The organism is Thalassotalea sp. Y01, assembly GCF_012932945.1.
GTDB lineage: Bacteria > Pseudomonadota > Gammaproteobacteria > Enterobacterales > Alteromonadaceae > Thalassotalea_A.
This window is the reverse complement of record NZ_JABBXG010000002.1, coordinates 1-115343: the sequence shown is the minus strand read 5'-3', so window position 1 is coordinate 115343 and position 115343 is coordinate 1. Positions and strand designations below refer to the sequence as shown.

103 protein-coding genes, 8 tRNA genes and 1 riboswitch (1 of these 112 running past the window's edge) are annotated in these 115343 nt (G+C 41.6%); of the genes, 37 read left to right on the top strand and 74 right to left on the bottom strand.

Going from position 1 to position 115343, the window contains the following annotated elements; translation table 11 throughout:
- The 11 genes from HII16_RS03340 to HII16_RS03290 form a co-directional block, all read left to right on the top strand.
- A protein-coding gene (locus HII16_RS03340) for an alpha/beta hydrolase-fold protein (RefSeq protein WP_169127477.1) crosses the window boundary here: on the top strand, positions 1 to 355 show its 3' portion. It extends 839 nt beyond the left edge of the window; only the last 355 of its 1194 coding nucleotides appear in the window; the start codon falls outside the window, past its left edge; the stop codon is at positions 353 to 355.
- 121 nt (positions 356 to 476) lie between these two features.
- The gene (locus HII16_RS03335; protein WP_169127475.1) at positions 477 to 977 is read left to right on the top strand and encodes a GNAT family N-acetyltransferase; all 501 of its coding nucleotides are present in this window, start codon (positions 477 to 479) and stop codon (positions 975 to 977) included.
- Between the two features lie 392 nt (positions 978 to 1369).
- Complete coding sequence (locus HII16_RS03330; RefSeq protein WP_211183383.1) at positions 1370 to 1651, top strand: hypothetical protein; 282 nt, start codon at positions 1370 to 1372, stop codon at positions 1649 to 1651.
- Positions 1652 to 1702: 51 nt separating this feature from the next.
- Positions 1703 to 2683, top strand: a complete 981-nt coding sequence (locus HII16_RS03325) for an MBL fold metallo-hydrolase (protein ID WP_248289487.1) — start codon at positions 1703 to 1705, stop codon at positions 2681 to 2683.
- A 52-nt stretch (positions 2684 to 2735) separates the two neighbouring features.
- Complete coding sequence (locus tag HII16_RS03320; protein WP_169127473.1) at positions 2736 to 3089, top strand: DUF1428 domain-containing protein; 354 nt, start codon at positions 2736 to 2738, stop codon at positions 3087 to 3089.
- A 99-nt stretch (positions 3090 to 3188) separates the two neighbouring features.
- Complete coding sequence (locus HII16_RS03315; RefSeq protein ID WP_169127471.1) at positions 3189 to 3761, top strand: GNAT family N-acetyltransferase; 573 nt, start codon at positions 3189 to 3191, stop codon at positions 3759 to 3761.
- Positions 3762 to 3941: 180 nt separating this feature from the next.
- Positions 3942 to 4032, top strand: a tRNA-Ser gene (locus HII16_RS03310).
- Positions 4033 to 4463: 431 nt separating this feature from the next.
- Positions 4464 to 5624, top strand: coding sequence for a tetratricopeptide repeat protein (locus HII16_RS03305; RefSeq protein ID WP_169127469.1), 1161 nt, complete (start codon positions 4464 to 4466; stop codon positions 5622 to 5624).
- Positions 5625 to 5626: 2 nt separating this feature from the next.
- Positions 5627 to 6529: a M28 family peptidase gene (locus tag HII16_RS03300; RefSeq protein WP_169127467.1), complete on the top strand. Its 903-nt coding sequence runs from the start codon at positions 5627 to 5629 to the stop codon at positions 6527 to 6529.
- 69 nt (positions 6530 to 6598) lie between these two features.
- On the top strand, positions 6599 to 7168 hold the full coding sequence (locus tag HII16_RS03295; RefSeq protein WP_169127972.1) for a phosphoribosyltransferase family protein: 570 nt from the start codon (positions 6599 to 6601) through the stop codon (positions 7166 to 7168).
- Between the two features lie 135 nt (positions 7169 to 7303).
- Positions 7304 to 7810, top strand: coding sequence for a hypothetical protein (locus HII16_RS03290; protein ID WP_169127465.1), 507 nt, complete (start codon positions 7304 to 7306; stop codon positions 7808 to 7810).
- A 162-nt stretch (positions 7811 to 7972) separates the two neighbouring features.
- Here HII16_RS03290 and HII16_RS03285 read toward each other — a convergent pair whose 3' ends face one another.
- A complete protein-coding gene (locus HII16_RS03285) occupies positions 7973 to 8737 on the bottom strand; it encodes a MipA/OmpV family protein (protein ID WP_169127463.1) in 765 nt (254 codons plus the stop codon).
- 289 nt (positions 8738 to 9026) lie between these two features.
- Between HII16_RS03285 and HII16_RS03280 the strand changes: the two genes are divergently transcribed.
- The 5 genes from HII16_RS03280 (at position 9027) to HII16_RS03260 (ending at position 17127) form a co-directional block, all read left to right on the top strand.
- Positions 9027 to 9626 (top strand): paraquat-inducible protein A, encoded by a 600-nt coding sequence (locus tag HII16_RS03280; RefSeq protein WP_282434717.1) that lies wholly within the window; start codon positions 9027 to 9029, stop codon positions 9624 to 9626.
- A complete protein-coding gene (locus HII16_RS03275) occupies positions 9623 to 10276 on the top strand; it encodes a paraquat-inducible protein A (RefSeq protein ID WP_169127459.1) in 654 nt (217 codons plus the stop codon). Before HII16_RS03280 ends, HII16_RS03275 begins: the two co-directional genes overlap by 4 nt.
- Positions 10273 to 13263 carry an MlaD family protein gene (locus HII16_RS03270; protein ID WP_169127457.1) on the top strand — a complete coding sequence of 997 codons (2991 nt, stop codon included), beginning with the start codon at positions 10273 to 10275 and terminating at the stop codon, positions 13261 to 13263. Before HII16_RS03275 ends, HII16_RS03270 begins: the two co-directional genes overlap by 4 nt.
- A 122-nt stretch (positions 13264 to 13385) precedes the next feature.
- Positions 13386 to 15209: a putative 2OG-Fe(II) oxygenase gene (locus tag HII16_RS03265; RefSeq protein WP_169127455.1), complete on the top strand. Its 1824-nt coding sequence runs from the start codon at positions 13386 to 13388 to the stop codon at positions 15207 to 15209.
- A 601-nt stretch (positions 15210 to 15810) separates the two neighbouring features.
- A complete protein-coding gene (locus HII16_RS03260; protein WP_169127453.1) occupies positions 15811 to 17127 on the top strand; it encodes a tyrosine-type recombinase/integrase in 1317 nt (438 codons plus the stop codon).
- 78 nt (positions 17128 to 17205) lie between these two features.
- Here the strand turns inward: HII16_RS03260 and HII16_RS03255 are convergent, their stop codons facing one another.
- From HII16_RS03255 to yejK, 4 genes are read right to left on the bottom strand one after another with little or no spacing between them, the layout of a single operon-like run.
- Positions 17206 to 18087 (bottom strand): M23 family metallopeptidase, encoded by an 882-nt coding sequence (locus HII16_RS03255; protein WP_348981383.1) that lies wholly within the window; start codon positions 18085 to 18087, stop codon positions 17206 to 17208.
- Positions 18080 to 18958: a 6-carboxytetrahydropterin synthase gene (locus HII16_RS03250; RefSeq protein WP_169127968.1), complete on the bottom strand. Its 879-nt coding sequence runs from the start codon at positions 18956 to 18958 to the stop codon at positions 18080 to 18082. The genes HII16_RS03255 and HII16_RS03250 overlap by 8 nt, the downstream gene beginning before the upstream one ends.
- Positions 18959 to 18976: 18 nt before the next feature.
- Positions 18977 to 20008, bottom strand: a complete 1032-nt coding sequence (gene pyrC, locus HII16_RS03245; RefSeq protein WP_169127451.1) for a dihydroorotase — start codon at positions 20006 to 20008, stop codon at positions 18977 to 18979.
- A 50-nt stretch (positions 20009 to 20058) separates the two neighbouring features.
- Positions 20059 to 21162 (bottom strand): nucleoid-associated protein YejK, encoded by a 1104-nt coding sequence (gene yejK, locus HII16_RS03240; RefSeq protein ID WP_169127449.1) that lies wholly within the window; start codon positions 21160 to 21162, stop codon positions 20059 to 20061.
- A gap of 144 nt (positions 21163 to 21306) precedes the next feature.
- Here yejK and HII16_RS03235 point away from each other — a divergent pair, with 144 nt between their 5' ends.
- The 3 genes from HII16_RS03235 to HII16_RS03225 all read left to right on the top strand — a co-directional run bounded on the left by HII16_RS03235 (position 21307) and on the right by HII16_RS03225 (position 23420).
- The gene (locus tag HII16_RS03235; RefSeq protein ID WP_169127447.1) at positions 21307 to 21522 is read left to right on the top strand and encodes a DUF1414 domain-containing protein; all 216 of its coding nucleotides are present in this window, start codon (positions 21307 to 21309) and stop codon (positions 21520 to 21522) included.
- Between the two features lie 26 nt (positions 21523 to 21548).
- Positions 21549 to 23234: a DUF3413 domain-containing protein gene (locus HII16_RS03230; protein ID WP_169127445.1), complete on the top strand. Its 1686-nt coding sequence runs from the start codon at positions 21549 to 21551 to the stop codon at positions 23232 to 23234.
- A gap of 109 nt (positions 23235 to 23343) precedes the next feature.
- Positions 23344 to 23420: transfer RNA gene (locus HII16_RS03225), tRNA-Pro, on the top strand.
- Between the two features lie 156 nt (positions 23421 to 23576).
- On the opposite strand, the gene HII16_RS03220 is transcribed toward HII16_RS03225, so the two are convergent.
- The gene (locus HII16_RS03220) at positions 23577 to 24602 is read right to left on the bottom strand and encodes an AraC family transcriptional regulator (RefSeq protein WP_169127443.1); all 1026 of its coding nucleotides are present in this window, start codon (positions 24600 to 24602) and stop codon (positions 23577 to 23579) included.
- Between the two features lie 210 nt (positions 24603 to 24812).
- On the opposite strand from HII16_RS03220, the gene HII16_RS03215 reads away from it, so the two are divergent.
- From HII16_RS03215 to HII16_RS03205, 3 genes are all read left to right on the top strand, one after another.
- Positions 24813 to 25319, top strand: coding sequence for a magnesium transporter (locus tag HII16_RS03215; RefSeq protein WP_169127441.1), 507 nt, complete (start codon positions 24813 to 24815; stop codon positions 25317 to 25319).
- An 11-nt stretch (positions 25320 to 25330) separates the two neighbouring features.
- The gene (locus HII16_RS03210) at positions 25331 to 26320 is read left to right on the top strand and encodes an efflux RND transporter periplasmic adaptor subunit (protein WP_169127439.1); all 990 of its coding nucleotides are present in this window, start codon (positions 25331 to 25333) and stop codon (positions 26318 to 26320) included.
- 327 nt (positions 26321 to 26647) lie between these two features.
- Positions 26648 to 27205, top strand: a complete 558-nt coding sequence (locus tag HII16_RS03205; protein ID WP_169127437.1) for an NAD/FAD-utilizing enzyme — start codon at positions 26648 to 26650, stop codon at positions 27203 to 27205.
- Positions 27206 to 27319: 114 nt separating this feature from the next.
- Here HII16_RS03205 and HII16_RS03200 read toward each other — a convergent pair whose 3' ends face one another.
- The 3 genes from HII16_RS03200 to HII16_RS03190 form a co-directional block, all read right to left on the bottom strand.
- On the bottom strand, positions 27320 to 27598 hold the full coding sequence (locus HII16_RS03200) for a hypothetical protein (RefSeq protein WP_169127435.1): 279 nt from the start codon (positions 27596 to 27598) through the stop codon (positions 27320 to 27322).
- A 54-nt stretch (positions 27599 to 27652) separates the two neighbouring features.
- A complete protein-coding gene (locus HII16_RS03195) occupies positions 27653 to 27862 on the bottom strand; it encodes a zinc ribbon domain-containing protein (protein ID WP_169127433.1) in 210 nt (69 codons plus the stop codon).
- 114 nt (positions 27863 to 27976) lie between these two features.
- Positions 27977 to 28978: an alpha/beta hydrolase-fold protein gene (locus HII16_RS03190; protein WP_211183381.1), complete on the bottom strand. Its 1002-nt coding sequence runs from the start codon at positions 28976 to 28978 to the stop codon at positions 27977 to 27979.
- Between the two features lie 405 nt (positions 28979 to 29383).
- On the opposite strand from HII16_RS03190, the gene HII16_RS03185 reads away from it, so the two are divergent.
- Complete coding sequence (locus HII16_RS03185) at positions 29384 to 29794, top strand: type II toxin-antitoxin system HicB family antitoxin (RefSeq protein WP_169127431.1); 411 nt, start codon at positions 29384 to 29386, stop codon at positions 29792 to 29794.
- Positions 29795 to 29909: 115 nt separating this feature from the next.
- Here HII16_RS03185 and HII16_RS03180 read toward each other — a convergent pair whose 3' ends face one another.
- The 17 genes from HII16_RS03180 to bioB form a co-directional block, all read right to left on the bottom strand.
- A complete protein-coding gene (locus HII16_RS03180) occupies positions 29910 to 31169 on the bottom strand; it encodes an OmpP1/FadL family transporter (protein ID WP_169127429.1) in 1260 nt (419 codons plus the stop codon).
- 111 nt (positions 31170 to 31280) lie between these two features.
- The gene (locus tag HII16_RS03175) at positions 31281 to 34391 is read right to left on the bottom strand and encodes an efflux RND transporter permease subunit (protein ID WP_169127427.1); all 3111 of its coding nucleotides are present in this window, start codon (positions 34389 to 34391) and stop codon (positions 31281 to 31283) included.
- Between the two features lie 9 nt (positions 34392 to 34400).
- Positions 34401 to 35513, bottom strand: a complete 1113-nt coding sequence (locus HII16_RS03170) for an efflux RND transporter periplasmic adaptor subunit (RefSeq protein ID WP_169127425.1) — start codon at positions 35511 to 35513, stop codon at positions 34401 to 34403.
- Between the two features lie 249 nt (positions 35514 to 35762).
- Complete coding sequence (locus tag HII16_RS03165; RefSeq protein WP_169127423.1) at positions 35763 to 37235, bottom strand: BatD family protein; 1473 nt, start codon at positions 37233 to 37235, stop codon at positions 35763 to 35765.
- Positions 37228 to 38016 carry a hypothetical protein gene (locus HII16_RS03160; protein ID WP_169127421.1) on the bottom strand — a complete coding sequence of 263 codons (789 nt, stop codon included), beginning with the start codon at positions 38014 to 38016 and terminating at the stop codon, positions 37228 to 37230. Before HII16_RS03160 ends, HII16_RS03165 begins: the two co-directional genes overlap by 8 nt.
- Entirely contained in the window at positions 38010 to 38987 is a 978-nt protein-coding gene (locus tag HII16_RS03155; protein WP_169127419.1) for a VWA domain-containing protein, read from the bottom strand. The genes HII16_RS03160 and HII16_RS03155 overlap by 7 nt, the downstream gene beginning before the upstream one ends.
- A gap of 1 nt (position 38988) precedes the next feature.
- Positions 38989 to 39987, bottom strand: a complete 999-nt coding sequence (locus HII16_RS03150; RefSeq protein WP_169127417.1) for a VWA domain-containing protein — start codon at positions 39985 to 39987, stop codon at positions 38989 to 38991.
- Entirely contained in the window at positions 39980 to 40453 is a 474-nt protein-coding gene (locus HII16_RS03145; RefSeq protein WP_169127415.1) for a DUF4381 domain-containing protein, read from the bottom strand. Before HII16_RS03145 ends, HII16_RS03150 begins: the two co-directional genes overlap by 8 nt.
- Before the next feature lie 34 nt (positions 40454 to 40487).
- Complete coding sequence (locus HII16_RS03140) at positions 40488 to 41429, bottom strand: DUF58 domain-containing protein (protein ID WP_348981382.1); 942 nt, start codon at positions 41427 to 41429, stop codon at positions 40488 to 40490.
- 11 nt (positions 41430 to 41440) lie between these two features.
- Positions 41441 to 42409, bottom strand: coding sequence for a MoxR family ATPase (locus tag HII16_RS03135; protein WP_169127413.1), 969 nt, complete (start codon positions 42407 to 42409; stop codon positions 41441 to 41443).
- A 196-nt stretch (positions 42410 to 42605) separates the two neighbouring features.
- Positions 42606 to 44843 carry a multiheme c-type cytochrome gene (locus HII16_RS03130; RefSeq protein WP_348981381.1) on the bottom strand — a complete coding sequence of 746 codons (2238 nt, stop codon included), beginning with the start codon at positions 44841 to 44843 and terminating at the stop codon, positions 42606 to 42608.
- A gap of 141 nt (positions 44844 to 44984) precedes the next feature.
- Complete coding sequence (gene gltS / locus HII16_RS03125; protein WP_211183380.1) at positions 44985 to 46214, bottom strand: sodium/glutamate symporter; 1230 nt, start codon at positions 46212 to 46214, stop codon at positions 44985 to 44987.
- A 222-nt stretch (positions 46215 to 46436) separates the two neighbouring features.
- Positions 46437 to 46586: a hypothetical protein gene (locus tag HII16_RS03120; RefSeq protein WP_169127409.1), complete on the bottom strand. Its 150-nt coding sequence runs from the start codon at positions 46584 to 46586 to the stop codon at positions 46437 to 46439.
- Between the two features lie 203 nt (positions 46587 to 46789).
- A complete protein-coding gene (bioD, locus tag HII16_RS03115; RefSeq protein ID WP_169127407.1) occupies positions 46790 to 47503 on the bottom strand; it encodes a dethiobiotin synthase in 714 nt (237 codons plus the stop codon).
- A gap of 56 nt (positions 47504 to 47559) precedes the next feature.
- Entirely contained in the window at positions 47560 to 48354 is a 795-nt protein-coding gene (gene bioC, locus HII16_RS03110) for a malonyl-ACP O-methyltransferase BioC (protein ID WP_169127405.1), read from the bottom strand.
- Positions 48339 to 49508, bottom strand: coding sequence for an 8-amino-7-oxononanoate synthase (locus HII16_RS03105; protein ID WP_169127402.1), 1170 nt, complete (start codon positions 49506 to 49508; stop codon positions 48339 to 48341). Before HII16_RS03105 ends, bioC begins: the two co-directional genes overlap by 16 nt.
- Before the next feature lie 2 nt (positions 49509 to 49510).
- Entirely contained in the window at positions 49511 to 50566 is a 1056-nt protein-coding gene (bioB, locus tag HII16_RS03100) for a biotin synthase BioB (protein WP_169127400.1), read from the bottom strand.
- A 171-nt stretch (positions 50567 to 50737) separates the two neighbouring features.
- Here bioB and bioA point away from each other — a divergent pair, with 171 nt between their 5' ends.
- The 6 genes from bioA to HII16_RS03070 all read left to right on the top strand — a co-directional run bounded on the left by bioA (position 50738) and on the right by HII16_RS03070 (position 59090).
- Positions 50738 to 52057, top strand: a complete 1320-nt coding sequence (gene bioA / locus HII16_RS03095) for an adenosylmethionine--8-amino-7-oxononanoate transaminase (RefSeq protein WP_169127398.1) — start codon at positions 50738 to 50740, stop codon at positions 52055 to 52057.
- A gap of 158 nt (positions 52058 to 52215) precedes the next feature.
- Positions 52216 to 53616: an asparagine--tRNA ligase gene (gene asnS, locus HII16_RS03090; protein ID WP_169127396.1), complete on the top strand. Its 1401-nt coding sequence runs from the start codon at positions 52216 to 52218 to the stop codon at positions 53614 to 53616.
- 288 nt (positions 53617 to 53904) lie between these two features.
- Entirely contained in the window at positions 53905 to 55227 is a 1323-nt protein-coding gene (locus HII16_RS03085; RefSeq protein ID WP_169127394.1) for an efflux RND transporter periplasmic adaptor subunit, read from the top strand.
- Positions 55228 to 55267: 40 nt separating this feature from the next.
- Entirely contained in the window at positions 55268 to 55951 is a 684-nt protein-coding gene (locus HII16_RS03080) for an ABC transporter ATP-binding protein (protein ID WP_169127392.1), read from the top strand.
- Positions 55952 to 55969: 18 nt separating this feature from the next.
- Positions 55970 to 58453, top strand: coding sequence for an ABC transporter permease (locus HII16_RS03075; RefSeq protein WP_169127390.1), 2484 nt, complete (start codon positions 55970 to 55972; stop codon positions 58451 to 58453).
- A gap of 181 nt (positions 58454 to 58634) precedes the next feature.
- On the top strand, positions 58635 to 59090 hold the full coding sequence (locus tag HII16_RS03070; protein WP_169127388.1) for a nuclear transport factor 2 family protein: 456 nt from the start codon (positions 58635 to 58637) through the stop codon (positions 59088 to 59090).
- Between the two features lie 107 nt (positions 59091 to 59197).
- Here the strand turns inward: HII16_RS03070 and HII16_RS03065 are convergent, their stop codons facing one another.
- From HII16_RS03065 to HII16_RS03040, 6 genes are all read right to left on the bottom strand, one after another.
- Positions 59198 to 60025, bottom strand: a complete 828-nt coding sequence (locus HII16_RS03065; protein ID WP_169127386.1) for a transglutaminase domain-containing protein — start codon at positions 60023 to 60025, stop codon at positions 59198 to 59200.
- 27 nt (positions 60026 to 60052) lie between these two features.
- Positions 60053 to 60283: a DUF350 domain-containing protein gene (locus HII16_RS03060; protein WP_135440316.1), complete on the bottom strand. Its 231-nt coding sequence runs from the start codon at positions 60281 to 60283 to the stop codon at positions 60053 to 60055.
- Between the two features lie 93 nt (positions 60284 to 60376).
- On the bottom strand, positions 60377 to 61012 hold the full coding sequence (locus tag HII16_RS03055) for an SGNH/GDSL hydrolase family protein (protein WP_169127384.1): 636 nt from the start codon (positions 61010 to 61012) through the stop codon (positions 60377 to 60379).
- A gap of 177 nt (positions 61013 to 61189) precedes the next feature.
- The gene (locus HII16_RS03050) at positions 61190 to 61657 is read right to left on the bottom strand and encodes a helix-turn-helix domain-containing protein (protein ID WP_169127382.1); all 468 of its coding nucleotides are present in this window, start codon (positions 61655 to 61657) and stop codon (positions 61190 to 61192) included.
- A gap of 156 nt (positions 61658 to 61813) precedes the next feature.
- Complete coding sequence (locus tag HII16_RS03045; RefSeq protein ID WP_169127380.1) at positions 61814 to 62371, bottom strand: nitroreductase family protein; 558 nt, start codon at positions 62369 to 62371, stop codon at positions 61814 to 61816.
- A 227-nt stretch (positions 62372 to 62598) separates the two neighbouring features.
- Positions 62599 to 63291, bottom strand: coding sequence for a DoxX family protein (locus HII16_RS03040; RefSeq protein WP_169127377.1), 693 nt, complete (start codon positions 63289 to 63291; stop codon positions 62599 to 62601).
- Positions 63292 to 63520: 229 nt separating this feature from the next.
- Here HII16_RS03040 and sppA point away from each other — a divergent pair, with 229 nt between their 5' ends.
- Positions 63521 to 65398, top strand: a complete 1878-nt coding sequence (gene sppA / locus HII16_RS03035) for a signal peptide peptidase SppA (RefSeq protein ID WP_169127375.1) — start codon at positions 63521 to 63523, stop codon at positions 65396 to 65398.
- 158 nt (positions 65399 to 65556) lie between these two features.
- On the opposite strand, the gene HII16_RS03030 is transcribed toward sppA, so the two are convergent.
- The 10 genes from HII16_RS03030 to gndA all read right to left on the bottom strand — a co-directional run bounded on the left by HII16_RS03030 (position 65557) and on the right by gndA (position 76758).
- Complete coding sequence (locus HII16_RS03030) at positions 65557 to 65781, bottom strand: hypothetical protein (RefSeq protein WP_169127373.1); 225 nt, start codon at positions 65779 to 65781, stop codon at positions 65557 to 65559.
- Between the two features lie 238 nt (positions 65782 to 66019).
- Positions 66020 to 68803, bottom strand: coding sequence for a DUF349 domain-containing protein (locus HII16_RS03025; RefSeq protein ID WP_169127371.1), 2784 nt, complete (start codon positions 68801 to 68803; stop codon positions 66020 to 66022).
- Positions 68800 to 69105 (bottom strand): DUF1315 family protein, encoded by a 306-nt coding sequence (locus tag HII16_RS03020; protein ID WP_135440325.1) that lies wholly within the window; start codon positions 69103 to 69105, stop codon positions 68800 to 68802. Before HII16_RS03020 ends, HII16_RS03025 begins: the two co-directional genes overlap by 4 nt.
- Positions 69106 to 69114: 9 nt before the next feature.
- Positions 69115 to 69438 (bottom strand): hypothetical protein, encoded by a 324-nt coding sequence (locus HII16_RS03015; protein WP_169127368.1) that lies wholly within the window; start codon positions 69436 to 69438, stop codon positions 69115 to 69117.
- Between the two features lie 119 nt (positions 69439 to 69557).
- Positions 69558 to 71033 carry an alanine/glycine:cation symporter family protein gene (locus HII16_RS03010; RefSeq protein ID WP_169127366.1) on the bottom strand — a complete coding sequence of 492 codons (1476 nt, stop codon included), beginning with the start codon at positions 71031 to 71033 and terminating at the stop codon, positions 69558 to 69560.
- Positions 71034 to 71118: 85 nt separating this feature from the next.
- On the bottom strand, positions 71119 to 72246 hold the full coding sequence (locus HII16_RS03005; protein ID WP_169127364.1) for a carboxypeptidase family protein: 1128 nt from the start codon (positions 72244 to 72246) through the stop codon (positions 71119 to 71121).
- Positions 72247 to 72372: 126 nt separating this feature from the next.
- Positions 72373 to 72783, bottom strand: a complete 411-nt coding sequence (locus HII16_RS03000; RefSeq protein WP_169127362.1) for a TlpA disulfide reductase family protein — start codon at positions 72781 to 72783, stop codon at positions 72373 to 72375.
- Positions 72784 to 73060: 277 nt separating this feature from the next.
- Entirely contained in the window at positions 73061 to 74506 is a 1446-nt protein-coding gene (locus tag HII16_RS02995; RefSeq protein WP_169127360.1) for a glyceraldehyde-3-phosphate dehydrogenase, read from the bottom strand.
- Between the two features lie 320 nt (positions 74507 to 74826).
- Positions 74827 to 75213: a peptide-methionine (R)-S-oxide reductase MsrB gene (msrB, locus tag HII16_RS02990; RefSeq protein ID WP_169127358.1), complete on the bottom strand. Its 387-nt coding sequence runs from the start codon at positions 75211 to 75213 to the stop codon at positions 74827 to 74829.
- An 18-nt stretch (positions 75214 to 75231) separates the two neighbouring features.
- On the bottom strand, positions 75232 to 76758 hold the full coding sequence (gene gndA / locus HII16_RS02985) for an NADP-dependent phosphogluconate dehydrogenase (protein ID WP_169127356.1): 1527 nt from the start codon (positions 76756 to 76758) through the stop codon (positions 75232 to 75234).
- A 303-nt stretch (positions 76759 to 77061) separates the two neighbouring features.
- Between gndA and gap the strand changes: the two genes are divergently transcribed.
- Entirely contained in the window at positions 77062 to 78072 is a 1011-nt protein-coding gene (gene gap / locus HII16_RS02980) for a type I glyceraldehyde-3-phosphate dehydrogenase (protein ID WP_169127354.1), read from the top strand.
- A gap of 207 nt (positions 78073 to 78279) precedes the next feature.
- On the opposite strand, the gene HII16_RS02975 is transcribed toward gap, so the two are convergent.
- Together HII16_RS02975 and HII16_RS02970 are read right to left on the bottom strand one after the other, a co-directional pair.
- A complete protein-coding gene (locus HII16_RS02975) occupies positions 78280 to 78807 on the bottom strand; it encodes a redoxin domain-containing protein (protein WP_169127352.1) in 528 nt (175 codons plus the stop codon).
- Positions 78808 to 78976: 169 nt separating this feature from the next.
- Positions 78977 to 80563 (bottom strand): sulfatase-like hydrolase/transferase, encoded by a 1587-nt coding sequence (locus HII16_RS02970; protein ID WP_169127350.1) that lies wholly within the window; start codon positions 80561 to 80563, stop codon positions 78977 to 78979.
- Between the two features lie 261 nt (positions 80564 to 80824).
- Here HII16_RS02970 and HII16_RS02965 point away from each other — a divergent pair, with 261 nt between their 5' ends.
- Positions 80825 to 81757: a LysR family transcriptional regulator gene (locus tag HII16_RS02965; protein ID WP_169127348.1), complete on the top strand. Its 933-nt coding sequence runs from the start codon at positions 80825 to 80827 to the stop codon at positions 81755 to 81757.
- A gap of 72 nt (positions 81758 to 81829) precedes the next feature.
- Here the strand turns inward: HII16_RS02965 and HII16_RS02960 are convergent, their stop codons facing one another.
- Genes HII16_RS02960 through zwf form a run of 5 tightly spaced genes read right to left on the bottom strand, consistent with a single transcriptional unit; the run spans position 81830 to position 87446 of the window.
- On the bottom strand, positions 81830 to 82486 hold the full coding sequence (locus HII16_RS02960; protein ID WP_169127346.1) for a bifunctional 4-hydroxy-2-oxoglutarate aldolase/2-dehydro-3-deoxy-phosphogluconate aldolase: 657 nt from the start codon (positions 82484 to 82486) through the stop codon (positions 81830 to 81832).
- Positions 82483 to 83460, bottom strand: coding sequence for a glucokinase (locus tag HII16_RS02955; RefSeq protein WP_169127344.1), 978 nt, complete (start codon positions 83458 to 83460; stop codon positions 82483 to 82485). Before HII16_RS02955 ends, HII16_RS02960 begins: the two co-directional genes overlap by 4 nt.
- Before the next feature lies 1 nt (position 83461).
- Positions 83462 to 85285, bottom strand: a complete 1824-nt coding sequence (edd, locus tag HII16_RS02950; RefSeq protein ID WP_169127342.1) for a phosphogluconate dehydratase — start codon at positions 85283 to 85285, stop codon at positions 83462 to 83464.
- Between the two features lie 2 nt (positions 85286 to 85287).
- Entirely contained in the window at positions 85288 to 85980 is a 693-nt protein-coding gene (gene pgl, locus HII16_RS02945; RefSeq protein WP_169127340.1) for a 6-phosphogluconolactonase, read from the bottom strand.
- Positions 85980 to 87446 (bottom strand): glucose-6-phosphate dehydrogenase, encoded by a 1467-nt coding sequence (gene zwf / locus HII16_RS02940; RefSeq protein ID WP_135440341.1) that lies wholly within the window; start codon positions 87444 to 87446, stop codon positions 85980 to 85982. The genes pgl and zwf overlap by 1 nt, the downstream gene beginning before the upstream one ends.
- Positions 87447 to 87819: 373 nt before the next feature.
- On the opposite strand from zwf, the gene HII16_RS02935 reads away from it, so the two are divergent.
- The 3 genes from HII16_RS02935 to HII16_RS02925 all read left to right on the top strand — a co-directional run bounded on the left by HII16_RS02935 (position 87820) and on the right by HII16_RS02925 (position 91254).
- A complete protein-coding gene (locus tag HII16_RS02935) occupies positions 87820 to 88671 on the top strand; it encodes a MurR/RpiR family transcriptional regulator (protein WP_135440342.1) in 852 nt (283 codons plus the stop codon).
- 17 nt (positions 88672 to 88688) lie between these two features.
- Positions 88689 to 90128 (top strand): pyruvate kinase, encoded by a 1440-nt coding sequence (pyk, locus tag HII16_RS02930; RefSeq protein ID WP_169127338.1) that lies wholly within the window; start codon positions 88689 to 88691, stop codon positions 90126 to 90128.
- Positions 90129 to 90228: 100 nt separating this feature from the next.
- On the top strand, positions 90229 to 91254 hold the full coding sequence (locus tag HII16_RS02925; RefSeq protein ID WP_169127336.1) for an ATP-dependent 6-phosphofructokinase: 1026 nt from the start codon (positions 90229 to 90231) through the stop codon (positions 91252 to 91254).
- Between the two features lie 51 nt (positions 91255 to 91305).
- Here the strand turns inward: HII16_RS02925 and HII16_RS02920 are convergent, their stop codons facing one another.
- The 20 genes from HII16_RS02920 to HII16_RS02825 form a co-directional block, all read right to left on the bottom strand.
- Positions 91306 to 92130 carry a LytTR family DNA-binding domain-containing protein gene (locus tag HII16_RS02920; protein WP_135440345.1) on the bottom strand — a complete coding sequence of 275 codons (825 nt, stop codon included), beginning with the start codon at positions 92128 to 92130 and terminating at the stop codon, positions 91306 to 91308.
- A 6-nt stretch (positions 92131 to 92136) separates the two neighbouring features.
- Complete coding sequence (locus HII16_RS02915; protein ID WP_169127334.1) at positions 92137 to 93204, bottom strand: histidine kinase; 1068 nt, start codon at positions 93202 to 93204, stop codon at positions 92137 to 92139.
- Positions 93205 to 93295: 91 nt separating this feature from the next.
- On the bottom strand, positions 93296 to 94201 hold the full coding sequence (locus HII16_RS02910; RefSeq protein WP_169127332.1) for a phosphotransferase: 906 nt from the start codon (positions 94199 to 94201) through the stop codon (positions 93296 to 93298).
- A gap of 5 nt (positions 94202 to 94206) precedes the next feature.
- Positions 94207 to 94833 carry a nicotinamide riboside transporter PnuC gene (gene pnuC / locus HII16_RS02905; protein ID WP_169127330.1) on the bottom strand — a complete coding sequence of 209 codons (627 nt, stop codon included), beginning with the start codon at positions 94831 to 94833 and terminating at the stop codon, positions 94207 to 94209.
- Positions 94834 to 94841: 8 nt separating this feature from the next.
- The gene (locus HII16_RS02900; protein ID WP_135440349.1) at positions 94842 to 95120 is read right to left on the bottom strand and encodes a hypothetical protein; all 279 of its coding nucleotides are present in this window, start codon (positions 95118 to 95120) and stop codon (positions 94842 to 94844) included.
- Positions 95121 to 95169: 49 nt separating this feature from the next.
- Entirely contained in the window at positions 95170 to 97275 is a 2106-nt protein-coding gene (locus HII16_RS02895; RefSeq protein ID WP_169127328.1) for a TonB-dependent receptor, read from the bottom strand.
- Between the two features lie 90 nt (positions 97276 to 97365).
- A riboswitch (TPP riboswitch) is annotated at positions 97366 to 97474 on the bottom strand.
- A 120-nt stretch (positions 97475 to 97594) separates the two neighbouring features.
- A complete protein-coding gene (gene hinT / locus HII16_RS02890; RefSeq protein WP_169127326.1) occupies positions 97595 to 97945 on the bottom strand; it encodes a purine nucleoside phosphoramidase in 351 nt (116 codons plus the stop codon).
- Between the two features lie 25 nt (positions 97946 to 97970).
- A complete protein-coding gene (locus HII16_RS02885) occupies positions 97971 to 98558 on the bottom strand; it encodes a DUF4136 domain-containing protein (protein ID WP_169127324.1) in 588 nt (195 codons plus the stop codon).
- A gap of 81 nt (positions 98559 to 98639) precedes the next feature.
- Positions 98640 to 99287 (bottom strand): DUF2959 domain-containing protein, encoded by a 648-nt coding sequence (locus tag HII16_RS02880; protein ID WP_169127322.1) that lies wholly within the window; start codon positions 99285 to 99287, stop codon positions 98640 to 98642.
- A gap of 96 nt (positions 99288 to 99383) precedes the next feature.
- Positions 99384 to 101783, bottom strand: coding sequence for a TonB-dependent receptor (locus HII16_RS02875; RefSeq protein ID WP_169127320.1), 2400 nt, complete (start codon positions 101781 to 101783; stop codon positions 99384 to 99386).
- A gap of 222 nt (positions 101784 to 102005) precedes the next feature.
- Positions 102006 to 102081 (bottom strand) — tRNA-Gly (locus HII16_RS02870).
- Between the two features lie 17 nt (positions 102082 to 102098).
- Positions 102099 to 102174: transfer RNA gene (locus HII16_RS02865), tRNA-Gly, on the bottom strand.
- Positions 102175 to 102256: 82 nt separating this feature from the next.
- Positions 102257 to 102343 (bottom strand) — tRNA-Leu (locus tag HII16_RS02860).
- Between the two features lie 4 nt (positions 102344 to 102347).
- Positions 102348 to 102421 (bottom strand) — tRNA-Cys (locus tag HII16_RS02855).
- 44 nt (positions 102422 to 102465) lie between these two features.
- A tRNA-Gly gene (locus HII16_RS02850) sits at positions 102466 to 102541 on the bottom strand.
- Between the two features lie 233 nt (positions 102542 to 102774).
- On the bottom strand, positions 102775 to 103383 hold the full coding sequence (gene pgsA / locus HII16_RS02845; RefSeq protein ID WP_169127318.1) for a CDP-diacylglycerol--glycerol-3-phosphate 3-phosphatidyltransferase: 609 nt from the start codon (positions 103381 to 103383) through the stop codon (positions 102775 to 102777).
- Positions 103384 to 103490: 107 nt separating this feature from the next.
- Positions 103491 to 104360, bottom strand: coding sequence for a sulfurtransferase (locus tag HII16_RS02840; RefSeq protein WP_169127316.1), 870 nt, complete (start codon positions 104358 to 104360; stop codon positions 103491 to 103493).
- Between the two features lie 10 nt (positions 104361 to 104370).
- Positions 104371 to 106203, bottom strand: coding sequence for an excinuclease ABC subunit UvrC (uvrC, locus tag HII16_RS02835; protein ID WP_169127314.1), 1833 nt, complete (start codon positions 106201 to 106203; stop codon positions 104371 to 104373).
- Positions 106204 to 106209: 6 nt separating this feature from the next.
- Positions 106210 to 106854, bottom strand: coding sequence for a UvrY/SirA/GacA family response regulator transcription factor (gene uvrY / locus HII16_RS02830; protein WP_135437129.1), 645 nt, complete (start codon positions 106852 to 106854; stop codon positions 106210 to 106212).
- A gap of 13 nt (positions 106855 to 106867) precedes the next feature.
- Entirely contained in the window at positions 106868 to 107131 is a 264-nt protein-coding gene (locus tag HII16_RS02825; RefSeq protein WP_135437130.1) for a hypothetical protein, read from the bottom strand.
- Positions 107132 to 107317: 186 nt separating this feature from the next.
- Between HII16_RS02825 and fabA the strand changes: the two genes are divergently transcribed.
- The gene (gene fabA / locus HII16_RS02820; protein ID WP_135437131.1) at positions 107318 to 107836 is read left to right on the top strand and encodes a bifunctional 3-hydroxydecanoyl-ACP dehydratase/trans-2-decenoyl-ACP isomerase; all 519 of its coding nucleotides are present in this window, start codon (positions 107318 to 107320) and stop codon (positions 107834 to 107836) included.
- A gap of 57 nt (positions 107837 to 107893) precedes the next feature.
- Here fabA and HII16_RS02815 read toward each other — a convergent pair whose 3' ends face one another.
- The 5 genes from HII16_RS02815 to rlmKL form a co-directional block, all read right to left on the bottom strand.
- Positions 107894 to 108751 (bottom strand): phytanoyl-CoA dioxygenase family protein, encoded by an 858-nt coding sequence (locus tag HII16_RS02815; RefSeq protein ID WP_169127312.1) that lies wholly within the window; start codon positions 108749 to 108751, stop codon positions 107894 to 107896.
- 207 nt (positions 108752 to 108958) lie between these two features.
- Positions 108959 to 110734, bottom strand: coding sequence for a DUF3466 family protein (locus HII16_RS02810; protein WP_169127310.1), 1776 nt, complete (start codon positions 110732 to 110734; stop codon positions 108959 to 108961).
- The gene (locus HII16_RS02805) at positions 110731 to 112638 is read right to left on the bottom strand and encodes an ABC transporter ATP-binding protein (RefSeq protein ID WP_169127308.1); all 1908 of its coding nucleotides are present in this window, start codon (positions 112636 to 112638) and stop codon (positions 110731 to 110733) included. Before HII16_RS02805 ends, HII16_RS02810 begins: the two co-directional genes overlap by 4 nt.
- Positions 112616 to 112870 (bottom strand): glutaredoxin family protein, encoded by a 255-nt coding sequence (locus HII16_RS02800; protein ID WP_169127306.1) that lies wholly within the window; start codon positions 112868 to 112870, stop codon positions 112616 to 112618. The genes HII16_RS02805 and HII16_RS02800 overlap by 23 nt, the downstream gene beginning before the upstream one ends.
- Before the next feature lie 2 nt (positions 112871 to 112872).
- Positions 112873 to 115002 carry a bifunctional 23S rRNA (guanine(2069)-N(7))-methyltransferase RlmK/23S rRNA (guanine(2445)-N(2))-methyltransferase RlmL gene (rlmKL, locus tag HII16_RS02795; protein ID WP_169127304.1) on the bottom strand — a complete coding sequence of 710 codons (2130 nt, stop codon included), beginning with the start codon at positions 115000 to 115002 and terminating at the stop codon, positions 112873 to 112875.
- Between the two features lie 246 nt (positions 115003 to 115248).
- Here rlmKL and HII16_RS02790 point away from each other — a divergent pair.
- Positions 115249 to 115325: transfer RNA gene (locus tag HII16_RS02790), tRNA-Met, on the top strand.
- Positions 115326 to 115343 lie beyond the last annotated feature (18 nt).

The window sequence follows — 115343 nt, the reverse complement described above, 5'->3', positions numbered from 1 at the left end:
TGATGATCACGCGAGGTTCCGCCCTGCATCTGAACTCAAATTGCATTTTGAAAAAATATCAGAGAAATTAGGAGCTGACTTTTACCTTTATGAAGATATCATCAATTGGTTTGGTTACGAGCGCCTTTATAATGCTCAGTTTGGTATTGATATTGATAGAGCGATAGAGTTTTTTCTTTTAAATACTGAATATTACCCTTTATCAGCGAATGCATGGGATAGTTTAGGTGAGGCTTATTCTGTAAAAGGTGAAAATAAATTGGCATTAGAGTCATATAAGAAATCACTTAAGCTAAACCCTCAAAATGAAAATGCAAAAGAAAAAATTAAATCATCAGAGTTATTGGATAAATAGCACCTAACAAGGGTTTTCAAGTCGGACAAATTACAGTTGGTTTTTTGTTCGTACCTCACTTATTTTAGCTAACTGCAATTTGCCGCTTAAAACGGCGTTAAGTGCATGGGAGTTTCATCGCATGAAAATTCATTCTCGACATCTTAATGACGTCGATTTTCAAATAATGAAAAAACTTTTACTTAAAGAAGGTCCTAATGAGTGGAATTATATAACTGATGAAAGTATTGAACATCAGTTTAATCTTATACAAAATGGAAACGCATTAGCTGTTCTTGCGGAAGAAAATGAAATTTTAGGTTTTGCCGTTGTTATATTGAAGGAGTCATGCCCCAGTAAACTAAGTAAGTATGATCGATTAGCAACTATTGCATACATAAATGATGTAGTTATTGCTGCAAGCCAAAGTGGTAAAGGTTTGGGAACCAAATTGCTGAAAGAATCTATTCGACTGGCAAGTGTTGAAAAATGCAGCAAGGTGTATATTGAACGTCATGAAGAAAACCTAGCATCAGCAGGCATGATGAGAAAAGCTGGATTTGAGCTAGTAGAAACATTCAATGATCCGAATAAACGTACTTCTGGTTCACGGAATACAACTGTTCAAAGTGTAAGCACATAACAATACATTCAAACGGACAATTTACAGTTGGCTTTGTTCGTGCCTCACTATTTTCGCCAACAATTTTTAGCCTCTTATTGAGGCGTTATGGTTACCTTGGGAATAGCATTAATAAAATGGACTTGAGTAATAACCAAACTAATTTACTAATCACTATATTTTCAATTGTTATCGGAGTGATATTGGGTGTAACGGCTCTATATTATTCAAATCTGCCGTTAGCTTTAGCTTCAATTATAAGCTGGTGTATATTGATGGTAGGCTTTTCCAAAAAGTATAAAGTCATCAATAAGCTAATTCTAATATGCGTTATATATTTAGTTGTTAGTTGGGCTATTTATATTCTTGGTTAGTTTTGGCAACATGTACCGAATAAAACTGCAGACCGTGGTATGGTTGCTACAGCTGATGATGTTGGTATTTTCATTCGAGTACTAAATAATGGCTCGGTGTTTGAAGGGAACGAACGAGAGATTTACTCGGGCTTGTATGAATACGAACATACTGGTTGGGTTCCTGGGTATCAAAGTTTCGCAATCTATCACCAAGACCAAGATACCGTGGTTATTCTATTTTACAGTACAACCGATTCTGAATTACTTAATTGGAACTTATCTCAAATCATAAACAACCGCATTCTGAAAATATTTAACAAACAATATGGTTTAAATTGAGCGTATGATAGGCTGGAATCACGAGACTCACCTAGACAAAAGGTAATAACAATGACAATTGCAGTTGGATTAAAATCTCATATGACAAAAGCGTTGCTGTTGCTGTTATCTGGTTGTGCAAGCCAACAGGCCATTGATGCAAGTGAACAAACGCGAATTATGCCGGTTGAATCGATGCTAGGGAAACAAAACTGGATGCGCGGTTCAGCTGATTGTGACACCAATATAGAACCCTCCCAAGATGTTTATAAGCATAACGAGACAACAATTATTGTACGTCAAAATAAATGCCTGAATTTTGAAGCCCCGTTTATGTATATTCTGGTTGGCAAAGAAAAAATCTTACTGTTAGATACAGGCGCATTAACCGATAACGTTGAGTTTTCATTTCAACAACAACTTACAGATATTGTTGGTAAAGCAGTATTATCCGATAGAGAATTATTGGTTGTGCATAGCCATAGTCACAGTGATCATTATCAAGGTGATTCGTCATTGTCGACGCTTTCAAACGTTCATATTGTCAAACCGTCACGGTCTGATGTGCAACAAGCTTTTGAGTTCACCAATTGGCCCGATGGCGAGAAAACCATTGATTTGGGCGACAGAAAAGTCACCATACTACCAACACCTGGTCATCAGGAAGAGGCCATCACTGTTTATGATGAGCAAACAAAATGGCTGCTTACCGGTGATACTCTTTATCCCGGTTATATTTACGTGAAAAACTGGCAATCGTATCGTAACAGCATTGCCAAACTGGTGACCTTTGCGAATAATCATGAGGTGTCAGCAATTATGGGCGCTCATATAGAAATGAAACATCAGCCAGGTGCGTATTATCCGATCGGCGCAACGTATCAGCCTAATGAAGCACAACTTGATTTAAGTGTGCAGAGCATGAATAACTTAAACCAGCAATTACAGATCTACAAAGAACCGACTAAGATCATATTCAACGACTTTATTATTGAGCCTATGAGTGGTTTTCAAAAAACGATCAGTAATGCGGCGAGATGGTTAACGCAATAGCGGGTGGTTATTTTAGCAAATGTTTTATTGATAAGGCTGTGAGGTGTGAAATATGACGTACGTTGACGGTTTTGTTTTAGCGGTGCCAAGTGATAAAAAGCAAGATTATATAAAACATGCCAGCGACGCAGCGGATGTGTTTATGGAATATGGTGCGCTTTCACTTGTTGAATGTTGGGGCGATGACGTGCCAGAAGGTCAGTTAACCTCGTTCCCGATGGCGGTAAAATGCCAACCAAATGAAACGGTATGTTTTTCTTGGGTTACTTGGCCTTCTAAATCATTTAGAGATGAGGCAATGGAAAAACTGATGGCAGATCCTAGATTGCAGCCGGATGTAAATCCAATGCCGTTCGATGGTAATCGCATGATTTTTGGCAGTTTTAATGTAGTGGTTGAGCGGTAGAGTCGCCGCTAGTACCAAAGCTATTGCGGACGTTTTATGTTGGCGCCGAAATTGTTAATCTATAGCAAAAATATCGCTATTGTTTGTTTTGTGACTTATATGACCTCGATTTCATACCCACCACACATTGATGTTCGTTTAGATGATTTACGTTCACAGGTTATTGCTGACTTTTTACAGCAACATCTAGAAGACATGCGCTCAGTATCACCGCCTGAAAGTAAGCATGCGTTAGACCTTGATGGATTACGTCAACAAGGTATTTATTTTTATACTATGTGGTCTGAAATACAGTGGTCTGATAAACGTTGGGTTGATAATCGGAGCGAGCACGTTAAAAAGCAAGGCTCTAAGCAAGGTGAAAAACATCAGAGCGAGAATCGCTTGATCGGCTGTGGTGCCTTTAAAATATTATCAGCGACCGATGCTGAGATAAAATCGATGCGCATTGACAACCTTTATCGGGGACAAGGTTTAGCGGCCTTGATGTTAGAGCACATAGAAGCACAAGCGATGCAAAAGGGTATTAAACAGTTATGGCTTGAAACGGGTACCATGGCGTTTTTTGCGCCCGCTAGACGCTTGTATTTAAGTAAAGGTTTTAAAGAGTGTGATCCGTTTGCTGATTACACACTAGATGACAACAGCATCTTTATGACAAAGTCGTTATGACCAAGATTATTTGTCTTATCGTGGTGGTAAGAAAATGTTTTGCCATCAAGTTAACGACGTTTGTTTAAACAAATTGAATAAAAAACATTCGAACAGTGCAATTAATTGTAAAAAATTCCATTTTTTTTCATTTAGCCCTTTACAACAAGGGCATCTGTATTTAATATTCGCACCACTTCAGGTGAGATGGCTGAGTGGTCGAAAGCACCGGTCTTGAAAACCGGCATGGGTTTGTAGCCCATCTAGGGTTCAAATCCCTATCTCACCGCCATATAAGATAAGCCCAGCATTACGCTGGGCTTTTTTTTTTAAGGATTTGGTACACAAATTGTTTGGAACAATTTAAATCGCTTAGCGCCTGACATTAAGTGTCAGGTCGTTTACACGGACGTAAACGAATTAAATCCTTAGAAAAGACATATAAGATAAGCCCAGCATTACGCTGGGCTTTTTCTTGTCTTGGGTTTGCTGCTTTGGTTCTCAAGCTTAAGCATGCAATTGACTTACTATACACTGAAGAGTTTAACGCCTTAAATCGTATTAATTCTCAGTATCTTCTAACTATCTACGTAATGCACTTTTGTTAAACAAGCGAATACATCAGTAATTTGTAAAATTCTATGTCTATCAGACCGATATATGTGAAATATACGTTAATTCAGATTATGCTTAAATGAGGGAGCGTTTAAATATGGGGAAGCTATGTATACGAAAGTTATTATTGTTCTATCCACGATTTTATTGACGGCCTGTGCCTTTAACGACGACAAGGTTAACGATATTGAGGTAGCAAAGCTACTCAATGACCAACCCTTTGCGAACTACCAGACCTATCAAATTGAGTCAGAAAAAGACATCTATGCCTTAGATCAAGACATGATCAATTTTGTTCATGGTAGCTTGATGGCAGAACAAGATCCGTTTGTTCGTTCTAGAAAACTATTAAAAAAACTGTTTCACAGCTCTCCCACTGATTTACGCTATATGAATGGTGCCAATTTAACCGCCAGAGAAGCGTTCCATCAAAACACCGCTAATTGCTTATCATTAACTATTTTGGCCTACGCTTTGGCCAGAGAAGCGCATTTACAGATACAATTTCAAGAGATAGAGATACCCGAGTATTGGATCAGAGAGGGCGATTTCAACTTACTTACTGGGCACGTCAACCTTAAGGTTGTAGGAGATAGCCATAATGGCTACCGTGTGGTGTGGGGCGGTAAAACCACCACCATAGATTTTGACCCGTACGTTGTTAAAAAACATTTCCCTAAAGACGTCATCGGTCGCAAAAGAGTGACGTCAATGTTTTACAACAACAAAGGGGCGCAAGCACTGGTTCGCGGTGACTATGACTTGTCCTATGCCTATTTTAAAAAATCCATTGAAGCGGATAAATTATTTGCGCCGGTATGGGGTAATTTAGGTTTGTTATATAAGAAGGTCGGTTATGAAAGTCATGCGGAGCAAGCTTACTTGGCCTCCGTGACGATAGATGGTAAGAATTACAATGCATGGAATAATCTGGCGATTTTGGTTAGTGAGCAAGGACGTGCTGTTGAAGCCGCGCAAATTTATCGCTTTATTGAAAAAGAACGCCGCCAGAACCCATATTACTATGCACTATTAGGTGATGAAGCCTATCATAACGGCAATTATGAAGAGTCAATTCGTCACTATAAACGGGCTAAGTCTATGTTAGATGACCAACACGAGTTTTATTTTGGCTTGTCTCGATCGTTTTACATGATGGGTGATTATGAGTTAGCTGAGTTTTACCTTTCAAAAGCCAAAAAACATGCGGCTTATAAAGACATCAAAGAGCAATATCAGAGCAAGTTAAAATTACTGAGTAAGTTATAAACGTGACAATAACGCGTATCATTTTATGGATGGTGGTCGCATCATTCGGGGTGGCTGAAGCCAAACAAGTCTCGAGTGTCGTTCAGCATTTAAATATTTTAGCGTCAAAAGAATTTGCAGGACGAAAAGCCGATAGTGACGGCTATCGTAAAGCGCAACAGTATATATTTGCCGCTTTGGAAAACAAGCTACCGACATTTAACCACCATTTCACTTTTGATTATGGCTTTTCAGAGCATGTTGGCCAAAACATCTATGCGGTTAAAAAAGGCAATGTGTTTGCCGATAAGTATATTGTTATCACCGCCCATTATGATCATTTAGGCACTAAAGGTGGCAAAGTATATTATGGTGCTGATGATAACGCCTCCGGCGTATCAGTTCTGTTAGAGTTAGCGCACTACTTTGCGCATCAGTACACTCGTTACTCCATGGTGTTTTTGGCAACAGATGCTGAAGAAAAGGGCATGCATGGTGCTAAGGCATTTTTAAATGATGCGATGATAGAGCCTAGTCAAATAGTACTAAATGTTAATTTGGATATGCTTGGTTATGGTAAGAAGCAACGCGAATTAATAATTGCCGGTACAAAGCCTTTTCCGTTTTTAAAACCCATCGTCAATAGCGCCAATAAATCCGTGCCGGTACCTTTTCGATTTCAAGAAACCGTTCAAAGTAATGTGGTATCAACGAAAAAACAGCGCATACAATTATTACGCTCGAGTGATCATTATCCATTCTATTTGCAAGACATTCCTTTTTTAATGGTTACCGGTGAAAATCATCACCGTTACCACACAGACAAGGACAAAGCCGATAAAATTGACCCTATGTTTTTTGAGAAAGCAAACAATAGCGTAAACGGGCTTGTCGTTGCTCTGGATCAGTTTTTAATTACCATCTAGCGAGTAAAATTTAGTGGTAATAGGTTATAATCATCAAATTAACCGACTTTTTACTATTCAGGTCTAAAAATAATGGAAAAACGATTTATCACGGCTCAGGAATTACTAGAAGATTCCTTTCGCGTAGCACACCAAGTATATAAAGACGGATTTCGTCCTAATTTCATCGTAGGTATTTGGCGCGGTGGTGCACCTATCGGTATTGCCGTACAAGAGTATTTTGACTTTAGAAAGGTTGATACCGACCATATCGCCGTTCGAACGTCGTCATATTACGGCATTAACCAACAAGCAAAAGAGATTCGCGTACATGGTTTGCATTACTTGGTTGAAAACGCCAATGCCGGCGATTCATTGTTGATTGTAGACGACGTCTTTGATTCTGGACGCAGCGTGGTTGCCTTGATTGAGCAAATTCAATCACTTATGCGACTTAATACACCAACCGACATTCGCGTAGCGACGCCTTGGTACAAGCCGCAAAATAGCAAAGTTGATTTGGTGCCGGATTATCATGTGCATCAGTCTGACGAATGGTTAGTGTTTCCACATGAGTTGGCTGGTCTGACTCGTGAAGAAATTGAAGCAGGCAAGTCAGACGTTAGCAATATTCTCGATATTCTCTATGAAGATTGTTAATGACTGATTGAAAGGGGGCTTGGCTCCCTTTTTTATTACTCTGTTATATTGTTTTCCTAGTTTTGAAATGGTTTCTTTTTCAATTTATTCTCTAAGCTTAAAGACAGGTTATCCAGCGCAGTGTAAGGTTAACGGATGAAAAATAACCCAATATTGCAAAACATCAAAACGTTTCCGAAAGAGTCTGTTAACATTAAATCTTTAAAGGCGACAGTTGTCAAAGGCCATCAAATTGCGTCAGGACAAAACCCTAACACGCCCTATAAAGACGGCTCTATCGCCTTGCAAGCACCTTTGCTTAAACTACACGGTGTCAATATAGACGACATGCATAAAGCCACGATTAATATCAATATCGCGCCTTACCAAATAACCATTGTGGAACCCGATCATCAAATTATTGATTTGCTATGGTGCGATGCGATTGCCCCAGAAACCTTTAGCTTTTGCCATTGCCAATTGAACGTTAACGATCAGACTTATGCTGGCTTAATTTACTACCCGCACCCAGAAACAAAGCCAGATCACTTTCAAAGAGCTCATGTCGTTGAAGTAATCGCGCCATATATCAAAGAGATTCAATACGGTAGCCAAGTCACATTAAACGTTGCTGCTAAGCATATATCGCCTTTAACAGACTAGATGCGATTAAGTCGTCGTTGGTAAGTTATCGAAAGAAACGGCACTACAACATTAGCAGCATCAAATAACCTCTAAGTCGTGTTTAGATTAATGCTGTTCAAAGATCAAAAAAGGCTCCCGAAAGAGCCTTAATTAGTTCACGTGTTAACGTCAGAATTGCATTTAAAAGTTATACATCACACCCAGTACGGCTTTGGTACTTGAGTCTTCCGTAACGCCTGGTGCATCTGAGATAGGGTCATCTAACGATGTCACTTTAACACCACCGATCATTGTCCATTTTTTACTGAAGTTGTAGGTACCAACAACACCTAATGAAAGGTTTGTGGCACTATCAGCACCAGCATCAGTCTCGGCGTAATAGAAATAATCTACCGCATCTTCCGATAATGTTTCGGCTTGAACCATAGCACTGAGCGTACCTTTAGGTGAGGCAATAAAGGTGTAGCTTGCGGTAATATGCGCTTCACCACCACTGTCACTTTCTGACGAGCCTAATACCGCGCCGTGAATAGCAAAACGTCCGTTAATCCATCGAGCGCGAATACCAGCGAGTGCGGTATCGTCGACTTCAAAGTTTGGAATAGGACCGTCACCTTTATCGTAACCTTTACGAGACTGGGCAACTAAACCTAAACTAAAACCAGTATCATCTGGTTTCCATGCCCACCAACCAATTTTGTTAAATTCGATATAAAAACGGTGATTGTAGTTGACTTTGATAAGTGGCACCGCATTAGTTTCTGTATCATCCACACCGTCAAATTCTGGAGCATTAACAGCACCTGCACCAAGTGATACTTGCCAACCTGAAGAATCATCATCATGGTGAGACGCAGGAATGTCAGCGGTGCTACCTACAACACCAGAACCAGCGGCAAGAGTAGGGCCTGAAACGAGCAATGACGCTAATAGAAGTTTTTTCATTTTTGTAGTCCTTAAAACAATTTAACCCAGGGACAGAGTTATACACGGCTCTTATTATTTAAACCATTAGCTTAAGTATTAGCACCTTTATTAGACTTATCAAGAATTTAAGTAAGATACTTAACAATTTTGATCCGATTCCATTGTCGATATTTACATACCTAGTCAAAAAATAAGCAATTCATTGCTTTATAAGTATTTTTTTCAATTTATTTAATAGCGGAAACTTGCTTATTTGGTACTTTTTTCTAACAATGAAATTATCAGTTTTTTAATGTTCTTCAACTGAATGAGACAAACCCAATATGCATGCATAGAATGTGACGCGCTAATTCAGGTGACTGAATTGGAGGAGGGCCATGTTGCCAAATGCCCGCGTTGCAAGCATACCATTGTCGAAAGAAAGCATAATCCAATAAACAGCACCTTAGCAATTTGCCTCGCTGGATTGATGCTTTTTATACCCGCCACCGCCTACCCATTATTGTCGATGCAAGTGTTGTCTGTAGAGAGTTCTGCTAGCTTATTGGGCGGTATTGAGGCGCTATGGCAAAGCGAGCTGCATATCGTCGCTATTTTTGTCTTTCTGTTTTGCATTTTAACGCCGTTCGTCAAATTAACGGCGGCGATGATAGTTACCTTAGGTTTTAAGTTTAATCAGGCGCATCGAGAATGGTATCGGCACTTTTTAGTCTATTACAATCACGCTGACTCGTGGGAGATGCTCGAAGTTTTTTTGATTGGCATTTTGGTATCGATATTTAAGTTAAAAGATATGGCCGAATTGGAATATGACTTAGGGCTGTTGTGTTATTGCTTGCTGGTACTGTGTGTTATTTCATTAAAGGTGACACTTGATAAACAACTTATTTGGGATCAAGTGCGATGAGTACAGAGATAGTTACCGCAAAAGAAAAAGGCATGGCGCAATGCAAGATGTGTCATTTGGTTTTTCAGTACAAACCCGAGCACGCCAATTATTGTCCCCGTTGCGACAGTTTTGTCGAGCAACGTATTAATGAGTCGATTCAAAAATGTTGGGCGTGGACCATTTGTTCAATGATTGCTGCGATACCAGCCAATACGTTCCCAATAATGACCGTACTGTATTTCGGTAAAGGCCAACCAGATACAATTTTGTCCGGTATTATTTTACTGCTTAAATTTGGCATGTATCCTATTGCCGCGATCGTTTTTATTGCCAGTTTTATCGTGCCTTTGGCCAAAATTGGTGGGCTGTTTTATTTGTTGTATTCTCTTAAATATCGAACTAATTTAAACAAGCAACAACGTACTGATTTATATCGATATATCGAGTTATTGGGGAAGTGGTCTATGCTTGATGTATTCGTTGTGTCTTTAATGGTGACCTTAGTCGAAATAGGTAATGTTATAGAAATCAATGCTGGGGCCGGTGCAACAGCGTTTGGCATCATGGTTGTGTTGACCATGTTTGCTGCACACAGTTTTGATCCTAGGTTGTTATGGGATCAAGAAAAGCCGGAATCTCAGTCAACAAAAGAAGAAAAATCGATATGACCGAAGATAATGCCATAGTTTCAAATAAATCGCCCATATCCTCGATATGGTTGCTGCCGGTTATTGCTGCTTTGATCGGTATTTGGTTGTTGTTCAAATCCATTTCAGACGGCGGTGTCGATATTACCGTAAAAGTCGACAGTGCTGAGGGCATCGTCGCCAATAAAACTGAAGTTCGATACAAAGGCTTTGTCGTCGGTTTAGTGAAAGAGCTGGACCTTGAAGACTTAAATACCGTGTTAGTGACTATTGAAATGAACAACACGGCAAAACGCTACCTGTCTGAAAATAGCATGTTTTGGTTGGTTAAGCCCGATATCAGTCTGTCTGGTGTCTCAGGTTTAGATACGGTTATTACCGGTAACTATTTCGAGTTTTTGCCCGTTGAAGGCGAAAAACAACTAAGAGTTTACGAAGCATTAAAAGAACCGCCACCAGAGTCTGAAGATGCCCCAGGATTACATGTGGTATTGCATGCCAAAGAATTAGGTTCTATTGGTCATGGTAGCGCTGTATTTTATAAACAGATTCAAGTTGGTGAGGTGTATGGCTTTGAACTGGCTGACGATGCAGAGTATTTGAAGATAAATGTATTGATTGATGAAGACTATGAGCACCTTGTTAAATTGAATACCCGTTTTTGGAACGCCAGTGGTGTTGAGATGACAGGTGATTTATCAGGTTTTAAAATTCGAACGCAATCATTAGCATCAATTGTTGGTGGCGGTATCGCATTTTACACGCCAGAAACAGGCGATAGAGAAACTACCGCTACCGATTTTACGGAATATCCTTTGTTTGAAGATTTTGACGCAGCCCGTGCTGGTGTCAAAGTTGTTATGAACTTTCCACGCGAAAGCGGCATTAAAGCCGGTATCACTAAAGTAATTTTCGAAGGTGTTGAAGTTGGTCTGGTCGAAGACTTTGTTCACAATTCTGAGCAAGGTGGCGTTACCGCATCGGTCATTATGGACCCCAGATTAGAGCCTTATTTATTGTCTGAAATGCAGTTTTGGCTGGTTAAACCCAACATAAGTTTAAGTGGCGTGACCAATGTCGACAGGTTGCTTAGCGGCTCATTTGTCGCCTTTAGATTAGGCGGCGGTCACCCAACAAGAGAATTTGACGTGCTACCGACTGAGCCTCCGCTCAGTTTTGATGAAGAAGGCTTGCACCTTAATATCAAAGCAGAGAAAGTCGATTCAATGTCATTTGGCTCGCCGGTGTTTTATAAAAACCTTAAAGTCGGTACCGTCCAAAATCATTATCTAAACGATGACCAACGTACCTTTAATGTGCATTTGCATATTGAACCAGAATACGAGCACTTGGTTAATTCGACATCAGTGTTTTACGAACAAGGCGGTTTTGAAGTAAACGGATCTTTGCGCTCATTTACCATACGTTCGGCGCCATTACAGGCCATTTTAGCCGGTGGTGTTGCCTTTCATACCGTAGACTTTGATAAAGGCACAAACGTTGAAGATGGTCACAATTTTAACCTAAACCGCAACTTAACCGAGGCTTTAAACATTGAAAGCATCACAATTGATGCGTCAAATCAGTACGAATTTGTCGAAGGCATTACCAAGCTTAAGTATGGTGATAAGGAAATTGGTCAAGTCAGAACAATTCAGCCTGGTAAAGATTTATATTCAAGCGTTCTCACCATCGGTTATCAAAGCGACTATAAAGAGTTATTTAAAGAGTCGACTAAAATCTGGATAGTCGAACCTAAGTTATCGAGTGGTAATTTAGCGGGCGTTTCGGCATTGTTACAAGGTAGTTTTTTACAAGTAAAACCCGGGCACGGCGAAGCAAAAAATCACTATAGCTTGTTACACGAAGCTCCTGCAAACGACCCGTCAGATCCGGGTCTGCAACTGGAGTTATACGCCAGTAAGTCCTTTGGTATAGAGCGAGGCACATCGATTTTTTATAAAGCCATGCCTGTTGGTCAAGTCGACGTGGTTGAATACAGTGACGATGGATTAGGCGTTAAAGTGTCAATTACCATTGAAGAAAAGTATCGTAAATTTATTGGTAAGAAAACGCGCTTTTTCAATGCCAGTGGCATACGTGCTACGGCTAATCTACGTGGCCTTAAAATGAAAACAGAAAGTCTGGATGCAATATTAAGAGGCGGGTTAGCCTTTTCAAATGATTATGCCGACTTATCCGATAAGGCCGAGGAATTAGATCAGTTTCCGCTTTATGCAACACGCGATGAAATGACAATAGCGGGCAATGAAGTTGAAATTGAATTCGACCAAGCCATTGATTTACTTCACGACGCCCATGTTAAGTTTAACGGGTATGTCGTTGGTCGAGTTACCGATGTTGAACTCAATGAGGATTTAAGCAAGACAATAGTCACTGCCATGATCAAAAGTGAATATCCAAGCTTAACTCAATCGGGTGCCAAATTTTGGTTTGCTGAACCGTCTGTCAGTGTCGCTAATGTTAAAGATCCAATCGCTTATTTCATTGGCAATTTCATTAAGGTCATACCGGGCTCAGGTGACAAGCAAACTAACTTTGCCGGCCTGACCTATGAACCTGCGATAACAAACTTGCCGTCAGGGTTAAATCTAACGTTAACAGCAAGTAGACGCGGTTCGTTAAACCCAGGTAACCCTGTTTATTATCGACAAATGCAAGTTGGTAAAGTATTGGGGATAGAGCTTAATCAAGACGCTACAGGTGTGGTGATCTACGCTAATATTGCCGATGATTTTTCTCACTTAGTACGCCGCGGTTCAAAGTTTTACAATGCCAGTGGTATTGATATTGATGCCGGTGTTTTTTCTGGGGTAAAAGTTACCACAGAGAGCGTAGATACGATACTATCAGGTGGTATAGGTTTTGCGACACCAGAGTCAGACGACAATGATAATGGCAAAGTGGAGTCTGGGCAGGCGTTTAAGCTTAATGAAACGGTAGATCCAGATTGGTTACAGTGGCGACCAGCCCTGACTAAACCGTAAATTCTAAACCGTAGACACCAAACACTTAATATAGCGGCATCAATTGACGCCAATAGAACAGCCAAAAAACGTCATTATTTTACTAGCAGTATAGCGCTCGGGTAACCGAGCGTTAATTTAAAATGAATAATAATATCAAAAACATAGCTAACCAAGCCATCCAAGCAATGCGTCAGGGACAGATTCCTCAAGCACTGCAACTTTTCTCGCAATTGCAAACACTTAATGTTGAACACTTTGAACTGATAAAAGCGCATGGCATTGCGTTGTTGCAACATGGTGATGAAACAACTGCTAAATCTCGACTACTCGACGCCCTAGCATTGAATGATAATGCTGATGCAGTTCACAATATCGTCGGCGATTTGTATAAGAAAGAAGGGCAGTTGCAACTCGCTAAGCATCATTTTGAAAAAGCCATTACCCTTAACGATAAGGTATTTCAGTACCACTTCAATATGGGCTTATGTCTTAAACAAGATAATAATTGGCGCGATGCTATTGATGCTTTGCAACGGGTTTTAGCGTTAAAAATGGATTTTGATAAAGCCAGAATGGCACTCGCAGATTGCTATTTACAGTTAAATGACGTAGAAAAATCGTTATCTATTTTATCCAAAGTGCTCAATAAAAACGACATTTATTATCTAAATAGATATTGTGACGTATTGCTACGAAATAGCCAGTTGGACAATGCATTAGACACCTTTAACCAAGCGGTAAAACTGCAACCGAATGCTGAGTTTATCTACGAAACTTATGCATTGGGGCTTTTACACCACGGCCTAAATAAGCAAGCATTAGCGGTATTCAAACAAGGCTTGTCTGTAATACCGAATAGCGCAAAATTGTTAGGTTTATATGCGTCATTAGCGTTTGAAAGTGGCGCTGAGCAACCATTTTTGCCGTATGTCAATATACCGAAAAGCCAACTTACCGCCAGTCTAGCAGCTGAGCATTTAAATAAACTCGTTAATAGCGGTCATTTACACGCGGCAGAACAACAATTACAGCACTATAAAAAGACCACGTCATTTGCCTCGCAGTTATTGTACAGTGAGTGCCAGATACATAAAAACCAAGGCGGATTTTCCGACGTTTTAAAATGCGTAAACGATGCTAGAGTTGATCTTAATAATCCGCAATCCCTTGCAATTAAAGAGCTGTACAGTGACAGTTTGCTAGCAACAGATAAGCCAGCTGATGCACTGAAACATATTGAACAGCTATTAAGCTGGCAACCAAATAACCAATATTACTGGGCATTGAAATCCAGTTGTTTACGATTGACAGATTCATCAGCGTATCAGCGATTATGTGATTACGATAAATTGGTATTTCGACGTGAACTTGAAATAGACAAAGCAAAGTATGCCAACCTAGATAGCTTTAACCAAGAGTTAATGGCGGTGTTAGAAGACATCCATCAAATGAAAAACCAGCCGTTGGCGCAGTCTGTTTATCAAGGCATACAAACCCCAGGTTTTTTGTTTCAACATGATCAGCCAATCATAGCCGATTTACGTCGTTATTTAAAAAACACGGCAAAATCAGTATTAAATACAACGCTCATTGACTCGTTAGCGCCATCACATCCGGTTAGACAATTTTATCGTCAAGATTTTGATTTTGCCACGGCGTGGTCAATTTGGATTGAACAAGGTGGATTTCACCGTAGTCATGTTCATCCTAAAGGATGGTACTCAAGTGCTTATTATGTGGCGGTACCAGAATCGGTGAACGACGCAGATGATCATCAAGGTTGTTTCGCGGTTGGTAAGCCTGGATTGCAATTAAACAGCGATATGCAACAAAAACTTGATTTTGAACGCTACTTGCAGCCAGAAGTAGGGATTTTGACCTTATTTCCATCTTATGTGTGGCATTCAACTATACCGTTTACCGGCTCCGAGCCCAGAGTTTCTGTGGCTTTCGACTTAAAATAACGCATTTTGTGTGTGCGCTACGTAAAAAATAGAGCGGTTTTGCTTGTCATTACCCGAGAAATTAACGTAGCGAACACACTGATAGAGATAGAATTATGTAAACGACTAAGTTGATAGCAAATCACAATGTTTGTTTATGTAAAGTCAGTTCGTAAGATTGGCGTACCCGTTATATAGACAAGTAGGCAATGGCTAAGACAAAGACAATGTCTTGTACAAGAACTTATATAAGGACATAAACAGGGGGTACGCTTATCGTATCAAATGTCCGTTAATGTTAATTAGTGGACATATCAGGTAGGGCCTTGTATCATGGCGTATAACCAGTTTGTTATTGGTTGATGCTATTTAGACCTTGTGATCCTATGCACGTTATTATGCCAGTTACTAAGTTAGTCACTGTATTAATTAAGGTTTTGTCTTAACGCTTTATTGAAACGTACTTTGATAAATTGCGACAGATAATACTATGCATGAGTTTTAATTTTCGCTTACTCAGTTACTCATTGGCGAATACTTTTCACGTAGCGCACCGCTTGGTCATAAAATGCTATTAGCTAAGTTACTCATAAGAATAAGTTAAACGCAAAAGTTAAATACTATGGCAAATACAAAAACAACGCCTGCCAAAACCAGCGCGAATAAATCTTCAACTAACTTCGTTGCCGAACCTTTGTTTGATTCGCATCGTTATTTTCAACAGCTTCATAAAAATCAATTGTTCAGTGATGACAACCCAAGTGTTGAGTTGTTCGTTCGCTCTGTACCTGTTGATGATGCCATTGACGATTACAAGTACACAAAAGAATTTCTCCAATCTAAAGGACGTCGTAATGAAGCAACCTATAACTTGTTTCGTGGTGAGACTGAAAAGTTTCTCTTGTGGTCCTGGTTGATTGCGAAAAAATCTGTGGTGCAACTTAAGCGCCGCGATTTAGAATCATACATTGATTTTATTCACAAACCGCCCGTCGATTGGATTTCAGATAACGTCTATCGCCGTTTTGATAATCGTAACGGTGTTCGTTCGATAAATGACAGCTGGCGCCCGTTTACCATTAAAATCCCTAAGTCACAGCGCAATGATGATATTGATTTTAAAAAGAAGAAGCAGAATTATCAGTGTTCACAGGACGCCCTTAAAGCAACCTTTTCAACGTTAAACGTCTATTATGACTACCTGGTTACCGAAGATTACGCCTTTGGCAATGCCATCGCCTCGGTAAAGAAAGACTGTCCCTATGTGATCAAAAACAGCTCGTTTACCGAAGTAAAACGATTGTCTTCATTGCAATGGGATTTTATCCTCGAAAGCACCATTAAAATGGCCAGTGAAAACGTTGATCACGAACGCACCCTATTTATTATTGCCTGTTTAAAGACCCTATATTTAAGGGTTTCAGAGTTATCAGAACGCAATAATTGGGTGCCTGTTATGGGCCATTTTTGGCAAGACAGTGATAAAAACCATTGGTTCAAGGTGTTTGGTAAAGGTGCTAAACAACGCGATGTGACTGTTCCCGATTCATTTTTGCCTTATCTCGAGCGTTATCGTGCAACCCGTGGACTGAGCGGTTATCCGTTATCAAGTGAAACAGATCCCCTGGTTCATAAACTAAAAGGCTCTGGTGGCATGACCTCAAGGCAGTTACGCCGTATTGTTCAACAAGCCTTTGATAATGCTTATAACGATATGATTCGTAATGGTTTTAAAGAGGAAGCACAAACACTAAAAGAAGCCACTACGCACTGGCTGCGTCACACCGGTGCTTCGATGGATATCGATTCGAGACCGTTAAAACACATGGCTGATGAACTTGGCCATGCCAGCATGGGCACCACGGATAGAGTCTATGTTCAATCGGATCATCAAGAACGTGCTAAATCTGGTAAGAAGCGGGTTATCGAGAGTAAATAAAGCAAATACAGGATGTATAAAATATAAAAAGCCGGCTTAAACCGGCTTTTTTACATTAAACTTGCGATGAATAAAATCTTATTCGGTGGTTTCTTCGCTTTTCGCTTTAAACGTCTCAAAGTTTGGTATTTTTAACGCTAATGCAGGATCGAGTCTGACATTATGCCAGTTTACACGCCAATCTAGGTGTGGCCCAGTTGAGCGCCCTGTTGAACCAATCTCTGCAACATCCTGACCTTGTTTCACCCGATCACCAATATCGACTTTACTGGCACTTAAATGCAAGAATGTTGAGGTAATGCCGTGACCATGGTCAATAACTAAGGTGCCGCCGGAGTAAAACATGTCCGGTACCCATAAGGTAACGATACCTGCCGCTGGTGCTTGTACTGCCGTACCTTTAGGGCCCGCATAATCTAAACCATAGTGTGGGTTTTTAGGAACGCCATTGTAGATACGTTGGCTACCATATACACCGGTAATTTGACCTGTCGCTGGCGCTTTAAAACCGTGGGCAAAATCAATGTTATCAGAAGCTATTGCACGAGCAGCGCGAATCTTAATGCCATCTTGTTTAATACGCTTTAACGCATCCGCACTAGGCTCCATGATTTTTTTATCAATGCCTTCGATTTTTTGAATGTTATATTCGCGCTTTTTCGGCGTAAGGTATTGTTTATACTCTTCACCATCTGCAGCAACAACCTTTAGCTCATGGGTTTTGCTATCGTCACGAGAAAAGCCAAAGGCAAATAAGCCATGGCGAGACACCTTTATCGGGTCATTATCAATAAAAACTTGATTACCTTCACCGGTTTGACCGACGATCAGACCACCTTGAATAACGTCGCCTTCCAATCGTAAATCTACTTTGGCTGCGACACTGCCTGCAAACGCTAGTGACAGGACACTGGCTACAATGGATTTACCAAGTAACTTGTTAAATGTTGTTTTACGCACTTGCTATTGCTCCTTTTCCGACACCTTCGTACGCGACTACTTTAAATGAATGCTCTGGTGCTTGCTGTTTTAACTGTCTGGCGATGTAATCTGCCAGCAACTCAACCGTTGAATCACAATCTACTATTTCCAGTGTGCCTTTTCTGACAGCAATGTCAAATCTTCCTTGTGGTGCGTAGTAACAAAAATATTGATGATCGGGTTCTAAATTTTGTTTAGCAAAATCAGATAGTTCGATTTGCTCAACAGCAACCTGATCGGAGTCACTCGCCAAATAAATATCGTGCCAGCGCTGACTCCAATATTGCTCAAGATCTTTACTGTGTTGACCGTCCTGAAAAATGGTTATTTTTGAACGATGACCGTGTGCAATTCGTTGACAATTACCGTCATGTTTCTTCAAACCATGGGTGTAGTGATAGTAGTCACCATCAATTTGCTCTGCTCGCAAAGTTAATTTTATACCCTGCACGTTCTCTGGAAGCTGTTGTTTTATAACACCTTCTAAGTAACGCGTAACCGTCTCTTCATCGATTTTAGGGGTATCAACTACCGCAAAAGCCTGTGCAGGTGATTGCAAAAATATGGCATTGTCTGTGATATTAAAATCCACATACAAGTGGCCGCTACGTGGCGATTCGCTAATGCTTAATTGCTTACTCTCGCCAGGTAACACCAATTTGTGGTCAACACTCTCGTCAATTATCGCTTTAATTTGCTTTTTGACAATACCAAAGTCTAACACCATGCTTTCGGCATTAAGATCGCCGGACAACAATACGTCAACAATCCAGCTTTCGCCGACAACACCGCGTGATTCACACAAGTAAGAAAAGTCGATTACCGTAAGATCATTTACGAACAGTTGCATATTTTTCATCTAGGTGCCCTATTTCACTTGCCACTGAATGGTTTCACCACCGCGAATAGGTACAACCTTATCGCCACCAAATGGCATCGTATCTGGAACCGACCAACCTTCTTTAACTAAAGTGATGGTATCGCTATGGCGTGGCATTTTATAAAAGTCTGGACCATTGAAGCTGGCAAACGCTTCAAGCTTATCTAACGCGCCTTCGGCGTCAAATACTTCAGCGTAAAGTTCGACAGCGGCGTGGGCGGTATACGCACCGGCACAACCACAGGCGGCTTCTTTTTTATCTTTTGTGTGTGGCGCAGAATCGGTACCTAAAAAGAACTTAGCGCTACCACTGGTTGCGGCGCGGACTAACGCATCTTGGTGAATATTTCTTTTTAAAATAGGTAAGCAGTAAAAGTGTGGGCGAATTCCACCAGCTAACATGTGATTGCGGTTATACAATAAATGATGCGCGGTGATGGTCGCAGCAATGTTGGTACCAGCAGCTTGCACAAACTCGACTGCGTCTTTGGTGGTAATGTGCTCTAACACGACTCTCAAATTAGGAAAATCGCTTACCAATGGCGTTAAAATGGTATCAATATACTCTTTCTCACGGTCAAAGATATCGATATGGTTATCGGTCACTTCACCATGAATCAATAACGGCATGTCGACTTCTTGCATGGCTTCGATGACCGAGTAAATGTTTTTTACATCGGTCACACCGGATGATGAATTCGTTGTAGCACCGGCTGGGTATAACTTTGCAGCGTGTACAATACCACTTGCTTTAGCTTGTTTAATGTCATCGGCTGTGGTGTTGTCTGTTAGATACAGAACCATTAACGGTTCGAACTGAGCCGAGTGATTTTGCGCTTGGATTCTATCGTAGTATGCTTGCGCTTGTTCAGCATTCATTACTGGAGGTACCAAGTTTGGCATGATGATAGCACGGCCAAAATAGCGACTAATATCGCGTACGGTATCTTTTAACGCTTCACCATCTCTTAGGTGAACGTGCCAATCGTCTGGGCGAGTAATGGTTAATGTCTGGGTCATAAAAGTCTCATTAGTTGACAAAATAATTTACGATGTTCGAGTTGTTACCGCTAAAACGGTGCACTATCAGATGGCGCAGCAGCGGCTGTATTACTGTCATCTGAGATAGCATCTTGTGCTTTATTGTGATCTTCGATTAATTTTAGCAGTTGTTCTTTGAGATTTGGTGGTACTTTATAAATTGTAAGTGTACCTTTTTCAGGGTTATAACGAACGTCGCTACCAAAATGTGATCGCTCAAAGCTGACACTGATACCAGCGCCATAGCCTGAGTATTTTGTGACTTTATTAATCACGGCTTGTTCGTGCGGAAAGCTTTCTTCAAGTTCATAATCATTTTGTTGGCAGAATTCGAAGAACTTTTCACCATTATCCTCAACGGGGATAACCTCAGATAGCTCTTTGAGTTTAACTTCCTGGCCTAATTGATTCTGTTCTTTACAATAAGACAGCAATTCTTTACGAGTATTTTGCTTCTCTTCAGGGTTCAATTGATTGACGTTAACAAAATCTTCAACCGCTTGAACCAAGTTGTGAGATTGCTGCTTGGCATCAATGCCTTCTTCACAGCCTAAAAAGTCTAAAAAGAAATCCGCAACTTTACGGCCTGCACGTCCCTTAATAAAGGAGATATAGCGATTACCTTGTGGGTTCTGCTGATATTCAAATAAGTCGATACGTGCGGCTAAGGTCATCTTTGAGGTGTCTACGTGGGTATCGGCTGATATATTTAATTCACCGTCAACGTAATAGTGCTCTGACACAGGCAAAAGACAGACAAACAAATAACGTCCACCGAGCATTTCATAGTGACATGTCACTAAATAGCCGGTTTCAGCCAGTTCATACTTCTCTAATTCTAACTTTAAGCGCATTACCGCTTGGTTAGAAAACGGCACAAACTGATCTTGGTCATCGAGATAATCTTGCAGCAATTTCATAAATGATTGCGCATTATCAACCTCAGGCCCTTGTTTGAAACCACCAAAGGATTTACTGCCTTTGCTGTTGTAGGTCGAATGCAGATTTTCCATAAAGGCATTAATTTTCTCATTGACTTCAATGAGGCCTTTATTAGAAGTAATTTTTACTTCTGCTGAGTTTTCTGCTTTAGTCAGGTAATGCAGATCAATATTGGTTATAATTAAACTCATAATGTTTGGTTTGTTTTATCTTCCGTAAGCTTTTGATAAACTAAAAACTAATTCATTTTTAGCTAATTTGGCCAAAGTGAAGTATTGGCAATTTACGCTGCTAAACTTTGCCTTAACGCCAAATAACAGGATTCTTTTAAAATAATGCCTATTGTATCGAAATATTCTAATGAACGTGTAGAAAAAATTGTTCAAAATCTCATTGATGTTCTTGTTGAAGAAGAAGCGTCTACCGATTTAGCACTTATGTGCCTAGGCAATGCCTTATCAACCATTATCAACAATCAAGTTCCTGAACAGCAACGCCTCGCTATCGCGAAAAACTTCAGCAAAGCGCTGGAACAATCGACCAAGCAGTAAAATAACAAAAATCGGCAATCAATTATATGGTTAACAAACAAAAACCCCCATACAGTAAGCGATTATTGCACCTAATTAGCTGGGCGCATTGGTTTACGTTTTTTAATATTGCTGCAGCCATCTTGATTGCCTTTATTTTTCTTGATGCCGAAGGAGTTCCTGAAACCGGGTTAAGTAAGCTTTATATGATCACCAATTGGGTCAGTCATATGGCGTTCTTAACCTTTATCACCTTTGTACTTACGGTTTTTCCGCTGACCTTATTGTATCCTGTCACGCGATTTATTCGCGGCGCAGCCTCGGTTATTTTTACCATTGTATTAACCTTGCTATTACTCGATGGCTTTACCTATCAACAGTTAGGCTATCACCTTAACTTTTCATCAAGCTCGCAGATCATTGAATTGGTGAAAGACCGATTTACTGAAAAGACCTTATCGTTTAGTGGTATCGCCATCTCAGCGTTTGTGGCGATATTAGCGTTTGAATTGATTATGAGTAACTATGCATGGAAGCATTTACGTGAACTGCAGCAAAGGCGTTATCCAAAGGTGATTATCAGCGTCTTATTAGCGTGTTTTGTCACCAGCCATGTTATCCATATATATGCGGATGCTAAACTCGATTATAACGTGTTGCGCCAAGATAATATGCTGCCATTGTCGTATCCGTCGACGGCGAAAACTTTATTGACTAAATACGGACTGTTTAATCGCGGTGATTACGTGCAACGTAAAAATAGCCCATTTAAGTTGGCTAATGGTGCACCAAGCTACCCAATACTTGAGGGGCAATGTAAGGCTCTGCAACCCAAGGATTACTCGGTATTCCTGATATTAAACGACTCAAATTTATCAAACAGACAAATCAATCAGTTCGATGAACTGTCTGCATTACGCGGTGCGCGCCTACTTAATCATGTCGATAACGCCAACCAGCACGACGCTTGGTTTAATATGTTATTTAGCCTGCCAACCTTATATTTAAATGACATGCAAAAACAAGATGCAACGCCAATGCTGATGCAACAATTGCAGGCCAGTGATATTTCATCTTCGTTAACGTTAATAAATGACTCAAATGAACCCAACACCATACCGCAATGGTTGCGTGACAAGTTTGATAACACAGAGGAGCACAGCGATATTTCTGGGTTTGTGTTTGCCGAAAAATTAAATGGCCTCGATAAGGGCCTGCATGTGTTTTACTTTCAAGAAACCAGTGATTATCAATATGAGTTGTTTGTGAATGCGCTGTTGTTAGCGCAAAAACAAAAACAGCAAAAAGACGTTATTTGGATCACTTCATTGGGTAACCAAAAAGAAACGCAAGTGGTCTCAGCTAAACCGTCGTTGCTGATCTGGCCAAGAATGTCCGCTGACACGATCACCGGTTTAACTGCCAATATGGATATACCAACAACGTTACTGCGCTACTGGTTTCAATGTCGTACACCGTATAAGCAATACGGCAATGGCACCAACGTCTTTCGTGTTCGAGATGATCGTGTGTTTGCTAATACCGTCGATGACGGCTTATTGGTCGTTAAGAAAGACAAAAACATCATTGTCGATCAACAAGGAAACTTTGAAAGTTATTCGACAACCCTAGATACCATCATCAGTGAAGACAGTGATTTTCCGATGTTGATCGATGGCGTAAACCAATTAAACCTGTTTAGTGAAATGAACAAGGTCGAACCGCAACAGTAACCTAATTAGTATAATTATTAAGCTGTTAACCGCTAGCTCATTAAAAATCGGTTGCAAAACCGTTTGGTTTGATTAACATTGAATTGGTTAGTTCGCTAACGATAGAGTTCGGGGTATAGCGCAGTCTGGTAGCGCGTGCGTCTGGGGGACGTGAGGTCACAAGTTCGAATCTTGTTATCCCGACCAAATTATTAAAGCCTGGTGAATACACCGGGCTTTTTTATGTTTAGTTTTTACCTTGAACGCTGAGCCTTAAACTCGAAACTCCAAACCTAAGCCTAACCCTATAATACATTGCGGATAAGCTACTTATTTTAGATACATTGATTGAGAGACATGGTTTTAGCGCTCGCTGACAAAACGCTGTTGATATTGTTTTGGCGTCATGCCCTTCATGCTTTTAAACATATTGGTAAAACTGACTTGATTTTCATAGCCTAAACGATGACGGACTTGTTCTATGTCTACGCCTTTTTGCAGCATGGTGATGGCTTCGTTTGCCAAAACAAGCGAACGTAATTGGCTAAATGAAACTTGCTTCTGACGCAAAAAACGGCTCAGTTGTTGATCTGACCAGCCCCATTTTTGCGCAACATCGACCAATCTAGGTAAGCGATAGTGACGTTGGTAAGCTATGGTCGAAATAATGCCTTGCACCTTATTGAGTGGGTCTGGCATATTAAAATACCTATCTAAGTCGTCGACTCCCATCTGGTAGTTGCTATAACTGTCCTCGAAGGCAACCGATGACTTTGAAAATGCCATCGCTCGGTCAAACCACATTTCGGTTCTGGGTTGATGCCATTGGATATCACACTGAAATAAATCTCTGTATTGCTTCTGGTCGCGTTCATGACAATAGCCCGATAAACAGAGTTTGTTTGGGGTAAAGCTTTCGCCAAAAAAATATCTAAGTATATTAAGCATGCCAATGGCAGCGCGCACCGATTCATATTGAATAACGTCAATGGCGACGCCTTTGATGTGAATACGCCAACCGATTTGGTCTTTAACAATCACTACTTGCGATTGTGCATTGGATTGAATAAGTTTGAGCATATTGGCCAGGCGCATAATGCTCATTGACACGTCTTGACCACTGAGTAGCCAATTTTTTAAATGACCAAGTGGAATGACGTTGTATTTTTGTGCCAACATCAGCATCGGGTCTTGTTTGTCCGCTTTTTTACAGGCAGCAAGTTGACGATAGAAGTGCTCAATGTCGGGCAAAGGCACCAACTTATGTGGTTTGCTGATCACATCATAAGGTATATCAAAGTAAGACTTTTTAAGGTCAAACTCCAAAATAGCCATTTCATAGAGTTTTTTAATTAAAACACTTCGATAAAAATAACATAGATTTTTCATTGTTATAAGCCGCGCCAATGTCCTTACCCTATCAATAATGTTAGTTAATCCGTCATTATTTGCTATCAAATGACGGATCAAATAGCAATTTCATGAGAACACTCTCGTTTTTTTTACACTAGCGACGAAAACTAAAATTTAAACGCATCATTTCAGACAGTAGAAAACCTAGAGTTAAAACAGTTTTGTTTTTAATGAGAGAGTAAGTAAATGAAACTACTGAAAAAAATAGCATCTGTTATTTTTATTATCGGTAAGGTATTGGTAAAATTTCTGATGTTTATCGCCGTTATGCTCGTTGGAGCCTATTTTCTTGCGCCTTTAGGCAAGATTAATTCCAAAGACATCGATATGTCGTTGTTTAGCAATACGCCGAATGATGCAATGATGATGTTTTTCCAACATGAAATGTTCAGCGGTTATTTATTTGCCGTTACCATCGCCTTTATATTATTTGTTGCCTATCTGTTCTGGCAGATTCATGAAGTCGCGGTTCATAAAGCACAAGAGCAAAAAAGCACGCAAATTCAATTAGTCTTTGCACTATCGCTATGTGGCTTGTTTTTACACAAAGCCTGGTGGGTAGTGGCGATTATTATTGCCTTTGCAAATTGGAGTCACATTACTGATTCAATCGCTCGCATTATCCGTAATGGTCTTTCCGATTTCAGCGCTGCTCGTCGCAGTGAAGACGTTAAAGCAACGGCAAATAATTAAGGAGCACGGCAATGAAAGAAATAATGATCCCTTATGTTTTATTGATGTGGATATTGATATCGACAGGTGCCATTAAATGGACCTTACGCAACGCATTTTGGATAGTCTCCGTTGGTGCATTTATATTAGCGCTATTGTTTTATATGTCGCGTTTATGGGCGCCCGTTGATATGACCAACTCAAGTACCATCAAAGCGCCCCACTCTGTGGTATCACCGTTAATTGGTGAGCAGATTAACGAAATTCACGTTGACCATAACCAGATAGTTAAAAAAGGTGATGTCATTTACACCTTAGTTGATACTGAAAGTGAGTCCGAAGTTGCCGCAATTGAAGCGGAGATTGTTAAACAGCAAGAATCTGTTAAACAAATGACTCGGGATATACAACGTTCTGAAGAACAACCAGAGATCTTTAATCAGCGAGCTATTGAAAAAGCTAAGTCGGACAAGCGTATCGCACTGGCACAATTAGAATCGTTGCAAGCCGATCTTGATAAAGCTTCATTTGAACAGGAGCTAAAAACGGTCAAAGCACCGTTTGATGGACAAGTCGCCATCGTCAATATCGCCAATGGTTCACGTATCGGTAATATGAAGCTGTATGATATTTCTCGCAAATTCATGGAAATCCGTGTCCCTGACCAAACATTTCGCTATGTTAAAAAAGGTCAATTTGCTGAGTTTTATGTTGATGCTTACCCAGGTGAAGTATTTAGAGCCCGCGTGCATAGCTTTAATGCCGGTACTGGTGAAGCTGCAGTTTCACCAATTAATCAACAGCAAAGTGTAAAACAGCATGTTGGTAAAAATAGCACCGCGCATGGTCGTACTGTGGTTCTTGAGATTTTCGAGCCTGAAGGAAAAACAATCCCTATTGGTGCTACCGGTAGTGCTTGGATTTGTGCGACAAAGCCGCACCCATTTTTTGGCTTTATCGATGTGATTGGCGCCGCTACGGTTCGACTACATTCGTATAAGTCGTATTTAAACACCTTGTAGTGGTTATCTATACCAAAGTAATACCGGTTTAGGTCGCTTGCAACACTAACACGCTAAGATCCGCTTAATATTTGATTAAGCGGATTTTATTTTTTCACTGCCCTATGTTTTTTGTATCGTTTGGTTTTCTGCATCCTCCCCTTCTGTTGCCTAATGTTATTGCTATGCTAGCTCATGTCAGCAAGTTAACCGTCGAGGGCACGTTCTTATAAGCCATACAACAAAGTGCTATAATTGAACTATTGTAATCGCAGCTTCGTATAGATACCCATATTCATGGCAATAACCATGCTTAGAATACGGATTCAGTGTTTCACGGGAGGCTTTATGATCCGCCATTACTTTTCAACCACAAACCTTAAAGAGCTCAAAGACGTTGAAAGCGATCTTATTGAGCACGGCTTTAGTTTGCCGCAAGTCCATGTCTTAACTGAGGACGATGCCGCAGTGCAACGTTATCAACTAAACGAAGTCGAGTCGGTATTAAAGAAAGACGTTGTTCACTCTACCGAGATTGGCGCATTAGTCGGTGCGATAGGTGCACTATTAGTGCTAACAGCAGCTTATCTAATGGGCTGGAATGAGTCTGCTGCAGGCTGGTTACCATTTGTTTTTCTTGCCATAGTAGTACTAGGTTTTTGTACCTGGGAAGGTGGATTCATTGGTATCCAAATACCTAATAAACGATTTGAGCGTTTTAAAGGTTTATTGCGTCAGGGTAAACACATCTTGATGATTGATGCTAATGAGCAACAACAATCGGCTCTGCAAGACGTTGTAACCATGCATCCGGCGTTAGTTACCGAAGGTGTTGGCGACGGCAGCTCACAATGGTTTGTTAAAAGTCAGAAAGGCTATCAAGACTTTATGAAAATGATGCCGTAATAGGCATCATTTTCACCTATCATCAGGGACGTTATGTATGGCCATTGTGGTTAAAGGCCCGTCGTTGTTGCCTTGTAATTTTGATGCTAGCTCATAGCTTTTACGTCTTAAGCCTTAACTGCAGACAATAGCGCGCTCGCCAAAATGGATAACGTTATTTATTGCCACATACGACGCCGAAATGATGGCGCTCGCTGGCATAGTGATAACCGATATCATCTCATCTTGCCACTCATAAAAACTTGTATCGCCCTCGGTGATATTAACCACTTTTAATACTTTTAACTCCGACGACACAGCACAATAGTATACGGCGGATTTATCTGTTTCTGGCAAGACCACGCACGCCGAGGTGATAGATGTCATCAAAGCGACGATCAGGCTTTTCATCATTATCTTTACCTTCTTTATACCGTCATCGAGTATCGTTGTTAGCGAGTCAGGTGGTTAGCCAGTGAAAAAGTCAAATACGTTGCCAACCGTTGACGCACTGCCTTTATAAAATTCAGTGTAGCGACAGTTTTCGCAACTAACCGCAAAGTAACGTTTGTTTTGTACGTCAAATATTCGAGACCAAAAGCCTCCGGATACACGCATCTCACCTGTTTCAAAATCCTTATGACCACATTTTGGGCAATGCCATTTATCATGTCGCATTAACTTTCCTTACTCATTTATTGGTAAATCGTTGTTTAAATTATTATTTTGCCAACTTCAATAGACAAAGTTTAGTACACTTTCGTGTAGTGGGCTCTATATAGTAAATTTTGTTTAGCGAACTTCTCTTAAAAATAGAAACTGCATGGGTATATCTAATCGCTTTGCCCAAGACCGTTCGCTGTGTTCTTCGCCAGGAAAATACTTACTAATCCATAGCGTATTATCATACTGGCTAAAAATATCATCTACGCGCTTTTGTAATGGCGGGTACATCGCATCCAGTGTTTGATCGCCATAATCAAAGTAAATACGGTTGCCAGATAAATTGGCTAAACCTTTGCTCATGTATTGATTAAAGGCGTCTGGGATCGGATTATTGTCGCGAATAAACACCCCAGGCCAATGAGTTGATAGACAGGCTGCTGCACCAAATACATGTGGATATTCAAACATCGCGTACATCGATATCAAACCACCCATACTCGACCCCATAATGGCGGTACTTTGCTTGTCGGTTAACACTGAAAACTGTGAGTCAATATAGGGTTTTAATTCCTCTACTAAAAACTTTAAATAGTTATCAGATGCTACGGGGTTCTCGAATACTTTTTGTTCACTATTGCGGCGCTGTTTATATGCAAACTGTTGTTGCTGTTTCGTTAAACTTAAAAAAGGCTTTTCTGGGAAATAATCGCTGTGACGACGGTCATCGCCTCCATTATCAATCGCGACTACTATAAACGGTTTAGTTTTATGATTGCCTATTAGTGACGATGCGACTTCATCGACCTGCCATTCTTGTTTATTCCACGTAACAGATGAATCGAATAACATTTGACCATCATGCATATATAAAACAGCGTATTTTGATTTTGTAGAATAGCCATCGGGTAACCATACTTGAATACGACGACTCGTAACAAATTCAGACGGAAACTTGGTTATTGTTTTCAATTGTCCAGAAGCTACGGACTCAACGGAGTCGGTAAATTCAATATTTATTTTATCAATATCTGCCGTTTCTGTTATTTGGCTTTTATCTGTTTGTGCGTTTGCATACAGTGAAGCAACCATCATCATTAACGTCACCATAGTTAAGTTAACAGGATTCATATACCCTTCAAGCGTAAGAAATGTTTTGTCCCTCATAATATTAAATAGCCTAGTGAATTCACAACTTTAATTTTTGGCACTCACTCTGCAGCCATCCAATAACCCCACTATGTAACAGAGCAAGATCCGCTGTGGATAACACAGTAGATAAGCCGTTATCAATACAGATAAAAACCAACAACCATCTACTCTAAATCAAAATCTCTATCTTGTTGACAAGTTCCCAGTATGTGATTAATCACCAACCAAGCCACAAGGGTTATTGGGGTTGTCTAACGTTAAGGCTTGAGAGTTACCAGAGTTACACTTAAAAACATAGCAAGGGTTATAGGGGTTATCTTGATTTATCCTGTCAGAGTTGTTAGAGTTATTGATAATTCCCCTAAAATAAGAGTTATACAGCTGATGCGCTTCCCTATTGTTTTGTTATTTAACCCTGAGAAAAACGACTATAAAGTAGTCGTCGCTGACATGCCTGGCTGTGAATGTAGAGCGTCAACAATGGATGAAGCATTAGATAAAGTGATCAGTGTTATTGAGTCACATTTATCGATCTTGGCTGAATATAATGAAGATATTCCAGTTGCTTCGTTGTTTGAATCACACGTAAGTAAAATGGAATTTAGAGGCGGCGTTTGGGCGGTTGTTGATATTGATGTAGCCCCCTATTTAGGAAAAAGCCACAAAATAAACGTTACCTTACCTGAGTTGTTGATCAAAAAAATTGATGATACCGTATCAACCGAAGCAACTTATCATACCCGTTCTGGATTTTTAGCAACCGCGGCAATGAACGAACTAGGCAAGCTTAAATAAAGTCAAATCGAAGCAACCTTACGATGCGTTATCTGCTATATGCTCATTAAAGTTTTAACGAATAATAAAAAGCTCGCTTTAAAAGCGAGCTTTTTACATATTAAACGACGTTACATTAAAACGTTTTAGCGTAACTTAACGCTAAGAAAGTCATACTAATATCTTCATAATCTGCGTGAAATTGACCTGATACTGGGCCACGATTGCGCTCAATCTCAAAGTCGCCAAACCACAACACTTCTGCTGAAAGCTTTAAGGTCGATGATTCGCTCAAGGTTTTGACACCACCAAAACCAAAGCGATAGCTTTCCGTCATCGGTAAGTCAGGGGTTCGGTATTTTGTATCCACCATTGAACTGTGATAGCCAATGCCTGAATTAAGCATCCACTGACCGTTTAATTGGTATTGCACGCCAATAGATGCACCATGGGTATCATTGAAGTTTTTATCGATATCGACATTAATATTGTCTTCGGTGTCGACAAATAATCCAAGTTGTCCAAATTCAGACCACTCTTGCCATGTCGCATTGGCTAATATATTCCATCGTTCATCTATTTGATGGAACAGGCTAATCGATACCCCTTGTGGTAGGGTAAATTCAAAATCATATGAGATATCATTTAGGCCATTTTGTTCCAATATATTGGTTAATATTGGTCCAGCATCTTTTAAATCAGTAACGTCCTTCATGTTTAATTCAGCTTCGCTCAAGTATTGTAAGCCTATGCGAGTACGTTCACTAAATTCGTATAATACACCTAAGCTAAATTGAATTGAGGTATCCTCGTCCTTTAACTCCAACTCAGCATCGCCGATATTCGGTGTAATATTTTTCACTGCAACGGTTTGTTCAAATATTGTATAGCCAAGTATAACGCCAAAACCCACCGACCAATTATCGTTTACCTTATAACCAACCGACGGTTGAATGCCCACCGTTTGCAAAATACTTTTAGTATTATAATAGCGGCCTATCCAGTCATCGTCATATTCTAGACCCAATCCAAAATAACCTGCCATAGATAAACCAAACGACCATTTATCATCGATCGGACGAACATAGAAAAAACTGGCAGAGGGTAACCAAACATCGGCATTAGTTGTCGTACCTTCTGTCATATTATTTGAGTTTGCGCTAAAGCCCTGGCTAATGTAAATCGGCAAAACTGCCGCTTCATATTGGGCTGTATCAAGACGTGTCATACCTGCGGGATTGTTAAACGCAGTCGTCGCGTCGTTTGCTCTTGCCGCCCAACCCGCTCCGGCTAGCGCTACATCAGTCGCATTTAGCTCGGTTAGATATAAACCTGTAGCGCTTGCATTAAAGGAAAACATCGCCGTCAATAATGCGCTTGTTGTTAGCTTTTGCATTCTAATTTCCTCTTAGACCTGAACACAGACCATGTTCTGACATCCATTTTATCTGTAATTTTATTGTGCGTTTAATTGCTATTAAATGAGCCACATAGCTTAAATAGTATACTAATCTGGCGTCTTTACCTTATACAGAGTCACATAAAGTACAGGAACCAGCAGCATAGTTATGGCGGTACCAGCGGTTAAACCGGACATAATACACATCGCCATTGATACCCAAAATGCGTCTTGAAGTAATGGGATCACGCCAAGCACTGTGGTCAATGCCGCGAGTAATACCGGTCTAAGCCTCGACACAGCGGCCATGACCACGGCGTCATAGGATTCCATACCCTCTGCGATATTTAGATTAATTTCATCGAGTAAAACGATGGAGTTCTTTATCATCATACCAACCAAACTCATCGCACCCAATAATGCCATAAAGCCAAATGCCGTTCCTGTTGGCCAGAAAAGCGCAGTAATGCCGATAAGCGAAAAGGGTATCGCCAGAAACATAATAATCGGCGGTCTATAAGCATTAAACAGCGCAACAATGATCAATAAAATAATGACTAACGTCGGTGCCATACCGGGTATTAGTGACATCTGTGCATCGAAGGTGCTTTTGTATTCGCCATCCCATTCAAACTGGTAACCCGGTGGTAAGGTAATTTGATTAATATCGTCAATAACCTCTGCCCGTAATGCTTGGAATGTTTCTCCATCTGGTTGTGCCTGAATAGCTACTTGTCGACGTCGATTCCAACGCGATACAATTGGATCTTCCCATTTTAATTCAATCCTTTCAGTGACTTCTGAAATAGGAATAGACTTTAATGACAATGTTGGTTTGACTTGTATTACATCCAAAGAGCCAGCGGCTCGCGACCGCTCTTCGTTAATATTACGAGCAATAATTGGGTAGGTATCTGTGCCTTTTCGGTAGATACCAATTGGCATACCATCATAAGCGCGTGACGTTGCAGAAGCGATATTAGCGCGAGTAACTGCTGCCCAACGCGCTCTGTCTTGAGAATAAGCAATCTCTATTTTTTGCACTCGTTGGCGCATGTCTGTGCGAACGTGTTTGCTATGAGGATTATTGTGTAAAATGTCAGTGACCTGCCCCGCTAATTCTCTTAACACGGTAAGGTCTGCGTCAACGGGACCCGTTATACGTAATTCAAATGGCCATGTATCTCCGGGACCTACGGTATATTTACGTACCCGTGTAAGAATATCGGGGAATTGTTCTTCTAACCAAGGTTCCATTTCGTCAACAAGGGGATTTACTTCGGTAAAACTTGGTGTATTGACGATAATTTGTGCGTAAGATTGATACGGAAATTCAGGATCAACGGGTAAGTAAAAACGTGGACCACCGGAGCCAATAAACGTACCTATGTCCGCTGTCCGATCATCGTCTAACAGTTTAGCTTCTATGCGTTTTAGATTCTCTGACACACTTTCTATTGGTGTACCTTCAGGCGCCCAGTAATCAACAATAAACTGTGCACGAGTCGAGTCTGGAAAAAACTGTTGCGGTATTTTACCAAAACCAAACACTGAAACCGCTAACATGGCTATCAGTGCAATGAAGGTGAACATTCGATATTTAATTAAACCAACAAGTATCGCTTTAAAACGGGTAAAGAAACCACTGCCGTAAGGATCGTCTCGCTGATTCTCTGGCGCTTTTAATATCCTTATACATTGCAAAGGCGTAATGGTCACTGAAATAAGCCAACTTAACATCAACGAGATCGCTACCACCAAAAACAGGGTTTGAGCGTATTCCCCGGCATCTGTTTTAGCACTAAACACTGGATAGAATGCCATTGACGCAATGATGGTCGCACCTAGTAATGGCATTGCTGGAATGGTTGCGCTTTCTATTGCCGCTTTTTTCGCAGGCATTCCTTTGCTGAGCCGCACCGACACACCATCGGCTACAACAATAGAGTTATCAACCATCATGCCGAGCGCAACAACCAATGCCCCCAAAGACACTCGGTGCAGTTCAATATTCATGATCAACATGACAATAAAGGTACCGAGAATCGTCAGTACTAACCCTGCACCGATAACTATCCCCATACGCCAGCCCATTGCAATAGTAAGCACAACTAGCACGATTAGCACTGCTTCAGCGAGGTTAACCGCAAACGCATTGATGGATTCTTTAACTAAATCTGATTGCCATTGAAATTTGGTTACATTAATACCAGCTGGAAATTCTGCGACAAGTTCATCAATCTTGTCATTAAGTGCCTTACCTGTGTTGATGATGTTGCTTTCAACATCATTAGCTAATGAGATCGCCAATGCCGGTTCACCGTTAAAACGCATTAACGTGAATGCCGGCTCCAAGTATCCGAGTCGTATATTGGCAATGTCACCAAGACGAATCATCTCTGTATCAGTAACTCGATTAAAGCCGCGATCTTCACTTAAATCTCTTGCTACATTGACGCCAACATCCAAAAATGAGCGGCGAATTAACACGTCACCAATATCTTGATAAGAATCAAATTCGCCTTTGACTTCGATACGTATACGGCGTTCAGGTAAATTTACCGCGCCGGCGTTAACGACAAAATTTTGGTTTGCCAAGGTGGCTAGAATAGCTTCTTCAGTAATGCCTAATCCTGCAATTTGCGCCTCTGAGATATCTACATAGATAACTTTAGGCTGCACCCCCCAAAGCTCTGCTCGAGACACTTCTCGCAATAAACCCAACTCTTTCTTTAAAACGTCGGCGTAGTCTTCGAGCTCTTCATAACTATACCCATCGCCAGTAATCGATAGCACGAAACCATAGACAAAGCTAAAATCATCCATTATTTCTGAAGGCATAGAGTTTGCTGGTAACTGCCCTTTTACATCGCGGATCTTTTTGCGCATCTCATCCCATACTTGTGGCAAACGATCTGCCCAGTAGGTTTGTTTCATATCGACCTTGATAATAGACATGCCAGCTTTTGATAAAGAGTAAATGTTGTCAAGCTGGGGCATTTCCTGTAGAGCTTTTTCTATGATATTGGTGACTTCTTGCTCAACCTCTATCGGATTGGCGCCAGGGTATAGTGTCATGATAACTGCGGTTTTTACGGTAAAATTTGGATCTTCTAGGCGGCCTAGGTTTTGATACGCAAAGATACCGCCAATTAACAGCAGCATGGAAAAAAACGTAGTGAGCTTTTTGCGCTCGATTGCAAATGCAGTGATATTCATAATATTGCCTTAGTGAGTCTCAGTTGCATCCATAATTCTTACTTGTTGATTCTCACTAAGTGAATTAACCCCTGCGACAACGATCCATTCACCTTGGTTAATGCCTCTGGCTACTTTTATGCCAAAGTCTGTTGGTCGTAACACTTCGACTTCACGTTTTTCAAGGACGCCCTCGTTTACGACCCAAACATAGCTTTGTTCCATATCGCCTATTGAAAATAATGCGGTAGCCGGAATATCGATGCCGGTATAGACAGACTCTTCAGGCAATGTAGCTTTGATGTATGCCTTGCCAGCCATACCAGGTAAAACCTCAATGGCGTTGTTATCTTCTAAATTTAACGTTACTGGGTAGGTCCTGGTACTGCGGGACGCTTCCCGACCAACTTCTACTACTGTTGCAGCAAAACTTGCATCCGGGTTTACATCAAACACCACTCGCGCTTCTTCAACCATACTGGCATAACCAATCAAGCGTTCTGGAACTTCAAACTCAAACTCCATAGAGTTTCTGTTTATCAAACGTAAAATACCCTGCTTAGCAATGATGGTTTCAAACGCTTCTGCGTATGTTGCCACGACTTCGCCATCAAATGGAGCGAGTAATTGCGCGTATGAAAGTTGGTCCATGGCAAGTTGTAGCGATGCTTCGGCGCTATTTTTGGCAGCATATGTGATGGCATCTTCAGCTTGGGCTTTATCTACCATTGATTGACTAATGACGCCTGGCTCCTTTTCTTGAATTTCTAATAGACGTCTGTAGTTTCGCGCAGCATCTTGATTGGCGGCTGTGGCTTCAGCCAACAATCCTTGCGCAACTCGCACGCTATTTTGGTAATCGGTAGCATCAAGGGTAGCCATAACATCGCCCTTTTTGACCATGTCACCTGATTTAACGATAAGGGTTTCAACTTGACCAGATACTCGAAAAGACAAGGTTGCTTCATCTACAGCTTTGGCTTTACCGGGGAATGCACGTTTTTCAAGGCCACTTAACGCACCGATTTGTACCGCTTTGACTTTTTTAATGACCCGTTTTTTTTCAAGCGGTTGTTCGCAGCCGACTAAAAACAAAAGACCAATGATGTATAGCATACTAGGATGTATAAATGTCGACTTCACTGCTTACCCCTCATTTGTTGTGACTCCCAAGATAAGGATTTTGTCGTAGAGAGCTGGATTAACGTTAAGCGTTAACACTATGTTCCTATTAGCGAAAACGCTGAATGACTTTAAGCTTAGCGCAATCGTCCGCATTTGCTATAAGAATAAGCTTTATGGTGATTTTTTAATGGTGAAAGACGGCGCTGTCAATGTTTAGCCAACGCTGAAAAGCCAATATTTCCTACCGTATAAAATATCAGCCAGTGGCTAACACGGATTGATATTGATTGGCGCTGATGGTTTTGCCGACAGCTTAAGTTTATTGTGATTATCTATCAATGACAGTAAATGTTTGGCGTCACTGATGCTGATTGTATGTTGTTTATGGGGGGGGCGACGTTCTTGAACTGAGCTAACTTGACTTGATCGCGCAAAACCGTTTGCCAATAGTTTTTCTACCGTCTGTAAGGCGTGTTCGTTGTTGTATTGACGAAAGTGCGCTCTGAGTACCACGTTAGCCTCTTTGTCTGCAGTACAAGAGGCCAATTTATCAAGATTTTTTGCATTGCTTATCGCCGCTAAAGTGACAGATAAAGGCGCTGACTTCACACTCTGTTGACGAAAATCTGTATGGCTATTAACTATCTGATAAAGCATCTCGCAGGCAAGAGTAAAATTTTGTTCAGTCACGGCAGTCAAAAACAGGGCTTTTCGTTGACGATAGCCAAGCTTAGTGATGCGCTGATAAGCTCTCTGCAACCAATGTCGACGAACATACAGCCAATACAAAATACTGAGCACAATGAGCGCTAAGAAAAATCCCGTAACAAGCGTCATTAAATTGACGTCCATTAGGGTGTGTTTTAGCGATTTAATTTGCGATCTATGTCCGGCAACGACTTCTTCTGATACAGACCAGCTTTGTGCCTTAATAACCTGCGTTTCAAGACGGTTAGTGCTTAGGTTCCACCAATAAAACACTTGCTCTGGGACTGTATATTGGCCTTTTTCTTCAAAGATAAAATTGACTTGCTCTGTACGGAATCCTGTCAATATATTACGATTATTTTCATCATTTAAAACCGGCTTATTACGGTATACCCCTAAACCGGTTAACGATATTGTTTTGGCTTTAGGTAACATCATTGCTGGCACCCCAGCGGCTTTAAACTGATAACGCTGAGTAACCGCTTCACCTATTTTGTAGACTTTGTCCTGTTCAAACTCTCCACTTACCTGCAGCTCAAAATTATCACTGACAACATACTCATCTATGCCGTTAAGCGCCTCTGGTAATATCACTTCAAATTCAATGGGCTTGGTTGTTACTTGACCTTTAACCACTCCTTGTTCACTATTAACAGCCACATTAACGATAATAGGCGGTAGCTCATAAATCCCCGCTTCCATTGGAAATAATGTGATCTCTCGGATTTGACTGGCATAGGTTTGGCCATTTTTTCGTACCGAACTGTTGGTAGCCTGCGAGTCTAACGATAGCTTAACAATACCCGACATTTCAAAGTCTTCGATTGAATTACCACTGGCAAACCACCTATCCGTTTGATATTCGATCAATATCGTTACCGCTTGTTTAGCAATAATGGGTTGTTTATTTTTAAGTGTTGCGGTGACAAAAAGTTTTTCTTGCTGCAGCAACTCTTCGATGCTTGCAGCCATAGTTTGCGAGCAACATATACACAGGAACAAACTAACAAGAATTTGAGACCAGTTATTCATTTTCGGTCTCCTCTGCTCCGGAGCTTGTGCTAATGCTTGGTTTCGTGACTTGTTGGTTAGTTAATTGCGATTGGAATTTATTCGATAAAAAACGAGCAGGATTTTTTTGCACTTGTCGCAACCACATTTCATTTAGCTTGGCATCATTTAACAATTGCTCAGCAGACATAGTTTCTATTTCCACCTGTCTAGCCTCTTTCTTCTCAGCCCCCTCTGCTCGTTGTGGTTCATCACCCAACTCTTTTGGTGAATCACCTTCTTCTGGTTGTTGAGATTCTGACATCAAATTGATTGAATCAATAATATCCTGGACGATTTTTAGGTTATGTTGTGCACCTAGATGCGTTGCCTGTTGTTCTAATATCGCGGTATATACTTGTCGCGCCTCTACATAACGTTGCGCATGTGCCATAGCATTGGCTCGTGCCAACATATCGTCTAGGTCGGTATATTGACTGTATATTATCGCCGCTTTATCAAATTCTTGTGCACCGTATAAACTGTATGCCTGCCAACGGCTGTTACTAAATTTACTGGCGGCGTGCTGATATTGTTTAAATTGAAACAATAACTGACCTTGTTGATCGCGCGTTAACCACCAACTGCTAAATTGATGAGGATTAAACGCTGCATAAGCCAGCACAAGTGCCAGAGTTAACCAAGCCAATTTGTTACGCTCAGAACGCACACGACGCAGCAAAGCATGTCGTTTGCACCAGTTATCTACAATGGCGAGCATCGATTCAATATGATCGGTTAGTTTGAGTAACTTGTTTACCATTGCAATGTCCAACCTCTTCGAAACCAAAGCAAGTACACAAAGGCGACAATAAACACTAATGGATAGCCAGAGTCATACCAAGGCGTGGTTTGATCATCGATAATAACCAAATTATTATTAATATAACCATTTACTTGTTTGATATCAGACTGATCATGACTCATCATCTTTAATCTACCGCCTTTAGCAGACGATAATTGCTGTAATTGTTCAAGTTGCATGGGTATTAAGCTTGAGCCACTTTCAATATTGTCTATTTTACTGGCATCCCCTATCGCCCAGACAATCAATTGATGCGAATTGCTGCTAAAGAAATCCTCAAACGCGGTCGTTGCTTGCTCATTTGCACCGTCACCGATAAGTAAAATCGTACCTGGAACGCCTGTTGGTTCAAGTAATGCTTTTGCTAAGGGCAAAATTTGCTGCGGTGCCTTGCCGGTAATTGGCATCATGTTTGTGTCAAGCGCATCGAGAAAATGCGAGATCATATCTTTGTCATTGGTTACCGGCATAACAATATGAGCACTGCCTGAATAGGCGATTAATGCCGTGTTACTATCACCTCTTAGTTCTAATAGTTCACTGATCTTTTGTTTGGCTCTAACTAGCCTACTCGGTTGTACGTCACTTTGTTGCATGGTTTCTGACACGTCTATGGCAATGACTAATGCCGATTTATCTTCGGTAAATGGTGATGGCTGCTGAGTCCAACTTGGTCCCGCCAGAATTATGGTAATGATCACCGCGACCAACCACGAAGCGCGCTGGGGAGAAAACCAACGTTGGTTATTACCGGCAACGGTTAAATGCTCTAAGATTTGCGTTGACATAAGCCCGCGCCATGCACCGAGACTGTCGTCACGTTGATACAAACTGTGCATCACCCAAAATATTGGTAGTAGTAACAATAGCCATATTGGACGTAAAAAATGAAAATATTGTAAGCGCAGCAGTTCAGCGTAGAGATCCATATTAACTGACCTCCTCATTGACCACTTGCGTACGTTTTATTCTGAAAGCAACCACCGACAAGGACATTAGATATACTATGGCCAGTAATGCGATTGGGTAAAAATGAACGCTACGACGTGGACGATATGATAATGAATCAAATAACTGCGGTTCGAGCTCGTCAATCTGTTGATATACCTGCTCAAGTTCAGCGCGATTTAAGGCTTGATAGCTTTTACCACCGGTTATGTCAGAAACCTTGTTGATGATGTCCATATCAACTTTTTCTTCACCGACGGCACTTGGGTCGCCTATTGCAATGGCGTATATTTTTATATGGTAGGCCGCTGCGACTTTAGCGGCATCGACAGGTGGCACCTTCGAACCGTTATCATTGCCATCGGTCAACGCGATCAGCACGCGATTTTCGGTAGCAGAGTTTTCAAACACCGAAATTGCCAAACCTATGGCGTCGCCAAACGCCGTACTTGGCCCAGCCATACCGATATCTGACTCATTGAGTAAGGTCATCCAGGTATCTATATCATCGGTAAACGGCGCTTGAAGGTAAGGCGCATCGCCAAATAAGATCAAGCCTAAACGATCACCCTCTCTATTTTGAACGAATTCCTGTAATACCCGTTTTACCGCCGTAAGCCTGTCGACCGTTTGTTGTTGCTCATTGCTGAAATGTTCTACCGACATAGATCCCGATAAATCGACGGCGATCATTAAATCTCGTGCAGATTTTTCCTGAGTTATCGGCGCACCGATGATTTCAGGTTTGGCCATGGCAACCACCAAACAAAGCCATGTTAACGCGACAATAATACGTTGTAAGGTTTTTCGAGAGATGATGACAGCGCCAGTTTGTGGTGTTTCGCCCGTAACATTAACCAGTCGTACAAAATAGGGAATCTGCACTGAATGTTTGCGTTCTTTATGCGCCGGTGCTAACCAGTAAATTAGCACCGGAATGACTAGCAAGACAAACGCCCATGGGTACGCAAATTCAAGCATGACGTTGTCCGTGATTTGCGATCCAGTTCTCGGTTTGCAATAGCAAGGTTTGCATTTGCTGCTTACTAATATCAAGTCTTGGCGCGTGCGCGAGCTGGCGCAATAAATGAGGGCAAGTTTCTCTAAAACGACTGTTTTGGCAATGCTCATCAAGCCACACTTCCCATTCATCATCTTTGACGTTGTTTACTTCTATCCGAGAAAAGTGATGCAGCGCAGCGGTTTTGATTAATGCGGGGATTTGCCGATACCCTGTTGCCACGTTATCCTCTCGATATGTTGGCAATTGCTCAATCCAGGCTAAGGCGTCACGTCGATAGGCATTGCGCTTATAATCAATAAGTTTTCGGTATGCGGCCCTACTCAATATAAATAAAAGTACCAGTGCTACTGCAAGCCAGCCGGGAGTTTGCGGCAACCAACTAATCGCCTCAGGAGATGCTGTTTCGACAAGCTCTTTTAACATGTAATTACCCCAAGGGGCGTCAAAACTAACCAAGTTATTGCCCTCCGAGCGCTTTGTACAATTGCTTTTCAGCGGGTTGCAAAGTGTCAATCGAAATCAATGGAATGCGGTATTTGCGCGCAAACAGACTGTAAGCATTCAGTTGTTGTTGCAAACTATCTTTGTATTTATGTTGTATCTGTTTATCCATGCTGGAAAACTGTATTTGTTTTTCTCCATCACTGACCACCATTTGCGACATGCTGGGTAATTGTTGCTCCAAGTGGTCACTGATATGGCAATAGATGATTTCGTTATGCTGGCGTATGGATTTAACCCGTCTTTCTGCACTGTCGCTCCAACCGTAGCCGTCGCCGATAAAAACCACCAGTGCATTTTGACCACACACCTGACTGAGTTTCGCTAACATGTGATCAAATGATTGCTGAGGTTCGACTCTGGACTTACCGACTTTAAGTTCGTTATTGCGTTTCACCACGCTAGATAACAAGTTAACCACGTGCGCTCTTCCCCGTTTAGCGGGAATAAAACTTTGCTTATTGTCGTTATAAACAATGGCGCCAACACGATCACCAGAATCAACCACGCGCCAGGCAAACAAAGCAGCAATTTCTGCCGCGATCACCGATTTCATTTTTCCGGTACTACCAAAAAACATTGAACTGCGTTGATCAATTGCCAAATAGACATTACGTTCGCGTTCTTCGGTATAGACTTTTATGTGCGGCTTGCCAGTGCGACGAGTGACTTTCCAATCCATGGATCTAATATCATCACCCGGCCGATAATGCCGTAACTCTTCAAAATTTAAGCCTCTGCCGCGCAATTTTGAAGCATTGTGGCCGGCTAATACACTGTTGACCGGTTGTTGTGGTAGCAACGAGAAGCCTTTGGCGAGGTATTGCATTCGCCGTAATTGCTCGATACTGGTATAGATGTTTTCTTCAGCAATCGAATGCGAGATTTTAGAAGTCACGGTAATAACCTCTAGGCAACGGACACTTGATTAAGGATTTCATCGATCACCTTGTCTGCGCTGATACCATCCGCCATGGCGTCGTAACTTAAACTTAAACGGTGGCGCAAAACAGAATGAACAATACTGCGCACATCATCGGGGTCAACATACTCTTTGCCCTTTAACCAAGCATGTGCCCTTGCCGCTTTATCTAAGGCAATACTGGCTCGCGGACTGGAGCCGACTTGTATCCAACTATCTAGTGGTGAGTCTTGATAGCGTTGCGGTTTTCTCGTCGCCATAATAATAGCAACGATATAATCGACCATGGCATCACTCATGTGAATATTATGGATTTGTTCTCTGGCTTTAAATATATGCTCGGGGTCTATAGTGGTTGCTGAGTCGTTGGCGCTGCTTTCTTCTGAACGAACCAGCTTAATAATTTGCGCCTCAGCTACGTCATCAGGGTATTCAAGATTGATCTTCATGATGAAGCGATCCATTTGCGCTTCCGGTAACGGATAGGTACCTTCTTGCTCAATTGGGTTTTGAGTGGCTAATACCATAAACAAGTCAGGTAATTTATAAGTCTTACCTGCGACTGTAATTTGTCTTTCCTCCATAGCTTCTAACAAGGCTGCTTGTACTTTAGCGGGCGAGCGGTTTATTTCGTCTGCTAACAACAAGTTATTGAACACAGGTCCTTTTTGGAAGGTCAAAACTGGTTTACCATCCACCTCTTGATACACTTCGGTACCAGTAACATCAGAAGGCAACAAATCAGGGGTAAATTGTACCCGCCCCAATGTCACCGTTAAGGTATTGGCAAGGCTTTTAATAGAGCGCGTTTTTGCTGTACCCGGTAATCCCTCTAATAAGACATTACCATTGGTCAATAATGCCAACAGTAACGCGTCAACTACATGTTCTTGACCAATAACGGACTGTTGAATTTGTTGCTTGAGCTCAAGTATCGCTTGATAACTGTCTGACATGAAAGGACCTCATTCTTGTTAGAGTTCAACATAACGTATCGCCTGTGATGTATAGCAAACTGTTGTAGCCGTCATTAACGACGTTACAACACAATTAAGAATAGATAATAGACAAAGCAAGGCTGAGTTCGCTAAAAAACCATAAACATCTTCAAAAATTACGTTTTTATAAAGAGTTTTATGCGATTAAATGGCGTTACTGCGAATTCACCCTTTGTTGCAATTGTTCAATAACTTGCTGCGGCGCGTATTGCGCTAGCTCTTCAATACATTGCCTGGCAGCAAATGCTTTGGAACGAATTTGCATATCGCACAACGCATACAGATGCTCTGGATTGCGACTGTTCAAAAACGCTTGTCGCAGCATGTTCTGTGCACTTTTGATGTCGGTTTGCTCCAAACTTAAACCATATACGTAAAGGTATTGACCATTGTTAGGTTCTCGTTCGACCGCCATTTGAAAATATTGATTGGCTTTGGTTTTTTGTTGCGCTCGAATATTGGCCAGTCCTAGATTATAGGGTATTTCGGCATTGCGTGGCACCGCTGCAAGCCCTTGCTCTAACACCTCTATCGACTTTTGATGTGCGCCATTTGGATTTTGGCGACGATATACTTCAGCTAAGTTAATGTAGGATCCGGCAAAAACAGGTTCTTGTTTAATGCCCGCCAAAAACATCTGCTCAGACTTTTCCATATCGCCTTGATAACTATATACGGTGCCCAAATTTGAATAAGCAAAACCTCGATCGCGATTATATTCTTGCAGTTTAATGTAGTCATCAAGTGCTGGGGTCATTTGTTGTCGTTGTTCATTGGATAATTGCGACCAAAAACGTACTAAGCTATAGGCGGCTTCAGCTCGTACTGCTAGTACCTTGTCGTCTAATAATGGCGCTATGATTCGCCACAGTTTATTTAACTCAAGTCCAGCAGCACCGCGAATGGCACCAAACCGAATGTTACTATCAGGATCTTTTACCCCACGCGCAATGGCTATCATGGTATTGGTATTATTAAAGGCTGCCATACGTTCGAGTGCAGAGGCGCGAATGATGTTGGCATTTTGTTTATTTTGCGATACATGAGATAAGGCATCCGCCGCTTGCGGCATGCCCACATCCGCTGCAGCAAATACCGGGGCAAAGTGGCGTTCACTGGTGATGACAGAATTGGGGTACCAATTATTGACCTGCTCTAACGACCATTGGCTGTTTTTATCGTCATGACAATCAAGACAGGTATCTTTGACTCCGAGGTTTACGGCAAAGTCCGGTCTTGGGATGTGCCAACCGTGATCCCGTCTGGGGTCTATTTGCATATAGGTGGTCTCTGCCATGTGGCAATTTACACACTGGCTACCAGCGCTGTCCTTAGGGTGTTTGTGATGCGCAGTATCGTTGTATGTTTGAGATTCATGACACTGCAGACATACAACTTCTTGCGGCATTATCAGCTTAGCGCTATGGGGATCGTGACAATTACTGCACACCACACCTTTGGCACTCATCTTACTTTGTAAAAATGAACCATAGACATAGTTTTCATCATATATCTGCCCATCAGGGTAATATAACGCAGCGTTAATTAAACTTAGGATATAGCGTTGCCCCAGCTCTTTATTGCTTACATGGTCTTCACCGCTGATTTGTACATGACGACTATGACATTGCGCGCAAACTAGGGTTTGTTGGCTTTCATTAATCGATTTTGGTTGTAAGGTGCTAACGTTATCCTGTTTTATCCACTCACTTACCGATTTGACAACCGTGCGATCAAAGCCTTTTAGTGGCGTATTTTTATCTTGCGTTTGGCTCCAGGTAATATGTTCACTAGCTGGACCGTGACAGGCTTCACAACCAACGTTTATTTCATCGAATGTGGTGTTATAGGTATTTGTTTTTGCGTCAAAGTTCTTTTTTACATTGGTTGAGTGGCAATCGGCACACATGTAATTCCAATTTTGCCCGGTATTGGTCCAAAAAAACTCTTCTCGATGATCGGTAAATTGCGGATATAGGTGAAACCAACGTTGACCGCCGGCAGATTTGGCTCTTGCATCCCATGCAAATGGAATGAGTTGTACCCGGCCATCGTCAAATTCAACCATGTATTGTTGTAATGGGTGAATGCCAAAGGTGTATTTGATCTGATAGTCGTTAAACTTACCATCCGCGCCTTCGATATGAACCCAATATTGCTGCTCACGTTTGAAAAAGCGATTTTCCTTGCCATTAAAGCTTAGCGTGGCATCGCTAAAATCACCCAGCACCGCACCGGGATTGGCATGGCGCATGGCAAGATCATGATGAGACCCTTGCCAGGCTTTGGTTTGCTGTTCATGACAGGTTGCACATTGCTGGGTGCCAACGTAGTCGGCAGCCTGAGTAGCTGTTGATAAAAACAACCACAAGGCACATAAACTATGCGTCACACTTCTACCCGTCATATACATAGCACTCCAGTGAACATCATTGGTTCGAGAGACTACACACTTCTCGATTTATTTTAATAAGATACGCTAACTATCTTAATTTTATACCATTTTTAAACAATCAGGAAAATCTCCAAGCCGTTAAAAACTACTCAAAAAGAACGGTATGATCAGTGCGTTGGCTAAGTCTATAAAGAACGCACAGACCAAAGGAACAACGATAAAGGCCAGCGTTGATGTGCCGTAACGTTTCGATACGGCGGACATATTTGCCATTGCCGTTGGCGTAGAGCCCAACGAAATACCGCCAAAACCAGAGCATATCACCGCGGCATCATAGTTTTTGCCCATCACCTTAAAGACAATAAAGATATTGATAAAAATCGCCACCACAAATTGTGCCAATAAAATCGACATGATTGGACCGGCTAAGTCGACCAATGCCCACAATTGCATACTCATTAACGACATCGCTAAGAAGGTACCCAATGACATGTCAGCAATTAATTGAATGGCCGGTGACCGACTCGGCCATTCAAGACCACTAATACGAGGGTATTTCTTCGGCATAATGTTAGTCACAATAATACCGGCAAATAAACAGGTAACAAATAACGGTAACTGCAAGCCCGCTTGCTCGATAACCTCATTTAGAATAATACCTAAGAAAGCACAAATATGAATGGCTAATATGGCATCAAGAAAGGCATGAGAATCAATACTACTATTGTGCTTTGGATCATCGTCGGTACTAAGCGAAGTATCTTCTTCATTTGGGGTTAAATTGTGTTTTTTAATTAGGTATTTCGCAATTGGACCACCCATCAAGCTTGCCAAAATCAAACCGAATGTAGCACATGCAATACCTATTTCCATGGCGCTTTCTACGCCATAATCTGAGGCAATTCTTGGTGACCAAGCGATGGCGGTACCGTGACCACCGATTAACGACACACTGCCGCCTAGCACACCAACCGCTGAGTCCATATCAAATAGCCTCGCAATGGTAATACCGGTGAGGTTTTGCACAAAGATATAACCAACCGTTACGGTTAACAGAATCAGCAGAGGTATGCCGCCTTTAAGTAAATCTTTGAGGTTGGCGTTAATGCCTATGGTAGTGAAGAAGTAGACCAGCAATACATCTCTGGAATATAGGTCAAAGGTTACTTCGATATCCGCTATTAAATAGACTAAGGTAAAAATAACCGAAAATAGAATACCGCCAGTAACCGGCTCTGGAATACTAAATTCGCGTAAAAAGCCAACTTTTTGATTTAAGCGTTTACCAACAAATAACACCAATATGCCAAAGCTAACAGCATGAAAACCATTAAATGCTAATATGCCGTCGATAAATTCAATACCCATCCAAGTACTCCACTCCAAGAGATTCGTTAACCCTTTAATTTGTAGATGAATTTGTCGCTAAGGGCAACTAAATACAAGATAAACATGGTAATAACAACAGCGCTTGGTGATTTACAACGTCGCTGCATTTACATTGGAACTGGGAGGTAGAAAGAAAGATGACTAATTATTTATAACAACAAAGTTAGCAAGATAGATAACCTTGCTCGGCTAGGTGTCAGGTTAATCGGTATATAGACTGACACCGGCAGCAGCAAAGACAAGCGCAAGACTGATATCGTTTGGGCTGGTCGTATATAAGGATATGCAACCTAAAATAACAATGATCTTACTGATTAAATGGACTTTGTTTTTAAACATGGTTAGCTTCATTTTAATACTCCGCATAAATTCGTAACGGATATGTAAAGCTATTGTAATCAAAACGCCTGATGATAAATATGACTAATTTGTAACATCAAACCTGGCAACTGCCTTTAAACTTGGCAGCTGTGCGACTTTAAGCTCGCTTTTAAATTGGCTTTAGCGGCAGTTGTTTTTGCTATTCGAGGTGTATGCTGTGCCCTAGTCTAAATTTAGCTTTGCGATGCATTTGCGCTTGTGTCAATTCTAGAATCGAGCAATTCATATTGAATACAACTTATAGCGTCTGCGACGTTTTCTACGTAGCCAATATCAGCCAATAAAGGTGCATCAAATAAGCGCGTTAACTCGGCGATATTCTCTTCAATATAGGGCATTGCCGGCTGCGTTAACCGATTTGCTACCCAACCGACAACGTTCAAGCCGTCAGCTTTAATCGCTTGATACGTTAATAACGCGTGGTTTAAACAGCCAAGTTTCATGCCAACAACCATAATGACTTGCATATCTTCGGCGATAGCAAATTCGGCCAATGACTCGCCATTGCCTAGTGGTAACCGCCAACCACCAGCCCCTTCGGTAACGATAAAGTCAGCTCGCTTTGTCGTTAATGATTGAAAATGTTGTTGGATTTTACTTACCGTGATCGACTCACCAGAGCTGGCTGCGGCAATGTGTGGGGCAATGGGCTCTTGATACGCTATTGGATTAATAGACTGTATGCTCTGTCCCATATTGGCGGCATAAAATAAACTCTTGGCATCGCCATTAACAAGCTCACCATTGACACGCTCACAGCCAGCAGATACGGGTTTAAATGCCTGAACCTTTTTCTGGCGCTGCACTAAGCCTTGGATCAATGCCGTGGCAAACAACGTCTTGCCGGCATCCGTGTCAGTTGCGGTAATAAATAACTTTTGATTCATCGCTTACTACTCTTTGAGCCCTATGGTTTAGGGCTAAGTGATTGAAGGCTTTTGTTTTAAGCTTTACTGGTTAACGGTTTGGTTAAATGAGCTAAACATAACTGGTAGGTCGCGACAATACTGCTATTGTCCACACATATCGCTTCATAAGCGTTGACCATATTAAGCCATGCATGTCGACCTGATAAACCTTTACGAGATTTATCGGCAACGTGATTGGCACCTAGCCCTTTTAATTCACACGCCAAATGTTTAACGCTGTGATAATCGAGTCGCAAAGGATGCTGAACCAGTGAATTGACGCTAAAACAGCTATTGTGTATGTCAGATTCGATATGCTCTAAGCTTTTAAAGTCATTGACATGCTTATCGCAATCGACAACCGACCAGGCTTGTTTAAGCTCGTTCAAGGTACCATCAAGCAAGGTGGTAAAAATAAATCGGCCACCAGGCTTAAGTACTCTGTGCACTTCTTCAAGCAATGCCGAGAAATTGCTGCTCCATTGCACCGCTAAATTTGAGTAAACCACATCGACGCTGTGATCATCAAATGGCAAATGGTGCATATCAGCATGAAACCAACGTATACGTTCATCACGATGTTGGCGCGCGAACTCTAACATGTCTTCTGATAAATCAACGGCGAAAACCGCGTCAAATTTCTGCACCATTATATGGCTAAAGAAGCCAGTACCTGAGCCTAAATCAACAACAGTCAATTGCTCTTCTTCTGGCAGAAATGACAAAATTTGTTGGCCACTGTAGCGCTGTAATCGCGCAGAACTATCGTAAGAGTTACTCGATTTACCAAACGAACGAGCGATTTTTGAATTTTTTACTTTGTCAGGCATGAACCCAACACCTCATTTATATGTTTTGCTAACTCACTGATATCATTATCATTATGGTTTGCATTAATAGTTACGCGTAACCTAGACTTACCATTTTCAACGGTTGGTGGGCGAATTGCTTTAACAAAAAAGCCTCGCTCCAATAACGCTTGTTGACAGTAAAGTGCGTTTTCTTCACTACCACATAATACACCAATAATGGCGCTATCACTGTCAGTGAGTGTAATGTCTGAATCTAGTTTTTGTTTAAAGTCGCGTGTTAATTTCTGCAACTTATCTCGTCGCCAATGTTGTGACTGACAAATCTCGATACTTTTTAATGTCGCTGCGGCTAATGCCGCTGGCATTGCGGTTGAGTAAATATACTCGCGGCTATGATTGGTGACAAAGTCGATAACGTCTTCGCTTGCAACCAATGCCGCACCTTGAGTGCCTAATGCTTTGCCAAAGGTAATAACCTCGATAACATCCGCTGTTTTGTTCACGCCTAAATGATTTAATGTACCACTACCTTGTGGACCTAACACCCCGATACCGTGCGCATCATCAACATATACGTTGACGCCATGTTGTTTACATAACGCTGTGATCTCCGTACATGGTGCGATGTCACCATCCATACTGTATACCCCTTCAACAACAACGGTTTTGCTGTCGGCTGTCGAGCGGCTAAGTAAGGTTTGCAATCGTTGCATATCATTGTGTAAAAAACGCTTACTTTGCGCTTTTGACAAGAAGGCACCATCAATTAACGACGCATGACTTAATTTATCTAGAAAATAATCACATTGTGGCTGACCGAGTGCGTGCAATACTCCGCTATTGGCTGCGAAACCGCTGTTAAACAGCAACGCCTTAGGATGCCCTAACCAATCTGCGATGTGTTCTTGCAACTGTGCGTGAATCGACGAAAAACCACTTATCAAGCTGGCGGATCCAGAACCGCTACCGTGGCTATTAACAACATCAATAAACGCTTTTTTAACGTCACTGTTGCTGGCAATGCCAAGGTAATCGTTACTGCTAAAATTAAGTAAGGCTTGATCATCAATAGTGATCAATCGACCTACATTATTAGCAACGGTCGTTGTTTGTCGATAACGCCCTTGTTTGTGCAATTGCAGTAAGGCATTTTCTATAAAATGAAACGCCATAATTAACCTGCGTTGTAAAACAAGTCCTTGTTTTTCTGATCAACAATGGCGGTATGAATATCCATTTCTTGCTGCGCTTGCTCAGCTTCGGTGCTGGCTTGTACGCGTTCAGTGTTAATGCCAAGTTTCTTAAACAACGCCATATCACTGTCGGCTTCAGGGTTACCCGTGGTAAGCAACTTGCAACCGTAAAAGATTGAATTAGCACCAGCCATAAAACACATGGCTTGCATTTGTTCATTCATCGCTTCGCGACCTGCGGATAGACGTACATGGGATTTTGGCATCATAATGCGCGCTACAGCGATACAACGGATAAAATCAAAGTGATCTAAGTCATCAACATCCGCTAGTGGCGTGCCTTCGATTTTTACCAACATATTAATTGGTACACTGTCAGGGTGTTTTTCTAAGTTTGCTAATTGCATCAATAACGAGGCGCGATCAACCGCGTTTTCGCCTAGACCAACAATACCACCACTACACACTTTCATGCCGCTGTTGCGAACGTTGTCGAGGGTATCAAGTCGGTCTTGATAGGTTCTGGTAGTGATGATTTGGTTATAATGCTCAGGCGAGGTATCCAAGTTATGGTTGTAATAATCTAAACCGGCTTCTTGCAATGTATCGGCCTGCTCTTTTGATAACATACCTAACGTCATACAGGTTTCCATACCAAGCTCACGCACACCTTTAACCATGCTAACGATATGTGGCATATCGCGGTTTTTAGGGTTACGCCAACCGGCACCCATACAAAAACGTGTCGAACCTTGCGCTTTCGCTTTTTTCGCTGCTTCTAATACCTTTTCGACTTCCATGAGTTTTTCTTTATCGACATCGGTACTGTAACGCGCGCTTTGGGAACAATATTTACAATCTTCTGGGCAGGCACCGGTTTTTATCGACAACAAGGTACTAACTTGCACTTCATTAGGGTTAAAGTGTTGACGATGAACAGTTTGCGCTTGAAACATTAAATCGTTAAAAGGCATGTCAAACAATGCATTAACTTGAGCAAGCGTCCAGTTGTTGCGAATATCAGAATGTGTGGACATAGCGGAATGTACCCCTGGGTAATAATTTATCGTTGTAATGCAATACACATATTCACTGTATTTAGCGCGTTTAGCTGTGTTTGTTTGAGAATATTGCAATTGCTTTTATAAGGCGCTAGTCTAGCCCTCTTACCTAAGCTGTCAACTATTAAGCTCGGCATTTGTTTACCAATGAATAAAAAATATACAGAATTATTACGTTTTGATCAAAACCATTTGTGGCATCCTTATACATCGATGACGCAACCTTTAGCTTCTTATATGGTAGAGAGTGCCGAAGGCGTCTATCTAACGCTTTGTGGCCAAGGGTTGGATAAACCAACTAAAGTTATCGACGGTATGTCGTCTTGGTGGTCCGTTGTTCACGGTTATAATCACCCGATCATCAATAACGCCATCAAAACACAAGTTGATAAATTTTCCCACGTTATGTTTGGCGGGTTAACCCATGAAGCTGCTATCGAACTCGGTCAAAAGTTGGTTGACATGACCCCTGACGGACTGGATAAAGTATTTCTCGCCGATAGTGGCTCAGTTGCGGTCGAAGTTGCAATGAAAATGGCGATTCAATATCAGCACAGTTTAGGCAAAGCTAACAAAGCCAAATTCATCACGATTAAGAATGGCTATCATGGCGATACCTTTGCCGCCATGTCAGTGTGCGATCCAGTAAACGGTATGCACCAGTTGTTTAGTGGTTTTATTGCCAAAAACGTGTTTGCCGATGCGCCGCAAATAGGCTTCGACCAACGCTGGGATGACAGTGATATCGCCTCGCTTAAACAACAGTTAGATGAGCATCACGAGTCGATAGCGGCTCTTATACTAGAGCCTGTAGTACAAGGCGCTGGCGGAATGCGCTTTTATCATCCAGAATACCTACGCCAATGCCGCGCTTTATGTGATCAATACGGTATCTTGCTTATTGCCGATGAAATTGCCACCGGATTTGGAAGAACCGGTAAGCTGTTTGCGTGTGAACACGCCAACATTAGCCCGGACATCATGTGTTTAGGCAAAGCCATCACCGGTGGCTATATGACATTAGCCGCGACGCTTTGCAGCGCGGACGTGGCAAACACCATCAGTGAAGGTGATGCCGGTGTGTTTATGCATGGGCCGACCTTTATGGGCAACCCTTTGGCGTGCGCGGCAGCAAATGCCAGTCTAGACATTCTTATGACAACGGATTGGCAAACCAAGGTACAACACATTGAAGCGTCATTAAAACAGGCACTATTGCCGTTAAATGATCATGCAAATGTCGCTAATGCTCGGGTATTAGGGGCAATTGGTGTTATTGAAGCAAACTACCCTGTTGATATGGCGATTATTCAACAAAAATTTATTGAACATGGCGTTTGGATAAGACCTTTTGGTAAATTAATATATATCATGCCGCCATTTGTGATCAGTGACCAACAATTGGCGCAGCTAACCAAGGCGTTATGTCAGGTGATCGATGATGATGCGGTGTTTAACAAAGGCTAAAGCAATAAAGCCAGTTAAAATGATGATTTTTACAACAAATTACTAAAAAATCGCGTTATAACGACAACATTTACTTGAGTTAGTGGCTACCATAGGTAAACTACTCACTCTTAACTAAATTAAACCTATTTTCATAAATTTATCTAACGAGGTCAATAATGTCAGTTGCTTCAATTACTGATGTGTTAGCGGGCAAATCACCAGTTGGTGAAACCGTTACAGTCCAAGGCTGGATCCGTACTCGTCGTGATTCCAAAGCCGGTATTTCTTTTCTAGCCATTCATGATGGATCGTGTTTCGATCCTATTCAGGCGGTTGTGCCAAATGACCTTGATAATTATGAAAATGAAGTATTAAAGCTAACAACAGGTAGTTCGGTTGAAGTATCGGGTATCTTGGTCGAGTCTCAAGGTAAAGGTCAATCTTTCGAAATCCAAGCAACCAACGTTAAGGTGCTTGGTTTGGTAGATGACCCAGAGACTTACCCAATGGCAGCCAAACGTCATTCGATTGAATTTCTACGCGAACACGCACACCTTCGTGCCCGTACCAATATTGGTGGCGCAGTAACACGTGTGCGTAACTGTTTAGCACAAGCGATTCACCGCTTTATGCATCAAAAAGGTTACTACTGGATTGCGACGCCGTTAATTACCGGTTCAGATACCGAAGGTGCTGGTGAGATGTTCCGTGTTTCAACGTTAGACATGGAAAACCTACCTCGCGACGAAAAAGGTGCCATCGATTATAAAGAAGACTTTTTTGGTAAAGAAACCTTCTTAACCGTATCAGGACAACTGAACGTTGAAACCTACGCATGTGCCCTTTCAAAGGTTTACACCTTTGGTCCTACTTTCCGTGCGGAAAACTCAAACACCTCTCGTCATTTGGCAGAGTTTTGGATGGTTGAGCCGGAGATCGCGTTTGCCGACCTAAGCGATGCGGCAACGTTAGCCGAAGAAATGCTGCGTTATGTCTTTAAAGCCGTACTTGAAGAACGTGCTGATGACATCGCCTTCTTCCAACAACGTGTCGATAAAACCGTGGTTGATCGCTTAAACTCTGTGGTTAACTCTGACTTTGTACGCATGGACTATACCGATGCCATCGATATTTTGCTTAACTCAGGCAAGAAGTTCGAAAACAAAGTTGAATGGGGTGTTGACCTAAACTCTGAGCACGAGCGTTACCTTTCTGAAGAGCACGTTGGTGGTCCAGTGGTATTGCAAAACTACCCGAAAGACATCAAAGCCTTCTACATGCGTTTGAATGACGACGGTAAAACCGTTGCAGCAATGGATGTACTTGCCCCAGGAATTGGTGAAATCATTGGTGGCTCTCAACGTGAAGAACGTTTAGACGTACTCGATGCTCGTCTTGAAGAAATGGGCTTAGATAAGGAAGATTATAGTTGGTACCGCGATTTACGTCGCTACGGCACAGTACCTCATGCTGGTTTTGGTCTTGGTTTTGAACGTTTGGTTGCTTATGCAACTGGTATCAGTAATGTACGTGATACTATCCCGTTCCCTCGCGCGCCAAAAACCGCTGAGTTCTAATTCTTAGTCAGCATAAAAAATAAGGCGGGTTTATCCCGCCTTTTTTGTATCTGTAAATCGGTAATTCATCGATTTTGATGCCGTTATACAACACTGCACCTTACAAAACAGCTTTGATAATTCAACCTAAAATTACATTTGGTAAATTTCGCTAACACTTAGTCATATTTGTTAACTACTTGTAATTGATATGATTAAAATTCACCCTGCCCATTCTATCTACCCCTTTAATATCAACGATTTAAAATGTTGGCACGTTACCTGCTCTATTGTAAGTAACTACAGCTAATGGTTAGTGAATTATGCCAACAGGCAATCACCAATATTAGTTTTACTCTACAGCTAGAAGTTAACGACATGGATAGAAAAATAGAAAGAAAAGCAAAACCTTGGGGCAAGATTGCCTTCATCGTCCTAATCATCGCCTCAGTTGCGGTGATTTCTAAACTGTATTCGGCGCAAACGTCGGGTAAGTCGCTTGCCATTGAGCAGCAAAATATAACTGTATCGAAAGTATCGTACGGCACCTTTGAAGACTTTATTCCAATCCGCTCAAAAGTTACCCCTTTAAAAACCGTTTATCTTGACGCGGTCGAAGGTGGTCGTGTTGAGAAAGTGTTAATTGAAGATGGCGCGATGGTCGAGCAAGGTCAAGCCATTGTGCAATTATCAAATACCCAATTGCAGCTTGATGTTATGCGCAATGAAGCTGCGGTTACCGAGCAGCTCAATAACATGCGCAGTATCGAATTGTCGTTAGAGCAAAACAAGCTTAGCCATAAGCGCAACCTGATTGAGATTGATTACCAAATAAAACGTCTTACCCGTCAAGTACAGCGTGAACGCGTAGTATTTGAAAAAGGCAGCATTTCTGATAACGCACTGCGTGAGAATGAAGATCTTCTGGAGTACTACATCAATCGTCGTCAAGTGACGCTTGAAAGCCAAGAAACCGACGCGTTAATGCAAGCACAACAATTACAGTTTCTACAAGAGACTGGCCATCGCCTTGAAGAAAGTTTGCAGTTTGCTCGAGCCAATATGGACAACCTAAATATGAAAGCGCCTGTTGTCGGCAAGTTATCGGGTTTTAACATCGAAGTTGGTCAGTCGATTCAACGCGGTGAGCGCATTGGTCAAATCGACGACCCATCGTCGTTTAAACTTCAGGCTATGGTTGATGAGTTTTATTTAGAGCGTGTTGATTTAGGGCAAATCGCAACCATTACCCGTAATGGCACCAATTATGGCCTGACAATCGCCAAGATTTACCCACAAGTAAACAACGGCCAGTTCCGTATCGATTTAACCTTTGATGAAAATCAACCTAGCGGCATCCGTCGCGGTCAATCTTTGCAAACTAAATTAACCCTTGGTGATCCAAGCCATGTCGCTTTGATCCCTAATGGTGCTTTTTATCAAGATACCGGCGGCTCGTGGATCTTTGTTGTCAGCCAAGACGGTGAGCACGCGGTTAAACGCGCTGTGAAGTTAGGTCGACGCAACAACCGCTTTATTGAAGTTATTGAAGGACTTGAGGTGGGCGAGCAAGTCATAACCTCTCCTTACTCCAGTTTTATCGACATGAGTCGCTTAAATCTTAAATCTTAATCAAATTAACGAATGACTAAAAATTAAAAGGGATATCACTATGTTACATCTAGAAAACTTAAGCAAACGCTTTCAAACCGAAGACGTAGAAACAACCGCATTAAATAAAATTAACCTAGAAATAAAGCGCGGTGAGTTTGTTGCTATTATGGGACCGAGTGGTTGTGGAAAATCAACGCTTCTTAATACTATTGGCATGTTAGATACCGCCAGCGATGGCAGCTATTTTTTTGATGGCGAAGATATTGCCAAATACTCAGAAAGCTTATTGGCCAATATCCGCAAACAACATGTTGGCTTTATTTTTCAAAGTTTTAACTTAATTGATGAATTAAGCGTGGAAGAAAACGTAGAACTTGCCCTGCTTTATCATGACATTTCAAAACAAGAGCGTAAAAAGCGCGTCAATGAAGTATTGGCGAAAGTCGGTATTGATCATCGTGCTAAACACATGCCGAGTCAGTTATCTGGTGGTCAACAACAACGTGTGGCTGTGGCCAGAGCGGTTGTTGGTGACCAAAGTATCATCCTTGCCGATGAGCCAACCGGTAACCTTGATAGTGAACACGGTCGTGAAGTGATGGAAATGTTGCAACAACTTAATAAAGAAGGTACCACCATCATTATGGTGACTCACTCTCCTTCTCATGCGGAATATGCCAGTCGTATCGTTAATTTACTTGATGGCAAGATCCTACCTCAAGAGCTTAAAGCTGTTGTATAACAATAAAGGATTATAACTATGTTATTAATGAATTACTTAACCACCGCATGGCGTAATATGGTCAACAACAAGTTGTTTAGTGCCATCAATGTATTTGGCTTAGCCATTGGTTTGGCGGCGTGTGTAATGATCATGCTTTACGTTAAACATGAAACTAATTATGACGAGTTTTGGCAAAAAGCAGACCGTATCCATCGCTCGCATATTACCTTTAATATACCGGGCCGAGACCCTATGCATGCAGTGACCTCACCTGGTCCGTTGATTCATGCCTTGAAAAAGGATTTTGCGCAAATAGAACACGCAACCCGTATCGGTAACTGGCGCCCAACAATGAGTTATGGTGACAAGGTGTTTATTGAGCAAGCAAAACTTGTCGATGCTGACTTTGTGAATATATTTGACGTTAAAGTGCTTGCTGGTGATATTCGAGCAGCCCTATCGGACAACCACTCTATTGTTTTAAGCGAAACTATGGCGAACAAATTCTTTGACCAAGAACAAGCCATAGGTAAAGTATTGAGCCTGGATTTCGATCATTTTCAGCGCGATTACAAGGTTGCGGCGATTATTGAAGATACCCCAGATAACAGCCAATTGGATTTACCAATATTGGTGTTGATTGATGAAAAAGACTGGCAAGATCAAAATTACATGTTTCATGCTTGGTTTTCTGTTAATGCGCAGCTTTATTTCACCACTAAACAGGCCAGTGATTTAGATACCATCAACGCAGAATACGATACCTTTGCGAATAACAACTTTCCAAAAATGCCAATTGGTGGCGACGATGCTAAAGCGTCTGATTTTCTAAAACTAAGCGCCATGAACATTAAGGATCTGCATCTAAACTCGATTGGTTTTGGTGAAATGCGCCCGCAAGGTAACCAAACCATGGTGGTAACATTTTCCGCTATCGCTGTGTTGATATTGCTTATCGCCGCCATTAACTTTATGAATCTATCGACAGCGCAAGCAAGTAAGCGAGCTAAAGAAGTATCGTTAAGAAAGGTTATGGGTGCATCAAAAACGGATTTGATCCTGCAGTTTTTAGGTGAATCGGTACTGTTAACTTTGTTTGCGTTTGCCCTAGCATTCGCGTTAGTAGAGCTTACCCTACCTGTTTACAATGAGGTGCTAAATAAAAATCTAACTCTTGACTACTCACCGTCGAATTTATTGCGTTTATCTGGTTTGGCATTAGTTGTTGGTGTGCTAAGTGGATTATACCCTGCATTCATTTTGTCGAGTTTCCGTCCGGCAAAAGTATTGAAAGCCAATAAATCTGCTGAAACTAAAGCGTCTTTAAAACTGCGTGCCAGCCTGGTTGTGATCCAGTTTGCGGTATCTATCGGTTTATTTGTGGCTACTGCTGTGGTCTATTCACAAATGCAATACGCGTTAAAAATGGACGCTGGCTATAACAAAGAAAACGTTATGGTGATGTTCCGTGTTGGTCGCGAGGCTGCCAGTGAAAAACGCGAAGTCCTTATTAATGAACTTGAAAAGCATCCGCAAGTTACCTCGGTAACCTATTCGAATGAAACACCAGGTAACAGCAACGAAAATAACACCATGATGCGTACCCCTGATATTCCTGCTGAAGATGCTGTTATCATTGGCCAACGAGATGTCGGTTATAACTTTTTCGAAACCTATCAAATCAATGTATTAGCCGGTCGCACGTACGACAAAGATCGCAACGATGTTGGTCCAACAACCGAACAATTACGTGAAGGAGAGGCATTCCAAGGCTCTATCGTTGTTAATGAGTCCGCGTTAAAACGTTTAGGTCTTGGCACACCAGAACAAGCCATAGGTAAAGTATTAATTACCGCACGAGGTGATGTTGGTGAAGACTTGTACGTTGAACTTGTTGTTATTGGCGTAGTTGAAGACATTCATTTTGATAGTTTACGCTCTACCATTCGCCCTGAAGTTTACCCTCTTTCAGCAAATTTTGGTGGCAGTATCAGTATGCGCTTCAATGGTTCTCCTGAAACGTTAAAACAGGATGCTGAAGTCCTATGGAAGCAACAAGTACCAAGCATTCCATTTGCTTATTCGTTTGTCGAAGACGATATCGCTGAACTGTATCAACAAGAACAAGGTGAAGCGAAATTATTTGCTGCGTTTTCTGGGTTAGCCATCTTTGTAGCGTGCCTTGGTTTATTTGGTTTGGCTAGTTTTACTGCGACGCGACGTACTAAGGAAATCGGTATACGTAAGGTTATGGGTGCCAGTGTCTTTGATATAGTGAAAATGTTGGTGTTGAGCTTTTCAAAGCCGGTATTTATTGCTTGTCTTGTCGCTTGGCCAATTGCGTTTTACTTTATGGTCGATTGGCTGGAAGTCTTTGTTTATCGTATCGATACCAGCTTTATCGTATTCTTGTGTGCAATCTCAGGTGTGTTTGCCCTGCTTATCGCTTGGGTTACTGTGGCAAGTAATTCTATCAAGGTTGCAAGAGCGAACCCGATCAGCGCCCTACGATACGAGTAACGCCTAACATAAAGGCGTAGATATCGACTGATATAGCCGTTACCTACTAGCCGGTATTAGCGCTTAATGTGTTAATTGAGTGCCTGGTTAATAAAAAGTCCCTTATAGAAAAGCTTTGGCTACACTATAAGGGACTTTTCTTTGATTGCCTCTAAGCAATTAATTCAACAAAGGAGATAACATGAATAAGTTGGCTTTGATGTGCCTTTTGCTATTAGTTACTGCAGCAAAAGCAGTATCGGCAGACGATTTAGCGTCGATTATTAAGCAAAATAATCAACAATATATGGCCCTGTTTAATGCTGGTGACGCAGTGGGTCTTGCCAACTTGTATACCGATGACGCCGTTTATTCGATGGATGGTTTTTCTATTGTTACCGGCAAAGACGCCATTATTGCGCAGATCAAATTAGAAATGGCCGCAGGACCAGCAACCATTGAACTTACCACAGTAGATTTAGAAGCTAACGGCACAACCGCATTTGAAACAGGTACCTGGCTAGTAACCGTTGTCGATGGCGATAATAAAATCCTGATTAATGGTAATTACATGGTGGTATGGCAGCAACAAGCCGATAAAAAATGGTTAATATACCGCGATGTTATCAATCATTCAGAGCCACACCAGACAAAATAAATATGATGCTTTGGCTCTGACTATAAATCGTAATCAGTCGCTTTGATTACGCCATGCTGTAAAACTCAGCCGATGTTTAAATAATCGAAGTAATCGAAGTAATCGAGTTAATCGCTGTTACTTGACCTCGAGTTGTTATACTTAGAGCGTTTTTTCCAATGCTCACCCAAATAGTCCTTGGTCATTGGTGTCGAGGTGTTTTCCCAAAAATACTCGCGATTAAACATATATTGCGGGTAGTAATTTTGACTTAAAGACGCGAGCGGATAGTGGTTCCATGACTTGCCGGCGCGCTTATCTGTTGCTTCTAGAATGTACATTTGCTCATTTTGATTGGCCACGACCCAAGCATGGCCACCATCTTTATATTTACCAACCACGACGCGTGCATCAATACCTTCAGAGATAAGCCAGTCTGCTAATGCAATGGCATGATCTTCACAATCGCCGCGTGGTAATTGATAGGCTTGCGCAGAATTTTGCCACATGTCTGCTACGCCATATTGCTCGTTGTCTAATTGATAGGCTTTTCGTTTTGACAATACGTACAGAGGTAACCATTTATTCTCGACACTAAATGGGTGAATGCCAACCAGATAACTGTTGACGAAATAGTGTTTAAAGTCGACACCTTGCGCCGTTGCGGTCGCTAAGTTTTTCAAACTGTCACGCCAATAATAGATGTACGACTTTTCATTCGCGTAGTATCGATCGAGTTGATAGTTAACGTAACTGTCCTTCATGCGTCTGTTATCAGCGAGCATCACAACCTCACCGCGTTGGCGACGGTTTAATCGCAAACTGGGGTCAATGCTATCCCCCGCTAGTTGGGCGTGTTGCAGTAATTTCGTATCCGCCGTTTTTGCAGGAGCGATTGATTGCAAATAAATCACAGCAACACAGGCAAAGATAAACGCGGCTAAGGTACGTATCATAAGTTTTAACCTAAGCGTTAAAAAGCGCTACGCTTTTAAACCAAAACAAATGATCAGTGCGACGAAGATAAGAATTGACGATGCAAATATCGCTACGGCCATGTTGTTATTCTTTAGCTCTTGTTGGATATCGACACCTTTAAGCAGCATTTTATCGACCCAAAGTAATGCCAATACAGCGACGACAACGGCAATAACCGTATAGCCTAGGTTGATACCTAAATTAATAATGCTGGCAGAGACAAAATCCCATTCCATGAGATGTTCCTTGTTAATTATTGTTATGTAGGAACAGTATGTTAACCAGTTCTAAAAAGAATTGCTACGACTAGAGAAACCTCGGCTCTAACATTAAATGCTAGTGAGAATGCGTTTCGCTGCTTGCTTGGCCCATATACGATACATTATGCGGCCAGGATGGAAGCCATCCATCGCTACCATAGATTTATTTGGCGGCAAAGCGAGACGAAAATGTTGGCTGTAGCGATCACAGCTGAATTTCAAAGCTCGGTCAAATTCACGGCCTCTATCGGCCATAAACCACTTTAACGGTTGCGGCAGCGCAGTCATTCTATCTATTGGTGGGATGGCGGTGTGTAATATCAATCGAGGTGCAAATTTGCGTTGAATTTTATCGCGTAAGATGTGCTGTAAGTCGAGCCATTCATCGACTTCAACCAGCCCAGTGACATCATTAACCCCTAATGCCGATATAACCACGTCATATTGCTCATTCGCAAGTTGATCCATTTGCAATATCGCGTCTTCCGTCGTTGCGCCAGACTTGGCGTGTAACCGCCATTGCACGCGTCGTTGTTTACTTAATTGATTTACCAGACGACCTAGCAAGGCGAATTTTTGATGCTTTACACCAACCCCCGCCGCGGAAGAATCACCGAGCACTAACAGCTTAAGGTTTTTGCCCATGCCAGTTTCACCGTACCTATTGCCATTGGGTTCGTCCATTTTGGGAACAGTACGGCGCACGTGCCAGCCCTGACAATAAAATAAGGGCATGAGTAACATTTGTGAGATTCGTTTGATCAAAGCAATCTCTTGGACCGAAGAGTTATATTTATTTAGAGCGTTGAACCAGACTCACTTTAATTATTGTTGAAAATTTCGAAACAGACAAAATAAAAGCGGCTATTAGCCGCTCTTTTTTTAAAGCTTTCTGCCAAGCCGTTTTTCGATTTCCTTTTTCTCCCAATCAGGACTTAAAAAGGAAATAACGTCATATGCCCAAATACCATGCAAGGCCAAGCCTATAGTCCAACCAATAACCAGATAATTAATCCATAACACCTCTGGTGTGAGCATAATATTAAAGATGTACAGACATGGAACCACGACCATGAAAGTTAATACATGTGAGAAAAAATCTTTAATGTCTTGAACTTGTTGAAAAACCTGTTGCTCTTCGTCACTTAGTTGATAATCTTTTGCCATATCCTTGTCTCCTCGCAGCGTTTGTATGTTTGTTTCAAACACGGCGGCTAGAGATTTAAGCGATTCATTACCCGCTTTATGCCCGCGTTCAATTCGCTGAATGGTACGAACACTAAGCCCGGAAAATTCAGCCAATTGTTGTTGTGACCAGCCTTTTTGCAATCTCAACTTTTTGATTAACACGGTTTTCTCCCTTTGCCGAATGTGATGTCGCTTACGTTATAACAAACAATGACGCTAATACGTGACGACAAACACCTGACATGAAAGTGACAATGCAATTATTTCAGTAACTTAGCGGTATATCTATGACCAAGCATATAACTAATTTTAGACCACTTAGCGCCAATGGCGTACTTCTATGTTATCAATGCGGCGTGGTTTTTTAGCCAATTGTTTGCTCTCTGTACCGACATACAAAAATCCAACGATATCTTGATCCGCATCAATGGCCAATCTTTGCTTAACTAAAGGATGCTCAGCTAACTCTCCGGTGCGCCACATAGCATTAAAACCTTGCGCCACTGCGGCCATTTGCAATGCATGAGTTGCACACCCGGCGGTGATCATCTGTTCGTGTTTAGGTACTTTGGGGTGGTTCTTATATTGCGTTGATACAACCATTATCATTGGCGCTCTGTAGGCCATTTTCGCAGCTTTTTGCAGTTTGAATTCATCACTGGTAAGTAGCATCATCACATCAACAAAAATGTCGGTGAGTTTATCTAAACCCTGCCCTTGAATAATATCTACTCGATACGGATTTAAGTTGCCGTGATCAGGTACGGCGAGTGCTGCTTGCAGCATCTTATCAATTTGCGCTTGGTTTGGTGCTGGCGCTTGTAATAAGCCATTGGATTGACGATTAATAAGGAAGTCTATAGCGGTTGTTGTCATTGTTTGATCATGATTGTTGGAGGTTTAACGGCAAGGTACCATAAAACGCATTGATTCTCATTACTGAACAAATTTTTTATAAAAAAAAGCCTGTCCAAATGGCCAGGCAACTTTAGGGTCTGAAAACTAAGTCATTATTACCTACGGTTTCATTTTAAAATCAGATCACTTATTAATTAAAAAAAACAACGGTTTTATGCGAGCACTGCTATTGCACTGCTCGTGCATTAGCTTTGTGTATCAGGTTGTTTTTTTATGTCGTCGGTAAACAGCCAATAATCTAGACTAACGTAGCGACCAGGGCCGACAAAAAACAAGGCCAGCAACATTATGAAATACGTCGACGCGAATTCAATACCATTATTGAGCACCACCACATTACCGGTTTCATAAAGCCACTCGGTATTACCATTTTCTTCAACGATATCACGTATACGGGTTAACCGTTTCGATGCTTCGACACTGTTTGCTAAAGATTCATCGGCACTTTCGAAACCCAACCATGAAAATACTTTGGCAGAGCTTGTATCCGGGTTTGTTGGCGCGACTGCGTACCAACCCTGCTCTAAATGTACCGTGGTTGCCGCTACTATCATGGTAAACATTAACGGAATACTAACCAGTCGTGTCGCCAGACCTATCAATAATAACCAACCGCCAAAGAACTCTGTCCACGCCGCAGCATTAGCTAACACCTCAGCATACGGTAAACCTAAACCCCATTCACTGTTACCGAACCATTCTACAACATTTGGATCTGCCATGATCTGTTCAATAACGGCTAAATCAGGGTTAGAAAATTGCATTTTATTGTAACCAGCGATAATAAACACTGGCGCTAAGAATACGCGCATCAATAATGCAGGAATGGCATCAAGTTTAAGGATTGAGTCAACGGCCTTGTTGTATGTAGCTATCATTGTTTTAATAGTCCTTTGTTTAAGTATCAACAACTTATTAGAACAGTTTAGCCGAATTTTTATTTCCTGCATGGCAAATAAATGTGGAAAAAGCGGCAAAAGACCTTATTATTTGTAAATATTCTTTAATATATGGATGTAAGCAAAGATCTTTTTCCTTACCACATGTATATTAATAATCATAAGACCATGTATATTCTAATTATTCTGTAGCTAGACGTGAGGAAGTATGTCAGAGAAGCCAAGTGTAATAAAACGCATTTTTAAGAGTTTGTGGGTGTTTTTAAACACCTCCCGCAAAGTCTTTTTAAACCTCGTCTTTTTTATTTTTGTGATTTTTTTGATCAGTATAATTACTGATGACTCGGATCAGGTGCAAGTGGCCAATACCACTGCCCTGGTATTAAATCCAAAAGGCGATATTGTTGAGCAAAAACGTGAAATCGATCCTGCCGATCAAATTATGCAACAAGCGTTTGGTCAGCAAGAAGAGAATCCTGAAATCCTGTTAAGCGACCTATTAATGGTCATCGAGCATGCGAAAACAGATGACCGTGTCAAAACCATGGTTATCTATCCACAAAACTTGCAACGTGCTGGATTTCATCATTTACAAGTTATTGGTGACGCCATCAATGACTTTAAAGAGTCTGGCAAAGACGTCGTCGCTTTTGGCGATTACTTTAGCCAAGGTCAATATTACTTAGCCTCATATGCCGACAAGGTTTGGATGAACCCTGAAGGTGCAGTGATGCTTGAAGGTTTTGGTCGTTACCGTACGTATTTTAAATCTGCTCTGGATAAGCTCAACATTACCCAGCATGTGTTTAAAGTCGGTACCTACAAGTCTGCGGTTGAACCATACATTCGTGACGATATGTCAGATGCTGCAAAAGAAGCTAATAAAGCATGGTTGCAACAACTTTGGCACAATTTTAAGTTGGACATTGCTGAAAACCGCAACTTGGACCTAGCAAACTTCGATGAAACCGCAGAACAGTTATACGCTAAGTTACAGCAAGCAGACGGTAGTTTTGGTGAATACGCGCTACAAACCGGTCTTATTGATGAGTTGCGTAATCGTGAACAAATTCGTACCGATATGATTGCCAAAGTAGGTAAAGCATCAAAACATGACAGTTTCAGTCAAATAAGCTTTAAAGAATATCTTACTACCGTTAAGCCACCAGTTGCTATGGTAAACCCTATGTCAGACAAAGTTGCTGTCATTGTGGCTAAGGGCACCATCTTAAATGGTAACCAAAAAGCCGGCAGTATTGGCGGTGACTCAACCGCAAAACTACTACGTAAAGCGCGCCTTGATGATAAAGTGAAAGCGGTTGTATTACGTGTTGATAGCCCAGGTGGTAGCGCCTACGCGTCTGAGATTATTCGTCAAGAAGTTGAATTAATTAAAGCCGCAGGTAAACCTGTGATTGCCTCTATGGCCAACTACGCTGCATCCGGTGGTTACTGGATCTCTGCATCGGCTAACGAAATTTGGGCGTCTCCAAATACAATCACCGGCTCTATAGGCATCTTTGGTATGTTTATGACCTTTGAAAAAGCACTCGATAAAGTAGGCGTACACACTGACGGTATCGGTACCACAGAATTCGCGGGCTTCGGTGTTTCACGTCCTCTACCTGAGAATATTGGTAACATTATTCAATTAGGCATTGAACGTGGTTACAAAGAGTTTTTAACCTTAGTTGCTGAGAATCGCAATATGACATTGGAGCAGGTAGACGCCGTTGCCCAAGGTCGTGTTTGGACTGGCGCCAAGGCACAGGAACTTGGTTTGGTTGATAAGTTAGGTGGTTTGGATGACGCGATAGCCGCAGCTGCGGATCGTGCGGGTTTAAAAAACTATGACGTCTTGTTGGTTGAAAAAGAACTATCACCACGTCAAATGTTTATTCGCAACCTATTTGAAAACGCTCAAGTATTGTTACCTGAAGCAACGTCGAAGTTTGAGCAAGCAGCAAATAACCCGTCGTTGAAACAACGTATCATGACTATGATCAATGAATATGAACAAATGAATCAGCTTAATGATCCAAGAGGCATTTACTCATTCTGTCTAACCTGTGAAGCAGAATTTTAATCGACACAAACATTAAAAAAAGGCTCCTTACGGAGCCTTTTTTATATCCGCATATTGTAGGCTTATTATCGAGTGCATGCACTTCCCTTTAAGCCTATACTCCCTTGTCTTTAACCCTGTTGATTTTCGATTTCATGCCGTGGCTTTGGCGGCTTAGTTTATTCTTTTTTAGTTGGCGGAGAATTGATGATTTGTTTACGCTCTTCTTTGTATTCTTTATAGGATTTTTTATAGTCCTGCTCACACTCAATGGCTTGCTCATAGGGTAATTTACGGCACTCTTGAATGCGATTTTGTTGACCTATTTGATACCAGGTTTTGTTACTGCAACCGGTTATGGTGCAGATACCCGAAAACAAAAGAATTATGTAGAGTTTTGTCATTACCAACAACTTGCTCTCATACTGAAATATCTATCAAACAGCTTTTATATATAGCATAGCAATGAAATTCTATGTTGGCAGACAACGCATCAGGTTAGTTGTTAAGCTCAGTTGTAAGAACAGTATATTGGGCATAAAAAAGGAGCTTCTCAGCTCCTTATTTATAACGCATCAACGTTACCGCGCAATACTGTATGTTATGGCAAAACATATATGATGATCGGGAATAACAACGCGTTTATTTGACAAACAATGGTTTGATACGTTGTATAAACTCAATGTCATCCTTTGTGAATGGCGCCAGCGCTACCCAGTGCTTTAGCTTAGTGAGTATATTCTGTGCATCTGCCTGCATCATACTCGCGGACATCATGTCCACTTGAATCTGCATTCGTAACTGCTTGTCTTGTTGCGGTGACGAAATGGCACCCGCAATTTCTAGCTCAATGGTTTGATGACGACGATCTGCCGTTGGCTTTTTAGCACCTTCTTGTAACAGTTTAAACCAAGTTGCATTAACACGGTCATTCGCACCATCTATAACCGCATTTTCAGCAGCTAAGTCTTCAAGTGTGGCAAACAAATCAACAAACTCGGCTTGTTTTGCTTTAGATTTATTGTCCTTTATGGCTTGCTGATAAGCACTAACTCGTGACTGTGCTTTGGCTATAATCGCTTTCGGCGTTGGCGTAAAATCACTTAATTGGTCAATAAATGCCTCTAACTCGGCTATTGTTGCATTAAGTAAACTCGACTCAGCGTTATCGTCATTCACCTTGCTAATTATAGCGTCAAACGTTTGACTAAATTGTGCAAACTTGGCGTCGGTTTCAGCCTTAGTTTGTTTTTGCAATGACGCCCTTTTAGCGAATACTTTATCGTTTACTTTTCGAAACGCCTTCCAAAGACTGTTATCATGTTTTGGTCCAGCAAAGCCAATGTCTTTCCACTGTTGCTGCAGTCGCTTAAGGTTGTCAATTGCTACACCGACGTCATCATTATCTAATTCTGCTTTCGCTTTGTTAATCAATAACTTCTTGGCATCGGCATTGGTGTTATGAAAACTATATATCTTGTCCCGAATCGGCTGAATTATATCAACATATTGCTGCTGCAATTTATTATAAACTTTGCGATCGACCTCGCCTGCTTGGCGCCATAATTGACTCAGTTTATGAAGCTTTGCGTCAATTGCTTTAATATCACTATCTTCTTGCTTTGCTCGCTCAGCCAATTGCACAAGATCTTGCAACAATTGTTTTTTCTGCGCTAAATGTTGTTCGCGCAATTTACTTTGCTGTGAGAAATACTCTCTACACGGCGCGAATGCTTGCTCACATGCCTGATTAAACGCTTCATTTAATTCTTGCTCAACGTCTTCATCAGCATGGCCTAACGCGTTCCAATGTTTGCGAAACTCTTTCACTTTATCCGCTTGTTGCAATGGGCTGTCTAATGGCGATTCAACTATCTGTTGTACCTCATTCAATAATTCCTGTTTTCGGGGTGTAACAACAAAGTATTCCAGTTCGTGTAATTCTTTGATTCGTTCACTAACTGATTGAAAGTCTTTGTCAATACGATGTTGCTGACTTGGCGACAGTTCATTAATTTGGTAAGTCAGCTTGGTATGCAGACCAAATGCGGATTTGTATTTACCACTGGCGATAAGACGTTTTAATTCGGAAATTTTCTTACGAACAAACTCAAAGTGTTGATGCTGTTTCGCAACCAGAGGCTTTATCGCAGCGGCCCAATTAGCATTGATTTCATCACGAGCTGCGGTTATCGACTGAGGTAAGACATCTTGTGCTAAATCATTAATCGGTTGCCAACTTTTCAACCATTCATCATACATTGGTTTGCGCTCATTTAGCTCTTCTGTGTTACTAGGTACGGCAACATTACTGAGCTTAGAAATCAACGACGTCGCTCTAGCAACACTTTCTGCGACCATAGGTAACTGATTTAGTTTGTTATGAAGTAGCTCTATTTGTTTGAACAGACGCTGTTTGTCGTTATCTTTGACAGTGGATTTACTGACTTTATCTAGATAGTCGTCTAGCTGATGTGATACTTCGTCTTGATTAAGTTGCGCATTTTCAAAGACGGCGTCGCTGATCAATTGCGACACGCTATTTATCGCTTGGCTAAACTCTTGCAGTTGGTTTTGTTGCAGTTCAAGTGCCTGCTTCGCTTGCTGCTGCACGACAAACGCTTGTTCGCGTTCAGCGAAATGGGCATCTAACTGCGCGCTAATATGGGCGTACTTTTCTTTATAGGTCGACTGTTCTTGTTCAGAAATGCAGTCAAATTCAGCAATATTTTGTTGCCATTGTGATTCGATATCTTGCTTACGCTGCAACATATCAGCAAAATCTTGATGCTCTTTAAGCGCTAATAGTTTGGCGAGTAACAATTGCACATGTTTGTGTACCTTTTTCGGTCGCTCTATGGCATCGATCATTTGCGCAAGCTTGTGTTGTGCTTTGTCTTGTACTTTTGTGTTAGACAGTTTTTTAATAATCTTTTCGAGCTGACTCTGCTCTTCAATGCGCTCAAGCGCTTGCAGCTGCAAGTCTTCATTATCGGTAGCGAGAATGAACTGCAGCAATAAATTAGGCTTATTTATTTTAGCCAGTAAAGACTGCAAAATCTCAGATTCATGTTCGATGTGCAACCACTGTTCAAGGATCGGACTAGCAAATTTAGAATCTAAAAATTTCTGTTTTTGCGCTTTACTGACCGTAGTCGTATTAAGAATTAAATTTTGCGCTTGTTGAACGCAAAACTTTTGTATCTTGTCCGAAGGGTTGCAACTCGCTTGGCTTACAAAGGTATCAAAATCATTAATCTGCAAAAGTGCCGTACGGCGAACCAGATCGTTGTCATCGTCGAGTATAAGCTTATCGAGGATCACTTTGTCTTCAGCGCTTTTGGGATTTAACTCCTTAATCGCTGTTATTCTTATGTTGGCATCCGCATGTTGCCATTTCGCTTTAAACAAGTTTTTAAAAATCATAAATCAGTAAACCTAGCGATATCCTCAGGGTCTTTCTTACATTTTTTTTCAACCGAAGGCTTTTTAAATTGCGAGCGCAACTCAGCTTTCGATTTTTGTACGATTTCTCCGTCTGCACCTATCGTCAACATTTGATCGTTGTCCAAGTGCATCGCCTGATAAGCCATGGTTAATTGCATCGCAGAATCGCGTTGCGGACCATCAACTTCGGTACCGTCAGGCCAACGCCCTGTTTCGGCTGCGTGTTTTAATCGTTCGTACATTTCGGTTGTCATATTGGCAACCAGATTATTGAGATCCACTATTAACCTCTATTTACGTTTAGATATGATGATGCGAATGCGATTGGCGAGGTACCACAAAAAGCCACCGGCTGTTGCACCACCACCGATCATATATTGCCAAGATTGTGGGTCTGGCTTGCCCCAAAACATAAAACCGAAACCACCACAAAATAACAACATGGCTATCATTGAATGGTTCATTAACGTTTGTTGTTGTTTAATACATGCCATTTGTTGCATGGATTGACGCTTTTCGTCACTCATGTCACTCACCACTGTATTACAGTGCTGACAAACCGCAGCTATTGATGAAATTCGTTTACTACAACTTGGACAATCAATAAGAGCCATAGGCATTCCTCATACGTCGATTGTTTAATGGTTTGTTATCCGATTAAACATTACCTCAATACTTTAGATTTTACCTAAAAAAAGCGCCCCGTGGGGCGCTTTTTTAATAAAATATTGGTTTATTTTTTGTTTTCCCATAACTCGGCATTCTTAATGCCAAGGCTCTTAGGATCAAAACTAATATTATCAATGCCATTTTTTCGTTGGCGATCATAATCATGCAACGCTTTAATGGCAGGTTTTGCGACAAAGAATATTATCAGTAGACCAACGATATTTAACCAAGCCATCAAACCAACACCAACATCACCTAGTCCCCATGCCACATCAGCAGCACGAACTGTACCGTAGAAGGTTGCCGTCATAATAACTATTTTAAGCAAGGTCATTAAGCCTGGGACTTTAATCGTACGTTTAATGTAGGCAACATTATTTTCAGCGATGAAGTAATAAGCCAAAATTGTAGTAAATGCGAAAAAGAATAAGGCTAATGCAATAAATGGTTTACCAACACCGGCAAACATACTTTCAACCGCCATTTGTGTAAAGGCAGGACTGTTTGCAGCGACATCAGCCGCGACGTTTTGCACAATAAAGGCATCGCCGACACCGTGAACATTGTAGGTACCGGTAATTAAGATAACAAACGCCGTCGCAGAACAAACAAATAAGGTATCGATATATACTGAAAACGCTTGTACTAAACCTTGCTGTGCCGGATGTTGAACTTCTGCGGCAGCAGCTGCATGAGGACCCGTACCTTGACCGGCCTCATTCGAATATACACCACGCTTAACACCCCAACCAATTGCGGCACCAAAGCCTGCCATCGGCGTAAAGGCATCAGAAATAATTAAACCAAAGATTCTTGGTAACTCGCTGATGTTTAAACCAATAATGACCATGGCAATGATGATATACGCCAAAGCCATGAATGGCACAACCACTTCGGTAAACCGAGCAATACGTTTAACACCACCGAAAATGATAAAGCCAAGTAACAATACAATGCCTGCACCAGACAAGATTTTTGCTGAGCTTAGTGTACCAATTGCAGTATCGATCATTGGGCCGGTACCAAATGCCATTTCAACCGCATTACCAATACTATTTGATTGTACTGTTGGCAATAACACACCAGTGGCAATAATGGTGGCGATAGCAAATATCCATGCATACCATTTTTGACCTAGCACCTTTTCTATATAGTAAGCTGGACCACCGCGATATTGACCGTCATGCTCCTCTTTATATATCTGTGCCAGGGTTGATTCGATATAAGCGGTAGCTGCACCAAAAAAGGCAACAACCCACATCCAGAATACAGCGCCTGGACCACCGAAACCTATCGCTGCGGCAACGCCAGCAATGTTACCTGTACCGACGCGCCCCGATAATGAAACCGAAAGCGCTTGGAACGAAGAAATACCTTGCTTTGAGCTTTCACCTGAAAGCAACAAGCGCCACATTTCTTTAAAGTAACGAATTTGAACGAATCGTGTTAGAACGGTATAAAAAAGTCCGGCACCAAGACATAAATATATCAGCGCAGGGCTCCAAATAATGCTATTTAGCGTATTTACAAATTCAAGCAAACCAATAACCCCTAAAGTTTTGTTAATCTGTTATTTTTATAATATTAAAAAGGCGGTGGAGATCCCCTCACCGCCTCAATTGCTTTTATCTTAAATCATCTAGAATGTGATAGATAGCCGTTAAAAAATCTCTACCCAGTAGCGCTGAACGACTGTCGTTCCAACCAACGATGGCATCCGGTAGCAAATCATTATCTTTAAATGGCATTTCCACCGTGTAAGCCAAACATTTAAATGTTTCCCCAACCCAATTAGAACCAACGGTCAAGTTGGCTTTACCTGGTTCATCCTTCGGATAGCCGCGGGTATCTTGGAACTCGGGAGTGATATTTAACAATATCTCTTTAAATTTGTCTTCTAGTGCCTTGTGACGCTGATCGTACGATGGTACACCTTCACAACCTGCGACGAAGTTAACTGGTAGAGCTTCATCACCATGAATATCAAGATGCATATCAACACCCACTTCATGCATTTTTTCGGTGACTAAAAATACTTCAGGACTTTTTTCTAATGATGGCGATTGCCATTCACGGTTTAGGTTAACACCAGCGGCATTGGTGCGCAGATGACCACGTACACTGCCATCAGGGTTCATGTTAGGCACTAGGTAGAATACCGCTTTGCTTAATAACGCACGTGCAACTCCATCGTCTTCATCAAGTAAGCGATCAATAAGCCCTTCCATAAACCACTCAGCCATGGTTTCGCCAGGATGTTGACGCGCAGTTATCCAAACATTCATCTTTGAACTGTCTGGTTCACCGACACGCAATAAACTCATATCACGGCCATCAAGGGTTTGACCTAGCACTTGTAACTGACAGTCTTCGTCAAGCTGCGCTTGATGAATTAAGTCCTGATGACGTTCAAAGCTGTACGGTACAAAGTAAGCAAAGTACATTGAGTCTTGCTCTGGTGTTACCGTAATGGTCAGGTTTTGACCGTCAAAGTGTGTAGGAACGCGAAACCAATTATGACGATCATACGATGCCATTGCTTGATAATCCTGCCAACCTTCAACATAAGCCGACTTACCAGCGTTACTGATGGTCATAACATGTTCGCATCGTTCATTGTTATGCAGTTTAAAATGAAACCATTGATAAAATTCAGATTGGTTGTCGTGTTTTATTTCAAGCTCAATATCTGCAGCCTGTTCCGCTTTAATAACGCGGATATTACCGCTATCAAAATTTGATGTGATTTGCATAGTATTTTCTAGTCTTCATTAAAATGAATGTCGCCTAAGTTTACACAACTCGACATCGTTAAAGAAGAAAATTAACGAAAAATAATACGCTAAATGAAAAGATCCTGAAAAGATATTGAAAACCGACTACAAGCTGCGCAGATAGAGCCCCAACTCAGTCGAGTAGCCCATTGATTTGTGCTGTATTTGCTGTTGCTCATCAAGCACATAGTAACTTGGATAAGCAGACACCTTGTAAGCCTGTTTGACTTGCTGATTACCGAGTAATATGGGAAATTCTAGGCCCATACGCTCGACAAACTGTTGTACTTCTTGTTTGTCTTTAAAGTCCAAAGCAACAGCAACAATATTGACGTCAGGATTACGCTGATAAAGGCTTTGTAGGTTATCCATACTAAAGCGACAAACAGAACACCATGGCGCAAAAAAGTAAATAATGGATGGATTGCTCGTATCGGCGACCAACAAATCCCTTGGCTGATAACTTAAATCAAGCAACTGAAAATTAGGTGTCTCTGAGCTATCGGCAGATAACATGCTGCTTTCTCTTACACAGGAAACCATGTTAAAGATGAGGACGACTATGACGATCTGTAAAATAAAACTTTTCAACGCTAGTTACACTTAAAAAACGAGTTGCTCTGTAATTTAGACCAAGTCTACCGAGAAAAGCTTTCAACTTCACCAGAAAATAGCCAACAACTTAGTTGCTGCAATAATGGTCCGATGTTGTCGCCCTAAACCGAACCCCCGGCCATGCATATAAAAAAAGCCGGCATACGCCAGCTTTTTTACATAACCATATTATATAGGGTTATTTTCTAGGTAAATTTAACACATTTACACCAGACATCTTGTTCATTACTTTTATGACCTGACAACTGTAACCGAACTCGTTGTCGTACCATACGTAAAGAACAGCACGGTCGCCGTCAACGATAGTGGCTTGCGAGTCAACAACACCAGCAAAGCGAGAACCAACTAAGTCAGACGATACGATTTCAGTTGATGCGGTAAAGTCAATTTGCTCACGTAACGGTGAATCTAGTGATACACCACGAAGGTAGTCATTTAACTGTTCGCGTGTCGTCTCTTTCTCTAGGTTCAAGTTCATGATTGCCATTGATACATTTGGCGTAGGTACGCGAATCGCGTTACCAGTCAACTTACCGTGCAATTCAGGCAAGGCCTTTGAAACAGCTTTCGCAGCACCGGTAGAGGTAATAACCATATTAAGTGGTGCACTACGACCACGGCGTTCTTTACTATGGTAATTATCAATTAGATTTTGGTCATTGGTGTATGAATGTACGGTTTCAACGTGACCATTCTTAATTCCAAACTCATCGTTTAGCGCTTTTAGCGTTGGTGTTATCGCATTTGTGGTACACGATGCAGCAGAGATAATCGTGTCATCATCAGCGATCATGTTGTGGTTAACACCGTAAACAACGTTCTTAATGTCACCTTTAGCTGGCGCAGTAAGAAGCACTTTGCTCACACCTTTTGATTCAAGATGTTGGCCAAGACCTGCTTCATCAGTCCAAATACCGGTATTATCGACAACTAAGGCATTTTCAATACCAAATTCAGTGTAATCAATCTCAGCTGGAGATTTTGCATAGATAACTTTTATGTATGCACCGTTAGCACGGATAACACCTTGCTCTTCATCGACAGAGATGCTGCCATTGAACGCACCGTGAATTGAGTCACGACGCAATAGCGAGGCACGCTTTTCAAGGTCACCTTTTTTACCTGGACGAATAACAATCGCACGAAGACGTAAGTTCGCCATAGGACCGGTGCGATCAATTAATAGACGCGCTAGGATACGACCGATACGACCAAAACCGTATAGCACCACATCTCTAGGTTGAGAAATGCCTTGCTCTTTTAATGGTGCAAGCTCTTTTTCTAAATACTGCTCAACAGTTAAACCGTTAGCACCACCTAGAAACAGGTAACGATACGCTAATTTACCAATATCGATATTCGCTGAGTGCAAATCCATTTTGCTTAACGCTTCAAGGAACGGCAAGCTTTCACGTAGACGCAATTTGCTTTCTTCGTGAATGCCCACAGATTTGTGTGCCTTGATGATGTCAATCGCTGACGCATTTACCAAAGGACGACCATAAACGGATACTTCAACGCCGAAATTGCGGTACAACTGACCGATGATCGGTTGCATTCTTTCAGCGAAATCCTGACGTTCTTGCCAGCTTTTTTGATAAATTTCCTCGTGTTGAGAAGTCATTACGTTACCTTTTAATGTTGTAATAAAGTTGGATTCAGCACCCCGTGAGTTATTTATTAGAACGCAGTGCTTTAAAAATCGCGGCTATTGTAATTGAACTTGAAACTTTTCTCTACCACTTACAAAACGAAAATTAAAATTATTTAAAGAGAAAATGAAAAGATCAATTTACAGCAATTTTTTATAATAAAAATGAGTTAGTTAACAAACACAATAACAAACAGCAGCACTAAAGCGCTAGTACAGCGGTTGCTTTTAAAGGTTGTTGGAATGGGGGTTGTGGTTAATTGTTAAGGAATGTAGTTATAGCACGCTGTTTTTTAATCGTTACTTGACGGTGTAAAACTAAGACTTAGTGAGTTGACGCAATAACGACGGAAAGTAGGTTCAGGACCATCATCAAATACATGGCCTAAATGTGAATCGCATTGCTGACATTTTATTTCAACACGAACCATATTGTGGGAATGATCGTCTTTGTACAGTATGGCGTTTTCGATAGCCTGATAAAAACTTGGCCAGCCACAATGTGATTGAAATTTATGTTGAGAAGAAAACAGTGCCGATTGGCAGCAAGCACAATGATAGTTGCCAGCTAACCAATGATCATAATACTTACCGGAATAAGGGGCTTCAGTCGCCCCGAGTCGACAAACCTGATAGGCATCGTCTGACAAGGTCTCTTTGTACTTATCATTGGATGCCATGTTTTTCTCCTAACCCCGTTAGATTTTGCGAATTGGACGCCCTGCTTCGGTCCATTCTACGTGGAATTTATGATTTTCAGGCTTATCAAGTCGACGAAACGTATGCGCACCGAAGTAATCGCGTTGGCCTTGCAATAGGTTCGCTGGGAGCACGGCACTGCGCATTGAATCGTAATAACTTAATGAAGCAGAAATTGCACCAATTGGTATGCCTATCATAGTGGCACGAGCCACAGCTAAACGCCAATTTTGTTGATAGTTACTCAATTGCTCAGCAAAAAAGTCATCAAGCAGTACATTTTCTAGTTTGTGATTACGTTCAAAAGCATCGGTGATCGATTGTAAAAATCTTGCTCGGATAATACAGCCTGAGCGCCAAATTTTGGCAATAGAGGCAAAATTAAGATCCCAGTTTTGTTCAACACTTGCTAACTTCATTAACTGGAAGCCTTGTGCATAGGCACAAATCTTGGCGCAATATAATGCATCATGCAGTTGCACAATAATATCTTGTTTCTCGTCTTCACTGATTGTCACGCTTGCTGGCGGTGACAATTTTTGTGAGGTTTCGCCACGCAAATCTTTAAAAGATGAAATAGATCGAGCATAAACTGCTTGTGAGATTGTTGGTGCTGGACAACCGACTTCTAATGAGCTAACTGCTGTCCACAAGCCTGTGCCTTTTTGACCGGCTTTATCTAAAATCAAATCAACTAAGTGTTTGCCTGTTTCGGCATCTTTATGACGCAGGACTTCAACGGAAATTTCCATCAGGTAACTATCCAGTACACCTTCATTCCATTGTGCAAAAATATCGGCAATTTGTTCACAATCTAACCCTAAACCTTCACGCAGTACGTGATAGGCTTCACAGATCATTTGCATATCGGCGTATTCTATACCGTTATGTACCATTTTCACGTAGTGACCTGCACCGGCAGGACCAATGTAATCGGCGCACGGTTCGCCGTGTTCAATAATCTCACCTGGCTTAGTTCGCTCAAGCGGTTTACCTGTTTCGGCGTCTACTTTAGCGGCAATTGCGCTCCAAATAGGCTTAACACGTGTCCACGCATAGGCTGAACCGCTTGGCATGAGTGCCGGGCCGAAACGCGCCCCCACTTCACCACCTGAAACGGCAGAAGAGAAGAATATAAAGTTTTCTTTATATTTTGTTTCTCGTTCAACGGTGTCTGTCCACAAACTATTACCCGTATCGATAACAATGTCATCAGGGTGAATGCCAGCTCCGATTAAGTTTTGACACACTTGATCAACCACCGCACCTGCTGGTACTGATAAGACAATCAAATGAGGGGATTTTAGTTGAGACAACAATTCGGTATACGAAGAGCAGCCGACCACACGAGGAACACCAGTTTTGTTCTCTGCAACGTCTTGAGCCATAGCTGCACCGACTTTTTCAGAGTCCAAATCAAAAGCAGCAATCTTGTAACCATTGTCAGCAAGATTTAGTACCAGGTTTTTACCCATGACACCTAATCCAACAAAACCGATGTCACACTTGTGAGTGTTATCAGACATATAGATAGTTTCCATATATGAAGCGAATTTAAGCTGTAATCGTCGTTAAATTATCCAAACGACAAGTCCGTAAACGTTATCTCTCATAACGTCGTAGTTCGACTATACTAGAAGCTTAGCAAACCTTCGCAATTGACGTGTAAAATTGGCGCGTATTGTGCCACAAAGCGTAGCACTTTGTAATAATTACAAAGAACTTTTTATAAAATCTAATAAAACTACATTTATTTGCATTTAAGGGTTGAAAAATTCCTAATATGTTGTAATTTTACTACATTATATATATTTCAAAAGGTTATCCAGATGAAAAAGATCGCAATTAATGGTTTTGGTCGCATTGGCCGTTTAGTATTTCGAGCTGCATTTGAGCGCAATGATTTTGAGGTCGTAGCAGTCAACGACCTTATCGACATAGATTATATGGCGTACATGTTAAAGTATGATTCTACCCATGGTCGTTTTAACGGTACGGTCGACATCAACGGAGACAACCTAATTGTTAATGGTAAAACCGTTCGAATCACCTCTGAGCGCAACCCTGCTGACCTTAAGTGGGATGAAGTAGGTGCAGAAATCGTGGTTGAGTCTACCGGTTTGTTCCTAACTGAAGAGACAGCGCAAAAGCATATTGACGCAGGTGCTCGCAAAGTAATTATGTCAGCACCATCTAAAGATGCGACGCCGATGTTTGTTGCTGGAGTAAACTTTGATGACTACAAAGGTGAAGCGATTGTATCTAATGCATCTTGTACCACCAACTGTCTCGCTCCACTAGCCAAGGTATTAAACGATAACTTTGGTATCGAAACGGGTCTTATGACAACGGTACATGCGACAACAGCAACACAAAAAACCGTCGATGGTCCAAGTTCGAAAGACTGGCGCGGTGGTCGTGGTGCAGGTCAAAACATCATTCCAAGCTCAACAGGTGCAGCAAAAGCTGTTGGTCGTGTTATCCCTGAATTAAACGGTAAACTAACCGGTATGGCGTTTCGCGTGCCAACGCCTAACGTGTCGGTCGTCGATTTAACCGTTAACTTAAAAACCCCGGCAAGTTATGAAAAGATTTGTTCAGTGATAAAAGAAGCTGCTGAAGGTGACATGAAAGGCGTGCTCGCCTATACCGAAGATGCTGTCGTTTCTAATGACTTTATAGGTGAATCATGCACCAGCGTATTTGACGCTAAAGCCGGTATCGCCATGAGTGATACCTTTGTTAAATTGGTGTCTTGGTACGATAACGAAATGGGTTATTCGCACAAAGTATTAGATTTAGCGGCACATATTGCCAGTTATGATGACGCTACAGGGTAAGCATATCACCTAAACCACAAATACCAAAAAGGGTGATTTATATCACCCTTTTTTTATGTCTCTTATACATTTTTATCATGTTCTTCTGTTGTCTTTTTTCACGTCTATCTGTTATCTCAACCTTGCTAACTTAGCTTGATACATTACCTTCGCTACTTAAGTGCCGGATTATTGGATTTTGCTTAGCCGTTCGTTGACGGCAACCGCTTACGCATCAAAAAAGCGCCTTACTTGTTCCACCGGCATATGATCACCTTCATCCTTGCCATGATACATGGTGATGATATCGCCTTTTTCATCAATAAGTACCGCTAATGGCATAGATAACATGCGTCGTGACAACTCAACAGGAAAATAGCCGTGGGCTATGCCAGATACCACGCTCTTAAAGCGCCGGAAAAAGGCAGTAAAAAATCCACGCCAAGACTTTTTAACACCAAACAAGTGATAATAAACGCGAAATTCGTCAGCAACGATAGGAAACACTTGCATGTGTTTACGTGATTGTTTGCGCAGATGATCGAGTTCTGACTCAAACACTGCGACCACCTGGACACGACTGCCCATCTCTTCTTTTAGTTTGGTAAGTTTTTCCAAATATAAGTGGCCAAGCGGGCAACTTGCAAATGGAAAAAAGCTTAATAAGTACTTTTTACCTTCTAATACGTCATTACTAAATTGGGTGCCATTGACGGTTGGCAGACTCACTTTTGGAACATGTTGACCTGTATGCATAATACCACCCCGTGAAATTTAAACGTGAACGGAGTCAGCTAAAGCTTAGCTTAAATACGCCAAATCACCCGTTTTTAAAGGCTTTTAGGATTCAGACAATATCTCACATACAAAAAAAAGGCCCCATCATAGGGGCCTAATACAAGTGCTCGCTTGTGTCGCTGTCGCGTTACTTATATGACGCGTTTTGCCAAATTTGCATCTTTTCAACCACAGTATTAAAGGTCCAATCACCTGGTACCTGTGTAGGTGGATACTCTTCGAACGTTTGTAAAAATTGGATCACTTCCGTTGCTGCTGGAGCCATCATGTACATGTGCTCAGCCCACCATTTGGTATACAATCCTGAATCATGTGGTGCACTTTCATATGGGTCTTGGCGCAAATTCACGATCAATGGTGCACGGCGCTCAATAAACGGACAGGTCCAAACATCAATACCATGGCATTTTTGTTCAAGGAATAAGAACTTCCAATCGTGAACTCGAATACCTGCAACTTGACCTCCATCGGTAACGTAAACAAAGTTTTTACGTGGCCAGTCAGGGTTATTGTCGGCAACAGTATTATTACCTTCTATTAATGCCGGTAGTAAATTATAACCATCTAAGTGATTGCGATAATTACGACCAATAAGATCTTTGCCTTGTTTTAACTCTTGTTTAATGTTCGAGTTTCCCGCCGCTGCTAATAGAGTTGGCGCCCAATCATTATGAGATGCCATTTCATTTACTATTTGCCCAGCAGGAATTTTTGCTGGCCAACGAACCATAGCAGGAACCCTAAACCCACCTTCCCATGTGGTATTTTTCTCGCCACGATAACGCACTGTACCACCATCTGGCCAAGTTAGTTTTTCCGCACCATTATCGGTTGAGTACATAACGATAGTATTGTCAGCAATGCCTAAGTCATCTAATTTATCCAGCAATTGACCTACATGACCATCATGCTCGACAAGGCCGTCACCGTATAGTCCACCGCGCTTTGATAACCCAACAGATTCAGGCTTTAAATGTGTCCAAACGTGCATGCGTGTTGCGTTAAACCAAACAAAAAATGGTTTCTTTTGTGCATGCGCTTTATCAATAAACTTCATCGTTGCCGCTAGAAACTCTTCATCGACTGTTTCCATGCGTTTTTTGGTTAACGGGCCAGTATCTTCAATCTTACCGTCTGCATAGGAATGAATGACACCTCGCGGCGAGAAACGCTTTTTCTGTGCCGCTGACATAAACTTGTCATAATCTACATTTTCCGGCTCTTCTTCGGCATTTAAGTGATACAAATTACCAAAAAACTCATCAAAACCATGATTCGTCGGCAAATGCTCATCTTGATCACCAAAATGATTTTTACCAAATTGACCAGTCATGTAGCCCATAGGTTTTAACATCGCAGCAATGGTTGCATCACGCTCGCGCATACCCTCTTTCGCCCCAGGCAAGCCAACTTTCGTTAAGCCTGTGCGCATAGGATGTTGGCCGGTTATAAAAGCTGCTCGGCCAGCCGTACAGGAATTTTCGCCATAATAATCAGTAAAAATAGCGCCTTCTTTGGCGATTCTATCGATATTTGGCGTCATGTGCCCTGCTTGCCCCATGCTATAGGCACTGAGATTGTCCATTCCGATATCATCACCCCAAATAGCGAGGATGTTAGGACGACTGGTGTCGGTGGTTGCCATAGCTACGCTCGACATGGCTAATAAGCCAAATCCTACCGCCAACTTGCTTACGTGTTTACTAAACGACATAAAAATACCCTTTTGTAAATTTACCTAGATAAATACAACAATGAATTTGTGGGCTATTTTAGGTAGACAAAAAGCCATTTTGAAATGAAATAAATACACATAAGCATGAACAATATTCATACTAACTTTTATTCATAGTCTGTTTATCGCTATTTAACGCCATAATTTCGGCTACGTGAGGAAAAAACCGCTATATTTAATTAACAAGGTTAATAGTGGTAAACAGGTTAGTCTCTCTGTATTAACAACATAGGAATCGCTATGGACAATATACGCCGTGTTGATTTAAATCTTTTAGGGATTCTTTCGGTCTTGTTAAAGGAACAAAACCTTACACGTGCTGCTGAAAATCTTGGTATGACACAGTCAGCCGTCTCCCATGCACTAAAACGTTTACGAGCGCTTTACAATGATCCCTTATTTAAGCGTAAGTCAGGAAAAATGAAACCGACGGCAAAAGCTCAAGCATTAGCCCCTAGAATTGAATACATTATCAATGAAATAAAAACCACCTTACCGACGCAATCGTCGCCAAACCCTGCTGACTTTAACACCCACTTTCGCATTAATATTCAAATTATTGGTCATACACTAATTACCAATAAACTTATTGAACGCGTGTCAAAACAGGCGCCTAATGTCACCATTACCATGACGACGTCGAACGCCAAAAATCCCGACATGATGCTTAAAAATAGAGAGTTGGATATCGTCATTCAGCCATTTAAAATGGAAGATGTCGGTTGTCACGCAAAAACAATTTATGCCGATAATATTGTCGTTGTGGCTAGAAAAGATCACCCAAGATTAAGTCAGCTCGACGCCATTACCCTAGAAGACTATTTAGCAGAAGCGCACGCGGTTATGCTACCGATGGAAGATAATATCTACCCCTTAGCAGCTCTGACCGATGACTTTAGTGGAACCCGAAAGGTGCGCTATCAAAGTGAGAATATGCAGGACGTACTGCGAATCGTTGCGGTCACCGATTATCTTTGCGTTGTTCCAGAGTTTATATTAGCAAGTGCAACCAATCGCCAAGACTATCTATTTTTTAGACCACCATTTGGACAACAGCGAACTTATGACATTTATATGTGTTGGTATTGGGGTACCGAACACTTTCATGATCATCGTTGGCTACGACAAATGATTGTTGATATCAGTTCAGAGCAGCAACATACATTGGACTAAGGCGAATTCTAGCCATAAAAAAACCGATGCTAATAGACCACCGGTTTTTAATTTCGAACTGGCGCTGCGCCGTTAAATAAATTGCTTTGATGCTTCAACTGCCGCTTTAGTGATTTGGGTGATACGATCCCAATCTTTATTCGCTACTGCATCGTCTGGCACCAACCAGGAGCCACCAATACAAGCAACATTTTTCAGGCTTAAGTAATTGCCCATATTGTCTTGATTAATGCCACCTGTTGGACAAAACGTAATATTAGGAAACGGTCCGGAAATAGATTTGATCGCCTTAGCTCCTCCAATCGCTTCTGCAGGGAAAAACTTAAAGTGATCAAAACCGCCATCGATACCCGTCATCAACTCTGAAATTGATGCGATACCAGGGATTAATGGCACGGTAGATGCTTTTGCCGCTTCTAACAATTCTTTCGTTAAACCTGGGCTTATCGCAAATTTCGCTCCGGCATCAACAACTTGTTGAAAGGTTTCAGGGTTGGTCACGGTGCCCGCACCAACCATCGCACTAGGTATTCTATTGGCGATTTCTGAGATAACCTGCAAAGCGTTATCGGTACGTAGAGTCACTTCCAAAACATTAATGCCCCCGGCAATCAATGCGTTGGCAATAGGCACTGCATCTTCAATGTTTTCAATAACCAACACTGGAACGATGGGTCCCATGGCAAAGATTTCTTGTGGCTGAGTTTGCCAATTAGTCGTTACAGTCATAGGGCCTCATTATTGTTTTGCTGAATTAAGTATGCGCTCGCACCTAAAATGCCAGGCTGAGATTCGGTGATCACGTAAGTTGGTATGCCTGCGTTAAATTCTCGAAAACGATTTTTTGCTTCAAAACGCTCTCTAAATTCACTGCTACGGAAAAATTCGATAAACCGTGGCACGATGCCACCAGCGATATAAATACCACCAAATGCCGCAGTGGTTAACGCCAAATTGCCAGCAAAACTACCTAACGTTTTACAAAACTGAGACAGTGCTTGCTGACAAATATCACAACTTGCGTCTAATGCTCGGGCTGAAATATCTTTTGCTTGATAAGCTTCTGGCGACACACCTTTATTATGACATAGCGCTTGATAAATTTGTTCGATACCCAAACCACTTAACAATTGTTCATACGATACCCGTGGGTATTTGTTTTGTAAAAAACGTAAGATTTCAATCTCAGTGTCATCAACAGCCGCAAAATCAGCATGACCACCTTCGCCGCCCACACTAACCCATTGGTCATTGCCCCAAATAACGTTAGCAACACCAAGGCCAGTACCAGGGCCGCAAATAGCGATTGGCTTTTTATCGACCGCTTCACCACCACCAATCTTTACCTTTTGATCGTCACTTAATTTTGGAACCGCCCACGCAATCGCCGTGTAGTCATTGATCAAATGCAAACGATTAAGGTTTAAATCTGCTTTTAATTGTGACTTGGAGAACTGCCAAGGCAAATTTGTCATTTTGATCAAGTCTTGATCAACTGGACAAGCGATGGCCAAACAGGCGTTTACTTTTGAACTATCAATGTCATGTGCATTAAAGTACAGCTCTAATACCGCTTGCAAACTTGGATGCTCACCACACTGATACAAGGTTAAGTCTTTGACATCACCAGATTCAGTTACGACACCAACTCGTAAGTTTGTTCCGCCAATATCGGCGACGACGTTAATGATTGCTGCCGTCATATTAATCACCTTCTGTAAACAAAGAACAGGCGCCAGTTTCTGCGCTGCTTAAGTTTTTACGCATAAAACCGAAGATTTCACGACCAACACCAGAGTGTTCATTGTGTGCGGTGAACTTAGCGTTATCACGCTTCGCCAACTCTTGTTCATCAACCAACAAAGTTAGCTCGCCAGTAACGCCATCAACCAAGATCATGTCACCGGTTTCAACTTTGGCAATCAAACCACCATCTAATGCTTCCGGCACTAAATGAATCGCCGCAGGTACTTTACCTGACGCGCCTGACATACGACCATCGGTAAGCAAGGCTACGTGAAATCCTTTATCTTGTAGTACACCAAGCGGTGGCGTTAGCTTATGCAATTCAGGCATACCGCGACCTTTAGGTCCTTGGAAACGTACCACGGCAACGAAGTCTTTATCTAAATCACCCGCTTTAAATGCTTTTTCAAGATCATGTTGATCTTCAAAAACAACCGCTGGGGCTTTAACTATCTCGGTACCTGGACGTAACGCCGATGTTTTTAATACTGCGCGACCCAAGTTACCTTGTACCAGTCGTAAACCACCATCGGTTTTAAATGGTTGCTCAGTGGTGGCAATAACTTCTGCATCTCCCGATGTCGTTGGGCCATCAATCCAAACAAGTTCACCGTTTTGCATTACCGGTACTTGCGTGTATTTCTCAAGACCAGGACCACATATAGTTTGCACGTCTTGGTGTACTAAATTGCCATCAATAAGCTCTCTAAACAGTAACGCCATACCACCGGCTTCTTGGAACTGGTTTATGTCAGCGAAACCGTTAGGGTAAATACGCGTTAGCAGAGGAACCGCATCAGATAAGTCAGCAAAGTCATCCCAATTAACCAGAATACCAGCGGCTTTAGCAAAGGCGATGATATGCATTGTTAAATTGGTTGAACCACCAGTTGCCAATAACGCAACGATAGCATTGACAATCGATTTCTCATCAATCATTTCACCAACTGGCATGTAGTTGCCCGATTGTTGCGTTAAACGAGTTACTTGACGAGCCGCTGCTTTAGTCAACTCTTCACGCAGGTTATCATTTGGTGGCACAAATGATGCACCTGGCAAATGTAAACCCATCACTTCAACAACCAACTGGTTAGAATTCGCCGTACCGTAGAAAGTACACGTGCCAGGGCTATGATAAGAGGCAGATTCTGCTTCAAGCAACTTGTCTTTACCTACTTCACCTTTGGCGAATTGTTGACGAACTCGAGCTTTTTCTTTATTTGGCAGACCCGATGGCATTGGACCTGCTGGAACAAATACCGTTGGTAGATGACCAAAAGTCATTGCCGCAATCATTAAGCCCGGGACGATTTTGTCACAGATACCGAGCATCAAGGTGCCGTCAAACATGTTATGCGAAAGACCAACTGCACTCGACATGGCAATAACGTCACGGCTCATCAAGCTCAAATCCATACCTGGTTGACCTTGGGTAACCCCGTCACACATAGCGGGTACACCACCAGCAAATTGCGCCACACCGCCCGTTTCGCTAACGGCTTTTTTAATGACTGCAGGATAAGTCTCGTATGGTTGGTGCGCAGACAACATATCGTTATATGCCGACACGATGGCGATATCACTGTGGTTTAAACCTGTCAGTGTGTTTTTATCTTGCTTAGAACATGCGGCAAAGCCGTGCGCTAAGTTACCGCAGGACAGAACCGAACGATGCACTTTGTCAGATTTTGCATTGTTTAGCTTTTCTAAGTATTGCGCCCGAGATTGTTTACTGCGCTCGATGATACGGTCGGTTACCGCTTGAATTTGTGGTTTTACCATAATTATTCCGCCCAAAGGATCTCAACTGTTTTTTGAGAATGCTGTAAAAATGCGCGTATCGGCATTTCTAATGCGTTCTGTGAAGATAGCGCTTGATCCAATACCGTCTGTTTGCTTTCACCAACAACGTGCAGATACAAGTGCTTGGCATTAATCAATGCCGGGAAATTAAAGGTTATTCTTTGATACGGCGCAGTGGTTGGTTCTGTTTTCATCAACGCTGGCGCTACATCGGTTGCTAAGCCTTGTTCAACTTGTGCAGAGCAAGGGAATATTGATGCTGTATGACCATCTTCTCCCATGCCAAGTACAACCACATCAAGGGGAAGCACATTAACAAGCTCTGCGTTCTTTTTATCCAAGACTGCTTCGCTAAAATCGCCCTGTTCAACCAAGGAAAATAACGTCGCCGCTTGCGCTTTATTTTGTAGTAAATTCTCGCGCAATAACTTGTCGTTTGAATCTTTATGCTCGGTGTCTACCCAACGATCATCAGCTAGCGTCACCGTTACTTTATCCCACGCGATGTCTTTATTAGATAGCGCCGCAAAGAAGCCCTTTGGCGTACTGCCACCTGAAAAGGCAATACTGGCTTTGCCGTTTTTAGCAATGCCGTCGGCTAATTGCTCGGCAACACGATCGGCAAAGCTCTGATCGAGTTCACTGCGCGAGTTATAAACATGTTTATTAATCATTATTCATCCCAGTTTCTGTCGTCACGGGCAATTAAAGCAATAGACGATACCGGTCCCCATGAACCTGCTGCATAGCCTTTTGGTGCATCGTTAGACGAATTCCATGCATCCATAATACTGTCTACCCACTGCCATGAAGCTTCTACTTCGTCACGACGAATGAATAAGCCTGAGTTACCATTAATGGCACTTAACACAAGTCTTTCATACGCATCAACAACACGACTTTCGTCATTAAAATCAGAAAAGCTTAAATCAAGTTTGGCTTCGCGAATTTCCATTTCATTGGTAATTCCCGGTACTTTATTCATTACCGTCAATTCGACACCTTCATCTGGTTGCAAACGAATGGTTAATTTATTCGGCGGTAATTGGCCAAAACTGCTACCAAAGATATTATGAGGTTGGTGTTTGAAGTAGATAACAACTTCTGAGTGTTTACACGGCATGCGTTTACCAGTACGTAGGTAAAACGGCACACCAGCCCATCGCCAGTTATCAATTTCTGCTTTTATCGCAACAAAAGATTCCGTCTTACTGTTTACGTTGGCACCCTCTTCTTCGAGATAGCCCGGTTTAGGTACGCCATTTAAATGCCCTTTGGTGTACTGACCACGTACCGTTTTTTCATGAACATTACTGCGATCAATCTTGCGCAACGCTTTAATGACTTTTAGTTTTTCATCACGAATACTTTCAGAAGATAAATCTGTCGGTGGCTCCATCGCTAACAAACTTAGGATTTGTAATAGATGATTTTGCACCATATCTCGCATCTGGCCGGTGTTATCATAAAAACCCCAACGGCCTTCGATACCCACACTTTCTGCGACAGTGATCTGCACGTGGTCGATACAGTTATGATCCCAGTTAGTACTGAATAATGAATTGGCAAAACGAAGTGATATAAGGTTAAGAACGGTTTCTTTACCTAGGTAATGGTCGATACGATAAATTTGTGGCTCTTCAAAATGACGACTAACCAAATCATTGATCACTTTAGATGAGTCAAGATCATGGCCAATTGGTTTTTCCATCACCACTCGAGCGTACTCATTGTTCAGACCTTGTGCTTCGAGTCCATCAGCAATAAGACCGTAAATACTTGGTGGTGTTGCTAAATAATACAGAACGTATTTATTGTCGCGGATTACGTTAGCAAGTTCTTTGTAGCCATTAGTATCTGCAAAATCGAGTTTTGCATAACTAAAGTGGGTAATAAATTTATCTACCACTTCAGCGTCAAGCTGGTCACCAATAAAGGTGTTCAAGTTTTCTTTTACAAAATCTTGGAAGCCTGCATCGTTCATATCTAAACGAGCAACACCGATGATGTTTACGTTATCAACCAATAGCCCTTCTTTATATAAATGATAAAGAGCAGCGAATAATTTGCGTTTTGACAGGTCACCTGCAGCACCGAACAATACGATTTGCTCTGCAGACATCACGTTAGATTGCGTCATAGAATAGAATCTCTAAATTCAATGAAATTAAATTACATTTCGTACTAATTTAAACATTTTTAAGCGCCAGGTAAAGAGCTATTTGTAATTTAATTACACTGCCCGTGCCCACGCTTTTGCTGTTTAAACGGTTATTTTGAAACCAACATTCAAAATAACTTACAAAAGTATGGCGTTTTCTTGGTATTTTGAAAGTGTTTATGAAATTTTTTTACAAAATACTGTTTTATTATGTAAAAATACTTTACAGTAATTTTAAAATTGACTATCGAATTATGACCTATAATAAAGCAGCGATAAAATTCCCTGCTGGGTCAGTGTCGATTTGGTACGAGTCTACCAGGCTCCAAATAAAGTACCCGTGAGGTCTAGAATGAACATTTTAGAAAAAATAACCAACGAGTTTGACTCATTTAGTAAATCTGAACGTAAAGTCGCAGAAGTAATTTTAGCAAATCCTGCCCAGGTTATACATGCAAGTATTGCGTCTTTGGCAAAACAAGCAAATATCAGCGAGCCAACGGTTAACCGTTTTTGTCGTCGCTTGGACACCAAAGGCTACCCAGACTTTAAATTACACCTAGCACAATCATTGGCTAATGGTACCCCGTATGTGAATCGGCATGTCGACGAAAACGATACTGCTGAGGATTATACTAACAAAATCTTTGAATCAACCCTAGCCAACCTTGAGATGGCGAGAAAGAACCTTGATCCACTGGTGATCAATCGTTCTGTTGACGTGCTTACCCAAGCGAATAAAATTTCTTTCTTCGGCTTAGGCGCATCAGCAATCGTCGCCCATGACGCACAAAATAAATTTTTCCGTTTCAACGTGCCGGTTGTCTACTTCGATGATGTATTAATGCAGCGCATGAGTTCCATTAATTCACGTCAAGGTGACGTGGTTGTAGTCATATCACATACCGGCCGAACTAAGCCTTTAGTTGAAGTAGCCGGTATGGCTCGTGAAAATGATGCTATTGTTATTGGTATAACCGATGAACACAGCCCGTTAGCGAAGGAATGTAACATCGTTTTATCCCCTACGGTTGCTGAAGATACGGATTTATATATGCCGATGTCATCACGCATCGCACAGCTTACGCTAATCGATATTCTAGCCACAGGTTTCACATTACGACGTGGTTCTAAATTTAGAGATAACTTGAAAAAAGTTAAAGACAGTCTTCGCAGCTCGCGTTTTGAGCGAAACGACAAATAGTAAAGTAGGTTTTAATCATGCCCAGAAGAACCAAAATTGTTGCTACCTTAGGGCCAGCAACAGACGATATTAATGTATTAACAAACGTTATCAAAGCAGGTGTAAATGTCGTACGCCTTAATTTCTCACATGGTACCCCAGAAGATCATATACAACGTGCAACAAATGTGCGCAAAGTTGCCAAAAAGCTTGGTGTATATGTCGCAATTTTAGGTGACTTACAAGGTCCTAAGATACGTGTATCAACCTTTAAGGATGGTCCTATTACCTTGGCAATTGGTGATAAGTTCACACTTGATGCAGAATTACCTAAAGGTGAAGGTGATCAACACGCTGTTGGTATCGATTACAAAGAATTACCAAATGACGTGCGCTCAGGCGATGTTCTTTTGCTTGATGATGGCCGCGTACAACTAAAAGTTGACTCCATCGATGGCAATAAAGTTCATACTATAGTGACTGTTGGTGGTCCTTTATCCAACAACAAGGGTATTAACCGTCAAGGTGGTGGCCTTTCAGCAGCGGCATTAACAGACAAAGATAAAGAAGACATTAAATTAGCTGCGAAACTAGAAACCGATTTCTTAGCGGTATCATTTCCGCGTGACGCAGCAGATATGCGTGAAGCACGCTTGCTTGCACAAGAAGCAAATTGTGATGCCCGTCTTGTATCGAAAATTGAACGTGCAGAAGCCGTTAACGACAACGATGTACTCGATGAAATTATCAAAGCATCGGATGTCGTCATGGTCGCTCGTGGTGACTTAGGTGTTGAAATTGGCGATCCAGAGTTAATTGGTAAGCAAAAACACATCATCGCTCGCTCACGTCAATTAAACCGTGTCGTTATAACGGCAACGCAAATGATGGAAACAATGATCACCCAGCCTATGCCGACTCGTGCAGAGGTTATGGATGTTGCCAACGCAGTACTCGATGGTACCGATGCGGTTATGTTAAGTGCTGAAACTGCGGCGGGTAAATACCCGGTAGAAACCGTAAAAGCGATGTCACAGGTGTGTATTGGCGCTGAAAAACAACGCTCGGTAAATATCTCTAAACACAGACTTGATCTTATGTTTAATGATATTTCGGAAACGATTCCTTTAACGGCGATGTATGCGGCAAATCATCTAAAAGGTGTAAAAGCCCTGATTGCCCTTACTGAATCAGGAATGACATCTAAGATTATGTCGCGTATAACCTCTGGTTTACCGATATTTTCATTGTCACGTCATCACAAGACGTTATCGAAATCAGCCATCTATCGTGGCGTATATCCGGTAGAATTTGATTCAACCCAATCCAACGAAGAATCGTTAATGAAAAATGTCATTAACGCGATACGAGCGGCCGATGTTATTGAGTTAAATGAAGGCGATCAAGTGATTATGACGCACGGTGATTTAATGGAAACAGTTGGTGCAACCAACACCATAAAAATCCTGACCGTATAGTCATAAAAAAAGATTAAAAAAGCCAGCATTGCTGGCTTTTTTCTTTACTAAATGAAGTGCTATCATAAAGCACAGGATGTGCGTTAGGAGGTCAATCATTATGAGTTCAAATAAACCTGTACTTGCGGTACTTACCAGTGGCGGAGATTCACCGGGAATGAATGCAGCGATTAGAAGCTGTACCTTAGCAGCGCTGCAATCTGGCTATAAAGTCATAGGGTTTACTCATGGATACTATGGCATCCTACAAAAAAAATATATCGAGCTTCACGAACACGTTGTGCGTGACATTATCCATTGTGGTGGCACCATCTTAAAAAGTGCACGTTGTCCTGAATTTAAGGAAGATGCAAGCCAACAGCAAGCAGCTAAGAACTTAGAAGAGCTAAACGTCCAAGCGCTGATAGTTATTGGTGGCGACGGTTCGTTCAATGGCTTGATACAATTAAGTCGTTATTATAAAGGCCAAGTAATTGGTCTTCCCGGTACTATAGACAATGACATCGATGGCACCGACTATACCATCGGCTTTGCCACCGCAGTAGAAACCGCCATCGAAGCAGTCGATAAAATTCGCGATACTGCCGACGCCTTTGAGCGCATTTTTATCGTCGAAGTAATGGGACGACACAGCGGCTTTTTAGCCCTCAATGTTGGTATTGCTAGTGGCGCCGAACAAATCATCACCTTTGAGAATTTCATAAACCCTGGCAAAGAATTAAAGAAAATTGCTGAACATATATCGCTGTGTAAAAAGCAACGCGGTATGAGCAGTTATTTGATTGTCGCTGCTGAAAACTTATGGCCAGGCGGCGTATATCGTTTGGCCGAAGACTTGGGAAATTACGCCAACATAAAATGTACGCCTTGTGTGCTTGGTTATATACAACGCGGTGGTAACCCACTCGCCAAAGATCGCATTCTTGCCACCAAGTTAGGTGTGGGCGCGGTACGTGCCATAGATAATGGTAAAACCATGTTAATGATTGCTGAATGCAATCGAGATATTAAGGAAGTGAGCTTAGCCATTGCTGTGGGCCACACTAAGACGGTAAACAAGGATTTATTGCAAGCACAAGAATCGGTGCTGGATATTGCCGCATTAGCGAAACAACAAGTACTGTAACAGCGTCAACAGCCCGCTCGAAACACACGTCTAATGTAACCAGTAGAGAAACTAGCTGCCAAGTACCGCTTGTTTTACTTTGTCTTTGTAACTGCGTGACACTTTCAGTTCTTTTTGATTGGTGAGGATCAGGTAATATTCGCCATTGACGTTATTGCCAAACTTGTCGATAAAGTTACGGTTAACAATACTGGAGCGGTGTATACGCAAGAAGTGTTTTGGATCGAGCAACTCTTCTAACTCTTTCATTGTCTTTCTTAAAATATGTGTGCCCTCATGGGTGTGCACACACATATAATCCCCTGCGGCATCGATACAGACGATTTCTTTAGTCGGCACTAATGTGGTCTCACCAACATCTTTGATCGCTAATACATCAGAGTAATTGCTGATTGACACCGGTGTGTTAGATGCCAAGTCTTGTAAAATTTGTTGGCAATCATTGCCAGTTACTTCACTGACGAGTTCGGCGAGTTTTTGCTTATGTTCACCGGCCTGCTTTTGTTGCAACGCCGATTTAACGGTATCAATCGCTTGCTGCAAACGCTCCATATCGACAGGCTTGAGCATGTAATCAATAGCCCGCACATCAAACGCTTTAATTGCGTACTGATCAAACGCGGTGACGAATACCACCATTGGCATGTCTATGTTTGCGGAGGTAAGGTTTTGCACAACATCAAAGCCATTTAAACCAGGCATTTGAATATCAAGAAACACTAGATCGGGACGTTGCAGTTTGATGGCATCAATCGCTTGCTGGCCATTGCTGCACTCACCAATGATATCGATATCATTGCAATCTTTTAATCGAACCATTAAGCCCTTTCTTGCTAACGGTTCATCATCTACCACGAGTGTTCGAAGTTGTGTCATTAACGGCTACTGTTCTTGTTGAAATGGTATGCGAATATTGATTTTAACGCCTGACGGCACATTATCACTGATCACCATTGAATAATTTTTATCATAAAGAGTCGCCAAACGCTCTCTGGTGTTTGCTAGGCCTACACCATTTTCTCTGGCTAACTCACCTTTAACTATCTTAGCGCCTGGACCATCATCTGACAATTCTAAAAGCAAATCATTGGCAAAACGCGATACTTTCAATGAAATGGTGCCACCATTCTCTTTAACCGCGATCGCATACTTAATGGCGTTTTCAACTAAAGGCTGGAACAACAAACTTGGTACCAAGGCGTTTTGACAGTTTTTCTGAATCTCAAACTCTATGCGCAGTCGGTCTTCAAACCGTACTTTTTCAATATCCAAATACAATTGCAACGCTTTAATTTCTTGTGCCAGCGTGACTTTTTTCATCGGATCCATATCTAATGAATATCGTAGAAAGTCGCTGAGTTTGGTTACCATTGCGTTAGCGTTCTTATTTTCATCAATAAGTACAAGCGTAGAAATGGCATTAAGGGTATTAAACAAAAAGTGTGGGTTTAACTGATAACGCAACATTTTCAATTGCGCCTGATTGGCCATATTATTGGCACTAAGTACTTTTTGTTTTTCTGTCTGCAACATTTGATAGTACTTGATTACAAAGTACAAGCCACTCCACGACAGCATGATATAAAAGGACCACAAACTGGACTGGGTGTAATACAACCAAAAATCTGGTCGCCAGCCGTGTTTGTATATTTCCCAATAACTGATGTTTTTAACGACCTGCCAAAGCAAACCGGAAACATACGAAGAGACGATAACCACAAGGGCGATTTTTAACGGTGTCATATTCCAAGCGCGTCGATAGACGTAACGCAATGGATACGAAAAAATCGCTCCTGCATAGGCACTCAATAACGTTACCCAAGTAAATAGGTCGCGTAAGTCGTGCAGCAACGAGCCAAGGTAATGGACAAACGCAAAGCCTACCCACCCACCAATGTGTAAAAACCAGAAAAAACGGTTTCTGTTTTCCAGAAATTCTTGCCAGTTCAAAATAAATTACAAACTATATAAACAACTTAGCGTTAATTATCAGTCATCAGCGATGTAAACGCACTGTTATTAATCGTAACCAATCTGTGATCTATCGCAAAAATCGTCGTTCTATCAAGGTTTTGCCGTGCTTTATTTGCGTCTCTGCCCAACTATGTTGTGCTTTATCAAAGTGGCCAACATCTGCAGATACAAACCATAACATATTGATTAACAATGCAATATCATAGTAACGCGTTACCTTGTCAGAGGACAATTTTGTGCTGAATGAAGATATATTGTGCTGATAGGAACTAATCGCGCAATTAATGTACTCTTGGCCAAGGTTATTGATGGCTAGCATCATCGCAATATCCCACTCAGGCTCCGCTAATACAGCACAATCAAAATCAACAAAATGTACCCCCGCGCCATGTAATACATTATTGAAATTTAGATCACCATGACAACTTACGTAGCGACTAGTATCAATGAATAGACTATCAAGTGCCTCAGATATAAGCGTATTAACATCTGCGAGTTGGATATTATTGGCCTTTAATTTCGGCCCTGCAGCCTTAGCTAAATCAGCGATGATGGATGTCGGGCAAAATACTTTAAGATCACAAGGTAGCTGATGTAGATTTGCCAGCGCCTTGCACATTAACTGGATTTTGTCGCGATAGGACATATTAAGTTGATTGAGGTTTGCCGCATTGATAAATGACGATGCAACAAAGCCATGAATATCACTGACGTGTATGACTTTCGCCGCTAAGCCAGCATTAGCCGCTGCATGCCATAGCGCTAGCCCTGGTATTGTTTGGTTGGCGCTAAACAGTTTTATTACAATACGTTGAAAAATCGGCTGGGTGTCTGATTGCGCAACAAGAGCCGCCCGCACGACAAAACATTGTTGCGTTAAACCAGCGCTGAGCGCGGCTATACTGTCAGGCTCAACCTGCCAAGGTAAGTCTTTAATGATGTCTTCTAACTGTTGCGAGATAGCATCAGACATTAACATTAACCAGCTTCAATAGGTGTCGGTAGCTGTTGCTGTTGATAGTCTTTATACCACTTATAAATTCCAATAAAGCACATAAAGATATTAAACAGTGCGAGTAACGCTGTCGGCTCTAAGCCTTTTTGTAAGTACAAGTAGGATGAGACGCTGTTTATAATGATCCAATACAACCAGTTTTCCAGTAATTTTATGGTCACTAGATAGGTCGTCATCACCGCAAAAACCGTAGTGAAGGTATCCAGATAAGCAAAGTCTGCTTGGGTGTAATTGTCCATGAACCAACCCAAAGCTAGGCTCAACAGACTCATCGACACGATAACCAGTAGATGTCTTTGCAATGGCCAAGTAATCACCGGCAAGCTATTTTCAGCGGTTAAAAAATGTGAGTTTTGCCAACGATACCAACCATATATCGCCATCGCCATATAATAGATATTTAATAACGACTCCATAAGCAGCGAGACATCATAAAAAATAATCGTAAAAATTAACGTACTGACGAAGGCCGCCGGCCAACACCAGGAATTATTGCGAGCCACAAGCACCACATAGGCGACGGATAATAATACCGCCGTCAATTCCCAAAATGGTGCATTTAAAAAATATTGCAGACTATTTTCTAACACACCGCCACCTACAATTCAGGTTCCGCTTCTGGTGCATCCAAACTGCGTTCACCTGCGATAAACTTACAAACAAATACGGCACTACCGAGTTGCTGGTGGGCGATTTTAATCTGTTGCATGACGGCATTAACCGCAAGATCGTACTCACCGAATACTTGGGTACTCATACCGTTAGTAACAACCTTAAGCCCTTCTACTTCTCGCAATGAAAAAATGAATTGCCAAATGTCTTTTTTAAATTGCGCTTCGGCGAGGGGGTACAGGCTGATATCTATAGAAGCTTGCATAACATACTCTTTATTAAAAAAGGTGCCAGTATACTGGCACCAAACGTGATTAGAATGAGTAATCAAATGTTACGCCATACTCTTTTGGCGCACCGTATTGATAATACCCTTTCGCGGTATATCCATCTCGAGGATCATTACCAAAATAGAAGCCACGAGTTTGATAGTCTTCATCGGTCAGATTACGACCCCAAAGCTTAACACTCCAGTTGCTGGCGAAATACGTCAAAGAGGCATTAACCAATTCCACCGCATCGGATTTATCATCATGTGAGTCGGAAAAGAAAAATTCATCTTTGCCATCAACATTGATATTCGCTAACCAATCATCACCAATGAAATAGTTTACACCAAGGTTAAATTGATAGTTTGGCGCGTGTGCTTGTTCACGACCAGAGAAGTCTTCACCGTTGCCATTGATAAAATCTTTATATTCTGTATCTAAATAACCAATTGCTGCGTACAGTTCGAGTGCCTGTGTGACTTGCCAACCGGCGTCTAACTCAACACCTTGGTTTACACCAGAGGCCGCATTATCTAAATAGATTAAAAACTCCGACGTACCATCTGGGCGCTTCAATTCTTCGTAGGTTTTAACTTGCATGTCATCACGATCCATATAAAACACCGCCGCCCTCAGGTAAGCACTGTTATCCAGAAAGTTGGTTTTAAGGCCTAACTCGTAATTCCATAGGTATTCTGGATCAAATCGTCGTTGTTGCTCTGATAAGGTGCCGTCGGTATTAATGCCACCAGCTTTAAAACCACGATTAACAGAGGCATAGTACAAGGTTTCACTGCTTGCTTGATAACCCAACACTAACTTACCACCAACCATGGTATCGTCATCGTCATAGCTAAGTTGTTCAGAGTCACTGTAATCCAGTTCCCACTGCTCAACACGTATGCCTGACGTCAAAGTGAGCTTATCACTAAGTTTACTATCAAGTTGTAAAAACGCCGCATAGGTTGTGGTTTCATAATTAGAATCAAAATCACTGGCTGCGTAGGTATACTGGCGCAGTAAATCGTGTTCATCAAAACGTGTGTAGAGACCGGTTACCCATTGCGTAGAATTTGCAAAAATGCCACCTTCAGTACCAGAGACAAAACGTAACTCAGCGGTTGAGGTTGTCTTATCTCGAAAGTAATGATCCGTTGACGAGTAATCGCCATAGATACATTCGTTTTGCTGACACAAGGTCGGATTAGACCAATCCTCATCATAGCCATAGCCCATGTCAGAATCAGCATGACTAAAAATAGTAATAACATCTGCGGTATTTGAGCCACTATAAGTCGCCTTTACGCTACCAGCATAGGTCTCTTGTGTATCAAAGCCAGGCTGATCAGATAGCGTTTCACGCGTATTGTCCAAACTAAACGTATCGTAACCATTGTCAAAATCAAAATAGAATAACGCGACATCAATGCTAAGATCCGTGCTTGCTTGATAGACAAATTTACTGCGAGCGGTTAACTCATCACGATTATTGGTATCGTCTACATCCAGAAATGTATTATCGACAAAGCCATCACTTTCATATTGTTCAACAGCAATTCGATAGCCAAGTTTATCGGTAGCAGGACCAGAAAATACAGCACCAAGTGACCAGCTATCGTAGTTTCCAGCCATGGCACGCACTTGCCCTTCAAACTCTTCCGTTGGTTGCTTGCTGACCATATTGATCACACCAGCTAAGGCGTTGGCACCAAATTTTGTGCCTTGTGGACCACGAAACACTTCGACTTGGGCAATATCAAACATAGAAGACACACTGCCGATACCGGTAAAGTCTACTTCGTCGATAATGATACCCACGGATGGATTAATCGGTTCTTGAAATTGACTACGCTCGCCAATACCGCGGATTTGATAATAGCGAGCACGATTGCTACCGCTGGAAAAGTTAACGTTTGGTGTGGCTAAAACAATTTCTTCAAGGTTTTGCGCATTACGAATAGCAATATCGCTTTCATCGATAACCGATAGGCTTGAAGCCATTGTTTGTACGTTTTGATCACGATAATCACCGGTAACGGTAATTGTAATTGTTTCAATGTCATCGTTTTCTGTGGATTGTGCAAGGCTATAGTTAGACGAAAGCAATGCGATGGCTACGGCATTAAAAACCATACTTGATTTAAAAGACATACAGATCTCTCTAATGTTATTGCTGTTGAGATCCGGCACAAGAAATGTTCAGGTAATTCCTGTCACGATGCCACTAAAAAGCAAAGCTAAGCAACATCGTTCGACCATTCCTACGCCGGTATTATCCGGTTCAGGTTCAAAGGGTTTGCGTTAGCATCTCAGTTATCGGTTTTCACCCATAACACCCCCTGGTTCGACGCGCATGATAACAACTTACTACACAATTTAACAATAGATATTGATAAACAAGCCAAAACTTAACGTCCAGCCATAAAAAACGAGGCCAAAGCCTCGTTATTCTATTGCGCTAATTGCACCACTAGATTGCTAACATCGGCCCTAAAGGCTCGCCGCCGACTAAGTGCATATGGATATGGTAGACTTCTTGACCACCGTGATCATTACAGTTCATGATTAATCGATAACCATCCTCGCTGATGCCCTCTTCTGCCGCTAGTTTACGGGCAACGGTGATCATTCGACCCAGCGCTAATTCGTCATCTTCACTGACATCATTAATGGTGGGGATTAATGTATTGGGAATAATTAATATATGAGATTTCGCTTTCGGAGATATATCCCGAAATGCGGTTACCAGATCGTCTTGATACAACAATGGCGTCGGGATTTCCTGACGAATAATTTTTGAAAAAATGGTCTCTTCTGCCATAACTAAGTCCTTGATGAGTTTTTATTTAGCTAGTAGGTACTAAAGACGCCTTGTAATTTACCAGCATGGCGTTCACTAATTCTTGTATTTTCGCTTGTTTTTCATTAACCGGAACATTCTTCTTGACCGCTTTACTGACCACAGAACGCCAAACAGATTTCTGTGTCTTAGGGTCAATCATATCAATGATAAGCGTCCCCTCGGTGTAATCTTTAACCTGTACTTCTTGCACAGGGTAAGGGTAACTGTAGATACCGCGACAACGCCAGCAATTATAAACGCCAGTATTGTAGGTGCGGATTTCGGTTTTATCTTTGGTTGCAACCTGAAATCGAACCAAAGTATCTGCGACGTCGGCATCTACTTCAGCCATACCTTTATTGCGCAGTGCAACCGCTATCGCTTTGATGATGCGATCATTGTCTAAACTGCTTAATTGCCTATTCAACGGTTTGCTTTGTGTCTGATCTGCTTTAAAGGGGTCAATGACAGCAAAGGTTGATACTGTGCTGAAGTCATATTCTGGGTTGTAATCAATATCCGGTTTATAGCTTGTTGCACATGCAACCATCATAGTGCTTGTGACGAGTATCATCAGGTATTTAAATTTCATAAAATCTCCACGGTATCAGTCTTTACTGTGCCTTGTTATATAGTACGTAGACCGGCTATTTTAGGCTTAAGTTCACGGTAATTATTGGTTTTCTATTTGATTGATAAAAGTTTGTGATTGCATAATTGAATCATTCATATGCTCAATCAACACATCAACATCCGCCTTTATTGATGCATATTCGCCTTGCAATTGGCCTACCGCTTTCGCATTCAAGTTATGTTTAAGGTACAACATATTGTCTTTTAACGCCGCTAACACCGGTTGCATCGACTTTTCGGCACGGCGCATGGTTTTCATTAGTTTGTCGTAGTTACGTTGCGTCTCGGTTAATTTTGCCTGACTTTGACGTTGCAGGTTCTTACTAGAGTACTGACCAATCTCATCTTGCCACTCATCAAATAACGCTTCAGAGACATCCTCGATTGAATCAATACGATCACTGACGTCATCGGCGGCATCTTGTGAGTCTTCATAATTTTCAAGGGTGATCTCGTATTGTTGCTGTAAATCACCGCCTTCAAAATCTATGAGCTCGCTCAATTGCTCTAATGCCGATTTAAACTGCTCTTGCGCATCTCGCTGAGACTCTTTAGCGCCTTCAACTCTATCGACCATAATATCGCGCTTGTGTGTACCAACCGATTCCATCGCCGAGTAATACGCAGATTGACAGCCTGCCAATGTAAGTAATAAGCCAATCAAACACAGTTGACGTACAAAAACCATAACCCGTCCTAAACAATAAGTTGTTGATAATAAAAGCATACGACAAATGACAAATTTTATAAATGCAAAGCTGACGAATGTTTAGGTAAGCAACAATTACCAACTGGTTTCAAACTTAAGACCCAGCCATGGAATAACCTCACCATCTTCGGACTTATACTCACCGGTAATGTTGTTGAATTCTTCTTCACCGTCTGTCGATGTAGCCAATACATTTAACACATCGACAAAGGCGATGATATTAACCGGCCCCCAGGTTTTGAAGTAATCGACACGCACGTTAAGTTGGTGAAAATTGTCTTTGCGCTCGGTATTATTGGTAAAGTATTCCTGAGAATATCGCAGTGGATTGCCATCACCTAATACGTTTTCATTAATAATAAAATCATCGTCTGGCTCACCCGTGTAATATTTCCAACGTGCGCCGATTTTCCAGTTTTGGTTTATTTCCCAACTAAGCGCTAACGTTACCACATGAGGACGGTGATTATCGGCATCGTATTCTCCTTCTCCGTCATTATCGTCCCTTGTCGATTCGTTATAGGAATAGGTGAATTGCCCTGACCAATCATCGGTAAAGTAGCGGGTTAACACCGCATCCATACCATACGAATCACCTTCACCGTTATTGCTCAACAACCCATCGGTACGTGCACTATCGACAACAAGTTTGTCCAGATCTTGATAATAAAGTTCTACTAACAAGTTGTACTCTTCCGTTAACAGCCAATTACCACCTATTGATACATGGGTAATTTTTTCATTTTCTAAGTCTTCATTTTCAGGATCCGACGCCCTATCAAGAAAACGGGGAGCTTGATAAAAAATGCCTGTAGAAAAGGTATATTGACTTGTTATCGAAGGTGTCCAGGATAAATTAAAGCGTGGCGAAAAAAGGTCTTGCTCTGACAAGTCATCGCGATCGTATCGCACACCTGCATTTATTTGGTATTCATGCCAACGATAGGTTTGCTCAACATAACCCGCTATTGAGGTTGCCGTTATATCGTATGAAGAGTTGATAAACTCAGGCATTAAAACGATATATTTTTGCTCAGGTGACGGTCTGAAATCGTCTTGATCGTAAGTAAACTGTATCCAGTTGTCGTCTAGTACCGTGTCAAAACTTAAATCGTAATCTCTTACCTCTAACCCCATGTTGATTTCACCAATGGCATTAAAGGTGGTTAGATCGAGTCTAAGTCCAATTTCTGTCTCTTCTTCATCAATCATCAAAATATCACGACGAACGGGAATGTCTTGATAAGGGGTGTCAAGCGGGACGAGATCAGGATACGCTTCACCTTGAGAGCTCGATTTATCGCTGGTTCGATAATATATGTTGCTAGACAATTCGCTTTCACTGCCCAACAAGGTTAACCAAGTTAAGCCGACTAAAGTACTGTCTTGCTCATTAAAGGCCACTTCCACATCTTCAAAGTCCGGTGATTCAACAACATGTTCAAGATCTCGGGTATATTCTTCTGGTGAAAAAAGGGCTAAGAATTCTATAGTATTTTCTGAGTCAATTTCGGTAACAGACTTAAATAAAATATCTGACAATACGGGTTCACCGATATCTTTCTCATCAATAGTGTCGAAAAATTCACCAAAGTCTAGGTGTCGGGCATTGAAAATAATACTGGTATTATCTGCAATACCACTGGGTCCTTCATAGCCTACTTCATAGCCTGCTACATCTAATCGAAAACTTGCCGTTGGTGTTTTACCGCCAGCAACGACATCGAGTTGGAGTAATGAGCCGGCTTTACCACCATAAGCTGCGCCCCAGCCGCCGGGCGAAAATTCTGCACTTTGAATCAAGTTAGGGGCAAATATAGAAAAACGCCCGCCGCCATCAACATCCTCAGTTTCACCTAATGACGCATCAAAATGGACAATTTTGTCAAACGGCATGTTATCAACATAAATTAGATTATCTCGTGGTCCTCTCCCACGTACAGAAAAACTGGCAAACTCGCCTGTTGATACCAAACCAGGCAGACCATCTAGGGCTCTCATGACATCACTACCGCCGCCAATAGCACTGCGCAACCCTTCGCGATCCATATACGTTGTCGACACGGGTTCGCCTGAAGTGACATTACTTTTGCTTGATGTGACGGTGATAACTTCCATACTGTCGGTTTCTGGCATACTAATTCTGACTGTCGAAACCCTATTGTTAATAACGCGTATGCTGTTTTGTACAACATTATTAAAGCCAGTTTTTGTTACCGTTAGGTCATAAAGACCCGCTGCTAATGCCGTAAAAGACACTTGTCCATTACTATCCGTTTTTAGGGTGTAAGTTTTACCCTCACGATCGGAGAGAGATAAGTTGGCCTCGGCGATCACACGATTTGTTTTCTGATGCTTAACCGTGACATAGATTTCACCTAAGATTGACTGGTCTTGCTCGGCTGAGGATGCACAAAAAGGCATCACTACCGTTACCAGTACAAACAGCCAAGACCACAAATGCATTGCTTTCATCATTCCCTTCCAGTTATTAGAATTGTTATTAGTGCAATATCTTATAACTCTTGTACGTTGCTAACCCTTTGCTTAGATTAATAAAAAGATAATTATATAGAGTTAAATATAGCAGGAATTAAACAAATATCTGAATGAAACGACGTGGAATATCACACAATAAATCGTAGCAACGAATAAGTTGTACAGGGCGTTTGATAATTTTGTTTGAAATAGAGGAATTGGAGCGGCTAACGAGACTCGAACTCGTGACATTCACGTTGGCAACGTGATGCTCTACCAACTGAGCTACAGCCGCACAGTAGAGACGTAAATTGGAGCGGCTAACGAGACTCGAACTCGTGACATTCACGTTGGCAACGTGATGCTCTACCAACTGAGCTACAGCCGCTTTATTTACTTTTTTTAACATTATTTACTTTTACAAAGGTGTACCGATATTTTAATACATCGCTGACTATTCAACAACGTAATGGTACCCGGGGCCGGACTTGAACCGGCACGTCCGTTAAGACGAGGGATTTTAAATCCCTTGTGTCTACCAATTCCACCACCCGGGCAGAATGGAGGCGGGTCCCGGAGTCGAACCGAGGTCCACGGATTTGCAATCCGCTGCATAGCCACTCTGCCAACCCGCCACATAACATCAACAAGCTGGTGATGAACTTCCTTATAGTAAAATTGGAGCGGCTAACGAGACTCGAACTCGTGACATTCACGTTGGCAACGTGATGCTCTACCAACTGAGCTACAGCCGCTTTCCAGTGCTGACTCCCTGTCAACGGTTGTGCATTCTACATCGTTCTTTTGATGAGTCAACACTTTAATTTCATTTTTTTTCTGATTGCTCAAAATTCGACTAAGATGACGATTTTTTCGCTAATTTGTCTAACTATTCGGTTAATTTTTGTTAACTATTATAGTGTTAGTAAAGCAATGAAAAATTAAAAAGGCCAATAAAGGCCTTTTAAAAAAACATATTTTTTTCGACTTAGCTTTGACCGGACAATTCAGGCCATGCTGCTCGTAAATATTGCGCCATTGACACAAACGCAAATACGGTCGCGAAAAAATAAAACATCCAAGCGGCATAGATAATAACGTCGGCAGGTAAATCAAACAGAATCAATGGAATAGGATAATTTGGCTGCCAAATTAGCCCCATTAATGCCAACATTTGCGCGGCGGTCTTCCATTTACCAAGATCGGATACTGCTACATTGGCGCGTTTGCCAAGATCGGCCATAAACTCTCGCAAGGCTGAAATGACAATTTCTCGGGCTATCATAATGACCGCAGGAATGGTTACCCAAATATTTTGATATTCTGAGGCAATCAGTACCAATGAAATGGTGACCATCAGTTTATCCGCCACAGGGTCAATAAAAGCACCGAAGCGCGAAGATTGATCCAGCTTACGAGCTAAATAGCCATCGATGCCATCGCTCACCGATGCGACCCAGAAAACAGCGAACGCTGCAAAATTTGACCAGTTCTTGCTAAAGGTGTCCGGCATCATATCGTGAAAATAATAAACAACGATAAAGACCGGTATCAGTATGATACGAAATAACGTGATCTGGTTAGGTATAGTCCACATAAAAATAATTAAACTGCTGTTTTTGGTTGTCTATTTTACATGAAGCATCTCGCTTGTCATGTAACCTTTCAATAATATTTTTTAATTCATTGAGTTATCCAATGAATTTAGTTTTGTATAGGCAATCGACTATCACTGCCCCACTCTGCCCATGAGCCATCATACAAGCATGCATTATGATAACCAGCCACATCGGCAGCTAAAATCAAAATACAGGCGGTGATACCCGAACCACAACTATACAATATGCGTTCGTCTGCTGAATCAATCATCTGCTGATATTGACGCTGTAGCTGTTCAACCGGCATTAAACACCGCTGTGACAACAATTCAATAAAAGGTAAACATGATGATCCTGGAATATGACCGGCTCGAACACCGGCTCTTGGTTCAGCAACCTCTGCATTAAATCTAGCACGACTTCGAGCATCGAGTAAGATCAAGCTATCGTCTTTTAAACAGGTTAAAATCGATTGTGCTGTCGCGACACGATGCTTTTGCTTTTGAGCAACAATGGTATCGCGAGCTTTAACATCGCCTAATGGTGACGCTTGACGATAGTGATTATCAACCTCATAACCTAGCGCTAACCAATGAGGCAAACCACCATTTAAAACAAACACATTTTCAAAACCCATGTATTTAAAGGTCCACCAAACTCGCGGCGATGAGTAAACCCCCTGCTGATCGTAAATAACCACAGTTGCATCTTTGCTAATGTTTAGCTCTACCATTAACGCATTAAATTGCTTTGTTGTTGGCATCGCATGTAACTGGCTCGAGTTAAGGTCACATAGATCCTGTTCGACATCGACGCATAACGCACCAGGTATCATCTGGTTTGTTTCATAATGCAGTGCATCAATACCAATAACGGTATTCATCAGTGCATCAATTAATACCAACTTGGGGTTATCTAACTGGCGTTTTAACCATTGGCACGACACGATTGCGGATGTTGGTTGTTCAAATTCCATTTAAACCTCACTAACTAAAATAATCTCTTATTACCTTGGCTAATTCTTGTGATACACCGGGTACTTTCATCAGCTCATCAATCGATGCCTTTTTCACTTCTTGTAAGCCGCCAAGGTATTTTAATAATGCCTGACGTTTTTTCGCGCCAATGCCAGGGATATCTTCTAACGTTGATTTTTTTGCAACTTTTGCACGCTTAGCTCGATGCCCAGCAATTGCAAAGCGATGTGACTCATCGCGAATATGTTGCACAAGATGCAACGCCGGAGAGGTCGGTGGTAACGACAGCAATTGATGCGACCCCGCCAAAATCAGTGTTTCTAAACCGGGTTTACGTGATTCGCCTTTAGCAACACCAATTAATAACGGTGTTTTAGTTAACGATAATTCAGCGAAAAACTCTTCGGCTCGTGCCAGTTGCCCTTTACCACCGTCAATAAACACGATATCCGGCATCTTGTCGCCATCTTTAACTTTGCCATACCGTTTATTTAGTGCAAAAGACATTGCTGCATAATCATCCCCCGGTGTGATACCAACCACATTGTATCGCCGATAATCACTCTTTAGCGGACCTTCATTATTAAAAACCACACATGAGGCAATGGTCTGTTGCCCCATGGTATGACTGATATCAAAGCACTCTATGCGCTCGATGGGATTAGATAACTCAAATTCGTTGTTTAGCTCGCGAAATCTAGCCTGCATAGATTCTTTATGACTGTTTCTCACGTTAAGGGCATTGTCCGCATTGGTATTCGCCAAGGTCAGATACCGTTTGCGTTCACTGCGCACGTTTGCCGAAAGCTTTACGTCGTACTCTGCCTGTTTCGTTAACAGTTCGTGCAATTGTGTTTGTGCTTCTATCGCCATAGGCAAGATGATTTCTTTGGCTATGTTATCCTGATTGACGTCATCTCCAAGGTAATGCTGGGCAACAAAGGCGGTAACAATTTCTTCATCCGTGGTGTCATTGGGGATGGTCGGGAAATAACTCTTACTGCCCAATACTTTTTGATCGCGTATAAACAATATATGCAAACACGCCTGATTTTTTAGACGGTAAAAACCAATAACATCCAATTCAGCTGCATTACCAGAGACAAATTGTTGCTGCTGCACTTTGCGTAACGTCGCTATTTGATCGCGATAACTTGCGGCCTGCTCAAATGCCAAGTTTTCACTGGCTTGCTCCATCGCCCTAACCAACTCCGCGATAACTTGTTCATTTTTGCCTTGCAGGAACATTCTTGCCAAATCAACTTGTTTTTTATAATCCTGTTCGCTTATTTTATCGACGCATGGCGCACTACAGCGCTTTAATTGATATTGCAAACACGGACGTGAACGCGCACGATAATAGCTGTCTTCACATTGACGGATCGGAAATAGCTTTTGCATTAAACGCAAACTTTCCCAAACCGCGCCTGCGGTCGGAAACGGACCAAAGTACTCGCCCTTAACGCGTTTACCGCCACGATGGGCACCAAGTTTAGGATGGCGATGTTGGCTGATTAAGATATACGGGTAAGACTTATCATCGCGTAACAACACATTATATTTGGGTTGATACTTTTTGATGTAGTTATTTTCAAGGATCAGAGCCTCACCCTCGGTATGGGTGACGGTGACATCGATGGCTCTGATTTGATTGACCAGAGCTCGTGTTTTTACACTGCCTACGTCTTTTCGAAAATAACTGGCTAGGCGTTTTTTTAAATCCTTGGCTTTACCAACATATATAATGGTTTGTTCGCCATCGTACATACGGTACACCCCACTTTGATGGGTAACCGAACGAAGAAACGCCTGATGGTCAAATTCAAATTGCTGATCGGACATAGTTTATTAAATACGATCCGTATTTAATAAACCATAACGAATCGCCAAGTGGGTTAATTCGACATCGTTATTTACAGATAATTTCTCAAACATACGATAACGATAACTGTTGACGGTTTTGCTGCTTAGACTTAATTTATCAGAAATATCGACGACCTTTTCACCGCGAGTGATCATCATCATAATTTGCAGTTCCCGCTCTGACAAACTGGCAAATGGGCTTTCGTCTTTCTTATTAAACTGTGCTAACGCCATTTGCTGTGCGATGTCTGGTGTGATGTAGCGTTGCCCGGTTTTAACCGCTCTGATCGCTTGAATCATTTCACTTGGTGGCGTATTTTTTGTTAAAAAACCAGACGCACCAATTTGCATAACCGTTGTCGGAAATGGTTCTTCAACTTGCACGGTCAAGATAATAAGACGCATATCCGGCTTGTAGCGTAAGATTTTACGGGTCGCTTCCAAACCACCGATACCGGGCATATTCACATCCATCAGTACCACATCAGGATCGTTTTCCCGACAATATTTTACCGCATCTTCACCAGTGGACATTTCTGCCACCACTTTTATGACATTTGAATCTTCCAATAATCTTTTGATTCCCGTGCGTACCAGGTCATGGTCATCGACAAGTAGTACCTTGATCACGTGCTCTTCCTTTTTATAATTTATTCTTATTTAGCCAATTATTTAATAAGCCAATTTGGCCGTTTTTATAAGCAGCGTAAGTAATACGAATGGCATTGGACAAAATCGTACTGTCATTCCAGTCGGTTTGCTCTCCAATTTTTTGATAGCATTCAATCGCTTCCTCTGACAGGTAGCCTCGAACCTCCTTCTTACCCTTACTTTTTTGACGTTCACGAAAACGTTTTTGCTTTTCGGCATTGGTTAATGCTGCTTTCGTTGCTTCTGACTCAGCCATAAATAATCTTCCGTCATTTTTACTTTCTATGGTTACGGATAACCATATTAATTGCAATTAATTTCAAAATTTTTATTGTTTAGTGTACAAGTGTACGCTAAAGTTGCGTCTGATAATTTTCCCGATGTTTGCTTGGTATATAATCAAGCGCGCATCACTACACATATATTTGAGAACAAATCTATCATGGCCGAACAAAAGAATTCTTACGACAAGCAGGATTTAATCCTTGCAGGTACAACCGATTACTTTGGTGAAGGTAACTCCAAACTTCCAGCAGATAACATGCTGATGATGGATCGTATTGTTAATATCACTGAAGAAGGTGGTAAATACGGTAAAGGTGAAATCGTTGCAGAACTAGATATTAACCCTGACTTGTGGTTTTTCGATTGTCACTTTAAAGGTGACCCAGTAATGCCCGGTTGTCTTGGCCTTGATGCTATGTGGCAACTTGTTGGTTTCTTCCTAGCTTGGACTGGTGGTCCAGGTCGCGGTCGTGCGTTGGGTGTGGGTGAAGTTAAATTTACCGGTCAAATCCTACCGACAGCGAAAAAAGTAACGTACCGTATTGACCTTAAGCGCGTTATCAAACGTAAGCTTTACATGGGTTTAGCAGACGGTACTGTTGAAGTTGATGGCAAAGTAATCTATCAAGCGACTGATCTTAAAGTTGGCTTATTTGCCGATACATCAGCGTTCTAATAAACGCATTAGCACATCATTTTACCAAGGGGAGCATTTGCTCCCCTTTTTATCGCCTTAATTCTGTTTATTTCGCTCAGCAATATCTAACGCTCGCACGTACCATGACTTGTTTTCAATGTCCGTCAATTCGTCAATGTTTGGCAAGGCTTGTTTATCGACAAACTCTGATAACAATGGATGGACCTCACCAATACATAAGTCCAACGCCTTACGTTGTTTGTTATATTTATAAGCACCTCGGTGTAGCATTTGTGCGTTAAACACAAGGACATCACCTCGATTAACTTCGGTTAGCAGCGCATTAGGTAATTTCTCCGTATTACGATGGCCATTGATTTGCAATCGCACATTACGTTCTAGTTCACTATCCCAGCGCTTGTGTGTGCCAGGGATCAGTTCTACACCTTTTTCATCAACCAATGGGATCCTAACGTGTAAGCTCAACATGTTAGGTAATTCTCGTTGCTGCTCTATTTCGCTTAAATCACTGTATTGCAGATCTCGATGCCAGTATGGTTGGCGTTCGCTGTTAGTGGGATTGAAAAACAATTGGCTATTGTGAAAATACAAAGGCACCGAAAACAGATTATCGACTTTTTGGGTGAGCGTCTGAGGTAAAATGGCGCTAAAGAAATCAACGCGTTCAGTGTCTCTATCTTTAAAGTAACTGCTATGGGTTAGCGAATGCATGTTTAGCATTTTCTCGCGATAGATTGTTGCTTCATGCTGTTCAAACCATTGTTGAAAAATTCTATCCACATGAAAACCGATCTGTGCCAGTTGCTGTTTGCTTAATAAATTTCTAATAACCACAAAACCGTTATCTTGGTACTGCTGTTGCAGATTGCGGTCGAATCCGGACTCAGTTGCCGATTTAATTTTGGTGTTAGTATGAGTTTCGCTTTTATCCATAACCTCAGTGTAGAGTATTTTGTTAAGGCCATTGTCGATTAACGCGACAACGTTAGCTTTGCGCTATACAAACAGGCTTTGTAATCCAATATCCAAGACCATGTAGTATGCGCTAGATACAAAAAAAGAGCGCTAAGCGCTCTTTTTTTGTATCTGTTTTTCGATTAATAGTAACAGAGACGATTAACCGATTTTGCTAGCAAGCCGTTATTTGCGACGGCGTAAACCAAATACGCTTAGCAACAGCAATGACCACAACGAGGTACTTGCGCCTGAACGTTCTACTGTCTCACCTAGATCTTCACGACAATCATTAATGGTAAACTCACCATCGATTGGCGTTAGATATACCGCTCGTAATACGTCTTCCTCAGCACCCTCGATAACTTGACCATCAATACTAAACGGTTCACCCTTGGAATCTAACTTAGGTTTCTTAACCCAAGCGGTCGCTAGGATTTCGTTATTTTCATTGATGTCATGTGCTTCAACGATGACGTATTTAGCTTGATCTTCACAACTTAAAAACTGATTAACATTGTAGAAGGCATCGGTTTCCATGTCGTATAAGAAACCGTGACGTCGACGTGGCGTCTGTGCACTATCTACGAAGTCTTCGACTTCACCTTCACCAACGATAATGTTGTTTTCGTTAATGGCGTGAGGGTAGCTTGCAGAGCCTTTAAAGAAGTCTTCAGGGAATACCGGCACGATTTCATCATCGTTTGCGTCAGCGTAGAAGAACTTAGTACGAGGACGACCATTGACGTACTTATACATATAACCGGTAAATATACCTTGGTTGTTGATATCTAGAGCGCGAGACTCAAAATAGTCATCTCGATCAGTAAATTCTATTACTTCACCGTCTCTAAACACTGCAGCAAACTGCGCGACACGTTCATTTTTACTTGGTCTGTCTTCGTCACGATCCCACCAAAAGTGAGAGAAACCAACAATGATGCCATTGTCGTTAATGGCCGTTGCAGCACTGGTGTAGCCACGATCATCGTCTTCATCAGGATCAACAATACCGGTACCTAAATCGGTGGTGCTTACGATAGCGCCAGACTCGTCTAGTTCCCATAAAAAGGCATTTGAATAATACAAACGAGTACGCAGGTTTTGCATACAAATTTCAAACGGTGCGTCTTCGATACGGCTATCTTTTAAACACAACTCGTCTTCTTCTTCAATATCCGCCAAGGTCGCTTCATTTAACGCGACAGACGAAGTACCTACGACTTGACGATTGATGTTAACGTCATAAACAGCCGACAAACCACCATACTTTGCTTCAAACGGTAATAGTTCAAACACATTGGTGCCATCAAAACTAATCCAACCACGTTGATCAAAATCACGAAACCAATGAATTTCTGGTTCATCTTCATCAGGATCATCAAATGGCTCTAATGGCAGGTACGGCGCGGTAGAAAAGCCGTAAATCCAACCATTATCAGTCATGCCTTGACCGACATCGATAGTTGAACGAGTTAATTCAGTTGAACCAGGTAACAGCTCATCGAAAATCTGTAACTGCGTAGGCGTTTGTGTATTGCCATCATAGCTATAAACGAATGCATCGCCATATTTTTGATGTTCACTACCACCGGTAACACGCAACCAACGCACAGTCCACGATAATGCATTCGCATCAGGGTTACCTGCTCTTAATAGCTCTTCTGCTTCATCGTCAATTTCAAATAGATCATAAACAGCTTCATCATTGCGCTTTGCGTAACTGACAATGTCGTCATAGTCATCTTCATCTAGATATTGAAAATCTACAGGGAAATTATATGAAGTCTGGCCGGCGACTAAGGCTTTGCCAATATTGGTTTGTTGAACACCATAAGAGTTAACAACATTATCTACCGAGGTTAACTCGGTGATGTTGTATGATACGGCTTCTTCTGCATGGCTAGTAGCCATAGCCGTTGCGACACTTAACGCCAATACAGTTTTTATCAAGGTTTTCATTTACTGCTTTTCTCTTGAAATTCTTCTAATTCTTGCCAACGATCAAAAGCACGTTCTAATTCTTCTTCTGATTGTTGTAATTTTTGTAATACCGATTGCGTTAGGTCATTGTCTTGAGCAAAAAACTCGGGATCATTCACCTGTTGTTGCAATTCATCGATGGTATTTTCTAATTGCTCTAATAATAAAGGTAACGATTCTAACTCGCGTTTGTCTTTATAAGAAAGCTTATTTTGATTTTTTTGCTTAATAGCCTCTTTGGGCTTAGCTTTTTCTTTGATAGTCGATTGTTGTTTTGGTTCCGCACGCAGTGATAAAAATTGCTCAACATCACTATAACCGCCAACTATTTGCGCTATTTCACCACTTCCATCGAAGTAAAGGCAAGTATTAACGCAATTATTTACGAAATCCCTGTCGTGACTGACCAATAATACCGTACCAGGGTAATTAGCGACAACCACTTCTAACAATTCTAATGTTTCAATATCCAAATCATTGGTTGGTTCATCCAGAATCAATAAATTACTTGGACGCAGGAACAGCTTCGCTAACAATAATCGATTACGTTCACCACCAGATAATGCTCGTACAGGCGTGCGAGCTCGTTTAGGACTGAACAAAAAGTCTTGCAAATAGCCAAGCACATGACGAGTTCGACCGTTTACCGTGACCTCTTGTTTACCATCCGCGACGGCATCCTGAACCGTTTGGTTAACATCAAGTTGTGCTCGGTGCTGGTCAAAGTAAGCGACTTCAAGATTCACACCTAGGCGCATCTTGCCCGACGTTGGCTTAATTTGCTCGGTAATAAGTTTCAGCAATGTCGATTTACCGGTACCATTTGCACCAATTAATGCGAGACGATCACCGCGCGTAATCAATAATTCGAGGTTTTTAATAATCTCTTGATGTTCAAACTGCATACCAAGTTCAAAACATTCAAACACAAGCTTGCCACTGCGTTCTCCTGTCGATAACACCATGTCGCCTTGCGTTCGCACATCTCGCCGCGCTTTGCGTTCTAGTCGTAACTTTTCAAGCGCTCTTACCCGACCTTCATTGCGAGTTCTACGTGCCTTAATGCCCTGTCGTATCCAAGTTTCTTCGTCGGCGAGCTTTTTATCAAATAATTGATTTTGCGTTTCTTCTACGTTTAAGTCGTGCTGTTTTTGTTCTAGATATTTGTCGTAATCACCTGGGTAGCTTTTTAATTGACCTCTATCTAAGTCAAGAATGCGTGTCGATAAAGAACGGATAAACGCCCTATCGTGAGATATAAACACGATCGTACCGTTAAAGCCTTTCAAAAAATTTTCAAGCCACAACACACTATCAATATCCAAATGGTTGGTCGGCTCATCCAATAGCAAAACGTCAGGGTTGGTAACCAACGCTTGTGCTAAGGCTATTTTTCGTAACCAACCACCGGATAATTGACTAACACTTTGTTCGGCATCTAATGAAAGCTTACTTAACACTTGTTCAATGCGTTGTTCATCTTCCCAGGCATTACTTTGCTCTAATTGCTCTTGTATCTTGGCAAGATCATTGATGTTTTTGTCACTAGGATCATTGGCGACTAAGGTGACCGCTTGATGATACTTTTGGATAATATTGGCATTACCTTTGAGCCCTTCAGCAACATAGTCGAAGATGCTTTGATCGCAACTTTTAGGTGGATCTTGTGCCAACATGGCGACACGAATATTATTCGAGAACACCAGTTCGCCATCATCCAATATCACACTACCGTTAATCACTTTTAGTAATGATGACTTGCCAGCGCCATTGCGGCCAACCAAACAGACGCGTTCGCCAGTATTTAATCGAAACTCGGCGTTATCTAAAATTTTGTCTTCACCAAACGCCAACTCGGCGTTAGTAATTCGAATCAGTTCCACGAATAAACTCTTGTAATTGTTGAAAATCAAATGGCCAATACAAGGCCACATGAGAAGGTAAATGCTCTAGTACAGGAATGCTAGTGGCATAGAGCTCGACTAATTTTTCATCATCGACAATATCCACCAAGCGATAGCCTTGATTGCTCAACACCATATCACATAGTGCTTGTGCATCGTCACACAAATGACAACCTTCCGTACCGTACAGGGCGTAATCTTGTTTACTCATACTTAATTGCGGGTAATTAACCAGCTATTATGAATGTGCTTGTTGCGTTTAAAATCAAAATCTAACGTCTTGCTACTTAGTTCAACGACGGTAAAGCCGTTTTCTTGCATCGCATCGAAGTCCATTTTGAAATTACGCTTGTTGTTGGTAAAGATAAGCTCACCACCATCACTCACCGATTGCATACCTGATTTAATTAAATCAACATGATCACGCTGCACATCAAACGTTGTATTCATTCGTTTCGAGTTTGAGAATGTTGGCGGGTCGATAAACACTAAATCAAATTTTTCTCGGTTTTGTGTTAACCATTGCAAACAGTCGGCCTGCACAAACTGGTATTTGTGAGTGCGTAAACCATTCGCTTCAAAATTATCTTTCGCCCAATCTAAGTAGGTATTTGACATATCAACCGTCGTTACCGACTCAGCACCACCAATAGCAGCTTGCACAGACACGGAACCAGTGTACGCAAATAGGTTTAAAACACGTTTACCCTTTGCTTTTTGAGCAACAATTTGACGAGTTTTACGATGATCTAGAAACAACCCTGTATCTAAGTAATCCCACAAATTAACTTTTAACCATGCACCGTATTCTTTAACCGTTAAATAACGTTTGGTTTTGCTTAGTTTTTGGTACTGATTTTTACCTTTTTGTTTACTACGCGTTTTTACTACGACTTTATCGATTGGAATATCTAATACTTTCGGTGCAAAGAACACGACTTCCTGTAAACGTTCTGCGGCTTTTTTCTCATCGATACTTTTTGGTGGTGCGTATTCGAAAATCACCAAATGATCATCGTAAATATCTACCGCAACGTTATATTCTGGAATATCAGCATCGTATAATCGATAACAATTTATGTCGTTTTGTTTTAACCACGACTTCATTGCTTTAACATTTTTCTTTAAACGATTTGCAAAGGCACTGTTTGCCATGTCCCCTTCACTGACGTGAGCTGGCGTACGCTCTACTTGCTTATCGTCAATGTCATATAACGCCATTTGGCATTCTAGCGGGCCATTTTTAAACTTATAACGTTTTTTAGATGAGAGTTTTAACAACGACAACATTTCAGTATTCGATGTGATTAACGCAACCTGCCAGTTTAAGAATTTCGCCTTAAATACCATGCCTAGTTCGGTAAAAGTCGCCACTAAGCCTGGAAGTGAGCTTAAACGTTCACCGTAAGGCGGGTTAAACAAAATATGGCCCGCTTTATTAAAGGTGTTTTCGAGTTTCTCCGCTCGACCGTGCTTAAATTCAATAAAATTTGCTAGGCCAGCATTACGGGCATTAATTTTTGCTGTTTTAAGTACCCTGTCATCCATATCAAAACCATACACTTTGATATCACAGGAGGCGAGTGCCTGTTCCGATTGGGCTTTCTCTTGTGCTAATACCGCATCAAACAACGGTTTATCAAAGCCATTCCAGCCTTCAAAACCCCAATATGCCCGATCAACCCCTGGACTAATTCCAGCCGCCATCGAAATAGCTTCCAGCAATAAAGTCCCCGAACCACACATTGGATCGATCAATGGTTTGCTTGTATCTGCTAACCAACCCGAACGCAACACCATGGCCGCAGCTAGGTTCTCTTTAATTGGTGCCGCCCCCGTGCTTTCTCGATAGCCTCTTTGAAATAATGCTCTACCAGAAAAATCAATATAAAACGTTACTGCATTGCGAACTAAACGCGCTTGAATACGCACGTCAGGTTGAAACTTCTCAACCGATGGTCGTTCCAATCCGACTTCACGAAAACAATCAACAACCGCATCCTTGACTGTCAGTGCACCAAATTGCGAATCTCGTATGTGCTCATTTTTACCGACAAAGTCGATAGCAAAGAATTTGTCACTATCAAATTGTTCGGTCCAATCAATGTCTTTTGCAGCATTATATAGTTCATCTTTAGTTTTGATCGGTTGAGGATCGGCTATAGCGATCAATACGCGACTCGCTAACCGTGTTTTCAAACAGATCTTAAAAGCAAGTTCCATTGATGCCTGAAAATAAACCCCTTCAGGTTTTTGTATGACTTGCTCTGCACCTAGTTCGGTAAGTTCTTGGGAAAGTAATTGTTCGATACCAAATGAGGTAAGAGCTAAATATTGATTCATAACCGCTTCCGCTATATAAGTTGGCACCGATTATAATCTATAGCTTTTCATTTGTCTTATCGCATTAGCCTAAAGAATTAATATAGAAGAAAAAACTGCGCTTAAAGTGAACAACACCCCGAAACATTCGTATATAAAAAGTACGTATGAGTAAATATCATTCACATTAACCATAATTACAAAATAATTACATGGAAAAGCTTGCAATCCATTAAGCCAATCCTTATAGTACGCTTCGTTTTCAGGCGCGGGATGGAGCAGCCTGGTAGCTCGTCGGGCTCATAACCCGAAGGTCGTCAGTTCAAATCTGGCTCCCGCAACCAATTCTCTATATGTGTATT

Bases quoted from the DNA above. Each gene is read 5' to 3' on its own strand.
- HII16_RS03210 (WP_169127439.1), top strand. From the start codon at position 25,331: ATGAAAGAAATAATGATCCCTTATGTTTTATTGATGTGGATATTGATA.
- pgsA (WP_169127318.1), bottom strand. From the start codon at position 103,383: ATGTGGACTATACCTAACCAGATCACGTTATTTCGTATCATACTGATA.
- HII16_RS02935 (WP_135440342.1), top strand. From the start codon at position 87,820: ATGAACATTTTAGAAAAAATAACCAACGAGTTTGACTCATTTAGTAAA.
- HII16_RS02920 (WP_135440345.1), bottom strand. From the start codon at position 92,130: ATGACACAACTTCGAACACTCGTGGTAGATGATGAACCGTTAGCAAGA.
- HII16_RS03105 (WP_169127402.1), bottom strand. From the start codon at position 49,508: ATGGCGTTTCATTTTATAGAAAATGCCTTACTGCAATTGCACAAACAA.
- bioA (WP_169127398.1), top strand. From the start codon at position 50,738: ATGAATAAAAAATATACAGAATTATTACGTTTTGATCAAAACCATTTG.
- rlmKL (WP_169127304.1), bottom strand. From the start codon at position 115,002: ATGAATCAATATTTAGCTCTTACCTCATTTGGTATCGAACAATTACTT.
- uvrC (WP_169127314.1), bottom strand. From the start codon at position 106,203: ATGTCCGATCAGCAATTTGAATTTGACCATCAGGCGTTTCTTCGTTCG.
- HII16_RS03200 (WP_169127435.1), bottom strand. From the start codon at position 27,598: ATGATGAAAAGCCTGATCGTCGCTTTGATGACATCTATCACCTCGGCG.
- HII16_RS03145 (WP_169127415.1), bottom strand. From the start codon at position 40,453: ATGTTAAAAGAGCTTGTCGAAACAGCATCTCCTGAGGCGATTAGTTGG.
- HII16_RS03250 (WP_169127968.1), bottom strand. From the start codon at position 18,958: ATGCAACTGTTCGTAAATGATCTTACGGTAATCGACTTTTCTTACTTG.
- HII16_RS03015 (WP_169127368.1), bottom strand. From the start codon at position 69,438: ATGGCTCTTATTGATTGTCCAAGTTGTAGTAAACGAATTTCATCAATA.
- asnS (WP_169127396.1), top strand. From the start codon at position 52,216: ATGTCAGTTGCTTCAATTACTGATGTGTTAGCGGGCAAATCACCAGTT.
- pgl (WP_169127340.1), bottom strand. From the start codon at position 85,980: ATGATTAATAAACATGTTTATAACTCGCGCAGTGAACTCGATCAGAGC.
- sppA (WP_169127375.1), top strand. From the start codon at position 63,521: ATGTCAGAGAAGCCAAGTGTAATAAAACGCATTTTTAAGAGTTTGTGG.
- bioC (WP_169127405.1), bottom strand. From the start codon at position 48,354: ATGCCTGACAAAGTAAAAAATTCAAAAATCGCTCGTTCGTTTGGTAAA.
- edd (WP_169127342.1), bottom strand. From the start codon at position 85,285: ATGGTAAAACCACAAATTCAAGCGGTAACCGACCGTATCATCGAGCGC.
- HII16_RS02965 (WP_169127348.1), top strand. From the start codon at position 80,825: ATGGACAATATACGCCGTGTTGATTTAAATCTTTTAGGGATTCTTTCG.
- HII16_RS03230 (WP_169127445.1), top strand. From the start codon at position 21,549: ATGGTTAACAAACAAAAACCCCCATACAGTAAGCGATTATTGCACCTA.
- HII16_RS03025 (WP_169127371.1), bottom strand. From the start codon at position 68,803: ATGATTTTTAAAAACTTGTTTAAAGCGAAATGGCAACATGCGGATGCC.
- HII16_RS03165 (WP_169127423.1), bottom strand. From the start codon at position 37,235: ATGAATAACTGGTCTCAAATTCTTGTTAGTTTGTTCCTGTGTATATGT.
- HII16_RS03195 (WP_169127433.1), bottom strand. From the start codon at position 27,862: ATGCGACATGATAAATGGCATTGCCCAAAATGTGGTCATAAGGATTTT.
- bioB (WP_169127400.1), bottom strand. From the start codon at position 50,566: ATGTCCACACATTCTGATATTCGCAACAACTGGACGCTTGCTCAAGTT.
- HII16_RS02885 (WP_169127324.1), bottom strand. From the start codon at position 98,558: ATGAAATTTAAATACCTGATGATACTCGTCACAAGCACTATGATGGTT.
- HII16_RS03075 (WP_169127390.1), top strand. From the start codon at position 55,970: ATGTTATTAATGAATTACTTAACCACCGCATGGCGTAATATGGTCAAC.
- HII16_RS03175 (WP_169127427.1), bottom strand. From the start codon at position 34,391: ATGAATATCACTGCATTTGCAATCGAGCGCAAAAAGCTCACTACGTTT.
- HII16_RS03160 (WP_169127421.1), bottom strand. From the start codon at position 38,016: ATGGTAAACAAGTTACTCAAACTAACCGATCATATTGAATCGATGCTC.
- HII16_RS02800 (WP_169127306.1), bottom strand. From the start codon at position 112,870: ATGAGTAAACAAGATTACGCCCTGTACGGTACGGAAGGTTGTCATTTG.
- HII16_RS03335 (WP_169127475.1), top strand. From the start codon at position 477: ATGAAAATTCATTCTCGACATCTTAATGACGTCGATTTTCAAATAATG.
- HII16_RS02995 (WP_169127360.1), bottom strand. From the start codon at position 74,506: ATGACTTCTCAACACGAGGAAATTTATCAAAAAAGCTGGCAAGAACGT.
- HII16_RS03085 (WP_169127394.1), top strand. From the start codon at position 53,905: ATGGTTAGTGAATTATGCCAACAGGCAATCACCAATATTAGTTTTACT.
- zwf (WP_135440341.1), bottom strand. From the start codon at position 87,446: ATGACGCAATCTAACGTGATGTCTGCAGAGCAAATCGTATTGTTCGGT.
- HII16_RS03190 (WP_211183381.1), bottom strand. From the start codon at position 28,978: ATGAATCCTGTTAACTTAACTATGGTGACGTTAATGATGATGGTTGCT.
- HII16_RS03215 (WP_169127441.1), top strand. From the start codon at position 24,813: ATGAAACTACTGAAAAAAATAGCATCTGTTATTTTTATTATCGGTAAG.
- pyk (WP_169127338.1), top strand. From the start codon at position 88,689: ATGCCCAGAAGAACCAAAATTGTTGCTACCTTAGGGCCAGCAACAGAC.
- HII16_RS02960 (WP_169127346.1), bottom strand. From the start codon at position 82,486: ATGACTGTAACGACTAATTGGCAAACTCAGCCACAAGAAATCTTTGCC.
- gap (WP_169127354.1), top strand. From the start codon at position 77,062: ATGAAAAAGATCGCAATTAATGGTTTTGGTCGCATTGGCCGTTTAGTA.
- HII16_RS03330 (WP_211183383.1), top strand. From the start codon at position 1,370: ATGGTTGCTACAGCTGATGATGTTGGTATTTTCATTCGAGTACTAAAT.
- HII16_RS03120 (WP_169127409.1), bottom strand. From the start codon at position 46,586: ATGAAGCTAACCATGTTTAAAAACAAAGTCCATTTAATCAGTAAGATC.
- HII16_RS03280 (WP_282434717.1), top strand. From the start codon at position 9,027: ATGAGACAAACCCAATATGCATGCATAGAATGTGACGCGCTAATTCAG.
- fabA (WP_135437131.1), top strand. From the start codon at position 107,318: ATGGCCGAACAAAAGAATTCTTACGACAAGCAGGATTTAATCCTTGCA.
- HII16_RS03155 (WP_169127419.1), bottom strand. From the start codon at position 38,987: ATGGATCTCTACGCTGAACTGCTGCGCTTACAATATTTTCATTTTTTA.
- HII16_RS02880 (WP_169127322.1), bottom strand. From the start codon at position 99,287: ATGGTTTTTGTACGTCAACTGTGTTTGATTGGCTTATTACTTACATTG.
- gltS (WP_211183380.1), bottom strand. From the start codon at position 46,214: ATGGGTATTGAATTTATCGACGGCATATTAGCATTTAATGGTTTTCAT.
- HII16_RS03270 (WP_169127457.1), top strand. From the start codon at position 10,273: ATGACCGAAGATAATGCCATAGTTTCAAATAAATCGCCCATATCCTCG.
- HII16_RS02810 (WP_169127310.1), bottom strand. From the start codon at position 110,734: ATGAAAACCTTGATAAAAACTGTATTGGCGTTAAGTGTCGCAACGGCT.
- msrB (WP_169127358.1), bottom strand. From the start codon at position 75,213: ATGGCATCCAATGATAAGTACAAAGAGACCTTGTCAGACGATGCCTAT.
- HII16_RS02825 (WP_135437130.1), bottom strand. From the start codon at position 107,131: ATGGCTGAGTCAGAAGCAACGAAAGCAGCATTAACCAATGCCGAAAAG.
- HII16_RS03065 (WP_169127386.1), bottom strand. From the start codon at position 60,025: ATGATACGTACCTTAGCCGCGTTTATCTTTGCCTGTGTTGCTGTGATT.
- hinT (WP_169127326.1), bottom strand. From the start codon at position 97,945: ATGGCAGAAGAGACCATTTTTTCAAAAATTATTCGTCAGGAAATCCCG.
- HII16_RS03135 (WP_169127413.1), bottom strand. From the start codon at position 42,409: ATGTCAGACAGTTATCAAGCGATACTTGAGCTCAAGCAACAAATTCAA.
- HII16_RS03265 (WP_169127455.1), top strand. From the start codon at position 13,386: ATGAATAATAATATCAAAAACATAGCTAACCAAGCCATCCAAGCAATG.
- HII16_RS03185 (WP_169127431.1), top strand. From the start codon at position 29,384: ATGCGCTTCCCTATTGTTTTGTTATTTAACCCTGAGAAAAACGACTAT.
- HII16_RS03275 (WP_169127459.1), top strand. From the start codon at position 9,623: ATGAGTACAGAGATAGTTACCGCAAAAGAAAAAGGCATGGCGCAATGC.
- HII16_RS03030 (WP_169127373.1), bottom strand. From the start codon at position 65,781: ATGACAAAACTCTACATAATTCTTTTGTTTTCGGGTATCTGCACCATA.
- HII16_RS03060 (WP_135440316.1), bottom strand. From the start codon at position 60,283: ATGGAATGGGATTTTGTCTCTGCCAGCATTATTAATTTAGGTATCAAC.
- HII16_RS03260 (WP_169127453.1), top strand. From the start codon at position 15,811: ATGGCAAATACAAAAACAACGCCTGCCAAAACCAGCGCGAATAAATCT.
- HII16_RS03235 (WP_169127447.1), top strand. From the start codon at position 21,307: ATGCCTATTGTATCGAAATATTCTAATGAACGTGTAGAAAAAATTGTT.
- HII16_RS02970 (WP_169127350.1), bottom strand. From the start codon at position 80,563: ATGTCGTTTAGTAAACACGTAAGCAAGTTGGCGGTAGGATTTGGCTTA.
- bioD (WP_169127407.1), bottom strand. From the start codon at position 47,503: ATGAATCAAAAGTTATTTATTACCGCAACTGACACGGATGCCGGCAAG.
- HII16_RS03220 (WP_169127443.1), bottom strand. From the start codon at position 24,602: ATGAAAAATCTATGTTATTTTTATCGAAGTGTTTTAATTAAAAAACTC.
- HII16_RS03150 (WP_169127417.1), bottom strand. From the start codon at position 39,987: ATGCTTGAATTTGCGTACCCATGGGCGTTTGTCTTGCTAGTCATTCCG.
- HII16_RS03290 (WP_169127465.1), top strand. From the start codon at position 7,304: ATGAAAAATAACCCAATATTGCAAAACATCAAAACGTTTCCGAAAGAG.
- pyrC (WP_169127451.1), bottom strand. From the start codon at position 20,008: ATGACCCAGACATTAACCATTACTCGCCCAGACGATTGGCACGTTCAC.
- HII16_RS03320 (WP_169127473.1), top strand. From the start codon at position 2,736: ATGACGTACGTTGACGGTTTTGTTTTAGCGGTGCCAAGTGATAAAAAG.
- HII16_RS02910 (WP_169127332.1), bottom strand. From the start codon at position 94,201: ATGTCTGATGCTATCTCGCAACAGTTAGAAGACATCATTAAAGACTTA.
- HII16_RS03205 (WP_169127437.1), top strand. From the start codon at position 26,648: ATGATCCGCCATTACTTTTCAACCACAAACCTTAAAGAGCTCAAAGAC.
- HII16_RS03040 (WP_169127377.1), bottom strand. From the start codon at position 63,291: ATGATAGCTACATACAACAAGGCCGTTGACTCAATCCTTAAACTTGAT.
- HII16_RS02815 (WP_169127312.1), bottom strand. From the start codon at position 108,751: ATGGATAAAAGCGAAACTCATACTAACACCAAAATTAAATCGGCAACT.
- gndA (WP_169127356.1), bottom strand. From the start codon at position 76,758: ATGTCTGATAACACTCACAAGTGTGACATCGGTTTTGTTGGATTAGGT.
- HII16_RS02975 (WP_169127352.1), bottom strand. From the start codon at position 78,807: ATGCATACAGGTCAACATGTTCCAAAAGTGAGTCTGCCAACCGTCAAT.
- HII16_RS03315 (WP_169127471.1), top strand. From the start codon at position 3,189: ATGACCTCGATTTCATACCCACCACACATTGATGTTCGTTTAGATGAT.
- HII16_RS03325 (WP_248289487.1), top strand. From the start codon at position 1,703: ATGACAATTGCAGTTGGATTAAAATCTCATATGACAAAAGCGTTGCTG.
- HII16_RS03285 (WP_169127463.1), bottom strand. From the start codon at position 8,737: ATGAAAAAACTTCTATTAGCGTCATTGCTCGTTTCAGGCCCTACTCTT.
- HII16_RS03000 (WP_169127362.1), bottom strand. From the start codon at position 72,783: ATGTTATCTGCCGATAGCTCAGAGACACCTAATTTTCAGTTGCTTGAT.
- HII16_RS02840 (WP_169127316.1), bottom strand. From the start codon at position 104,360: ATGGAATTTGAACAACCAACATCCGCAATCGTGTCGTGCCAATGGTTA.
- HII16_RS02895 (WP_169127328.1), bottom strand. From the start codon at position 97,275: ATGTCTTTTAAATCAAGTATGGTTTTTAATGCCGTAGCCATCGCATTG.
- HII16_RS03305 (WP_169127469.1), top strand. From the start codon at position 4,464: ATGTATACGAAAGTTATTATTGTTCTATCCACGATTTTATTGACGGCC.
- HII16_RS03080 (WP_169127392.1), top strand. From the start codon at position 55,268: ATGTTACATCTAGAAAACTTAAGCAAACGCTTTCAAACCGAAGACGTA.
- HII16_RS03005 (WP_169127364.1), bottom strand. From the start codon at position 72,246: ATGCAAATCACATCAAATTTTGATAGCGGTAATATCCGCGTTATTAAA.
- HII16_RS02900 (WP_135440349.1), bottom strand. From the start codon at position 95,120: ATGCAAGCTTCTATAGATATCAGCCTGTACCCCCTCGCCGAAGCGCAA.
- HII16_RS02875 (WP_169127320.1), bottom strand. From the start codon at position 101,783: ATGAAAGCAATGCATTTGTGGTCTTGGCTGTTTGTACTGGTAACGGTA.
- yejK (WP_169127449.1), bottom strand. From the start codon at position 21,162: ATGAGTTTAATTATAACCAATATTGATCTGCATTACCTGACTAAAGCA.
- HII16_RS03045 (WP_169127380.1), bottom strand. From the start codon at position 62,371: ATGACAACAACCGCTATAGACTTCCTTATTAATCGTCAATCCAATGGC.
- HII16_RS02925 (WP_169127336.1), top strand. From the start codon at position 90,229: ATGAGTTCAAATAAACCTGTACTTGCGGTACTTACCAGTGGCGGAGAT.
- HII16_RS03180 (WP_169127429.1), bottom strand. From the start codon at position 31,169: ATGCAAAAGCTAACAACAAGCGCATTATTGACGGCGATGTTTTCCTTT.
- HII16_RS02955 (WP_169127344.1), bottom strand. From the start codon at position 83,460: ATGACGGCAGCAATCATTAACGTCGTCGCCGATATTGGCGGAACAAAC.
- HII16_RS03070 (WP_169127388.1), top strand. From the start codon at position 58,635: ATGAATAAGTTGGCTTTGATGTGCCTTTTGCTATTAGTTACTGCAGCA.